Here is a 115,343-nt window from a genome sequence, read left to right as displayed (position 1 = left end):
TCCGCGATTTTGACAAAATCTGGGTTGGTCATAACGGTTGAGGCATAACGACTTTCAAAGAACAGCTCTTGCCATTGTCGTACCATTCCCAAATGATGATTGTTGAGCACAACAATTTTGACCGGTATATTATGCTGAAAGATAACCCCAAGCTCTTGAATGGTCATTTGATAGCCTCCATCACCAATGACAGCTACCACTTCGCGTTCTGGAGCACCTTGTTTTGCACCAATAGCAGCGGGGAGTGCAAAGCCCATTGTTCCCAAACCACCGGAAGTAATATTGCTTTTGCTACGAGAGAACTTTGCGTAACGGCAAGCAATCATCTGATGCTGTCCTACATCCGTAACTATAACTGCATCATTGTTGGAAGCTTTGTTTATCTGTTCGATAACCTCACCCATGGTTAGACCGGGTTTGGTTGGTTCCAAGTCTTTTTGAATAACCGCTTGATATTCCTCTTCATATTTTTTATCGAACTCGGACCGCCATTCTTTATGTTCATTTTCATTAATCAGCGGAAGCAATAAATGCAAAGTCTGCTTGGCATCGCCAAGCACAGCAACATCTACCTTTACATTTTTGTTGATTTCTGCCGGATCAATCTCAAAATGAATAACCTTTGCTTGTTTCGCATAAGTTTCAAGATTTCCCGTAACCCTATCATCAAAACGCATCCCTATGGCAATCAACACATCGCATTCATTGGTAAGTACGTTTGGACCATAGTTTCCGTGCATCCCCACCATTCCAACATTCAATGGGTGGTCCGTGGGAATCGCTGATTCTCCCATAATGGTCCACGCAGCAGGGATTCCTGATTTTTCAACAAAAGTCTTTAGCTCTTCTTCGGCTTCGCCCAAAATTATACCCTGACCCCAAATGATATAAGGCCTTTTAGCGTTGTTTATAAGTTCTGCCGCTGATTGTATTGCCTCCAAATTCGGTTCTGCCACAGCTTGGTAGCTTCTAACTCCGTTACACTTTTCATACGCGAAGTCCAATTCGTCAAATTGAGCATTCTTTGTGATATCTATCAAAACTGGTCCTGGACGTCCAGATTTTGCGATATAAAAGGCTTTGGCAAAGATTTCCGGAATCTCGGAAGCTTTAGTAATTTGATAGTTCCATTTGGTCACTGGAGTAGAAATACCTACAATATCTGTTTCCTGAAAAGCATCAGAACCCAATAAATGACGAGGGACCTGTCCAGTAATACAGACCATTGGAGTGGAATCTATTTGGGCATCGGCCAGTCCTGTTACCAAATTTGTAGCGCCAGGTCCCGAGGTAGCCATGGCCACTCCCACTTTTCCACTTACTCTTGCATATCCTTGGGCGGCATGTGTTGCACCCTGCTCATGTCTTGTAAGAATATGGGTCAATTTATCTTGAAACTTATATAATTCATCATAAACAGGCATTATTGCGCCTCCCGGATATCCGTAGATCAAATCCACTCCTTCTTCAAGCAAACAATGAATAATGGCCTCTGCGCCAGTTATACGTATAGCTTTTTTCGTTTTGGAATCCTTTTTTTGCATGTTCAATGTTTCCATAATCCTTCTTTTTAGATTCTGGCGTACTTTCGTTTACTGAAAGACTTAAATCATATCCGTAACGCAACCTTTAGAGGCAGACGATACTATTTTTGCGTATTTGTATAAACTTCCCTTATTCACCTTTAATGGAGGTTGCTTCCATTTCTCCCGTCTTTTGTCCAATTCTTCATCAGAAACCGAAATAGACATGCTGTTCTTTTCAGCATCAATTGTGATGATGTCCCCTTCTTCAACAAGGGCAATCACACCTCCATCTTGAGCCTCAGGAGCAATATGCCCAACTACAAAACCATGGGTTCCACCAGAAAACCGTCCATCCGTAATCAGTGCAACATCTTTACCTAGACCTGCCCCCATGATAGCGGCTGTTGGTTTTAACATTTCAGGCATTCCCGGTCCTCCTTTAGGACCTTCATACCTAATTACCACAACATCTCCTTTTTTGACCTTTCCATTGCGTATCCCATCATTTGCCTCAAACTCCCCATCGAATACCTTGGCCGGTCCCGAAAAATGCAATCCTTCTTTACCTGTTATTTTCGCTACGGCACCATCTTTCGCGAGATTTCCATAAAGAATTCTTAGATGTCCAGTTTCTTTTATCGGCTTGTCAAGGTCTTTCACAACTTCCTGCCCATCGAACAAATCTGGTAGGTCTTCCAAGTTTTCGGCAATGGTCTTTCCCGTAACGGTCAAACAGTCACCATGCAGCATTCCATTCTTCAACATAAACTTCATTACAGCAGGTATACCTCCCACATTATGAAGGTCTTCCATTAAAAATCGACCACTTGGTTTTAAATCCGCCAAAAAAGGAGTAGTATCACTTATGCGTTGAAAATCATCAAGTCCAAATTCAATATCCGCGGCCTTGGCAATAGCCAAAAAATGAAGTACCGCATTTGTAGAACCCCCTAAAATCACAATTAGCCTGACGGCATTTTCCAAAGACTTTTTTGTGATGATATCGCTGGGCTTTAAATCCTTTTCCAACAGATGTTTTAACGCTTTTCCAGCAGCTATTGCATCTTCGGTTTTCTTGTCTCCAACAGCAGGATTGGAAGAACTATATGGCAAGGACATTCCAAGTGCCTCTATTGCAGAGGCCATGGTGTTGGCCGTGTACATTCCTCCACAAGCCCCAGCTCCTGGGCACGCATTTTGAATTACGCTCTTGTATTCTTGCTCGTTCATTGTACCGGCGACCTTTTCGCCCCAAGCTTCAAAAGCGGATACTACATCCAATTTTTTATTATTTAAACACCCGGAGGCAATGGTTCCTCCGTAAACCATGACCGACGGTCTATCCAATCGAATCATGGCCATTAGGGCTCCAGGCATATTCTTATCGCAACCAACCACGGTAACCAAACCATCATAATTCATGGCTTGGACCACAGTCTCCATGGAATCTGCAATAATGTCTCTAGAGGGAAGCGAATAACGCATACCATACGTGCCCATGGAAATACCATCGCTTACACCAATAGTATTAAATATCAGTCCCACCAAATCCACTTCCTGAGTCCCTTTTTTTACAAAGGTGGACAAGTCATTAAGGTGCATGTTACAGGGATTGCCTTCATACCCTGTGCTCCCTATTCCTACCAATGGTTTTTTCAAATCGTCGTCTGTTAATCCAATGGCATGCAGCATAGCTTGAGCTGCAGGTTGTGTAGGGTCTTGGGTAACATTTTTACTATACTTGTTCAATTCCATTAACAGGTTTCTTTGAAATATGTGTTTTCTCTGAAATTACTCTAAGATTCAAAGATATACCTTTCGCATACCCCAGTTTTTTAACATAATTCACGCCTTCAAATCCATTTGATTAAGAACAGGTTTATTAAACTGATAATCAACATTTTAAATTGAAATAAAATATCATATCCAATTCTATTTGTAAGTTTTTTGGGTCATGAAAAAAGACTTTTGAGTGTCATCATTTTGGTTATTTTTAAACATGGAAAAAACCGTAAGTGAAGCCATTGCCCATAGAAGATCTGTACGGATTTTTAGGGATGACGTGGAGTTAGATATAGATAAAGTCAGAAAATGTATTGAAAATGCTGTTTTGGCACCGACTAGTAGCAATCTCCAACTTTGGGAATTTTACCATGTTGTTGAGAGTGAAAAACTTAAAAAACTAACTAACGCTTGTTTAGGTCAAAATGCCGCCAAAACTGCCCAGCAAATGGTAGTGGTGGTAAGTCGAAAAGACCTGTGGAGAAAACGAGCCAAGTCCAATATCACTTTTCTGGAAAATGCCTACGGTCATAAGCCTGAAAAAGAATACAGTCGTAGAGAAAAATTTGCGCTTAACTATTATAAAAAGCTTATCCCAACGGTTTATTTTGATGTTTTGGGGATTACAGGCTGGGTAAAATATGTCATGTTTAGCATTATAGGATTGTTCAGGCCCATTTATCGTCAGGTAAGGCGTTCCGATATGCGTATAGTAGCGCACAAAAGTGCGGGTCTAGCTGCTCAAAACTTTATGATTAGCATGGCGGCCGTTGGATATGACACCTGCCCTATGGAAGGAAGTGACACCTTAAGAGTGAAACGCATATTGAACCTTCCTTCCGGAGCTGAAATAAATATGGTGATCGGTTGTGGGATTCGAGCCGAAAATGGTGTCTATGGAAAGCGCTTTAGAGTTCCTTTTGAGGAAGTATACCAAAGAGTCTAGACGAGTTTGAATGAGACCATGTCGCCAAATTTCTTTTGTGCCAGAATACTAATCGACTTATCTGATAATTGTAGTACCCTTGGATATCCTCCAGTGGTTTGCCCATCCTTCATTAATATTATCAATCTTCCGGCAGGAGTCAATTGAACTGTTCCCGGCAGCGTTCCCGAAGTTACTATGGAATGGGAATGTGTTCCTATTTCTTCTGTAAGTTGATATGCCATTCTGTTGTTCTCTTTGGAAATCGTAAAAACCTTAGAAAAGAGGAGCTCCAAATGAGCGTCGGTCAGTATTGAAAACTCTGGTCCTTTAAAGACGTCCACATTCAGTTTTTTGAGATGGTCTTCGAGTTTTAACTCCGAAATAATTGATTCGTAGTGTTTTATAGGTGAATATGGAACTTCATCAGCATCTTTAAAACATTTTTTTGGTGTTACTGGGTAGTATTGGGAATGACTTCCCAATATCCTATTTCCACGGAATCCACCTTTTACAGCCAAATAAGCCCTAAAACCACTTTCCAATTTTCCGTAAGAAAGAATATCCCCTGACTCAACCTTAATTACCTTATAGTTTTCAATAGGCTCATTGTTCAGTGTAGGTGACATATGGGCACCAGAGAGACATATATAGGTAGGGGATTCAAACAGTAAGGTTGGACCTGTCATTGTAATTTCCAAGACGGCGTCTTCTTCCCTGTTTTCCAATAATACATTCGCCTTTTTTACAGAAACCTCATCCATAACTCCGGAAACAGGAACTCCAATATTCCGATATCCAAATCGCCCAAAGTCCTGCAACGTAGTATAAAATCCTGATTTTAAGAATTTAAGCATCCAAGGGGGTCTTTTCAATATTATAAATTCCTATATCACTTTCAATTTTCCGTAAGTCGTGCTCCGCTTTTGAAATGGATTGAAACTGGATTTTATCTCCTGCACTTATAAAGCATGGTTTTTCTTTAGAAGCATCAAATACAGGTATTGGGCAATTGCCAATTATGTTCCAACCTCCTGGAGAATCTTGTGGGTATATTCCTGTCTGTTTTCCTGCTAGGCCAACCGAGCCCTTTTCTACATGAAGCCTTGGGGCTTTTCGCCTTGCTAGTTGCAAAGTTTCAGGCAATCCCCCCAGATACATAAAACCTGGTAAAAATCCGATTCCAAATACGATATACTCTTGAGAGGTATGCTGTTTTATCAGTTCATCTTCACTCAAACCCAATGATTCTGCAGTTTCCAGAAGATCAATACCAAATTCAGTATCATAGCATACAGGTAGTTTCCAAAGAAAACGCTCATTTTGAATGGGCTGGGTATTATTCTTGTGAATTCCCAAAACCTGGGCTTTTGCATAATCAAAGTCCAGTTTTACTGCTGATAACCAAATCATGGTAACGGAATTATACGCTGGAACCAACTCCCATTCGCTTTGATATTCGTTTGTAAAAGCTTTTACAAACGCAAGAATATCATTTAAAATGGATTCCTTAACCTCATTGGGCCATTCAACCAAAACAGCCTTTTCTCCGAAGGGTCTTATAGTTAGGGGAACTTCTTTCACTTGCTTAAAACTACGTTATGTTTTGGCAATTCTTTAGAAAGATACTGTAATATTTGCAATGCTGTTGGGGTATCTCCATGAACACAAATAGTATCAGCCTGAATTTTTATACTTTTTTCTGACAAAGTCACTACTTCTCCTTTTTGTATTATAGGTAAAACATGTTGAAGCACCTTTTCCGGTTTTGAAATCAGTGCGCTTTTATGGGTTCTTGAAACCAATGTCCCATCCTCATTGTAGTTTCTGTCTGCAAAAGCTTCGAAGGATACTTCCATGTCATTTGCTTTAGCTAAAAGTGCCACTTGGGAACCAGACAATGTATAAATCTTCTTTGTTAAACCTGATTCCCGAACCGCTTCCAAAAACAATTGGGCCAATTCAGCATCTTTGGCAATTTGATTGTACAAAGCTCCATGCGGTTTTATATGATGTACAGGGACTCCTTCCTGTCTTGCGATTTTGCCAAAAATTGATAGTTGCTCAGATAGGCTATTCAGCAAAGCGTCATTTGAAATGTCCATTACTTTTCTGCCAAAATTGGGCTTATCCGGATAAGATGGGTGAGCGCCGATTTTAACCTTATGTGTTTTCGCCAATTTGATTATTTCAAACATAGAAGAACCATCTCCCGCATGACCCCCACATGCAATATTGCATGAACTAATAAACGGGAAAAGTTCAGCCTCGTTACCTACTCCTTCTCCTACATCACAATTAAAATCTACATACCATTTCTTCATCTAAAAGAACTCCAATACCTTAAAAATGCTTTTTACTCCCAAAAATATAGCGAACAGTACGATGAGCACAGCAATACTATTTTGAAAAGGCTTATTAACATGGTCACCCATTACTTTCCTTTGATTAACCATCCATAAAAGAAGTATTGCCATTACCGGTAATAATATTCCATTGGCCACCTGGGCAAATTGAATAACCTGTATCGGTTTTATATCAAAAGAAAGGAAAAACACCCCTAAGAAAAGAATTGAAATCCAAATTAATCGAAATTTGGAATCTCTCATCCCGTCCCTCCAACCAAAACAACTACTTGCCACGTAGGCAGCTGCTAAAGGGGCAGTAATCGCAGAAGTAATTCCAGCCAAAAGAAGGCCGAGGCCCATAAAATAAAGCGCCATTTTTCCAAAAAGAGGCTCCATACTTTTTGCCATATCCACAGCATTCGCAACATTATCCAAATCTGTGGCGGCAGCGGTAACAATTATCGCTATGGAAACCAGCCCCCCCACTCCAACGGAAACAACTGTGTCCCAGCGCATGAAAGACAGGTCCTTTTCAGAACTCCACTTTTCCTTTACCAAAGAAGCGTGAAGAAAAAGATTATATGGTACTACTGTTGTCCCTACCAAGGCAACTATGGTCAGTAAACTTCCCTTAGGCAAAGAAGGTAGGAAAGCTCCCTTGAGCATTTCTGAGAATGAAGGTTTAGTTATAAACGCTGCAATCACAAAGCAAAGACCCATAACACCTACCAAACCCATGAACATTTTTTCAAGTGATTTATAACTTCCAAACCAAAGAATAGCAAAAGCCAAAAATCCTATTAAGAGTGGATAAATAGGAAAATCAAAAGGCATCTCGAAAATTGCATTCAAGCCTAAGGTAGCGCCACCAATATTACCTGCTTCGTATGCAGCGTTTCCAATCAGAATGGCAGCGAGCACAATGCCCAAAACTAGATTCTTAGTCCACTTTGTTGTTAATTGACCCCCAATAACATTCACCAAACCTTTTTGGGTAACAACTCCTATCCTTCCGGCCATTTCTTGGAGAATTATAGTACAGAGTATGGATACCACAAGAGCCCAGATAAGCGCAAATCCAAACTCCACACCCGCTATAGTGCAAATGGTAATAGTTCCCGGGCCAACAAAGGCAGCAGCAACCAATATTCCAGGGCCAATTTTTTTTAGCATATGCTTTTAATTGTTGTCGATGAAATTAAACTCTTTTGAAATAAAAGATGCATTTCATCCAAAAAAATGCATTTCGTCTAAAAAATACCCCTAGATAGGCTCCACTTTATACGAATATGAAAATGGTAGAGTTATAATAATCCCAAATCGAATTATTGAACTTAACCGACCAATACTTATGACCTGTAAGGAATGTGGTACTAAGATTACCCATGAAGAATATGAAGCCTCGTACGATGTTATTGGTGTTGCCCTTTGTGAAAAACATCTTAAACTCATAAAGAGAATCATCTTAAACAATAACACGCCTCTGGAGGCTATTCAATTGTTTTATGCTTTAAAAGAGAGAGGAGCCCAACCTATGCTTGAATGGTGGGATGGTAACAAATCCGTGGACATTGCATTCTCAAGAGTAAAGTTGAACATTGAAATTGACACTGAGTATGACCTGATAACCCATGAGCAAGCTTTAAAGGATCTGGAGGAATCGATGCATTCTTTCAAAAACGGGTTTACCACGATTCGAATTCCACATCTGACCGTTAAATACTATTTGGATGATACCGTTGAAAACATTCTAGGTATTATTTCCAGTTTGAAAGCAAACATTAAGGTTATTTAGTTTAGGTCAGCCATTCTTCTCTGCCCAAGCTTTATATTGTATAGCTCCGGAGAGATAGTTAACTCAGAATGTTCTCGCTATTCTGTAAATCTGCAGTTGTTCTTGCTACTTTAAAATACAGTCATACACTCTGACCAATCTCATAATAATGACGAGGAAATACGCAAGGAAAACAGCCGGGAGGTTATTTAGTTCACGTTCCTGCTGATTCCGGAGGGCCGGGAGTTAGCTACTGACCGGATTCAGAGGCGTTTTTTTGCTTGTGTGAACCTGAATGGCCTCCTTAACAACGCTGTAAAGGTCATTAATCACCCTTTGAGCTATCCTAGACTGGTTATTCAGCAGTACGCAAATACCCAAGTCTTCCTCAGGAAAGACCGCTATCTCATTGCGGAAGTGGTTAACGCTTCCCCCATGGTGCCATATGGTGTTTTCTACCCCTGAATTATTTGATTGGTAGGTATGAATTCTCCAACCAAAGCCATAATACGAGGCCGTATGTCCCGGCCAGCGTTGATAATACTTGTGTCTCCCAGGTATCTTAATAAAGGGTGTAAATGCCTCCTGCAAGGCTTCGTGTGCCATTACATCGGGACGATGGCCTAGCAAAAACTGCATCCATTTGGCCATATCCTCAGCATTGGAATTGATGCCCCCGGCAGCAACGGCATTAAAGTACGAGTCAGTTAGCTTTCCAGACCTCCATCCATGCCTAGACTTGACATGAGGTTTGGCTTTATTTTCCGTTTTCCTGAGTTCATCAAAGTCCATGGTGGTAGCACACATTTCAAGCGGATTGAAAAATCGTTCCTCCAGGGATGTGGTAATGTCTTGCCCAGTAACCCTCTCCATAATCTCCCCAGAAAGCGCAAATAGCGCATTTTGATAGCTATATATTTCCCCAGGCCTGCTTATAGGTTCTACCTCAGCGAATCGACTTGCGATTTCATTGAGAGATAGCCCGGCCTCAACCAGATTTGTGAAGCTGTGATAGGGCGCTCCCGAGGTATGCGATAATAAATGGGCCAAGGTTATGTTTTTGGTATTCTCCCCATCTCCTAGCTCAAATTCCGGAATGCAGTCACTGACCTTGTCTTCCCAAGTTAATTTTCCTTCTCCCTTTAAATCTGAGGCAAGAATCCCTGTAAATCCCTTTGAAAGCGAACCCAGTCGAAAAACAGTTTGCCCATCTACCTTTTTCCCTGTAAGGCTATTCCTTGTTCCAAAACCATCTGCCAAGAGCACTTGTTTTCCCTTCACAATGCTTACGCCGGCGCCCACAACTTCTCCAGAAGCTATGGCCCTATCGAAATAGGAGTCAACCGCCCTTTGCACGGCAATCTGTAGTTCTTTGTCCAATACCCTGGCATTCTGTTTTAGGGATGCATAGATATCTTCATCAAAGGCTTCTGTTGGAGCATAAGTTTCTGAAACGGAGCCATTGCCGTTTAACACGAAAAAAAATAGAAAAAGAAACAAACTCGCCAATCCAGCGAAGACTTTAAATCGATACATATTCAAAAATAGCTTTAGTCCAAGTCGGGAATGACCCAAGGGCCTTTCGATATTAAACCCAGTAATCCACTAATTATTATATATTCCGGTACTTTTAACAAGTCCCGCCTAAAAATAACGAAAACCTATTTAAGCAATACATGAGTTATTGCCATCTTCAGATAAAATGGTTTTATGAACTGATAGCCTAAAAAAACATACTCTAGAACCACCCTTCCCTATCCAAGCTTCTATATTGTATAGCTTCAGAAATATGTTCACTCAGTACGTTCTCGTTATTCTGTAAATCTGCAATGGTTCTTGCCACTTTTAGTATTCTATCGTAAGCTCTTGCCGATAAATTGAGACGTTCCATGGCATGTTTCAATAAACTGAGTGAATCAGGATTTAGGTTGCAAAATTTGCGAATCATTTTTGTACTCATCTGCGCGTTGTAGTGAATGTGTTCAATTTTAGAAAAACGCTGAGTCTGTAACTGACGGGCTTCAACAACGCGTCGTCGGATTAGAAGGCTGCTTTCGCCTTTTCTTTTTTCGGAAAGCTTATCAAAAGGTACGGAGCTAACCTCAATATGTATATCTATCCGATCCAATAAGGGCCCAGAAATCTTATTAAGATAACGCTTCATTTCTGCATGGGACGAAGTCATTGGAGCATTTGGATCGTTAAAATACCCGCTTGGACTAGGATTCATACTGGCCACCAGCATAAAACTGCAAGGATAGGTCACAGCAAAACGGGTTCGGGCTATGGTTACCTCCCTATCCTCCATAGGTTGACGCATGACCTCCAAAACTCGACGTTCGAATTCCGGAAGTTCGTCCAGAAATAGAACCCCATTGTGAGAGAGGGAGATTTCACCAGGTTGTGGATAACTCCCACCTCCTACCAAAGCAGCGCTGCTTATGGTATGATGTGGATTGCGAAAAGGACGTTGTCTCATCAATCCATGGTCCTTGGTCTTTCCCACTACACTATGGATTTTAGTGGTTTCCAAGGCTTCATCCAATGTCATGGGAGGAAGGATAGAGGGTAAACGTTTGGCCAACATAGTCTTCCCTGCTCCTGGCGGACCAATGAGGATAAGATTATGTCCGCCAGCAGCGGCAATCTCCATGCATCTTTTTACAGTTTCCTGCCCCTTTACATCTGAAAAGTCAAAGTCATTTAATATACTCCCCTCGTCTTGAGCCGAGAAATTCTTGACTTCTACAGGTTCAACTTCACCTTTTCCATTAAAAAAGTCAATGACCTGTGCTATGTTTTCCATGGGGTAAACATTCAACCCATTTACAACGGCAGCTTCTTCCGCATTGGCTTTTGGGAGAATAAAACCTTTAAAACCTTCCTCTTTGGCCTTCAATGCAATGGGCAGTGTACCTTTTATAGGTTGCAGACTTCCATCCAAAGAAAGTTCTCCCATTATGATGAAGTCTTCCAAGTTAGGTCCATCAATTTGTTTGGATGCTGCAAGTATTCCTATACTAAGGGTCAAATCATAAGCTGAACCTTCTTTCCTAAGATTGGCGGGGGCCATGTTGATTGTTATACGTTTCCCTGGAATTTTAAACCCATTATTGTTAAGTGCGGCTGCTATCCGATATTGACTTTCTTTGATAGCATTGTCTGGAAGACCCACCAGATGATATCCAATGCCTTTGTCAACATTTACCTCTACAACAACTGTGATAGCTTCAATACCAAAAACCGCACTTCCGTATATTTTTGTCAGCATGATTTGATTTTAAAAATTCAAATACTGCTGAATATACTGGTTGAAGGAAAGGTTTGTCACCTTCTTTTGATGAATGAGGGTTTTGGGTTGATATAACTATTTTCGGAATAGTCTCTTGAAACCATTCTCTTTACTGTGAAGAAGGAACAAAAACCAACTTGGACTTTGTTGTTTCTTCAATTCCTGTTTTGTCCATTATTCTATAAACTTGAAAAAAAATTACAATTGGAACATTAAGTTACTTGACCATCAAAGTAGTTGTGGACGAAATAAGTTCCCCTGTTTTGGTGAAACCACGTAAAGTAATATCATAGACCCCTTCAATATTGGACGTATAAAACTCTATAGGCTCCACTTTTCCCAACTGCATCAACGGAATCCATAATAATTGTCTTCTAAAATCAGGTATATGTGTCCAATCTTGAATATCCTCTTTATGGTAGTTTTGTTTGAAATAATCCTTATTTCTTTCAGGAATATTCAATTCTATTTTCAATTGGTTTCCAGAATAGAATGTTTCTGCAAAATCTCCATCAATCGTTGTAACCGTTAGTATTCCATCAAAAGATATTGAACCTAGACGATATAAACCTTTGGAAAAACTAATTTCCTTTATTTTACGCGCATCATAATCCATAAAACTCTCATGTTCGCTTATGAATACACCATCTACAAAAAGCATGGGTCGTAAACCGCTTTTCTCCCTTGCCAAATCTGTAAAGACCTGAAATACGCGTTTTCCGCTAGGGGTTCTACGTATACCCACTTGATTAATAATCTCGACAAATGTTTCTCTAAGGGTTTTGAAGCGCGTAAAATCGTCTAGATAAAAGGTTCGTTCCATTTCCCTGTAGAATGGAGTTCGTACGTAGGGATTTAAAACATTATCCAATCTCAGATAGGCGTATGCATTGGCAATCTGATTTTGCACGCTACGTCTCCGAATTGTCTCCGCCATCCCAATATTTAGCTTAAATGGCATGAAATCAAGCTTATCGTACGAAATCTTCTTATCATCCAACAAAAGTTTGGAGTCGCTCCAATCTCCTGTTACATTATCTATAATAGCTGTTGAGTTTTCATATTTTTCATCAACATTTATAAAGAAAAGACCTTGATCATTGGTGGTAGCTGTCTTTAAAAGATAGTCTTCTCCAGGAATTGAAAGTGCAATGGTACGCTCTGGTATAGGTAAATCAGTATTACTATTCACAACACGTCCAGAAATAAGCTCTCCTCTTAACTCTGGCAGGTAAAAAATCTCATTGGATGTCATATTTGAGGCAAAGAAAAACCCTTGTCTTTCTATCGAATCTTCTGTATCGCCATTATTCCCTAAATACTCCTTCACAGGTTTGTTATCATTTGGAAACAACTCACTTCTCTTTGATATGGATAAAGAGTAGCTTCCGTTTACTAAGGATGAATCCTTTGTCTGTATACCTAGTGCAACCTTTTTACGCTTTCCAACAACTTGATTATCCAGCTTTAGTGTAATCTTGCTAGGAGTAGACTTAGGTTCCGTTTTTTTTGAGGTGTTGTTTGTATTGGGCACTACATCAGAAATTGAATCTTTATCCAACTTTCGATATTTTTCAGGAACCTCCTGGTACGGATTGACAATAATAACATCGGTTTCAAAAAACGATTCAACACCAAAGTTTTTCATCCAATTCGTATAGGCCAGTAACTTATAACTTCCGGTTAACTGTTTTTCGGATATAAAAAAGTCCCCATAGCCCCTACCACCATCCAACTGGACTTTTTGTTTCACTATCGAAATGCCATTTTCCGAAATCAATTCTACGTAAGCAACCTGACTTAAGTTGCTTGGGTTGTTTTCTTCTCTATCCAAACAATACAAGGAGTAAAAAAACCGCTCCCCTGTAAAAAGAACATTGGTGTTGAAATGCAAAAAAATATTTTCTTCTGGAAGAGATATGAACTTTACGGCCAGCTCCGCATTACCCCCTTCATTTAATCTCAATTGCGCAAGAGAATTAGAGGCAATACCCATTAAAAGAATTATTAGTAACGTAAGTTTTCTTTTTTGCATTCTTCTTTGATTAGTCAACCCAAAACGAAGGCCTAATGTTACTACCTAATTGTGTACAATCACCACATGGAGCAGGTACAACTATATGAGGACCGACGCCCTGGTCTCCAAAAGGAGGTATCTCGCCATTATTTGGTCCTACATATTCAACCGCTCCAACTGCAACCAACTCACTTAATAAACAACCTGCAAAAAATCCAAACTCACTGGGTTGTGTAAAGGAGGGTGCTGACCTATTACAGTTGATAGCATAGGGCGGTAAATCCTCTCCTGGAAAAAAGTCTTCATAATTGAAGAAAATGCGTTGCTCTGACACGCTTGATACCTCAAAATAACCCAAAACAATTTCATCTTCATCTTCCTCTGAGAATACATTACCTACCAAAAGTCCTGTTTGTGTTTGTGAAAATAGGTCATCACTTTGAGAGAGTTCTTGTAAACGTGTGTAGAATGTGTGTGCAGCAGGGGATTGCACAAACTGCCGCACAAGAATGCTATACCTATGAGATAATATAAAATTATTTCTATTGATGAAGCGGACTTGAAGTCTCGACACCCTGTCTTCATCCAAGCCGTTAGTATTGGTCAAAATTATTGTATTCGAGGCATTTGTTCCATAACAAATACGTTCATCGTTCTCACCTGTAAACACGAGGTCCACTGTACAGTTATCCGGTTCATTAGGAACTGATTTTACCAAATCCGTATCTGTCCAATCTGGAGCAATTATTAAAAAAGTCTCCTCATATTCATATCGATATAAGTTACTGTTGTTTGTTGGATCGAAGCTATTTACCAATATGGCCATCCCTTCATTTCCATCGTCATCTGTAATCCGTGCTGCCTCTACACTTTCTATTTGGGTCTCCTGAGTGAGTTGAGCTGGGTCCGAAGTATAATTCCTTCCGTCAGAAGTCATAATGGACAATTGGTAATTCCTTGACCCTTCTGCTTGAAAGACTTGATTGGACTGGTACAACCCTGGCTCTATTTCAGAAAATTGAAATGCGGAACCTTGATCATCAAAAACCGCTACACTCGCTTCACGCTCAGCCCTAGCACTATCCGCTTCAAGTTCAAATGCTCTCGTTAATCTGATTTGGTGTTGCTTTAATTCATTGGTAATCGTAGCCTCGATTACCAAAGCACTTTCGAAATCATTGACAATGCCTTCCGTATCAAATGGTTCTATACAACTGTGGATGAAAACACCTGAAAGTGTTAATAAAACGGAAACAATTGGCAATCTTTTTTTTAATCTCTTCAACATTATAAACCCAAAATTAAAATTTAAAGTTATAGGTAATTGTTGGAATCGGAATTGCAAAGATTGAGCTTTGTAAAGCCCTTACCTCCCCATTTTCAGTTACAAAAAATACTGAAAACGGATTATTTCTTCCCAGAACATTATAAATGGAGAGACTCCAAAAACTATGTGCAAACTTTTTGATTTTGTGGTTTCCTTCTAGATTGATGCTCAAATCCAATCTATAAAAATCTGGAATTCGAAATTCATTTCTATCGCTAAAGAAAACAAAATCAGCGTTATCAAACTCAAATTGACCTAATGGGAAAGTCACGGGACGACCTGTTTGGTATACAAAGTTGGCCGACGCGCTCAAGCGGTTTGTAATCTTATAATTAGTCACTAAACTAACATCATGAGGTCTATCAAAATTTGTTGGAAAAAACTCTCCGTTATTCACTCTCTCTTCCCTAAATGGACTATCCAAACGTATAAAAGAGCGGGAATACGAGTAACCCAACCAGCCATTTAATCTACCTTCATTCTTTCTCAACAGAAACTCAACTCCATATGCTCTTCCATCACCTTGGAGCACTTCGGCTTCAACTGTTTCATTCAGTAACAATTGCGCCCCGACTTCAAAATCCAACAGGTTTCTCTGTCTCTTGTAAAAGCCTTCAATACTTAACTCATATTCATTGTCTTTAAAATTCTTAAAGAGACCTAAAGAAAACTGATTTGCCTGTTGAGGCCTAATATTTAAATCTGAAAGTTTATAGGTATCTGTTTGCGAGACCGTGGTATTGCTGTTCAACGTATGAATGTATTGAAACGTATTGTTGAAACTAGCTTTCAAAGACAAATCTGGATTCAAAAAGTAACGTCCCGATATTCTAAATTCAGGCCCTCCGTAAGTTTCAATAACCTCGTTTTGATCAAATTCCCGAGTTTCCACCAATGTACTCGAATTTCTAGGAGCATTTTCTTCATAAATTCGTTGAATACCTTCCCCCAAGGCAGCATATAATGATAATCTAACTCCAGCATCTATGAGAAGTTTTTCATTTACCGTATACGTGTCCGAAAAGAAAAGTGCTGATTCCACTGCTCTTTCTCTTGGTATGGATAAGGGTGTAACCTCTGAATCTGCATTTAAGGGATCTACGTTCCCTGGATCAATTTGATATAATTTACCAGAAATCCCATATTTAAATTTATGTGCTTTGCTATGCAAATAATTGAATTCGAGTCTAAGTTCACTCTCGTTATTAATATATCCTAAATCAAAATCTGTATTGGAATCTCCATCAAATTCTATATTAAACCTATATTGACTGTTGGTCAGTATGAGGCTACCCGTGTTTTTCTCATTGAATTTGTGATTCCATCTCAAAGAAGCCAATCTATTGCTATAATTAAAAATGGAATCTGAGGTAATGCTAAAAGCATCACGGCTAAAATATCCCGTTGCTCTAATCTCATTATTCTCATCAAGGGTATGATTATACTTGGCAACAACATCAAAAAAGGAAGCCTCGCTTTCACTTAGCTGTTCATCGTCCAAAGAGCGTAATATCCAGCCTGAATAGGTTCCCCTTCCGCCAACCAATAGTCCAGCTTTTTCTTTTTTTATCGGTACTTCCAAAACTAAATTGCTGGTCACGGGACCAATTGCGGCTTCACCAGAAAACTTTTCGGTGTTTGGTGTTTTTGTTTTCAAATCAAATACAGAAGATAGCCTTCCTCCGAATTGCACTGGAATACTGCCCTTATAGATATCTGCCGAACCTGTGCTAAAGGGATTGAGTGCAGAGAAAATACCAAAAAAATGGGAAGGGTTATATATAACCCCGTCATCCAACAACACCAAATTTTGGTCTGTTTTACCTCCCCTAACATTAAATCCTGAAGCTCCTTCTCCGGCATTGGATATACCAGGTAAGGTTAATGCGGCTTTTAAGATATCCCGCTCTCCTAGCACAAGGGGAATAGTCTTTATTTGTTCTATTTCTAAACTCACTAAACCGGTTACCGGGATTTCGACATTCCGCCTTGCATTCTCACTAACTACAACTTCATCCAGTGCTTCAATACTCTCTTCAACACTAAAATCAAGAACACCACTGTTATAAACGATAGCGTTTTTCACCCTATCCTTGTATCCAAGCCCACTAACCTTAATGACATGTGTTCCCCTCTTTATATTAATACTGTATTCTCCATTACTGTTTGTAGAGGTCCCCTGTTGTCCATCATCCACCAAAATGGATAAATCGGGAACAGGTTTCCCAGTAATGAAGTCTGTTACTCGTCCTGTTAACCTTACCTCACTTTGATTTCTATTGGATGTCGCTTTTCCTATTCTAACGGTTTCAACTCTCTCACTGACTCTTCTGGTCTTATCTTCAAAAACCGGTCCCGTGTCAGTTTCTATTTCTTCAGTTTCAATTACAGCTGATTCTTCTTGTTCTCCGAAAAAGTTTTCTGGCAAGGTATCATAGACAAAACTATTTCTTGTCAGAAATACATTGTTATCATCGTCTATGTAAAAGTTAATATCAGTATCCCTCAGGATATCCTTTAGTACTACGTCAACAGCAACATTTGTGTAGGACTTGGTAATGCCTTCAGCGCCAAACCAATTGGTATCATAATAAAACTTAAACCCCGTTTGCTCTTGCAAAATTTCAAATACTGTAACGATTGACTGGTTTTCAGTATTTAAAGATACAGAGGGCAGTCTTTCTTGTGCATGAGTCTTGAATATACAGAGTGTAAAAATGGTAAAAAGAAGTACCCTAACGTAATTTGAAGTTCTGTGTAATTTATAATTCATGGGATACTTCCTATTTGCTTTACTAATTCCACCATAAATTTGTTTTGGTCCTTGTATTTTCGCTTGAGCTCCTTGTAAATTGGATTTAAATCTTTCTTATCTATTTTGAAGGCTTCTAAAATTTCCTTTTTTGAATTCAAACTATAAAACTCCTTATTAGAGGACAGCAAATATTGTTTTTTAAATTCTGGAAATTCGTAGTAAACAAATGATTTTCCTTTTAACTGCACCCTATTTTTACTATGTCTAACGAATAGTCTTAGTTCTTCTTTTTGATATAAACTTTCGTAAAAACCAGCAGTTAAACTTTCATTTTCCTTTGAAGGATTCAAATGTATAAAACGATGTTCAAGAAGGTTAAATGAGTCAATCTCACTCTTAAATAGTTGCAAGGTTGCTCGCTGTCCAGTTGATTGACTTTGGATTTGAACAAGTATTTGATCGTGATGGGCGTCGTATTTTAGGGGTTTTTCGTAATAAGGTTGTCCTTTATACCAAATATCTCCTTTTTCGAAGTCCGAAGATTTAAAAAATTGTTTTTTGTCATTGATTGTCCTGTACTTTTCTAAATATAATACACCTTGACTCAAATCTGTGTTTTCAATTCCAACCACAGCGTCAAAAGCAACATAGCCTTCAATAACCTCCGTTTTGTTATTTTGAGCAACTACCAGAAATCCTAGGAACAAAGAAAAACAGGAGAGAAGTAATGATTTAATCAACTTATATAGAGCTTATAACTAATGTTCATTCTTAAAACATAAAAATAGGGAAGTTAAGACTAATTTTGAACAAGAATTACATAGAATAAATCATTTATTTTTAATTTTTACTTAATACTACTTTATAGCGAGGACCATACTAATTGATAACCAGACATGTAGATGAATTGAAGACAAGAGATTTATAGACTAAAAGGAAACCTACGTACTAGCGATAATCAGAAAATATAGATAAAAAGCTTCCTAAATTACATTTGAATAGCTTGACTAAATGGCCTAACCTTTTGTTTTGGATAAAAACCTGGTTTACTGTTCAGAAACAGGTTTAAAGTCTAATTGAGAATGTGCTTTTTGCATAATTTCCTCTTTGTTCATCATCATTTTTCTAAACTCTCCATTAACAAACATCTCTGCCTGGTCGTCGTAGTGTTCACTTAGTGGATTTCCAGACTGACCTGTGGGAAGAATACTTAAACTATTTTCAATATCCGAAAAATCTATGATTCGGCGAGTAGAGGGACCTGAGTTTACTTTGTAATATCCTGTGCTATCATAAGGAAAGGCCAAATTGTTGATAACCTCTCGCGTTCCTACAATCGGAAATGGTCCTACATTAAAATATTTACGCAAACTTTCTACCTCTCCAATGGGATGCTTATGCTCAAGGGTATGTACTTTTTCCCATGTCCAATCGTCTGTGTTTTGTCCCAAATCGGTTTTTAAGGAAATCCATGCATCAACAAAGGACTTCAATACAACGTCATTTCGTGTCTCTTTGATATTGGGCGTTAGTACATTGTCCCACCATTTTCCCACTTTCATTATTGCTCCCCAGGCTATTTGCCTTTTCATTAAATGTGTTGAAAGGAATTGTTCGAATCTTTCTTTTCCAAGCTCGTCCTCAAAGGTGTTTTTTAGCACAAAATACTCGCAACGGTGATACAAAACAGCACTTTTGCTGTCCAGAGAGTAGGTTCCATCCCACTTTCTCAACTCATCTATCAAAACCAATTGTTCCTGCTGAAGATGGGAAACATCCAAAAGCTTTATCAATTCCCTCACCAACTCGGGATTAACTGAGGATGTTACATCCAAAATCATTTCTGATACGGATTCTTTGTCCCAATCATCTTTTGGCTCCAACAATTCAACTATTCTTTTGGCTCGATTTTCTGGAAGATAGTAGCCCGGATACAGCATCCCGGCAATGGAATCAGGTTGATTGTTTGCAGAATAAACATAATTCCAAGGTGGGTTTACGGCGCTTGGATTTTCTGAAAAGTCAAGATATCGCACCGGTTCCTGGGTACCCGAAACCCCATCTAAAAAGAACTTGGTTGATGTACTATCCGGCATCTGGTATAACTGAGCGGAGGCCCACCAGGCCACATTGCCCTTCACATCGCCATACATCACGTTTAGGCCGGGAGCATGAATTTTGGGAAGTGCTTTCTTAAACTCTTCAATGTTTTGTGCATGAGAAATACCATAAAGTGCATCCAAAACTCGGTTTTCCCATTTGGTATACATCCATGACATGGCAATTGGCCGTTGGTCCTTTACTTGTTCTGCAATTCCGTTTAAAACCGGTCCATGCCTGGTCGTTTTATATTCAAAAGAAACTGGGTCTCCATCCTTGACAAGAATGGTCTTTTTTACAATTTCATATTTTTCCCAACCCTTTTCTGTTTTGTACAAAGTGCTGTCAGAAGCATTGGTTTCCTCAACGTAAAAATCAAGATCATCATTCTGAAACATGGTCAATCCATAAGCTAGGTTTCTATCATGTCCCAAAAGAGGGAAGGGTACTCCTGCTAAATGATATCCATATTTTTCATAGGTGGGGGTGCTTAGGTGAGCTTCATACCAAACCGAAGGTTGGGCAAACCCAATATGCGGGTCATTTGCCAAAATGACTTTGCCCGATTTCGTTTTGTTCGGTCCCAAAACCCAACTATTGCTCCCTTCAAACTGAGGAATAGGTAGTTTTTTAAGTGCTCGTGATACAGTCGACATTACATCCTTCGAGACAGTGTCAACGGCATTATCTTTAAAGTTTTTTATCCAGACAGTAGAGGCATCCGAATAAATGGTCATATCGTCCAAATACTCCTGCCCCAAATCATTATATATATCCGTAAGTAGTGGGTCTGTCTTGTGCGCCTGAGCAAAACTAAAAGCCATATATCCTACTGCATCATAAATATCCCCTATTGTAAATGGTTCAACATCTAGACCGGTAAGATAGAATTCAACTGGTTTAGGACCATCCTCAATAAACGCGTTTATACCATCCAGATATGCATTGCAAAGCATAACTGTGCGGCTGTTCATATCTAATTCCTTGACTGTTTTTCGGGTGTTTTCATCAATACCTAGAGAGAGGAAAAACTTATCAGTCTCCAGTAAATCTGGCCCAAACACTTCGGAAAGTCTTCCTTTGGCAACTCTTCTGAGCAGCTCCATTTGCCATAAACGATCTTGGGCATGAACATATCCCAACGCCCTAAAAGCATCCTCTTCCTTTTCTGAGTAAATATGGGGAATACCGTATGAATCGTAATATACCGTAACGTCGCCGCTTAAGCCCTTTAAGGGTTTTTGACCGCTATAGTCAGGTTTTAAAGAATTAATGAAAAATGTAGCCCCCAAAACTATGAGAACCAACAGAATACCAAGTACCCAAAGTACTTTCTTAAAAGTTTTCACGATGCCTTCGGTTAAGTTATTTAGCTGACCGAAGTTACATTTTTTTAAAGGAATCTGAAACGAATAAGCCTTTTATTGGTTCATTGACAGCTCATAGTTATTCAAACCTGATTTGAGCCATTCCTCATACACCTCAGCATCAACGTACTGCACAGCTTCACTAAGTACTTCCAAGTTAGGAGATAAAAGAACGTAATACGGTTGCGAAGCGGCATTGAAGTTTATGGTTTGAAAAGTTCCCCATTTTTGCCCTATCGTCTCAATAGTTTTTACTCTACCTGAATCATATTTAAAATCAAATTGCTGGTCGACTGGAAGTTCCTTTCTATCATCCACATAAAGGGATATCAGAACGTACTCCTCTTTAAGCATTTGGTAGATACTTGCCTGACTCCAAACATTTTCCTCCATTTTTCTGCAATTAACGCATGCCCATCCCGTAAAATCCAAAAGAATGGGTTTGTTCTCAGCTTTTGCATAGGCCACTCCTTCATCAAAATCCTTAAAACAATCCAGGCCTAAGGGGCAATCACTATCCGTTTGTTGAACCGTATAAAAATCAGGTGGAGGGAATCCGCTCAATAATCTTAAGTTCACCTTACCAGAAAGCCCCAAAATCAAGTATACTGAAAAAGCTAAGGAAACAAGACCAACTATTTTGCGTGTCGGGGACAATTTCTGTTTTGGGTCATCATGTGGAAATCTAAATACCCCGAAAAGATATAAGGCAAGAAGTACAAATAACAAAATCCATATTCCCAGGAAAATCTCACGCTTTAACAGCCCCCAATTTCCAACCAAATCCGCATTGGATAAAAATTTGAAAGCCAAAGCCAATTCCAAAAAGCCCAAGACAACCTTTACTGTGGTCATCCATCCCCCAGATTTTGGAAGCGAATTCAACCAGGCTGGGAACAAAGCAAACAAGGTGAAAGGAAGAGCCAGTGCCAAACCGAATCCAACCATTCCTGCGGAAAGATTGATGGCCACATTACCTTCGGCCAAGGTAGTACTCCCCAAAAGACCTCCCAAAATTGGACCTGTACAAGAAAAAGAGACAATAGCTAGGGTCAAGGCCATAAAAAAGATTCCTAAACCACCACCTACTTTAAAAGATGCTTCATCCATCTTATTGGCCCATGAACTGGGTAATGTCAACTCGTAGTACCCAAAAAATGAAAAGGCAAAAAAGACAAATATGACGAAGAAAAAGACATTGAGCCAAATATTGGTGGCTATTGTGTTCAAAATCTGTGAGTCCACCGAATCGAAAAGATGAAAAGGGAGACTCAATAGAAAATATATCAAAACAATGAAGAAACCATATAGTACCGCATCCATGATTCCTTTCGCCCTTTTCTTTGATTTTTTTGTGAAAAATGAAACCGTAAGAGGAATCATGGGAAAAACGCATGGCGTTAACAAAGCAATCAATCCTCCCAAAAATCCAAGTCCAAATATCATCCAGAGGTTGGAACTTTTACTTGAATTTCCCAACTCATTTTGGGCAAGTAGTTCTGTATTTTTTAAATCCAACTTAAGTGAGGAGCCCAAAGCCAAGCTATTTTCATCAATTTCTTTTTCAGTTGCCACAAAGGCACTTCCATCCAAGGATATCTGAAAAAACTCATCCATTGGAATGCAGACTTCTTGGCATATCTGATAAAACAAATTGACAGTAATCTGATTTACATCGGGATTGAGTAATTTGATTTTTTGGGTAAAAATGGCTTCCTTCTTGAAGAAGGTTTCTTCTACTTCAAAAATGTCACTATATTCTTTTATGGTTTCGCTCTCGGTGGTTTTTCCAATCAACACATAGTCTTCACCAGCCTTTTCAAAGGTAAACTCACTTGGCAGAGAACCTCCTTCTGCCGTGTACTGGGAGTATACATGCCAACCCTCTGCTATTTTCCCTTTAAATATCAACTCATATTCCAAATCCGAAACCTTGTTCACCTCATGGCTCCAAGTCGCCGGATTTTCATCCAATTGACCGTAGGTTGAAAAGATGTTTCCAATCAATAAAAACAATATGCTAATCAATAACCTCATATCAAATATGTAATCTTTACAATCTGGGTTGTATTCCCATCTATTTTAAAACGTTCATCTGCCCGTTTTCCTATAACCCAAACAATTTCTTCTCCAGAACAGAGCAACCACTGGGCTTCTTTGGAAAAAACATCCATTTTTTCATCCTTAAAAAATTTGGACAATTTCTTTTTCCCCTGCATTCCCAGTGGATAAAAATAGTCGCCCTTTTTCCACTTTCTTAACGTTAAGGGATAGTTTAACTTTTCTTTATCCAAAAAAACGATGCTTCCATCCAATTTTTCAAATTCTGCAGTGGTTTCTATATGTAAGGGAATAGGAGCTTCTATCCTTTCTTTGTTTTCATCAATAAAGAAGATTGCCTCAGGTTTTTCTTGTTTAGGTCGAAGTAAAAGGAAATCCCGGTCTTTCAACAATCTATGGGTATTTGAATGAATCTCTTTTCCACTCATTGCATCGAGCAACGATTTTACATCATCCCATTCGGTAAATCCGTAACCCTTGAACAAGCCATACAAATACATTTCCAAAGGTTGCAAAGCTTTCAAATCTGCTATCCTTACCTTGACGGTATCGCCCTTTTCCTTAAAGACTTTTTCTTTGACTTCTTTAATCCTATTTTCCAAAACAGTTTTGGATTGGGATAAAAAAGTTTGTGTCATCAAAAAGTTATTCAGAAACGTTGGGTGCAACTCCTTCAGTTTGGGGGTAATGTCCATCCGGATTTTGTTCCTGAGATATTTTGAATCAGAATTACTGCTGTCCTCCCGCCATTTTAGTCTTTTACTTTTGGCATATTCTAAAATCTTTTGTCGGGAAAACGGAAGAAGAGGTCGTAAAATTTTTCCATTGGATTCTGGAATTCCAGAAAGTCCATCGATACCCGTAACTCTTGAAAGGTTTATAATGAATGTTTCCAGTGCATCATCCGCATGATGGGCCGTAAGTATATAATCCAATTTTCGTTCATCCAAAACGGTTTCGAACCATTCATACCGCAATTTCCTCGCTACCATTTGAACAGAACCTCCGTGTTCAGTTACCTCCTTAAGAGTATCAAAAACGACTGAGACATATTCCACATTTAGTTCCTCCGCTAATTGCTTTACGAAAATTTCATCCCCATCACTTTCCGCACCACGCAGTTTAAAATTACAGTGAGCCAGAGTAATATTGAGATTGCATTGCACACATAAATGTGTCAAAACCACGCTATCCAAACCTCCACTACAAGCTATTAGGAGATTCTTTTTATTTACAATAGGAAAATTGACTTCTATATGTCGTTGAAACTTTTCAAGCACGACTCAAATGTACACATTAACTGTTTTCACCTTCCAATACACTTCGCATGGCCTTGGCTTTTATCAAGCATTCTTCATATTCCTTTTCAGGAATGGATTGAGCCGTAATGGCACTACCAACGGAATAGGAAACATATTTTTTTGAGGCATTGTACAGTATGCTTCGAATTACCACATTGAAATCAAAATCCCCATTAGGTCCAAAGTACCCAACCGTGCCACTATACAATCCCCTTTTGCTTTCTTCCAAATCTTCAATCAATTTCATGGCAGACACCTTTGGAGCCCCGGTCATGCTTCCCATAGGGAAAGTTTGTTTGATTATTTCCGTTGAGGGAGTTATTTCAGATACTTCAGCGGTAACCGTGGACACCATTTGATGCACCTGTTTATAGGTATAGACCTTACAGAGCTCATCTACATTGACGCTTCCCTTTAAAGCACTTTTGGACAAATCGTTGCGCACCAAATCGGTAATCATAATGTTTTCGGCCCGTTCCTTTGGATTTTGTGCCAACTCTATCTTCAGCATTTGGTCCTTTTCTCGATCTGAGTCCCGTTTAGCCGTACCTTTTATGGGTTGGGAAACTATGCTTCCCTTTTTTAGTTTAAGATATCGTTCTGGCGAAGCACAAAGCAGATACTTGTTATGTAAGCGCAAAAAAGTAGCAAAGGGTGGTTGGGAAATCTGGTTCAAATTCCGATACGTGGACCACGGGTCGATAATACTTTCGGTGGAGTAAAACTCTTGGCAGAAGTTGGCTTCGTAAATATCCCCGCGATGAATATGAGCCAACATACTGTTTACCTTTTCAAAATAGGCATCCTTATGAATACGCATTTGGATACGGATTCCTTCGGAAAGGAAATTAGGTTTTGCTCTTATTTCTCCTACGAGATTCAAAAAATTATCTTCAATTTCATTTTCACAGCTTTCCTGATAACTAAATTCAGCTTCATTCTCTTTCACAAAGATGATTTTCTCAGGGCAGAAAAAATATAGTTCCGGAAAATCAAGATGGTCAGAATTATTGGATTGCAAGGATTCGAGTTTATTTTTAAAATCATAGGTTATGAATCCAAACAACCAATCCTTCTCCTTGTCGATGAATTCTTGTGCTTCATCGATGCTATCAGTTTCAAAATCAGACCTATTGGTCTGTCTTGATAAAGCAACAACAGCATTGATTGAGCTATACTTATCAGAATGTCCGTTGCTGTCAAGCCACACCACTTTTTCGTAGCTTCGAGTCCATTCTAGAATGGCATCCTTGAATTTTCGACTATCAGCTATAGGAAATGAACGTGATGTTCTGGGCAAGAGCTTTAGTTTAGTTTTTGAAGAAAAGTCTGAAGAGCGGCAGCATGCTGCTCCCTAAGTGCCGCATCTGAAATTTCGCCCGCTGCAAAAGTTTCACCAAAAGATGGTAAGGAAAATGTAGAAGCAATCTCAGCTCCGAATCGCGGTAAAATCGTATTTATTACTTCTAAAGCTCCTTTTCCACCACCCTTTCCGGTGGACGCTGACATTAGAAAAACCAGGGTGTCCTCTAGAAATTTTCTCTCCAATCGGGAAAGCCAATCCAGCAGATTTTTGAAATATCCGGATGGGTTCCCATTATGCTCATTCACCGAAAGAATTAGACCTTGGGATTGTTGCAAATACCCCTTAAACTCTATTAGGGAATTGGAAAATCCCTTTTTCTTTTCCTCATCGGCCGAGTACATGGGAAAGGGATATCTAGACATATCCAGAGTCTGTACGTTGTGATTATCAATTAAAGAAACCGTATACTTGACCAATTCATAATTGATAGAAGTTGAGGAATTGCTTCCCGCGAATGCTAAAATCTCAGCCATAACAATAATTCTTTGATTGTTTCGCTAAAATACCGTAAAGCGTTAAAAGATGAACGTATTTTATCTAATTTTGGCGTGCCAAACATCCAAAACTGCTGTAAAGCAAGTATATAGGGTAGCCTTTTGACATGAATACCAAAACTAACAGATTATTCTTCATTGATGCCATGAGGGCTTGGGCCATCTTGATGATGCTCCAAGGACACTTTATTGATGGACTGCTTGACCCTGTATTTAGGGACGAAAATAATCTAGCTTTCACCACATGGAAGTACTTTAGAGGAATAACGGCCCCAGTCTTTTTTACTGTATCTGGTTTCATTTTTACTTATTTGCTGATTCGAGTTCCCGAAATCGGAATGGCAAATCCTCGAGTAAAAAAAGGAATTCGAAGAGGGTTGCAACTTTTACTTATAGGCTACCTTCTTCGTATGAATCTCTTTGGTCTGCTTAGCGGCAACATTTACGATTCATTTTATTTAGTCGATGTACTACATTGTATAGGCTTATCCATATTGTCAGTCATTGGTCTGTATTTGTTCAGTGCCAATAAATCCAAAATATTGTTCCCTACGCTTTTACTTGGAGTAACCTTACTGCTTTTTACGTTTGAGCCGATATACAAACAATGGTCTTTTTCGTTTTTGCCGAATGCCGTCGCTAACTATTTTACTAAGGCAAATGGTTCGGTATTTACCATTATACCTTGGTTGGGCTATGCTACTATTGGTGGATTTCTGTCAGTTCTTTTTACCAGATATAAAAACTTCAAACATCTATATCTTTCGGCTATTACAATTTCCGGGGCTTTAGGTCTCCTATTGATTTTCTATTCCTCCAAAGGTCTTATTTGGTTGCATGAAACAACCTCAATCGGGCTTTTTGCACTTATTGAACAAAACAACTACCTGTTCATTCGCTTAGGCGATGTGTTTGTCGTTTTTGCGATTTTCATGATTTTGCGAAGATTTATGAGCAATGCAACCATTTTGAAAATTGGTGCTAGCACATTGACTATCTATGTGATTCATTTTATCATTCTGTATGGTAGCTTCACAGGAATGGGATTGTATCGCTTTTTTAACCACTCCCTTTCACCTGCTATAGTTATTCCAGGTGCATTGGCCTTTATGTTCATCTGTACATTTCTATCCTTGAGGTACAAAACCCATGAGGCGCAAATAAAAGCCAACATTGGCTATTTAGTACAGGTAATTAAAATGCAATCCCTGGAATTGTATAAGGTTGCGACTCCTGTTTTAAAGGAAGTTGCAATTAAAATTCGAGTTTTTTTAATCCGTGTTTTCGGAATTGCCAAGAACTAATTGTACAACTCTTCTTTCACAAAAATTAGTTAAAAGCTTTAGTGAACGTAAATTGGAGCGACCCATTATGAAAAAACATAATGCTCGTAATACCCAAGATAAAGAAGAAACTCTTTTTTTTTATTTCCCTTGTTTTAACATTTTCCTCTTTACTAGCCATAAATTTCCCAGTAGGTCCAACAGGAAATAGAATAGTTGAAAAAGATGATACAGCACAATTCTTTTTAGATCTTTTACGTGAAGATGACCCGTATCTGACAGCACGAGCCCTAAAATATATTGAGGAGAATTGGCAAGAAGGTTATGAAATCATGCTTTTGGAAGCTACTTATTTTGCACGTTCAAAAAGGCACTCCAACAAGCTATTGCAAATATTACAGCAAAAAACAGGAAAGAAATTTGGATTGGATTACGATAAATGGTTTCAATGGATTTGGAAGAAAGAAGCTGCATATCCTGCAGAGTATTTTGAATACAAATCCAAACTGCATCGATTAATCGACCCCAAGTTTGGCAAGTATTTTTTGAATAGAAGTCAACAATCCACTATCCGCTTGGATGAAGTACGTTGGGGTGGAGTTCTACAAGATGGAATCCCCCCGCTGCGCAGTCCTAAAATGATTCGTCCTTTGGAAGCAACCTATCTCAAGGATAGCGCGATCGTCTTTGGTATTGAAGTGAATGGAGATGCCAGAGCATATCCCAAACAAATACTGGCCTGGCACGAAATGTTTGTGGATGAAGTGGGTGGTATCCCTGTTGCAGGAGTGTACTGTACTTTATGCGGTACGGTTGTTTTGTATAAAACCGAGCATAATGGGGTAAACCATCAAATGGGAACAAGCGGTTTTTTATATCGTTCCAACAAACTAATGTATGATAAGGCTACCCAATCGCTGTGGAGTACTCTGGAAGGTGAGCCTGTTATTGGGCCTTTGGTTGGAAAAGGAATTCGACTGGACTATTTGAGCGTTGTAACCACAACTTGGGGAGAATGGAAAAAAAGACACCCTGATACCAAGGTGCTTTCCTTGGATACTGGGCACAGAAGGGATTATCGTGAAGGTGTGGCTTATCGCGATTATTTCGCCACTGATGATTTAATGTTCACCGTTCCTGAAATAGACAAAAGCTTAAAAAACAAAGACGAGATTTTGGTCATTCGCTTGCCCGAAGACCCTGATGAGAACTTGGCGATAAGTAGTCGTTTCCTTAAACGCAAGCCTATTTATAAAAATAGCATTGGCAAGACTCCTTTTACTGTTTTTACTGATAAATCTGGTGCCCATAGGGTCTTTAAAACCAACACTATTGAATTCTTGGAGTATGATGGAAACCGTACTGCCAAAGATTCTAAGGGCAACAAATGGACTGTCAAGGAAAACAGCTTGGAAGGACCCGATGGAAAGATTTTGGAACGCTTCCATTCCTTCAACGCTTTTTGGTTTGGCTACAAGGCCGCCTTTCCGGACGTAACCCTCATCAAATAGGATATTAAAATTTGAATCAGCACTAATTCATTTAAAAACATAACACCATGAAGAATCCCAACATCATAATTATAGATAAAGAAAATGTTCCTTTCCTAAACTTCCCAAAGGAAGATGTACTCAACGTAAAACAAGAGCGAAGCCAACGATGCACCAGCTTATTCAAGGCCATGCGTTTAGGCAATCTTGAGCGTCAAAAGGTTCGAATCCTATTCAAGGATGATGAAGGCATAAAACAAGTAGAAACCACCATTTGGGGAGTTACCAACAAACGTGTCATACTTAAAAAGGCTATTAACCTTCCTATTAATCGAGTATTGTCTGTTTCCTAGATGTGTATGGGTCTATCCTCTGTGGCTGCTAAAGCCGCCTCTTTTACTGCCTCGGCATAGGTAGGGTGTGCATGGCTCATACGTGCCATATCCTCAGCAGATGCCCTAAATTCCATGGCAGTTACCGCTTCTGTTATTAAGTCCGCACAGCGGGCACCAATCATATGAACACCAAGCACTTCATCCGTAGATTTGTCAGCCAGAATTTTCACAAAACCATCGGTATCCATACTGGCTCGGGAACGACCTAAGGCCCGCATTGGAAACTGACCTACCTTGTATTCAATGCCCGCTTCTTTTAGTTCCTCTTCCGTTTTTCCTACGGCGGCTACTTCAGGCCAAGTATATACTACTCCAGGAATTAAATTATAGTCAATGTGGGGTTTTTGACCTGCTAAAATCTCTGCAACCAGGGTACCCTCCTCTTCTGCTTTATGCGCAAGCATGGCACCGCGAATTACATCACCGATAGCATAAATATTGGAAGCAGTGGTCTGTAAATGATCATTGACCACTACCCTCCCCCGTTCATCCAACTGGACTCCAGCAGCTTCGGCATTAAGACCATCGGTATAAGGACGGCGACCCACTGAAACCAGGCAGTAATCTCCTTTGAATTCCACTTCTTGCCCCTTCTTGTCGTCTGCTTTTACAACTACCTCATCACCAACACGTTCAACAGATTTTACTTTGTGCGAAAGATGGAATTTTACTTTCTGTTTTTTCATCACCTTCATCAATTCCTTGGAAAGTGCTCCATCCATTCCTGGAATAATGCGGTCCATATACTCAACCACACTGACCTCTGCGCCTAACCTTTTGTATACCTGTCCCAATTCCAATCCAATGACACCCCCGCCAATCACAATCATGTGTTTAGGTACTTCTTTCAGTTTTAAAGCTTCTGTGGAAGTAATGATTCTTTCCTTATCAATCGAAATAAAAGGAAGTGTAGATGGTTTTGAACCTGTAGCAATTATGATATTCTTGGCCTCGATGGTTTCTACACTACCATCATTCTTGGCAACATCAATGTGCGTCGCATCCTTAAAACTTCCCAATCCTTCATAGACATCAATTTTATTTTTATCCATGAGGAATACAATGCCCTTCGTAGTTTGCTCCACCACCCCATCTTTACGGGCAATCATTTGTTTAAGATTGACTTTTACTTCGCCAGGAATATCGATGCCATGCTCTTCAAAGTGTTTTACAGCATCTTCGTAATGATGTGAAGAATCCAAAAGTGCTTTTGACGGGATGCACCCTACATTCAAGCAGGTACCGCCCAATGTGGGGTATTTTTCAATAATTGCAGTTTTCATTCCCAACTGGGCACAACGAATTGCTGCTACATATCCTCCTGGACCAGAACCGATAACGGCCACATCATATTGACTCATAAAGAAAGGCTAAAAAGTTTAGAAAAATCTTTTACAAAAACGGATGTAAAAATACGAATGTTTTTTGGGAAACTACCTGACTTTTACATTGGAGCTAAAGGGAATTTTGAAGCACCAAAAGAACCTATCCAAAGTCCTGCCAAAAGCGAGAGATGTTGACCCGTTTCAAACCAGAAGGGGCCACTAAATTCTCCACAAAGCACAACAAAGCACATTTTACCTACTATGAAGAAGGAAATCAAAATATGGGGCCAATTATTGTCGCGTACCACGATAAGCGAAGCTAAAAATCCAGATACTACGGAAGAAAGCAATACGGCCATTCCACTTAACAAAAGGGTACCCGAGGAAGAGGTACAATAGCTTACTTTGTCGAATAGTACATCTCTAGAAAGTGTTGTGTAAAGTATCAGGGATAGGGCTCCTATTACCGTAGCCGTTGCGGTGAGAATCACACGCATTCGTGAATTCATGCTGTTTGTTTTTTGATTGATGGTATTTGAAAGTAACGATTAAATGCTCTTGGGATTTTAAGTTTAACATCCTATTGAGAGGTTTTTAACGCTTTTTAATAATTGAAAGGAGCGTAAGCAATTTTGGAGAAGCTGATTCAAAATCGTAATATTACTCCAAACCAAACCCATATCCATGTCGGAGAAAAAGAAGAAAGCCAAATATAGACAGAACGAAAAAGTTATTGAAAATAGGGAACTGAATATATGGGAAGCATTGATTCCTGTCTTCGCACTGGTGGCAATGCTAGCTTATAACGTTTATGTGTTTGGAGATGATGCGCTTAGTGGTTCCAATCAATTTATTCTCCTTTTGGGTGGTGCTATTGCCGCTATAGTCGGTTTTTTCAACAAAGTATCTTACAAACAGATGATTGCAGAAGTGGCCGAAAATGTTAAATCAACAACAGGTGCGCTTCTAATCCTTTTAATGGTAGGGGCTTTGTCAGGCACATGGTTGGTAAGTGGAATAATTCCAGCCATGATTTACTATGGTCTCCAAATACTAAATCCAACCATTTTCTTGGCCGCTTGTGTTATTATTTGCGCCATTATTTCCATTGCTACTGGAAGCAGTTGGACAACCGCGGCTACTGTTGGAATTGCTTTGATTGGAATTGGGGAGGCTCTGGGAATATCCTTAGGTATGACCGCAGGAGCCGTACTCTCTGGAGCATATTTTGGAGATAAGATGTCCCCTTTGAGTGACACCACAAATTTGGCTCCAGCTATGGCAGGTGGTGATTTGTTCTCTCATATTCGCTATATGGCGTGGACCACCATTCCCACGGTTTCCATTACGTTGATTGTCTTCATCATATTAGGTTTCACCATAAACACTTCTGGTGTCGCGGATACAGATGCCATTCTGGGCACTATTGATTCGGCTTTTAATGTCAATGGATGGCTTTTCATTGTGCCAATTGTGGTCATTTTTCTAATTGTAAAAAAGACTCCTCCCCTAGCCGCTCTGTTGATAGGGACCTTACTCGGTGGTGTTTTTGCCCTTATCTTTCAGCCAGAAATCGTAAGTAAATTAGGGGGCGGTGAACAACTAAATTTTGAGACGGGTTATAAGGGCATGTTAAATGCGATTACCGTTGAGACATCCATTGCGACCGATAATCCGGAGTTAAATGATTTGTTTTCAGCTAAAGGCATGAAAGGAATGTTGGGCACTATTTGGTTGATTATCTGCGCTATGGTCTTTGGTGGTATTATGGATGGCATTGGTGCGCTTCAGCGTATTACCAAATCGCTTTTGAGCATGGCAAAAACCACCTTTGGACTATTTGCAAGTACTGTGGGTAGTTGCCTAGCCTTAAATGTAACTGCTTCAGATCAATATTTGGCTTTGGTTGTTCCAGGCAAAATGTTTTCCAAAGCATACGAAGAAAGAGGGCTCGCACCTGAAAATTTAAGCCGAACATTGGAGGATTCGGGTACCGTGACCTCCGTTCTTGTACCTTGGAATACCTGCGGCGCTTATCACAGCGGTGTTTTGGGAGTTAGTGTGGGCGAATACTTTTTCTACGCCATTTTCAATTGGCTAAGTCCGTTTATGACTCTGTTGTTTGCAGCATTCAAAATAAAAATCAAGCAACTCACCACATCAACCGCAGCCTAAATCAAATTGTTGTTTGTTATTAAAATTTCGAAAAGAACTTAGTTCTTCAGAGCTAATATTTTTACCTTCACACCAAACTAAAAAACACGTTATGGCTTCAATAACTTTAGGTGGAAATCCGGCTACAACTGTAGGCGAACTGCCAAATTCAGGAAATAAAGCTCCAGGTTTTACATTGACCAAATCAGATTTGTCCAATTCCTCTTTGGAAGATTATAAAGGCTCAAAAGTGGTACTCAATATTTTCCCAAGTGTGGATACCGGAACCTGTGCAAAATCCATCAGAGAATTCAACAAGGAGGCAGCTGGTTTGGAAAACACCAAGGTTCTCTGTATTTCCAAAGACCTTCCTTTTGCCCAAGCGAGATTCTGCGGTGCAGAGGGAATTGAAAATGTGGAAATGCTTTCAGATTACAAAACAGGGCAATTTGGTAAGGATTATGGAGTTGAATTTGCTGATAGTGCATTTGAAACCCTTCATTCAAGAGCCGTAGTTGTGCTTGACAAAGAAGGTACTGTGAAATACACAGAGCAAGTTTCCGAAACCGCCGATGAACCCAACTACCAAGCGGCACTGGAAGCTCTCAATAATGCCTAAGGAATCTTTTCTGGCCAATAGGATAAAAAGTGTTGGCTTTGCCCTAAAAGGTATGTTTCTTTTACTAAAGACCGAAGCAAGCATCAAAATACAGTTTGTTATTGCTCTTTGTGTAACTGCCGCTGGATTTTACTTTAATATTTCACCAACGGAATGGTTAATCCAACTAATAGCAATAGGTCTGGTAATGGGAATTGAAGGGGTCAACACTGCAATTGAGAAGCTGGCGGATTATGTTCAACCAGAACATCACGAAAAAATTGGGTTCATAAAAGATATTTCAGCTGGAGCCGTTATGATTGTATCCATATTGGCCAGTATTGTAGGATTCATTATCTATTTACCTAAACTGTTCTAAACTACATCCGGAAGCACTACTGGAAACGTAAATTTGTAAATTAGCCCCATTATCTAAGTTTTTTAATGGCCAAAAAGAGAACAAAATCAAAATCTTCAACCTCAAAAAAGAAGATATCATTTGCACTGTCCAAACAGAACAAAATCATTTTGGGAAGTCTGTTGATAGTGTTGAGTATTGCCCTCTTTTTTTCATTCATGTCCTATTATTTCACTTGGCAGGAAGATCAAAGCCTTCTCTCCGAGTTTAAGGATAGAAATGCAGAGGCAAGCAATCTCCTTAATAAGTTCGGAGCTGCTGTAAGCCACTTTTTCATGTATAAGGGATTTGGATTGGCCTCATTTGCCTTTCCCTTGCTTTTGGCCATAACCGGTTTGTACCTTTTTTTAGGGTTGAACCGTAAAGGGCTTATCTCAAAATGGATTTGGGGTATTTTAGGTATTATTTGGGTCTCAATAGCATTGGGATTCTTTGCTTATGAACAACCTTTGTTGGGAGGGTCCATCGGGTTTGAGATGAATGACTTTCTTCAAGATTATGTAGGTAAGATTGGTATATTCCTGATTCTTGTCTTTGTTTTGATGGTAATTCTGGTACGACTTTTCAATTTTACCCCGGAAGGATTTGCCAACTTTTTCCGCACACAGCGCAATTCCATTAAATCAAACACTAAGAAGAAAACCCCGGCCATGGCCACATTAGCTGCTGGTGACAACAGCATTGAACTGAGCATGGAAGATACCGAAACGGAAAAAATAGATACTTACACCCATAAAAAGGATATTCCCCCTGTTATAAAAGAAGCTGGGTTGGATGTAAACCTACCAGAGAAAGAAGAAGAAATAGTCGATATAGGACTAAAGGTAGAGAAGGTAGTTGAAGAAAAAGAGGAAAAAGACATAAAATCGGAAAAGCTGGTCAAGGACTTTGGCGAGTTTGACCCAAAGCTTGAGTTGAGTCAGTACAAATTTCCACCATTGGACCTTCTGGATCCACATGGTGTCTCGGGCGGAATTACCATCAATCAAGAGGAACTTGAGGAAAACAAAAATAAGATTGTAAGCACCCTAAAGAACTACAAGATTGGTATTGCCCAAATCAAGGCAACCATTGGGCCTACGGTAACATTATACGAAATAGTTCCTGAGGCTGGAATCCGAATCTCCAAAATAAAGAATTTGGAAGATGATATTGCGCTTTCCCTTGCCGCCTTGGGCATTCGTATCATTGCTCCTATACCTGGTAAGGGAACCATTGGGATTGAGGTACCAAATAAAAATGCGACTGTCGTTTCCATGAGGTCGGTCATCGCGTCAAGCAAATTTCAAAAAGCCGAAATGGAACTTCCCATTGCTTTTGGAAAAACAATAAGCAACGAGACCTTTGTGGTGGATTTGGCAAAAATGCCCCACATGCTAATGGCCGGTGCTACAGGACAGGGTAAATCTGTGGGACTCAACGCCGTAATTACCTCCCTACTTTATAAAAGACACCCGGCTGAGGTCAAATTTATTTTGGTTGATCCAAAAAAGGTGGAACTTACACTTTACAATAAAATTGAGCGACACTTTTTGGCAAAACTCCCTGATTCTGAGGAAGCCATTATTACAGATACAACCAAGGTAATCAACACCTTGAATTCCTTGTGTATTGAGATGGATAATCGTTATGAGCTTCTGAAGACGGCCATGGTGAGAAACATTAAGGAGTACAATACCAAATTCAAGGCTCGAAAACTTAATCCAAATGATGGGCACAAGTTTTTACCCTATATCGTTTTGGTCATTGACGAATTTGCCGACCTCATTATGACCGCCGGTAAGGAAGTGGAAACTCCAATCGCCCGCTTAGCGCAATTAGCCAGAGCTATTGGAATACATTTGATTATTGCCACCCAACGTCCATCGGTAAATGTAATAACCGGAATCATCAAAGCAAACTTCCCGGCAAGGCTTGCTTTTAGGGTTACCTCAAAAATCGATTCCAGAACTATTTTGGATGCGCAAGGGGCCGACCAATTGATTGGACGAGGAGATATGCTATTCACTCAAGGAAACGATGTGACACGATTACAATGTGCCTTTGTAGATACCCCCGAAGTGGCCAAGATTACAGAGTACATTGGGTCCCAACGCGCCTATCCTGAGGCTCATCTCCTACCCGAATATGTAGGGGAAGATTCTGGCACGGGGATTGATTATGATATTGCAGATAGGGATGCTATGTTCCGAGAAGCTGCTGAAGTTATAGTAACAGCGCAGCAGGGTTCGGCATCCTTGATACAACGAAAATTGAAATTGGGATATAACAGGGCAGGCAGAATCATTGACCAGTTGGAAGCAGCAGGCATTGTAGGTCCTTTTGAAGGTAGCAAAGCACGTCAAGTGCTGGTTCCGGATATTTATTCCTTGGAACAATTATTGGAAAACGAAAAAAAATAAACACACCATGTTCAAAAAAATACTTTTCGCCGTTTTTATTCTAACTATTGGATTTTCTGGGTTTTCCCAGAATTCTCCTAAAGCAAAAGCGCTGCTGAATGAAGTTTACGATAAGGTCACCAATTATGATAATATTTTTGTGGATTTTAAGTACAGCCTAGAAAACACCGAGGCCAATACCAAAAGTGAAACTCGAGGTAATGCCACTCTAATGGGTGACAAATATCTGGTTGACCTCTTTGGTTCCAAACAACTGTACGATGGTAAAAAAGTATATACTGTTGTTCCAGATAATGAAGAAGTGACCATTGAAGATAAATCTGATGATGAGAATACAATCACTCCTTCCAAAATGCTTACATTCTATAGAGAAGGGCACACCTATCAATGGGACATTCTTCAAGATGTACAGGGAAGAAAAATTCAATATGTAAAACTTATCCCTATTGATACCAATTCTCAAATTACCTCGATACTATTGGGAATTGATGCGGAAACCAAGCATATCTATAAACTGATTGAAACAGGTAGCAACGGGACCAAAACCACGATAACCGTTAATTCTTTTAAAACCAATCAGGCCTTATCCAATACCTTGTTTACCTTTGACGAGAAAAAGTACGAAGACGAGGGGTATTATATCATAAGAAACTAGGCATTGGATTTAAAAATTCTTGACCGATATATTTTATCGAGATTCCTTTATAATTTCTTCAGTTCCTTCCTTATTCTGATGGTCATATTCATTTTCCAAGGAATATGGCTCTTTATCGATGATTTGGCGGGAAAAGGATTGGGATTGGTCATTATTGGCAAGTTCCTTTTTTACTATATGCCCAGTCTGGTAGACAAGGTTCTTCCCCTGACCGTTTTACTTTCTTCCATTCTCACCTTTGGTACTTTTGCGGAAAACTATGAGTTCGCAGCTATGAAAGCTTCAGGCATTTCATTGCAACGTGCCATGAGAAGCCTGATCATATTCGTAATTCTTCTAGGTGGGGTGACCTTCTTTTTTGCGAACAATGTTATCCCAAAATCCGAACAAAAGACCTTTAATCTAAGAAGAAACATTGCCAAAGTAAAACCCGCCGCTGCCATTACCGAAGGGGTGTTCAGTGATTTTGAAGGAACCGGGGAAGGCATGAACATTAAGGTGGACCGCAAGTATGGTGAGCAGGATAGGTTCTTAGAGAATGTCATCATCCATAAAAAAACAAAACAGGGTGTCAATAATACAGTGATAAAAGCCAAGGGAGGAGAATTGATAAGCAGTGAGGATTCGGATATTATCCAATTGGTGCTTAAGGATGGCAACTACTACGAAGAACTAAAACCTAAGGCCAATAAGGACCGAAGAAAACATCCTTTCGCAAAATCCAAGTTTGAGACCTACACCATCAATATTGATGTCTCTGAACTTAATAACCAAGATTTGGAAGAGGACGGGAACATAACCACCAACAAAATGAAGAATGTTACCCGCTTGATTAAAGATATCGACTCGTTGGGAGAGGATAACCTAAAAAAGGTGGAAGCATTTTCCAAAAACATCTCCAGCCGAATGGGAGCTTTTCCCCTACTCACCAAAAAAGATAGCTTAAGGATTGAAACCAAAGCAAAACAGCCTGAAAAAGATATTGATAGCAAAGAAGAAGCTGATACAACTAAGAAAAAGGATAGTATACAAAGTGTAGAAGAACTGTTTGCGGGATTGGAAACGTGGCAACAGCTTCAAATCATCAATAGTTCCAAAACCACAGTCACAGGAATTCTAAATACCGTCAAATCCAAAAAAGACGAGTTGCAAAAAAGATTCAAATTCTACAATAGCCACATCCTATCCCTTCACCAAAAATATGCTCTGGCCTTTTCCTGTATCATACTCTTTTTCGTAGGCGCTCCATTGGGTGCCATTATACGAAAAGGGGGACTGGGACTTCCCATGGTTGTAGCCATTGTATTATTTTTGACTTACTATTTTATCGGTGTGTTTGCGGGTAACTATGCTAAAGAAGGAAATATCCATCCCGCTTTTGGGGCGTGGTTATCCACTTTGATAATGCTTCCGTTGGGAATATTTTTAACCCAGCGCGCCACAGCGGACCGCGGATTGATGGGAGATGGTAATTTTGTAGAGCGTATCACTACCTTTTTCAAATTCAAGAAAAAAGAAAAAAAGGCTGAAAAATAACAATGGTTACTAAAGAAAAAAAAATACAGCTTAATACTATTGAGGAAGCGATTTCCGACATCAAACAAGGAAAGGTAATCATCGTTGTAGATGATGAAAATCGCGAAAATGAAGGGGATTTTATGGCCGCTGCCGAGTTGATCACCCCAGAACTGGTCAATTTTATGGCCACCCATGGTAGAGGGCTTATTTGCGCCCCATTGACCGAAGGGAGATGCAAACAATTGGGATTGGGTAAAATGGTGACCCATAATTCTGACCCACTTGAAACTGCTTTTACTGTATCTGTCGACCTACGTGGCAATGGAGTGACCACCGGTATATCAGCCGCTGATAGGGCAAAGACCATTTTAGCGCTAACGGATAAATCCATTAAACCTCATGAACTGGCAAGACCTGGGCACATTTTTCCATTGATTGCCAAAGAAGGTGGTGTACTTCGCAGAACTGGTCATACTGAAGCAGCCATTGATTTTGCACGATTAGCTGGTCTTCAGCCGGCCGGTGTGATTGTGGAAATTATGAACGAGGACGGTTCCATGGCACGTTTGCCACAGCTTATGGAAGTTGCAAAAAAATTCGATTTAAAAATCGTATCCATTGAAGATTTGATTGCTTATCGGATGGAGCATGACAGTCTTATTGAGCGAAAAGAAGCTTTTGACATCAAAACACGATTTGGAGATTTCCGACTTCGGGCCTACAAACAGACTACGAATGACCAAATCCATATTGCATTGGTTAGGGGAACATGGAAAAGTGGAGAACCCATTCTCACGAGAATTAACTCAACTTTGGTAAACAATGATATGTTGGGAACATTGACCAACAATCCGGATGAAGTGCTTCACAAAATGTTCAAGGTTTTGAATTCCGAAGAGAAAAGTGCGATGATATTCATCAATCAAGGAAACCAATCCATGAATCTCTTGGGACGATTAGCAGAGTTTAAGGAACTGCAAGCAAAAGGAATCAACAAAGCTCCTAAAATTGAAATGGACAGCAAGGACTTTGGTATTGGTGCACAAATTCTTCATGACCTAAATATTTCCAAGATTAGATTACTAACCAATTCCGGTAAAACCCGAAGAGTAGGAATGGTTGGTTATGGACTTGAAATTGTGGAATACGTAAACTACTAGGTAAAAAACCAGAGTTTAATGGCCATGGCTATCACCATGACCACCAAAAAAGTCTTTATAAACCCATCTCCTTTTTTGACGGAAAATCTGCTTGCTATCCATGCACCAGAACCGTTGCCTATGGCCAAAATCAATCCTAGCCTCCAGTTAACTTTGTCGTTTAGTACAAAAACCGCCAATGCAGATAACATATAGATGAACACCACGGTAACTTTAGTGGCGTTTACCCGAACTAGGTTCATCCTATTGACAAAATACATAAAGAGTATCATTAGAAATCCAAGTCCGGCATTTATAAATCCTCCATAAATCCCAAAAAAGAAGAATACCACAATCCCCAACCATAAGTATTTACCTGTCAGCCTTTCCTCCATTTCCTCTAACTTCATTTTGGGTTTGAAAATGATAATAAGCACAACGGCCATCATAACTATCGCCAAAATTCGATTAAACGTTTCCCCATCAATGTCTACAGCTATTTGCGCCCCGATAATTGATCCCAAAAAAGCTGAAATACCCAGACGTAAACTGAAAGGATAGGTAGAAACTCCCTTGCTTTTGAATCCGGCCGTGGCCAATGCTGTTTGAATAACGATTGCCACCCTATTGGTTCCATTGGCCACTGCTGGTGGCAAACCCAAAAAGATAAGTGTAGGAAGTGATAATAAGGAACCGCCTCCGGCAATGGTATTTATAAAACCGACAGCAAAGCCCACCGTAATTAACAGGGCATAATGATACCACGAATCCATGGGCACAAAAATACAGGCTTCATCAAAAAGGAAACATCCTATTGAAAAAATACATCCTACCTTCAAAAAATATCCTAATTTTACTACAAATCAAAAAGTAAACATTTATGAGAAAACTAGTTTTTATTGCAGCAGCATTACTTGTTGGAAGTCTAACCGTACAAGCACAGGGACAGTTTAGGGCTGGTGCGGACCTTGCACTGCCCATTGGAGATGCTGCAGACCTAACCACTTTTGGAATTGCCGTAGATCTCGCGTATATTTTTGAGATTGATGACAATTTTCAAGCTGGACCCTTCGCAGCATTCGGGCATTTTTTTGGAGAAGATATCGAATCTGGTAGTTTCACCATTGAAATAGATGACGTCCAATTCCTTCCTGTTGGGGGAACAGCCATTTATAATTTTAATGACCAATTCTCAGCAAGAGGTTACCTAGGTTACGCTATTGGAATCAATGAGGGGAACGATGGCGGTTTTTACTATAGCCCAGAAATCGCTTATAGCATTTCCGATGCTATAGATATTGTATTGGCTTACAAGGGTGTTACTACTGATGGAGACTCCTTTGATGCCATCTCACTTGGAGTAGATTTTTGGTTCAACTAAGAAACATCTCTTCTTAAAGTAAAGAAACACCTCAACTTAATATAATAGTTGGGGTTTTTTTAACTGTTTTCCTTATTTGCAGTTTTAAATTCAAAATAATCCTTCAAGAAATATAAAAAAGGGAATTACTGCTTTAAGAATTGAAAAAGCTTGCTATATTTGCACCCGCAAAAGGAGGAATGGCAGAGTGGTCGAATGCGGCAGTCTTGAAAACTGTTGAGGGTCACACCTCCGGGGGTTCGAATCCCTCTTCCTCCGCGGAAAGTCCTACAAAAGGCACCAAAAACCCTGTAAATCACTGATTTTCAGGGTTTTTTATTTTTATTGATATCAAGTAATATCGTTTAATATCAATTAAAAAGGGGTCAATTCGGTGTCACTTATTTACGTCCAGCAACTGACACCGAATTGAAGTTAAAATATTGATAATCAGTATTTTAAACTTATTTCTTTTTAATTTATTTTAAGTACATTGAAGAGAATTTAAAACTTATTCGGTGTCACATTCTCTATCTCTTCTGTTCTACGTCAAAAAAAGCAAAGCCGATGAACACGGCAAGGCCAACATTTATCTGCGTCTGACCTTAGACGGAAAGAGGGCTGAGTGCAGTATTCATAGGAAAGTCAAGCTCAGTGAATGGAACTCCAAAACTCAAAAGGCTTTAGGGAATTCTTTAGCGTCGCAGGAAATGAATCGTGAGATTAGTATCATTAGAAATAGGATCTATTCTATCCAACAGAATTACCAAAGAGAAAATATATCCTATACGGCTTTTGACTTAAGGGATACCTATTTGGGCAAAGACAAAACAAAGAAAATGCTCCTAGAAATCTTTCAAGAGCATAATGATGAAGTGGACAGCCTCGTTGGGAAAGATTTCGCCGCGGGAACGGCAGAGCGCTATCGCACTTGTAAGAAACACGTTGCAGCATTTGTAAAGCAGAAATATAAGCGAAATGATATTCCTGTGCAGGAAGTAGACCATAAGTTTATTACAGGGCTGGAATACTATCTTAAAACGACTCGCAAGTGTGCGCACAACTCCGCGATCAAGTATATCACCAATTTTAAAAAGATCATCCGTATTGCTCACGCCAACGACTGGATTGATAAAGATCCTTTCTTGCATTGGAAAGGAAAGCTCAAAGTCGTGGAACGCGAATTCCTCACTGAGGAAGAAATTCAAAAAATCATTGCCCTCGAGTTTAGAATGGAACGTTTAGAGCAAGTTCGCGATATTTTTATTTTCTGTTGTTTCACGGGCCTTGCATACGCCGATGTCAAGAAACTCAACCGAGGCGATATCAGTACGGGCAACGATGGTGAAGAATGGATCAAAACCAAACGTTCTAAAACAGATACCCGTAGCAATATCCCAATCCTGCCGATAGCCAAAACGATTATTGCAAAGTATCAAGATAATGAGCTACTGAAAGAAAAAGATCTGGTGTTGCCTGTGCTTAGCAATCAAAAAATGAACGCCTACATCAAGGAGATAGCTACCCTTGCTGGCATTTCTAAGAACCTCACGTTTCATTTGGCCAGACATACCTTTGCGACAACGGTGACGCTTACTAACGGCGTCCCTATTGAATCTGTGAGTAAGATGCTCGGACATACCAATCTCAAAACGACTCAGCATTACGCCAAGATTTTAGATATGAAAGTGAGTAAGGATATGGCAATTTTAAGAGACAAGTTTAAACCCAAAGATTAGCCGTTGTCTCCCCTGCCCCTCCTCTGTAAATTGGTAACATAGCCAAAAAATGGACTACCCCTTTCTGGTTCGTTTAGCCTAAAGTTGTTCTTGGCAAAAATATGAGCCATCGCTTTCCACTTCTCAGTCTTCCATTTTTTAGTCCTTAAATAGATGTAGAATTTTTCTCCTTCAATAGCCGGCCAATTGTTTTCCTTAAAAAAAGAAAGAATATTTACTTTATTAAAATTAAGGTTAGGCTCTTTATTTAGTTTTCTTATTGTTTTGTGTTTTATATAAGGTACCAAATTTTGGCCTAGTTCTGGGACAGTGTTGTCCATTTTTTGGCCATCTAGTGTACTCGCACTTGTACCAAAATTGAACATGTGGATTTTGGAGCCGAGAGACGGATTTTTAGAGGGAAGGTATTTCAAGTAGCCCCAACAATTCAAGTCCTTAAGATAGTTATGATATGTAGTTTTTGATCGGATCTTTGCTCGCTCCATGATTAGACCTCTATTGACTGTAATCCTTTTCTTGAAATAGTCTCTATTCCATTTATGAAAGAAAGCCAGGTACAATGTTATATGCCCTTGTTTGATTCTGGTATCTCGGTTGAATTTTTCTAAGATAGCATTGAGATGAATGATGTAGTTTACTTTTTCCATTAGTTCTCGTCTTTATCATTGCTGTATTTCTTTTCGCGAAAGCGAACCTCCGTATTCAGATAGGGGTCATTTTTCTCTATCATAAGCTTTTGTTTGGGAGGCTCATAGGCCTGAAAAAGGGCGGCCAACATCGCATGGGTGGGTTTTGTCTGTGTCTTTTCAATATTCTTGATAATTGCAATCAGAGAATCAATTCGTTTTAAAACCCTTCTCTCTAGCCGGATCAAATGAGGCCCATAATCTTCATCGGGAGTGCAATGATTACGCTCAAAAAAGTCGAGCATCATGGCCATCGCTTGGGTATGCGTTGGCGCGATATGTTTTGAATATTGCTTAAACTTTTGAGCCGTGTCCTTCTTAAAACGAATGGCGGTAAATGAGTCCATATTTTTGGTTTTTGGTGAAAAAATGAGCCTGTTTATAGGGGATACAAGCCGATTTGTTGCAAAAAATTGAAAATCAATGATTTACAATATTTACAACTAGCTGAAATACAGTGCTTTACAATATCGTAACCTGCGCCAGCAGGTTACCCTCTTGCTATTCCATCCCTCCATTTTATTTCGGGATTTCCATACCCTTTTTCCGAAGCTAAAGGGCGCTTTCTTCCTGCCCGTAGATTTCTGAATTTTAACACCTTCTAAGCTACACTTTTGAGCATTCTGCAATAGATCCTTAAAAATGATGGTGTCTTTTTAATCTGATTTCTAAGCAATTAGTGCAATCGGCAAGCCAATATATTTTGATATGGGATGGTGTCAATAAGTTGCCAGATTGGCAACCCTCCCACCTACTTATTATATCTTGAGCGTTTCCCTTTTCATTTAGGTTAGAATGATCTCTTTTGAAGGCTATTGGCTTTATTTGCCTTTTGAAAATTGAGCACGGAAATCTCCGTTTCATTTTCCACGTACTTCCCATAGCGCCGTCGCGTATCCTTTTCGGCAACGTGATCTAAATTTTGACTGAGTAAGGACTTATAAAAAGTGCGAGGGTAGTGAGCCTGGTTATGCAGTCTGTCTCAGGCAAAATTGTAAACCTTTGTGGGAGGAAAGGTTGGAGTGAGATTTTTGCTCGGCGAACGCTGTCGCTGTTGAAGCGACTGGGTTCAAGATGGTGTAGTGAACCGCTTTGCTCGACCCCGATAGCTATCAAGGGGAGAGGAATGGGGTGGAGCGGGATATAGACTCCCAGTCCACATAATAAAGGTTGCTGATTAGGGTTATTCAGAAGACAAAACTTGTTGATTACTAGGTTAATAAGTCGGGAGGTTATTCTATGAATCGTTTAAACCTACTACTTACCTTTACTTATAAACTTTTTACAATGGGAAAATTTGAAGTATTACAAGATGCGAAAAGCGAATATCGATTTAGACTAAAGGCTGGAAATGGTCAGACCATACTAGCTAGTGAAGGCTATACTGCTAGATCTGGATGTATGAATGGTATTGAATCTGTTCGAACAAACTCACAAGATGATAACCGCTTTGAGCGAAAAAAATCCAGCAACGGAAAACATTATTTTAATCTGAAAGCTAGTAATGGTCAAATCATAGGGACTAGTGAAATGTACGAAAGCGCAACAGGTATGGAAAACGGTATAGAATCTGTAAAAACGAATGCTCCTAAAGCCACCACCGAGGAAGTATAGAACGTCTTTTAGACAAATAAACTGCTATTTCTTGCTAATATTATGGTCATTAAATTGGCGAATGCAGTCGAACTTTCTGCGACTGGGTTCAAGATGGTGTAGTGAACCGCTTTGCTCATATTTAAAACACGGGACGCCCTGCTGATGCCGTAATGAATAAGTTCCTTGGCGATACTCCTTTTACGGCAGGGCTTTAAAGCTTTTTTTCAATGATCTCCTTTGCCATTTGATGGTCAAGGGCCAGGGTGGCATACATCTGCTTGAGCTTACGGTTCTCTTCCTCAAGTTCTTTGAGCCGCTTTAGCTCTTTAGAGTTCATCCCTGCGTACTTGGAACGCCACTTGTAAAAAGCGGCAGCACTTACACCGTGCTCACGGCTGATCTGATCGACACTCTTACCGTTGTCGAACTCTTTTAAAATCTTTGCGATCTGTGTGGGTGAAAATTTACTCTTTCTCATACTGTCTAAAATTAAGATTAAAATTCTACTTTTAAACAGTTCGGTTTTAAGGGAAGCTTACAAAATATATTACTTTATATTCCGTACTGTCCCATTACGTACTTTGCAACCAATGCGCCATTAGGCTTTTTACAATTTTCTGGAAAGTCTGAAAAGTATATACAATCGGGCAGTCCATCCTTGAATTTGACCGTCACGGCACCTGTCTTTTTTCCTAACAGCCCGTTGAAATTGTAATTGGCATTCAATGAAAGGGTCTGCGTTTGATCTTGTGATTTAATTTCGCGCACATTGCTAATACTATTACTAACATACTTGTTCATAGCCCAAGTTTTAGATTGATTCTGCAGTATGTCATTTAACAACTTCGTATAGTTTTGGTCACCGCCAGGACCGCCTAAAATCTTTATTTTTTCGTAATTACTCATTCCTTTTAAGCGAATAGGTTCCTGCTGGTTTGCAAAGGCCAGTAGGTTTTTGCCAAACTGTTCTATACTTTTTGAGTCGCACGGGTTGAAACTAAAGAAATTGGACCAATCGTTCAGCAGGGCTTTGGCCTTATGGATCTGGTCTACTGAATTGCCCATCGCATTGGGATTAGTGTACATATCGATAACCGTTCGTAAAGCATTTTGATCCTGCTTTGCGACCAAGCGCATTTTAGCAGCATACAATTTTGGGTCGGCAAAAATGCCTGTACCTACCGTTCGCCAGGCGATACAATACCTGTCAACTTCTACACCATAGCCATTTGTAGTCACATTTTCTCTAGAGCATTCTTGCGTCATTATCTCTACCTTATCTTCAGGAAGCTGTTCTGGACAGAGACTACCGAAGGTGTTCAAATATCCGCTAAGAATCATCAAGAAATGACTGCTGTTGACATCCAGTTCAATATTTTCAAAATGACCTCTATAGATGTAATCAAAAAAAGCAGCATTGTTTAATCCCAAGGTTTTGAACTCCATCGTTCCTTCATCGATACCATTGTCTTCTAAAAAGGCAATGCGACCTTTGTTGGCGTCGAGTTTTTTCTGTTGTTGTGCCAGTCGTTGCTCTTCCGCTAGTTCCCTTTTTCTTGAATTCAAAAGTCTGGTTAGTTTTTGGTACTGAGGGGACTGCGCAGGTAAGTGGCTCGCATACTTATTTTTCAAACTTAGGAACGTGTCATTGTCCACTTGGGCAATGCTGCTTTCAATGGATTTCATTTGAGCCTCAACTAAGTTTTCTTTGATTGCAATCAGCGTTTTCTCACCTTTCTTGACCTCACTATTTCTAGAAAATGAACTGTAATCTTTTTTAAAGTTCACAACTTTTTGGTTGATTATCTCTATACTCAAATTCTGACTGACCGAACTTAAATCTGAATCAACGGCATTTTTCAATACTGCAGTGGCCTTGGCATCCAATCGGGATTGAAAATCAGTTTGCTTACCTCGGGAAGCTTGAGGTAGTAATTGCTTCCCTTTCTCTTTCAGTTGCGACAATTCTACAAGAGAAGATTTATCGGTATCTAATCGCTCAACTGAAGTTAGAATTTCATCAAGCTGTGTATCGGCTTTTACGGCAATAGCGATGTCAATTTCTGAACTGGCCTGTTTCAGCTCACTATCGAGCAGCAACGCATACTCGCTGGTTAAACGCTGTTTTAATTGTAATAGTTCACTTTTTGAAACACTGTTTTTTGAAATGGTAGCCAGTTCCTTTTCCAGTTGATCGCGTTTGGCATCGACCGTTGCTATCTGATTGACAAAATTTGGATTGCCGTACGCTAGATAATTGTTATAAATGACGTTCTGGAATACCCAATTATAGTGTGGATCGTTTCTATGATTTCCCTTAGCAAAACAGACTTGGATTTTCCTGAAATCCTTTACCAACGTTTTCTGAGAAAGTTGTGCATAGGTCTTTCCGCGATAGGGTTCAAAATAAGCTTTCGAGAAATAATTGGTGGCCAGTTTTTGAACCTTCGCACGATTCATATATCGCAAAGATGTGGCCTCAGGATATTCTTGTTTAATCAAATTCATCCATCCTACCAAATCGTTGCAATTTTGAGCGATAACTGTAATTGCACTGAAGGTAAAAATGAAAAAACATAGAACTCTTTTGGTCGGCATTGGTTAAAAGTGGTTTTAATTGATTACCCTAACTATTTGATCATTTATGAAGTATACATCCTAATCGTCGGTATAACTGATATTGTTAAATATACCATCGGTGATTTGTAGCAATTCGCCAGTATCCGGATTTTCCACGTTATACTCAAACTCTCCAGAAATGATTTGCGCCTCTTTATCTATGGCGGTAATTCTCAAAAATCCCGAACTTCCATCCGTATCAAAATCCACATTGGATTCACCACCAGTTTCATAGGGCGCATAGCCTCCACCAAATGCCAGCTCCAATGGATTATCGACAGGGTTGTTTACCTCAGCACCTACGAATACCAAATCAAAACTAACCCCAGTCATTGCAATAATGATTGATTCACCTTCGGTAATATTTTCAAATAAATCAATCCCTGCTATTACCAATGAGAAGAAAGCCGCGTTTTCATCAAGTTCAGCAGAAATTGTGGGCACACCCCTATCAACAGGTATGGCTTCAAAATCGTTTCCATTGATTTTGGCGGTGATAAATGAGTCGCCCAACACGGTACCATCATCGTCCATAGAACTTGAATCATCGTCACTACTGCAGGCGATTAGAAGAATCGCGAAAAGAATAGGAATAATACGCTTCATAAGAATTTGGTTTTTTGAAGCTGGAAGATGCAAATAGCATTGTAAAAAAGCTATAGAAAATGTATCATCGTAGGTCTTAATCAGCTTAACGTCTGGTTTTAATTGTATTACCGTTTTTAATGATTATTTTGTTGTGCCAAACCAAATGAATTTATGAGAATACCATTTACCCTCATCTTACTATGCCTATCGTTTTTAGGCTATTCACAGGACAAAGAAGCTGATTCCATCAAGAAACTTATTGAGAACTATAAAGTAGTCGATACCAACTTGGTCAACCTCAGGCAGAGCTATGCCGCTAAGAAAATGCTGATGACTCCTTCTGATACTACCTGGCTTTCTTATAATAAAGAAACGCTGGAGTTGGCTAAGGATATGAATTATACCAAAGGGCTTCTATTGGCCAATAATAACATTGGTGTGGTGTACCACTATTTTCTTTCAGACCCATTAACCGCTCTGGATTATTATCAAACAGCTTATAGTATTTCTGAACAAAACCCATCCCTGAAGCGCTATCAGTATTCGATGTTGACCAATATGGGATTGATACATTACGAACAAGAGGACTATGACAAAGCGTTGCCCATTTTTAGAAAATTATTGAGATACCCACAGCGAAAAAGCAACACACTATCAAACATTGGTAATATTTATGGGCTCCAACAGCAAACGGACTCGGCCGTTTACTATTTTAGAGCTTCTATTAAGGAAGCCAAACGAACCGGTGATGTGCTACAGGTAGCGAATGTGAGCAGTAATTTGGGATTAGTACAGGCACAAGCGGACCAATTGAATGAAGGGTTGGCCAACACGGCTCTCAGTTTGAAAATGATAGATTCATTGAATTTGGAGGTGTTAAGAGTGCCGGCCTACGTAAATGCTGCGGAAGTCTATATGCATGGCAATGATTTGGACAAGGCTGAATATTATGCCTCTGAAAGTCTTAACGCAGTCAAATCCTTGAACAATCTATATACCGAAACCAAATCGCTACAGACGTTGGCGACCATTCAGGAAAAAAAAGGCGACTATCAAAATGCTCTAAAGAATTATAAAGCTGCCAACGTTCTTAATGATAGTTTGGTGAGCACTGACCGCAAAGTGGAGATATCTAGAAAGGAAATCCAATACGAAGCTGATAAAAAAGAAGCTCTTGCCGTTGCAGAGGCAGAACGCCAGCGTGCAATCAAAAACGCATCGCTTGTAGGCGGTGGCGGCGTTATATTGGCTTCGCTATTTGCATTCATATCATACAGGCGCAAGCAGAGATCAGATACGGCCAAAAAGGAAGCCGAATTCAATGCCACGGTGGCCGAAGTGGAGCTTAAAGCGCTCCGTGCGCAAATGAATCCACATTTTATTTTCAACAGTCTTAATTCCATCGGTGATTACATTTTAAACAATAATACCCAAGCGGCCAGTGACTATCTAGCTAAGTTTGCCCGACTGATGCGTATGACCCTTGAAAATTCAGACAAACAGCTTATTACGTTAGAAGAGGACATCAGCTTGCTTAACACGTATTTGGCAATAGAACAGAAACGATTTGAAAAGGCCTTCGATTTTGAAATTAGAGTCACTGATGGCCTTGATACCGATGAAATTTTGTTACCACCAATGTTGTTGCAGCCTTTTGTAGAAAACAGTATTGTTCACGGTCTATCAAAATCGGAAAAGGGTGGTGAGATCCTCATCAACTTCATATCTGAACAGCAGAAATTGATATGTACTGTCGAAGACAATGGTGTAGGTCGGGCTACAAGCAAAAGCAGAAATGGTCATCAAAAAAAGAACTCAATGGGTATGTCTATCACACAAAACAGAATTGAAGTGCTCAATAAGACTAAAGGCACAAATGGGTCGGTTAAAATAGTTGATAAAGAATTGGGCACGAAGGTCATCGTATCACTACCCTTAGTATTGGCCTAATTGTATTTATGCTAATTGGTGATCGGATTTTGTTATCTTGAAGTCCATAAACTGATCTACTTCAACAAAAGTTGCTATGCTCAATACACTTATTGTCGACGATGAATCCCATTGCATAAAACGCTTATTACATTTAATCGAAAGAAAACCTGGGATATTCAATGTTGTTGCTGCCTGTAAAACCGTGGATGAGGCAGTAAAAGTCGCAGAAAACAACCAGCTTGATTTGGTGTTTTTGGATATTGAAATTGATGATAAAACAGGGTTTGACTTTTTGAGACAGCTCGATGCTATTTCCTTTAAGACTATCTTCACAACAGCTTTTGACAACTATGCTATAAAGGCTTTTAAGTTCAGTGCTTTTGACTATTTGATGAAGCCCATAGATTTTGATGAGTTCAATGAGACCATCTTGCGCCTAAACGAAAAATTTGTATCTAAGAAAAAAAACAGTCAAGTACAGCAGCTACTTGAAAACATTGAGCAAAAACAGCCCAAACTTTTGACTGTACCTTCCGTTTCGGGTTTTGAAACCGTTTTGGTAGCAGAAATCGTGCATTTGGAAGCCAATGGTAATTACACCTATATCTTTACCAAGAATAAAAAGCAAATTGTAAGTAAGCCGATAAAATTTTATGAAAACCTTTTGGATGGAAAACAGTTCTTTAAGTGTCACAAATCCCATCTTATTAATATGGAAATGATTAAGACATTCCATAAAGGGAAGCAGGCTTATGTGACTATGTCAAATGATAATAGCGTACCTATTGCCGTTCGGCGTAAGGAAGCATTTTTGGGGCGCTTCAAATAGTTAGAACACAAATTTTCTATGCAAAAATAGACCTCGCCCTATCATAGAACTCGCTTAAAATTAGTCGTTAAATCCGCTTGAGAAAACTGCTTAGATTCTTCAGGAAGTTGCCTTTGGGTTGGAGCTAAGTTAAACTGCACTCATACAGCGTAACGATAGAAAGGAGCCACCCTATATTTGTTTGCTACAATAACTACACGTTTTATCACTAATGTGCTCTTTGATATGCTGCAAACAAGAAAGTATCTCATTTTTAGAGTATAAATTTTCTAATGTAGCTATATCTTCTCTGAAAATATCTTTAGTAGAAGTAAACAAGGCTCTTGGAATTACAATATCCTTATCTCTTTGAACAGATCATCTAGAATAATCAATATCCCAAAATAAATGCTTTGGAACAAAACTTTATTATGTCTCTTTTTGCTTTCAAAACTCTTTAGAACTTAGTGATAGAGCATCTTATGTGAGGCTGATATTTAATACTTTATGAACAATATATATACCAATTGTAGCCCTATAGTATGAGACCTGAACCTTCTAATGAGTTACCCTTTTAAGCAGTCTAAAATTTCTTTACCTAATAGGACAAATTTTATGTACTTCGCCTTGGGCAACATTTTAAACCTTTGTGGGAGGAAAGGTTGGAGTGAAAATTTTGCCAGGCGAACGCTGTCGCTGTTGAAGCGACTGGGTTCAAGATAGTGTAGTGAACCGCTTTTCTCGGCCCGATAGCTATCGGGGGTAGAGGAATGGGGTGGAACGGGCTGTGATTTCCATACGAATTTGATGTTATGAGCCGATTAGGAATGCTATTCGGCTCATATTTTAGGATATTTTGAGGTGGTTACTTAAATCGCTGTTTAAACCTATTTGTAACTATGCAAGACATTCAGCTTAACTCATTCATTTTAATAGACTTCATGTTCTCAAAATTGGTTCAACTTGTTATAACTTGCAGATTAACGTCTCCCACGGTTGCAAGATAATGACTTGTTGTTGATAGCAATGACAATATACTATCAGATGCATTTGCTTTTGATAATGATGGTTGTACAATGTAAATGTGAAATTTTGTATCAAGATTCCATTTTACTGAAGTATAAAGTGATTCAAGGTCTTCCACTGAGCCTTTTATCAGACGTGAACACTCTTGACCTTTTTCCCTTTTAACAATTCGCTTCAAAAGATGAACAAACAGTTCTTTCCCTTCTCTATATTTCCAGTTCAAGGATTTTTGGGCTTGCCCGCAGACTTGATAAAAGTTTTCAATGTTATTACTTACATTGCCACCCTTCGCATATTTCAGATGAAATAGATGAATATCTATTTTTCCTTTTGATTTATTTATGGCCAAAACGTCTGCAATTTCTCCTGAACCATCGTCATCATAAATTATATCATAATCATCCATAATTCTTTGGATAAACTGATATTGAATAGAATCTTGTATATAGGGTTTAATGCCCATAGATTCCTTATTTAAAGATACACCTGTCCAATCCCAACTTTGTAATAAGTCCTTATTGAATTTTTCTACCGGGTCATTTGGCTTAAAGTAGTAATTTAATTCAAGTTGCGAGCCGTCTGCAAAAAATATTACAGGATAAAATTCATTTAAAAAATCCTCTATTTTCTCAACTTTACTTCCATAACTCACAGTTGCATCGGTATTACCAATTCTCACTATTTTACAATCTGGCGTAGATATTCCATCAACTAATTTAGTTCCTAAAATAATTTCGAATTCAATACTTAAATCATCACAATCCCAAGAAAATTTAATTGGCTTTTCGATATTTGAATCTACTATGTTCAGTTCAGAATAAGAAAGGTCGTATGTTTTCTGACTATTTTTTACTTTGAATAAAAATCTATGTTCTGGATGCCTGTATATTTCAGCGTTCCAATCTAAAGTTATTGGAAGGGTATGAGTAGGACGATTTACAATCACCGTTGGAATAATAGTATTCTTTAAAAATATATTTGGATTGATGTTTGGATTGATAAGAACACTTCCTAAATTCTCACACCAATCATTTAGTTCTTTTAAATTTCCGCGAAGATATGCCCAAACTTTACCTTTGACAGAACATCCTATGGAAACCTGCTCCCCTGACTTATATCCAGTACCAAAAGTATTGTTTTTCTTTAGGGTTCCTTGTTCGAGTTGTTTGATACCATCTTCTACATTTTTACCAAAAAATGATTGATAACTAATGTCTTGTCCAATTCCTTTTCGACCTCCGAAATTATAAAGTCGTAATCGCTTGACATCGTGAAAAACCCTAAAAACATTCATTCCGTTTATAATGGAATTCGGTTCATCGAATATGGCATTAATCAATTTTTCACTTTTTAAAGATTTAAATGATGTATGAACATAGGCTAAATTACTTTCTTTCCTTTTGTCCCAGTGAACAACCAACAAATCCCACTGTAGGTTTTTAACTGAATCAAATGTTCCCCAATCGGTTCTTCCTGTTTTACCTAAAATGACCACTAAAGTTTTGTTGTCGTCATTTACATCACTAAATTGATGTTCATAAGAGTTGATATTTGATATACCTTCACGCCAATGACTTGGATACCATTGTTCGCAAGAAACTTTATAAACTTCAGCGCTCAGCGCTGGATTTATTGATTCAAATGGTATTTCAGATTCTGTTAAGTTTTTAAAACCTCCTAAAAATGTTTGAAAATCAAGTTCGCTCTTGGTTGCTCCTTCACTTATTTTTGGAAGTAAGGCATTCCAATCACTCCCTTTGGCGTAAAGCTCATCAAGTTCTTGCTGAATAGGTGGATATGCTAAATTGGTTATAAATGTTGCATCCCCAATATTATCTCCAGATGTTCTAGTAAACCTTCCAATAAATTGAAGCATAATAGGAATGCTTTGTCGGTCATCATGTATAGCTGCAATTTTCAGTTCTGGTAAATCAAACCCTTCGCCAAGCATATCGACACAAACAATTATTTTATGCTTTAAAAGTTTTATATCATCTATTTTCTGTTTCAATCCAGCAATTCCTGTATAAACCAATACAGGATTTAAGTCAGAATGAGAGGAATAAAATTTAAAAACCTCCTTAGCTCTTCCTTTTGTTTTGCATCTTGCGAGAAGGGCGTGGTTTAAATTGTTCAATATATCCTCTCTTAAAACAGAGATTGCCTTTTCTGCAATAGCCTTATCTGCACTTTCTATATTATATTCTCTTATAGGTTTAAACAGTATATTTTTGTAGTAGTCCTGTTCTTGTGCTGCTTTCAATGAGAATTCATATATGAATTTTCCATCAAGCTTTTTCTGGTCGTTTCTGAATGGTGTTGCAGTAAATAGAAATACTTTATGTTTATCAAATAAATCAATAAAATCTCTCCAAGTTTTAGCTTCCGAATGATGCGCTTCATCAATGAAATAATGAGAAAAAGTATCGCTTATAATTGCTTTCTGCGTTTGTTCGGAACCAGATAAAATACTCATTGTTGTAACTACAACATTAACTTTCGAAAGAAATACCTTAAGCTCATCTTCGTCTTTAAACTTTTTTGTAATTAGTCCGACAATTGGATTTAATGCACTCGCAGCAACTATATTAAATTTTTTGAGCAAGCCAAGTGTAAAAAACTTTTTAAATATTTGTTCTCTTAAAGCGTCAGATGGTACTGATATAAGTAACTTATCGCATTGATTAGCAATTAAAGCCGAAATCATTGTTTCTGTTTTACCAGTTCCTGTTGGCATTACAACAATACCCTTATCGCTTTGGTTCTGTATGTGAGACAATATTGCATACAAAGCACCAAGCTGTGGCGGTCTCAAGCCGTTTACATTTTTCTTTAAATTTTCTTTTATAAAATTGAAGTTTCCGAGCCACGATTCATTTACTTCCAAAGGATGTTTTATAGCTATGGAAGGATGTTTTATCCAACGTGTGAGTTTAAGCTCTGAGCGAATAAAGTCTTTTTTAATTGGCTTTTTTGAAGCTAATAATACGTATTCAATCCCAGCTGGAACTTTAAGGTTTTTATCCGTCGAAACTAGTATTCTATTTCCATTTGAGTTAAAAATAAATGGGGCTTCGCTTTCCAACATACAGTTTGAAAAACTCTTCTCACTTGAAAAAAATTGTTTGGCTACATTTCCATTTTTTTCGTAATGATAATATTCAACATCTGGTGTTAATACTGTAATCATATTTTAAGGTTTAATTATCCTCCACAATCATTATTTCTTCCTCCGTCAACCCATAGAGCTGATAAACCATTTGGTCAATTTCAGCTTCGGTTTGTGTGATTTGGGATTGTAAATCTTGGACTTCTTTCTTTTTGTTATTAAAAGCATCCATCCAATCTATCTCATCTAACTTAGTAAGTTTTGCAATAGGTTTTTGTTCCTGTTTTAGACGTTCTTTATTGGTTACTTTTATGGCTTTGTTGAATTCTTTAATGAAATCGCCAAAATCAAGCTCGTTCCAGTTTTTTAGTTTTTTGGTCAATTTGTGTAATGGATATTGACTTAGGTAGAAATCTTCAAACTTTGATATTGTTAATTCAAGTTTGCTTGTTAGGGACAATATTGTCGTGGAAAAATTCTCAAACTTTGAACTATCAATGTTTTCAGAATTAGGAAGCCCAAAAGGTTCTAACACTTTACGCTTCACACCAATGTAACCGCCTCTCAAAACATTTCCTGAACTTGATAAATAAAACCAGAATAGTTTACTATTAAGTATTGGTAAAACACTTTTATAAGAATATGCGGATTTCTCGGATAGTAATAATGTATGGCATTTACTATTATGATAAAAGTTGTTCAAATCTAATGTAAAACTACCACCAAAACATACCTCAGGTGTTATTAGCTTTGGTTGTTCCAAAATTGAGATTGCCTGATTCCTACTATATTGATACCAGTAGTCGTTATCAAATTTACCTTTCTCTCTATCTCTTAAAATACTTTCGAATTGTCTTAAATACTCAAATGCCTTTGGGTATTTTGAACTCAAGAAATCTGGTTCAATTAATGTAGCCTTATCATTCTCTATTGAATATGGAAATATTAACCATTCATTGTTCTTCAGGTTGGTGTATGGTTTTATATCTTGACCACGTAAATGTGGTTTTAATATACCAACTTCAATATAATGTGTTTGTCCTGTAATATCTTCAGGTTTTATTTCTAAATAACCTCCTGACACAGTACCTTCAACGCAAAATACAGCATCTTTACCAGTTATAATTCCCTGAACAAATCGAGTGAATTCAGTCTTTAAACTTAAAGGTTGGGAAAGAAGCTTATCAAGTATTATCCCAATATTCTCATCGGTCAGAATCCATTGCTCACTTGTTAAATTATCATATCTTATTTTTCCAAAATCAATTTTTTCAAATAAATCGTTTGGATTAATCTCTTTGTATAGAAATGTATCACTCCTATTTTTTGCTAAATCAATAATGCAGGTATACGTTGTTGCATCTTGAAATACCAAATCAGAGCCAAAACTTACCAGTTCTGTAATAGCTCTCTTCTCTAATAAATATTCCCTAATACCTTTACCGAAATCCGCTATTAGAAACTTGTGAGGCAGTATGAAAGAAACACAACCTTGTTGATTAATTAAATTGTATGACTTTTCTATGAATAAAGCATAGATATCATAGTTTCCAGTTGTCGACTTATAATTTTTCTCATAGTATATAGTATGGTCAAAATAATACTCTTTTAAACTTTGGACTCTCACATAAGGCGGATTCCCAATAATCACATCAAAACCACCTTTTTCAAACACTTTCGCGAAAGCGATTTCCCAATTAAAGGCTTTATCTCCTGCAACACTTTTACTGTCTATTAAGCTGTTACCGCACTTAATATTACTACTTAAATCGTTTAGTTTACGTCGTGGTTGAGCAGTACGTAACCAAAGTGATAGTTTAGCGATTTCTACACTTTCTTCGTTAAGGTCTACACCAAAGATGTTGTTTTCTAAAATGGTATTTTCTATATCCGGAAACTGTAAGCCACCACCTAATACTTTCGCTTTTAACTCGTCTATATAGGTATGCTCTTTTATTAAAAAATCTAATGCTTGGTTTAAAAAAGCACCAGAACCACAAGCTGGGTCACAGATGGTAATTTGCAATAACCAGTTGCGATAGGTATCCAGAATAGCAACCAATTTTTCAATTGTTGCTTTGTTACGGTTCTTACGTCCTTTAAAATATTCTTCTTCGTGGAAACCTAACTCGGCTTTCTTTTCTTCACAGAGTTTGCCTACAGTATTTTCTACGATGTACTTAGTAATGTATTTGGGTGTGTAAAAGACACCATCTTTTTTACGTTTGCTTTTTTGCTTGTCGAATTCGCCACCTTCAATCTCTGCGTTTACACTTTCTATCTCGTTTAATGAGTTTTCAAAGATGTGTCCTAATATGTTTACATCTACCTGACTTTCAAAATCGTAATTAGCCAGTTTTAAGGTGTATTTATACAACAGGTCATTATCTATATCCAGGCTGTCTAAAATGGCATCAGGTTTAAACAAACCCCCATTGTAAGCATAAATTTCTGCACGCTTTTCCGTGCCTTTTCGACCTACATCCAAAAAATTAAAATACTGTTTGAAAAGGCCATATAAGGGTCTTTCATCTCCAAAATCCCAATCGTCTTTCCACTTGTTTAGTATTTGTAATGTAGAGTTGGATGGCAGCAGCATTCTATCTTCTGCAAAGAAGATGAACAGGAAACGGTCTATGAGTCTCTGTGACTTTTTAAATAAAGTGAGTTTTACATTTTTCTCCAGTCGTTGCAACTCTGCTTGGGTATGCTCATCGAAATCTTGTTCATTACCAATTAGATTAGCTTCGTTTCGCAATCGTTTTGCATTACGCTTTACCAAATCACGAAACAACTCTCTCTTAAAAACCGAATAATCACTGTAAAACGACTTTGTGATTTTTTCTTCTTCTACTATGGATGCCTCTTTAATTGTAAGCGGTAGATTTCTAAGTATGTTATCCTTGTGTAAGCATAAGTACAGTAATTGAAAACGTTCTTGTGATAGCTCAAAGAGGTTAAACTCTTCAAACTCGGTGGCATCATTAACGTAAAAACGAAGCTTTTCAAAGTTTGAGGTAATGACATAGACACAGCCTTTTTGATTTGCCTTATAATCAAATGCTTGCCTTCGTATGCTTTCTAAATCCTTGGTTTTTGTTCCTTTTAATTCTATAACACCAATAGCTTGGCCGTCTTTAAGTATAGCACCATCTGCCTTGCGTGCATTTTTTTGGTTTTTAAACTCTGTGGTAATGTTGTACTTGGGACTGGGGTTAATGGTGTAGCCCAAGATGTTGACAAAAAGTTGTGTTAGAAAGGTAGCTTGAAACTGCTCTTCTTTACTACTCTTAATATTCTCTTGTATTGTAGGATTTAAAAAATACTTCTGATACTTCTTGTATGCTTTTTCAACTGCTACATTGTCTTGCAGGCTGCTATGTTGTTTAAGTACTGATGTTTGAAATAATGCCATTCGACTTTATATAGTATTACAACGTTTCTTTAAAAGAAAACATAATTTGCTTGGATGAAACACAGCTTTTCCAAAGTGAGCTGTATAATTTTGATTTTTTTTACTGCCTTTATATCTTGTTTATCAATTCGCTTTTAAGCCATTCAAAAGCTTTTTCCTGATTATATGCTATTCCCGTTCTCAATAAAGCCTCCATATCTCCTGTAAAATTGGGATCTTGTTCTTTTTCTTCCGTATTTATTAAAAACTCTTTTCGACTTGGCGGTCTATTTCCAGTTGAAAATGTTGTGTACTTTTTAAAACATTTAATGATTTGGTCAATGTCCAATTTCATTAGAAAGCTTTCAAGTTGTGCTAATTTTATGGTTGTTTTTGCATTAAGTATTTATAGCCTGATTAGGTCTTTATATATTCGGTTAGTTATTTTCTCTGGTATTTCCTGTTCTGTTGAAATCTCCATCCATCTTGGAATCAACGCCTGCACATCCTCAATAATCCCTTTGGGATTTTTAATGACAAATTCTTCGGCAATCGTTAGCACGTCTTTTAAAGTAATCTCAGTGCGCTTTCCATTAATAGACAAAGCTCTAGCCGTAGTTTTAAATGTAAACAGTGGATTTAGTGCATACGTCAAATCGTATGCTGGTCCTATATTCCAGCTATCTTTTTCTTTGTTATAAATAAAACTGTGGTTCTTTAAATGGTCGTCTACGTTTCTAAATACAACATTAAATACCATACGTTTAAACAGTTGTTGTAAATCTTTATGTGGCACTTCCAATCCTAAGGCTACCTTAAACACATTTTCATAAGACAAGTTTTCTGGTTGACTTTTAAAATCCCAACCTGTTAGCCCTGTAACAGTCAATACGTGTTGCTTTTCTCCGTTTTGTCTGTCATAACGTAAGGTGGCGAAGTGCTTATTTTCTATTAGCTTAGACTGCATCATATCAATACCTGCTTCTTGTGCTAGCAAATAATAAGCGTATTCCACTTTTTCTTTGTTGTAGCCATCGCTATCGTCAAGGTGTAGCTTGACTAGATAGTGGTTGTATTCGTCGCTAGTTTCTCTATCACCTGCTATAATTGCTCCTGTTTCCTTATGTTCTGAGATTAAAATTTTTGGTCTTGCGCCACCTGCAGAACTCCCTATTTTAAAAACGTTTAATAATGATGATTCATCAAGAGAAGCACCAGACGTGTTGTCCTTTAGCTTTAAAACGGTTGACAAAATGCTAATAATATCATCTATGTTGATAGAAGTAGTATTTGGTAGTTCTTTCACAGGTTTGTATTCCAAAGCACCCATACCACGATCTGCTACATAAGCCAACTGTTCTAATGGTGTTACTTTCTGAATACCTCTTGCTGTTAGCCATTCTTGAAAAATGAGGTTACCAAAGGTATCTGGCAACGAATCGGCTATCATTGGTGGTAATCCCTGGAAGGTGTCTTGTTGGAATTCGGTAAATACCTGTGCAGGTTTTGTACGTTTAAAAATAAACGGAAATAGTTTTGAGTATTGGCCAGACTCCAAAAAATCAGGATTATATTGAAAAATTGATTTACCCTGATCTATATCATAGCCTAGTTTCCCTATCTCTTGACCGAAAGCAATTATAGCTAATGTTTTATCTCTAGCCATCTATTAATACAGTGAAATGTCGTTTTGTTCATCAACGACTTGATTAACGCCTTTAAAAATGGATTGTAGTAAACCGAAATGATTGGCAATCTTTAAAACTGTATCCAAAGTGGCATTTTTACCACTTTCAAATTTCTGAATCGTATATCTAGACAACCCTAAAGCATCGCCAAGATCTTGTTGAGACATATCGTAACTTTGTCTTTTAGACTTACAAAGCTCGCCCAGCCTGGATTTTACAGCTTTGATTGTAATAGAATCAATCATAATTGTTTATTATAGTACACAAATATAAGTAAAATTAATAAAATGTGTATTATAGTAAACATTTTTTTAATCTAAGATTAAGACTGGATTCAAGAGTCATCAGAAGTATACGGAATACCTTACTTCTAATTCAAATAGAGGCAAAACCTTTAAGAACTTCCAAAAATTCATCAACAAATTGCTAATTCGGTATCATAACATTTAAGAATCCTAAAGACCGCTGAACTAAAAAAATCAAACTTTGATTAGCTCTCTTTTTTCCAACTTAGAGAAAAGTATCTTTTTTATCCGTACTCTTCAGTATACAAAGGCGCATCGGTAAGATCACTTATTATCGAAGATTTATAAAAATCAAACCAATGGGTAAATAACTCCCAACTTAGGTCTGGATAGTCCTCTTCATTTGTCCACTGCCCAAATAGTTCACTTATGAAGATGGTTTTCCAGTACTTATTTAATTCCTTTTTAGGGTTGTCTAGAAATAGCTCATCTTCTAGTAAATAAGTGTTGTAATCTGAAATATTTTCTATGCTAACGGGAGTTAGATCGGGTGTAAGGGCATTGCTCCAATCGTAAAAGGGTTGTTTAGGTACTACTAAGAGTGCACTACGGTTTATGGTGGGATGGTTCATCATTGTTTATGTTTTAGGGTTTCTTACGCTTTCGCGAAAGCGTAAGAATGCAAAGTAAAAATAAGAGTTACGTTGCAACTAGAGACCTTTTAACAAAACGTGATATGCACGGGTAGATGATCTCATAAGTTTCTTGCTAGGCTTATGTTATAAAAAAGAAGCACCTTGACCAGATTCAAAAGCATACAGGCTCAGCCAATAATTCAAAAAGTACTTTAGAAATGAGTTCACGGATCCTTTTTCCCTGAAATTAAATCAAAAGCCTGCAAATAAGAAAAAACCGCAGCATAGATGCTTGCGGTTTTATATTTCAAAGGCGTTGCCTGTAGTCCTAAGATTCCCCCGATTCTTAGGGTATAGACTCCACATACAATGAAATGGTCTAATCCCCTGTTCCTATAGCTGGATTAAATTCAGCAAAGATGCCATCAGGATTTTCTCGTACAACCCACACGTGTAATTGCCACTGACTTAAATTGGTATTTAAATGCCATACATCCAGATCACCAGTAAAACCTTCTGGAGGTGCTCCTGGATTTTCCAGGTCCTCCACAGGTACGACAAATTCTACGGCGACCATCTGCATGATACCATTTGTATCAGGAGCATATAAGACTATTTCTGGTTCATCTAGTTTCACGATGTCATCCACTCGTGACGGGGATAAGTAATGATGTCCCATATTGGGCACAAAACCAGAAACATCTATAAATCCTTCATCGGCAGCCACTTGGACATCCCTATATTTAGCGGTGGCCGTCTTAAGCTCGTTTACTTCAATTTCCCACAGTGCTAAAGATTCTTCATTGTCATCATCTGTGCTACAGCCTACCGTAAGAGTACTAAGAGCGATGAGCACATACATTTTTAATAAGTGTTTAGTTTCCATAATCTTGAGTTTTAAAAAATTTTAATTTATACAAATCGAATTCCGTAGTTAGCACAAATCTGGGCGACCCGTTCAAGATCTGGGGGGCCATCAGGTAACGCGTCCAATTCTTCAAACATAAGCTCCATCCCTGCGGGAAAGGCGCTGGTGGCCATACTTGCGGTTTCCATCCCGACTATTTCCCAAGCATGAGGAATATTTTTTGGCGCATAAGCCATATCTCCAGGACTCAACACGACCGTGTTGGTACCCACTGTTATTTTTACCTGTCCTTTTAATACTCTAAAAATCTCATCTTCTTTCGTATGTATGTGCATAGGTATTCCCATTCCAGGCGGCGCTTCGTTGACCCATTCGGTGATTTGATTGTTCGTATCAGCTCCACTCAGTTTATGGGTTTGAATTTCTCCGAGTACCTTTAATACTTCACCCTCTCCGCTCAGCATGATTTTTTCTTTAGTAGCTACTGTTGCCTGACTTAATGATGCCTTTGAGGCAGGAAAAGACCGCTTGATCGGAATAAGCGTGAGTAAGCCAGCGCTCCCTAATTGAGTCAAAAACTTTTTTCTGTTCATGATGTCTGTGTTTGAATTATAGGTTTTCTAGACCCTTTACAATGTTGATACAAACCTATTTCTAGTCCACATACTAGAATGACATAGAAGTTGCAAAGAGTGATTGTTTTGTAACATCAAAGTGACTATGATACCAAATTGTTACTTAATGAAACCTGAGTGTTACTGGCTGATTCTTAATATTTTGACCTTAGCTTTATCAAAAGGAACTGATGATTTCAGTATCTTTTGGTTTCAGAACAATGAAAAATAGTCTACCGCTTTTATTTTTCCATTTGTTGATCGTACTTTCTGTGTGTGGTCAAGAACTCTATGAACTGGATCCAAAATACCCCGTGCATGAATTAGGGGACTACCTTAAAGTCTATCCCGACACCAATGAAGAGGTAACAGCAACCGATATTCTTACCAATACCTCTGGTACTTTTATACCAGGTAACGAACTTCCCCGCTATTTTATGGGACAAGAAAGACTGTGGGGTGAATTAAACTTTATCGCTGTCGATAGTCTTCAAGGATGGACACTCCATTTTAAAGATATTTTTATTGGCGGTCCAGCTTGGGTAAAGGGCAATGGAAAAGTAGATGTTTATGCTTTTGCCGACGAACAGCTTTTATTTCATAAAAAAACAGGTCCTGGATATTCAAGAAGTGATAGAGACATTAAAGAAAACTGGGTGTTAAATAGAATTCGTCTCGATCCTGTGCCGGTAGGTACTCCAGTAACATTAGTATTTCGCGTAAGCGGGAATAACTTTGGGTACCCCCCATTTTTTAATCTAAATTTTCGAGGACCGTCTCAGGCCTATTACCACGAAATCAATGAGTTCAACAACGGGTTCTATATTTTTATGCTAGGCGTTACCTTTATTATTTTATTGTATCATTTGCTACAATACCTTTATGTTAAGGACACCATTTTTTTATATTTCTCCCTTTGGGTTTTCTTCTGTTTTATGACCTTGTTGATGTCTGTAGGCGGGGTACTGGATCACATTTATGAGTACAGTTTTATTTTTTGGTTCTTTTTTTCACAGGGAGTCTATTTCGTGTTTTGGTTTTTTGGGCGGTCCTTTATTCAGTCCAAAGAAAAGTTCCCTAGATTGGACAAGTGGATACTAGCACTAGCGTCGTTAATGATCCTGTATATGGTCATTGTTATAGCTACAGTGGTATTTACCTCTATTCAGCCCCGAATGATAGCAGTAGGCGCCTCTAATCACATTATGGTCTTTATCAACTTTCTAGGGTTGGTATTGAGTATTATTATCGCCTCACGTAAAGACAATTTTGCGAGGTACTTTGGTATGGGGGCCATCATCGGACTGGTGCTTTTGATAATTGGGAGTGCTTGGTCTGCTGGTTGGATCAACTTTCCTGGCTTTGAACCACACTCTTGGGCTATGTTTGCTCAAATAATCATATTCTCTTTCGGGATTGCTTACCGGCGCCAAGTGATTATGAAAGCGAATAATGAGGCAAAATTAGAAGCCCAATGGAATATTGCCGAAATGAACCGCATGAAAGATCTGGACGATATTAAAACGCGCTTTTTTGCCAATATTAGTCATGAGTTCAGAACCCCTCTGACCTTGATTAGTGGTCCTTTAGAGCGCGCCAAGAAAAGTTCGGAGACTGGCTCTGGAGATTCAATACTCCTCCCCAATAAAGTGTATTCGCTTATAAAGAAGAATACCAACCGATTGCAAATCTTGATCGATCAACTGCTAGACATCGCCAAAATAGAAAGTGGTGCAATTCACTTAAATTTGACTCAGGGCAGATTGATCCAATTTATCAAGTCTATCGTATTCTCCTTTGAGAGCGTGGCAGAAGAACAGAGTATTAGTCTGAATTCTAATTTTGCAGAGGAGTTGGAGAATGCATATTACGACAAAGACAAGCTAGAAAAAATACTCAACAATCTCCTTTCCAATGCCTTTAAATATACTCCTCAAGGCGGAGCTGTCAATGTAGCGGTAAGTCATACTGAAGAATGTGTATCTATTGAAATAAGCGATACCGGTGCTGGTATGTGTAAGGAAGAAGTCGATCGGATATTTGATCGCTTTTATCGAGTTGAGGGTAGCGAAGCCAAAGGATCGGGTATCGGTCTAGCGCTAACCAAAGAACTAATCGATCTACAAAATGGGATCATCAGTGTTCACAGTAGAAAAGGACGGGGCACCTCCATAAAGGTCAGGTTACCGATTACTCCAAACGGATTCCCGGAAAGCGTACTCCTACAAAATAATAAGAGGGATGCATCACCCATCAAGTCAGCTCAAACGATTGTGCCACTTAGTGAGAATGGTGCTATGCACACTCCAGTAGATAACCATGAAAACTTAGTATTGATAGTCGAGGACAATACAAGTTTGCAGGATTTCATTTTCGAAATTTTAAAAGATCAGTACACCTTGATCACAGCCGATGACGGATTACAAGGCGAGCGAATGGCCTTCGAGCATATCCCAGATCTTGTGATAAGTGATGTGATGATGCCTAAAAAAGACGGTTACGAACTTTGTAATAGTTTAAAGAACAATGTAAAGACTAGTCACATTCCCATTATCATGCTTACGGCCAAAGCTGGAAAGTCCAATAAGCTGGCTGGGCTTATGCAGGGCGCAGATGCCTATCTCACCAAACCCTTTGATGCCGAGGAACTCCTAGTCCGAATCAAAAACCTGATTCAAGCTCGCAAGAAAATTTGGGAACAATTTAAATCATTGGACCTTCCACTGATATCTGATCTTGAACTCAAATCGGTAGATGATGTGTTTGTACAAAAAGTGGTAAAGACTATTAAGGAAAACCTTGACAACGAGTTACTGTCAGTAGAAGACATAGCCTCCCGAGTTGGATTTAGTCGGGCGCAATTACATCGCAAACTTAAGGCATTACTTAATAAATCGGCTGGGCAATTAGTTTCTGAGATACGTTTGAATGAAGCTAGAAAAATGCTGGAAAATAAAGTAGGTTCAGTATCGGAAATTGCCTATTCAGTTGGCTACAGTAATATGTCTTACTTTACGAAGAGCTTTAAAGAGAAGTTCGGACTACTCCCAAGCAAGGTGTAGTTCTCTATGTCAATCTTTAGTTTCCCAAAAAAATGATGTATTTATAATTTCAGCATAGTCTGGAATTTTTGGTTATTTATTAGAATTTCTAAATGTAATAGCAAAATATGATCTTCTTACCATTGAATTTTAACCAGTGATGGACATTTGTCTTTGCCAGCTATACGATGCGGTGTAATACTGTAAGTTCTTCATATATGATACACTCATCAATACTCTTTAATCTTTACGTCTATAGTTGGGGGTGCGGGTGGTAAATTCTTAAAGGGTTTTTCGGGATGGTTCATTCGATTAACATGTGGACGATAGTAATGTTCATGATTTAGACACAATTGAAGTATAAGTCTAAAATTTTCGCTTTTATCGACATACGGCATTGAACAATGATGTTTATTGAACTCTAAATACATCAATTAGCTCCAAAACACTACATAAATGGTAAACTTTTGTTAAAAAGGGGCGGTTTCGGTGGAGGTAGAAAACAAGACAGCTCTTAGCCCCTAAAAACACTAGAAAAATCAGATTTAAGATAGTTCCTCTTCCTCCGCATAAATTCCCTATAGACTCAAGTTTATAGGGTTTTTTATTTGTAGTTTACAGTTTGGTTCATAGCTTTATCCTGTTGAAAAACGATGTTTTAGAATAGCATTCGACTTGTCCACAGGATACGAAATCGGTTCATGATAGAAAACCAACCCGTACCAAAAAAATAGCACAATACATCAATCCAGTCTGAAGTATAACGGGGATTAACCTTTGGCAAATGCCATTCGAAATAAAAACAAAACAGGATGGTAACACACAATTGAAGAGGCAGTGATAGAAAAATACCTGGGTCGGATCTAAGATAACGCACAGCTAACTGGGATATGCCTAGTACAATAGGCATGCACAGCAAATCATTAAGGTGATTGTTTACAACTTCGGGTAATTCCACATTCGTCTGTTGGAGAAGATAAACTGTCATGCCCATCAGACCCAGCCATAAAATGTATCGCCTACTCAACCGATAAAGCAAATATCCAATGTCCATCAAGCTTTTCTTAAGCTGCAACATATCCCAGTAAGAATGCCAGAAAAGAACCAATGGCAATAACCACTACCCAAATTGAGTAAATAAACTGGGCAAAAATGCGAATAAAGAAATTCGGATGCTTCCTTGCATTTTCAAAGAAGGTTGTAAAACCAATTTTACCACTCTCCTTTGCCAAACGTCTTTTTTCCTCTTCTTGTTGCCTTCGTTCTAACCTCCTTTCTAGATATACATTTATAATCGCGCCACAATACTCACAGTAATCGCGGTTGATATTTGATTTTTTGCATTTTGGACATATTTTATATAAAGAATCCTCCATAGTCTTTCTATCAATCGTACCTTCTTACTATAAAGCTACTTCTAAAATCGGAGAATTGTTGGACTACTTTGGGAATTCTACTTAACATAAGCTGGATTTGCTTGGTGGTAAATCCTGTAGGGTAATACTCACCTATCCTTTTTGGTAGAATACAAAGAATTAGAAAAATTTGTTCTACCTTAAAGAACCTGAGAGATTTTCTTCATTAGGCCGAGTAAAAAAGTAAACATGACATTCGTCAGTTTAATGTACGGGAATCCAGCATATCTTTGAACGAAATACAAAGCACCCTATTGGTAATATGGTTTTTGCAAACAACGCTGCCAACCAAACTTCGAGCGTAAAAAACCGATAATTGATTGCCGAAAAGATTTCTTAAATGGGGTTGAATCATTTTAACCACGCCCGTTTAATAGTATCATTTAGTCCTGTCGTCCCAAAGCACCATAATCAATAAAACAATGGCATTTCTATTACTAAATCGTAATAATGAAAAGCAACGATCTTACCAACGGCCAAGATAATGGGAACAAATCCCTTTTTGAAAGCGACCGAAAGCTACGCACTTTGGTTGGCAATCTACCTGGTGTGGTCTATAGGTGCTATAACGACAAAAACTGGACCATGGACTTTATCAGCAAGGGGTGCTATGACTTAACTGGATATACCCAACAACAATTCTATACACCAAAAAGAGTCCATTGGGGGGAAATCATTCATGAGGATGACAAGGAAAATGTCTGGAAAAAAATACAGAAGGCCCTTACAGAAAACAGACAGTTCCATGTAAACTATCGTATTCACCGTGCAGATGGAAAAATTAGATGGATCAGCGAACATGGTGTTGGTATACCCGACAGAGAAAATGGGGCAAAATTTTTAGAGGGATTTATTGAGGACATTACCAATCAAAAAGAAACTGAAAACCTCTTAAGGGTCAGAAACAGGGCCCTGAACTCAGCTGGGAAGGGTATTATAATAGCAGATGCACAAGTGCATCATTTTCCCATTATCTACGTAAATAAGGCCTTTCAGCAGATTACAGGTTACCCAGAAAATGAGGTGTTGGGTAGGAACTGTAATTTTTTGCAGGGCTCCGATAAACACCAAGCAGAAATCGACATTATCCGGGCAGCCCTCCATGGTGGTAAATCCTGTAGGGTAACACTCCGTAATTATAGAAAAGATGGTTCTCTTTTTTGGAACGAATTGGCTATTACGCCTGTAAAGAACGAAAAAAGAAAGCTGACTCATTTTATCGCCGTTCAAAACGATATTACCCAGCAAAAAAGGGAACAAGTCATGAAGTTACACAAGCAATCTGTGCTAGAGGACATCATAAAAAACGAACCCCTTGAGATGATTGTTTCTCAAATAGTGGACATACTTGAAAAAAACATTGATGGTGCCATAGGTGCCATTTGGAAGTTCAATGAAAAGAAATTCCAACTCGAATTGTTATCTGCCCCCAACTTTCCGAAAGATCTAAGGGAGGCATTGGACGGCATACCGTTAAAGCCTGATTCATGCTCCTGTGGGAAGGCCGCACATTTTAAGCAAGCAATTATTGTAAAAAACATGTTCACCGATGATTCTTGGAAGAACTATGCGAATTACCTATCAAAGCACAACCTTAAATCATGTTGGTCCTATCCCCTGATGGATGCCATGGGACAGATTACAGGCGTTTTGTGTGCTTATCTAAGGAATGAAGCTATTCCCGGCAAGGTTGAAAATGATTTGATAAAGGATACCTCACAGCTTGCTGCATTGGCCATCGAACAGAATAACATAAGAGGTGCATTACTTCAAAGCCAAGCTCAACTGAAGCAACAAGTAAGAAATCAAACCTCTGAGTTGAAGTCAAGTATCAAAAAACTCGAAGAAGCGAACATCAATTTGGAGGATCAAATAACCGAAACCAGTCTTGCCTTAAAAAGAGCAGAGACCAGTGAGACCATTTCTTCTGCCATTGCCAAAAACTTTCCAAAAGGGGTCATTATTTTGGTGAATGACGATATGGAAATTGTTTATATGGAGGGCACCGCGATGAGCAATATTAGAATGCAAAAAATCAGTCAAGGAAAAATTAGAATTGATGATTTAAAAAACTTTTCATCAAGAAGAAAAGCAATTTTCAAGGATTACATAGAACAAACACTTAAAGGACTTCATTTAAGCTTTGAAATCAGATATCGGGGAATCAACTACATGGTAAACACAACCCCGCTTTCGGGAAAATATAGCAATAACGAAATCAAGCACGCCCTACTGGTACTAAATGATATCTCTGAACAAAAGAAAGCAGAACGAGACATACGAATAGCTTTAACAAAACAAAAAGAGCTCAATGAACTGAAATCGCGCTTTATCGCAACGGCATCACACGAATTTAGAACTCCGTTGAGCGTCATCCTTTCTTCCGCTACATTGATAGAGCGGCAGAACCAGTTGGGCCAGGAAGAAAAGCGACTAAGACATACCGCATTGATACGCAGCAATGTACAGAATCTAGTCATCATACTAAACGACTTTCTATCCTTGGGCAAATTGGAAGAAGGTGAAATCAGGGCAACGCCCGAATGGTTTAATTTGGTTGACTTTACAGCATCTTTAGCCCAGCAACTGGAAACCAATCTGAAAGAAGGGCAGTCAATTGAAATCATCAAACCATCTGAGAAAATAATCGCTTTTCTTGACCCTAAATTGATGCGTTATATCTTGATCAATCTTTTGGATAATGCAATTAAATACTCCCATGAGAACCAAGTCATTACCATAAAGATAGGCTATGATGCCAAGAAGGTATCCTTATCGGTAATTGATCAAGGTATTGGTATTCCACGTGAAGAACATGAACGCATGTTCCAACGATTCTTTAGAGCTAAAAACAGTTTAAACATAAAGGGAACAGGACTTGGCTTAACGATTGCCAAGCAATATACCGAGCTTATGGGTGGCATCATTCATTTTTCGAGCGAACAGGGTCAGGGAAGCATCTTTACGGTAGAATTTCCGATTCCAAAAACGGATGGGAAAAAAGAATCAATCGGATAAAAACATGTTTTATAAACCAATTGTCCAATTCTAATATTCAAGAAAATGAAAAACATACTATTAATTGAGGACAACAAAGATGTGCTGGAAAATACTGCAGAAATACTGGGGTTAGCGAACTACAATGTTATTAAGGCAAGAAACGGTATGGAAGGCGTGGCCTTGGCCAGACAAAACAAACCAGATATTATTGTTTGTGACATATTAATGCCAGAACTTGATGGATATGGAGTACTCGAAACTTTGAATAAAGATGCACAAACTGCTGGCACACCCTTTATCTTTTTAACAGCAAAAAGTGAAATAAGGGACATTCGTATGGGCATGACCAAAGGGGCCGACGATTACCTAATTAAACCTTTCGAGGAACATGAACTTTTGGAAGCTATAGATTTACGTCTTAGAAAGAATGATTTCTTGAAAAGGAAGTTTTCCAAAACTGCCAAGGGTCTCAACACATTTTTTAAGGAGGCCACAGAACACTTTGGAATGGAACTGCTTTCTAACGACCGAAAATTGAGAGAATTGGAAGATCAAGAGGAAGTATTTAGGGAAGGTGATTCAGCACACTCCTTGTTCTTTATCCAGAAAGGGAATATAAAAACCTTTAAAATCACCACGGATGGTAAAGAATTGATTACCGGAATGCACAAAGAGGGGGATTTTGTTGGGCAACTTTCTCTCTTGAACCATTGTGGCACCTATACAGAAACAGCCACGGCAATCTCAGAAACAGAGGTTTTGAGCATTCCAAAAGAAGATTTCATGAAACTGGTCTATGAGAATAAAATAGTATCCAACAAATTTTTGCACATTATTTCAAACAACTTAGCCCATGTTCAGGATCAATTGATTGATATGGCTTTTGCCCCCGTAAAAAAGAGGGCAGCCAAAGCTTTGATAGAACTGCATGAAAAGGGAATGATGGAAGACAGTGAACATCAAGGGCTTGAAATTCCACGTGAAGATTTCGCGGCAATGATTGGTACTGCTACGGAAACTGCTATACGAACCTTATCAGATTTTAAAAGCCAAGGCTTGGTTCGACTTGGAAAAAAAAAGAAATTGGTTTTACTAGATATTGAAAAGCTTAGGCAAATAGGTGAAGAAATATAATATTTTGCTTAAAGTCCATTCCTTTATTTCACCTACCATCCTGTTCTAATCTTTTAAGCATTCTTCACAGGATAAAACTGCACCTTCAGTTTGTTGACCACACTTATTACACCGGGAGCTTTGTAAGCCGCTTTTTCTGCATCTTCTTTTTCTTTAATGGAATGTACTTTACCACGTAAGGTAACCGTACTACCTTCTACCTCTACAGTTATTCCCTTAGCTTCAATATCTGCAGCTCTTTCAAAGGCGTTGATGATTTTGTTTTGAACATCCAAAGGTTTTACCCTTTGCTTAATGGTAATTTGATTTACGTTCACCCCTCTTACCCCTAAAAGTTTTTCCAAGGTTTTTTTGGTTGCATTTCGTTGATAGCCCCAGTTTACTTCACCAGAAACGAAAACCCAACCCTCTCTTACCGTTACATTCAGATTATCTTCAGGGATAGAAGGGTTCCATTCCATAGCGTTTGCCACGGCCTTGGCAATTTCCTTATCCGTCCTTTTGTACTCGTTACCGTATTTGATTTCAATATCATCCGCGACTGCCCGCACGCCTGCAATACCCTTTATCGCCTTTTCCGCGGCAGATTTCTTAACATAGCTATCAACGACACCAGTAAGGGTTACAACACCGTCTTCAACAATTACACCAATCTGTGTTTCATCAATATCAGGTTGCCAAAGCAACTCCTCAAGAACATCTTCTTTTATTTCGGCATCACTTTTCAGGATTTTTACATCTGTCTTCATGGCTTAGATTTTTAAACATGGAAATGAACCAAAACTAAATAGGACGAGGAAGTGGGCAAATGATTTACATCAGTCTATGCATTATTATAGTAGCAGAAAACCCTTGGAAACAACTTTAATCAATCCATTTCTTAAACCGATTGTGGTGTTTCATTCCTTTTTCCCATGATACGTTCTAAGTCTTCTCTTTCAGCAACTTCTTTTTCAAGTAGAAGTAGGGCTAATTGTTCAAGCTCTTTACTGTGCTCCGACAATAGCTCCTTTGCTCTTTTATACATGGAAAGAACTAAATCTTGAACCTCATTATCTATAAGTTTCGCCAAGTGTTCCCCGTACGGTTTGACCATTAGTTTTTCATTTTGACCAGTGGAATCATAAAAGCTCAAAGGTCCTATTTCTTCATCTAATCCATAATAGGCCACCATACCATAAGCCTGCTTAGTTACTTTTTCCAAATCGTCCAGTGCCCCTGTAGAAATTTCATTGAACGTAATTTCTTCTGCTGCCCTACCCCCAAGAGCGGCACACATTTGATCCATAAATTGACTTTTGGTGACCAACTTGTACTCCTCTGGGAGATACCACGCAGCACCTAAAGACTTCCCCCTCGGTATAATGGAAACCTTCATCAGGGAATCTACATTTTTTAAATACCAACTGACCACTGCATGACCTGCTTCGTGAAAAGCGATGATTCTCTTTTCCTTTGGCGATATAATCTGGCTCTTTCGCTCCAAGCCGCCAACAACGCGGTCGCGCGCCTCAATGAAATCTTCCTTTTCAACCAAATCTTTCTTTTTACGTGCAGCTATTAGCGCTGCCTCATTGCATATGTTGGCAATATCAGCGCCCGAAAAACCCGGGGTAAGTGAGGCCAAAAGTTCAACATCAATTCCATCTGCTCTTTTTATCGGTCTCAAATGAACTTCAAAAATCTCCTTTCGTTCTTGTTTATTGGGCAATTCCAAGTAAATATGACGGTCAAATCTACCTGGTCTAAGCAGAGCTTTGTCCAACACATCAGGTCTATTGGTGGCCGCAAGTACAATAACTCCCGTATTCTCCCCAAACCCATCCAATTCGGCCAATAACTGGTTTAAGGTACTTTCACGTTCATCATTTGCCTGAAACATATTGACTTTGTTTCTTGAACGACCAACGGCATCTATTTCGTCAATGAATACGATACTTGGAGCCTTTTCTTTGGCCTTTTTAAAAAGATCCCTAACTCTAGAGGCGCCTACCCCTACAAACATTTCAACGAACTCAGAACCGGATAGCGAAAAAAAGGGAACCTGTGCCTCTCCTGCTACTGCCTTGGCCATTAATGTTTTTCCTGTACCTGGCGGTCCCACAAATAAGACACCCTTTGGGATTTTGGCACCCAGTTTTGTATAGTTTTCAGGGTTTTTCAGGAAGTCTACCACTTCCATAACTTCAACCTTAGCTTCCTGAAGCCCTGCCACATCATCAAAGGTAACTTTGCTCTTGGCATCCTTACCCATAAGTTTAGCTGTTGATTTTCCAAAATTGAACAAAGAATTACCCCCTTTCCCCATTGGCCCAAGGGTCATCCTACGCATTATGAAAATCCAGAAAAGGACAATAAATAAAAATGGTAAAAGCCAAGCGAAAACATCGCTCCAGTTTTTTCGAGTCACATATCGAAGATCTATTTTATCCTCTAGGTCAAATTCTTGTTGCGCCTCACTTAGTTTTTGTTCAAAACTCTCAATTGATCCCAACTGGATGATATAATGGGGTCCAACTTCTGAATATGGACCATCGGATGCAACGTCCTTATGTCTTTCTTGATTCAGTCTATCTTTTTTGATGTGGATTTCGGCATATTCCTTGTTGACCACAATTACTTTTGCAACATCTCCCATACGCAACATGGGTTCATCAAACTCGAGCCAACTAATCTCTTTGGTGCTATATCTTGAATTAATAAAATAAGTCACCAAAAGAAAAGAGAGAAAGAACATATAAAACCAATAGAGGTTCACTCTTCTTTTAGGTTTTTCTTCTTGCGGATTTTTTTCAGGCTCAACCATGCTGTAAAACTGAAAACTGGTTTAGCGCTTCCAAAGCCTCGCAGCCATAAACCAAGGCTGGGCCACCCCTCATAAGTATCGCTACCCCTATGGTTTCCAATATTTCTTCGGAAGTAGCTCCAGCTTGCAGGGCATCGTGTACGTGGAAGGCAATGCACCCATCGCATCTTACCGTGATGGCTATACCAAGTGCAATTAATTCTTTTGTCCTACTATCTAGCACACCATCCTTAATGCTGGACTTGTGTAAACCATTAAAGGCCTTCATGGATTCAGGAATTTCCGTGCCTAGTTTTTCCATAAGTCCGATGAGTTCATGGTATCGTTTTGAATGGTCCTTTATCATATCAAAAAATGGGTTTTGAGTTCAATGTATCTTCCATAAAGCTATCCTAAAACCTTCGGTAATGTAATGATATAAGTCATTTACAATAAGCTCATCTATAGCGTTACTTTGTATTTATAGATAGTTGACTCAAATTTTCAGTTTAACCCATAAAAAACGACGATGTTAAATTCAGAACGTATTGGCAATGAATTCTACCAAAATCTGGGCAAATTGTTCTATGCCGTGGCAATGGCAGACAAAAAGGTGAGGCCGGTAGAAGTTAAACGGCTTAGAAAACAAGTACGGCAATATTGGCTGGATGTTGATGAATTTGAGGACGAATTCCAGACCGATTCCGCCTATCAGATAGAGATTGTGTTCGACTGGCTACAAAATGAAGAAAAGAATGATGAAGGCTATTTTCAGGAATTCAAGGACTTTTACAAGGAGCATCCGGAAAAATTTACTCCAAAGCTCAAAGCATTGATTATAGAAACAGCAGAGGCCATTGCCCATTCTTTTGCAGGAAAGAACAGATCAGAAATGGAGATTATATTTCGGCTAAAGTTACTATTGGACTAAAAACCTATAAATGCTTGGTTTTTTTGTTTACGAAAAAAATGGCCAATTCATGCAATAACACAGCAAATCCCCACAATAGAATTATCCACTTTGACCAAACCCTTTCCGGTGTAAAAATAAGATTTATAGCTACCAGGCCTGATGTGATGACCAAATAGAAAAAAAGGTGTGCGAAGAACAATGGTCGCTTTTTAAAACGCCATGTTTTTTTAGTAAGTGTAAAGTTGACCATGCCCCAATTATTTGCCTATAAATGTAACTAGACTTACCACAGTCTGTAAATGACCCAAATCAGTCCTATTCGGATTTTTTCGAATTTCTGGGAAGTACCTCTTCCGGAAAGGGAAACAAGATGGTTGAGTTCTTCTCCGCTGCAATATTGGATAGGGTTTGATAGAGACGTAGTTTAATAGCGGATGGTGATTTGTCAATCTGTATTCCAGCCTCCAAAAGCTTACTAGCAGCCTGCTCTTCGGCTTCCGCCAAGATAATCCGTGCTCTTCTGGATCGTTCCGCTTCAGCTTGATTGGCCATCATGCGCTTCATGTTTTCCGGTAGTTGAATATCCTTAATTTTTACATCAATGATTTCAATTCCCCAATGATGGGTTTCGGTTTCTACAATGCTTTTTATGTTTTTACCCATTTCCTCCCGTTTAGATAAAATAGTATCCAGTTCCACTTTACCGCATACATCCCTGAGAGCGGCTTGTGATAGCTGAGTGATGGCAAAATCATATTCTTCTACTTCAAGTACTGCTTTTTCTGGGTCTTTTATCTTAAAAAAAACCACTCCATCAATGCTGCAGGGTACATTATCCTCTGTCATCACCTCTTGGGACACTACATTGATGGTTATCACACGGATATCCACTACCTGAATGGTCTCCACAATTGGGATAATCCATCGAAAACCTGGCTTCAGGGTTTTAACATATCTTCCAAAACGGAATTTTAAAGCTCGTTTATACTCAAAAACAATCCGTATTCCTGCGAATAGGACAATACCAACAATAATCAGAAACAACGCTAACGGATTCATAATTCTATTTTTTAAAAGTTTAATAATTCATTTTGAACAAGTGTTCTTATAATTTACGAAAGTTTACTCTGCAATCAAAGGCCAAACCTCTAAAAATCAATCAACAACGGGTTATTTGATTCTTGTTGAACCTTGGATTCAAAAAAACTTTATTTTACTCTAATCCCTCCTCATTTTCAATCGATTTCAGCTGCTTATAAATTTGGATATTCAGAAAAACAAACCAACCGATAAAACCTAAAAAAGTGATTTTTTGAATAACGGGAAGTACTTCGATAAAGGTGCCTGTCTCATAAATGTAGTAGTTGACCAAAAAAATGAACAGACACAAAACGCCCATAGAAAAAAGGATATACAGCCTCGCCCAGAAAAGCTGGACAAAAGCAATAATCAAGGCCAATGTTCCAAAGATTCCTGCAATACGGAGCACGGTATCGTGGTTTCCATTCCTGAGAAAAAAAGGTATGGCCAAGGCAACCATCCCTGAAAATCGCATAACGGTCAGACCCAGACCCTTAGAATTAAACAGTCCCGGTAGGTGGTACCAAAGCAAAATAAGACTGGAACAAAGCACGAACAGTGCAATACGGGAATACCACCGAGCAGGATTGTGCTCCCCGTTTACAGCATAGGTATCCAACAAATCGCATAGGTAATTGTTCCGAAAGCTAAAACCCACAGCGTTGGGTGAAATATATGAACCCCCTGGATAATCAAAAACCGCAACAAGATAAAAAGCTACAAACAATAACATTCCTACCAACGGCAATAGTAACATCATGCGTTTTTTTATTCTCATTTTTGTTCAAATGAAAATCCAGTGGTTGCTGTGAGAATTCTTTTTAGCCCCGTCATGGTAGTGGAATCTATTAGATTTAAGGCTTTTACCCTACATAATTTTTCTACCATCCGTACCCCAGCTAAAGTATTGGTCGCAATGCCAGTGACAATATCGGGCACAATATCGAAAGCTTTCATAAGACCATGTACCGCATAAGGATCGGAAGCACTCAGTATGGTACACTTTATATGCTCGCGCAATGCATCAATGGCACTGTCACCATTGTAGGGCTCCAATGGTGAGGCCCCAATTTCGACAATCGCTATATCCGCATTTTGAGAGGAAATCATACTTAGCATTTGTTCCAATTTTTGTTGGTAGATTTCCTTTGGACATATGGATGATGGCAGGCCGACGTCCACAAAATCCAAAATAGCATCCGCGCCAGCATCTTTGAAGGCCAAAATGTCCTTAAAGCGTCCAGCCCCGGTAAGTTTTGCCCCGACAACCCGATAGCCAGCCTGTTTAAAAATATTGGTCACGATACGACCTGATGTAGTTTTTCCGGCAGACATCGAGGTTCCTACAAAAAGAATAACTGGAGTATTGAAAGGAACTGTCTCAATTGGTTTTACAAAACTGTCCATTGTTACCTTATCCTCTCCCCTAAAGACATGTCCTACATAAGCTACTCGCATCATTTTGGGAATAAAGATGGATTTTGATGTCAATTTACCCATGAGTCCAGCACCGGTCAGTACGCTCATTTTAAGATTTTCCGTTACATTTCTCCAACTTCCTGTTGCTTCCAGCGTTGCAAAACGTTCTCCTAAAGCTCCTATGATGGATTCCCCAGAAATCACTCCTCTCATTCGCCCGTTCGGAAGCTCTATTTTCAAGCTTTCCGCACCAGCGTTTATGACTTTGCAGGCTACATAATCACCCGTATGCCAACTTTCTTTGGGTATTCCCTTTACCTCAAATTCTTTTTCTGCTAAATCCGATATTCTTGTAAGTGATGCATGGATATATTTATGGTTCATGTCTAGTCCTTTTTGTTATTCTTTGATTCTGCAAGCAGCATTAGGGTCAACAAAGCTGTTCTTTTTGGCAATTCTTCCAAATAAATGAATTCATGTTTTGCGTGTGCTCCATCACCCGTAGTGCCAAGACCATCCAAGGTTGGAGCATGCAAACTTGTGGTGTTCCCATCCGATCCCCCTCCTGCAGTCGCCTGTTCAAGTGATAAGCCTAGAAGTGCACCCTTTTCTTTGGCCAATTTCCATAACACTTGATTACCTTCTGTACGTTCCATAGGTGGTCTTCCTATACCTCCTTCAATGGATAATTCCACATCAGCAAGGGTTGGTTTCAAGGAGTGTATCCTACTAGTAATGTTTTCACCATCCATTTTGTTCAGCACACGTACATCCACCACAGCCATACTTTCGGGAGCTACAACATTTGGGGAAACGCCACCTTGAATCATTCCCACATTGACCGTGATACCTTTGTCAAAATCATTCATAGCATACAGTTGTTGGACAAGATGGGACAACTCTACTATGGCGTTGACTCCTTTACGAGGATCTAAACCGGCATGGGCCGCCTTTCCTTTAACCTTTACCGTGAAACGCCCAAGGCCCTTTCTGGCAGTTTTCAATTTTCCCGTCAACCCTAAAGGAGGTTCCAGTACATAAGCACGATTACTGATTTTTGCCAATCTTTCAATGGCAAACTTTGACTCCACACTTCCTATTTCCTCATCAGAATTAATAAGGATTATTGGGGTAAGAGGCATTGCTAATTCTTTGTCCACTATGGTTTTTAAAGCAAAGACTATTTGTGTAAGTCCAGCCTTCATATCATAAACCCCAGGGCCCTCCATTTTCTTTTTCCCCTCCCGTATTGGCATTTGCAATATCGTATTTAGGTCCCATACCGTATCACAATGACCCACAAGTAGTTGCAGAGGTTTACTTTTATCCCTTTCCTTCGGTCTGGCATATAGATAACCCCCTGTTTCCTTTCCAGGAACGCGCAATGTGAAAAAGTCTAATTCCTTCAAACTTCTCCCAATAAATTCAAGGATTTCATTTTGAGATTCTAGACTGTCAGATGGGGATTCATAGGATACCAAATCCCTTAGGAACAATTGCATCTTTGCACGGTTTTCATAAAGATGTTTCAAGATGTCTTCTGCCAAATACTTAGTCATGGTCATCATCTTTTAAAATCCTTGGGGAAGGGAAAATTGTAGGTTTCACAAATTTTTGCAAAACGTCCATTTGCTATGTAGGCTAATAGATGATTCTCTTTTAATTGTTCCTGCTCATCTTGATCGGATAAGCGCAAGTATTGCTTTTCCACATATGCTTTCTTAATCTTACCGGTAATGATACTATTGCCAGCAAACCCGTCTATAATCTTAAAAAGTTCACACTCAAAATAAAGATAAGCGTCCTTCACCAAGGGGGCATCCACTGTTGTTGCCTTAACTATGGGTAGTGCCTGGATAATACCTTTTGATTTTGACATTGTCCCATCTCGTAGAGATGCACTCAAAGAAGCAGTGATTACTTGATTTGGTTTAAGGAAGCTTATTGTAAACTCTTTGGTCCTTTTGATGTTGCCATATGTGCCATGCCTTGGCGTGCAAACAAAACCAAAATAATTGTCAAGACCCAGAGGAGTGGCCATGTGTTTTGGTGCCAAAGAATATCCATCGTTCTCTTTTGTCCCAACAACAATCAACGGGGCGACAGTATAAATGAAATCCCAGATAGGGAAATTCATATCCAATGAAACGAGCTTCTCTTTTTCAAGCTTTTTCATAACCATGGGAAATTTGAAGAATATCGTTTAAAGGTAACTAGTCCCTTGGTTGTGGGATATGACCCAAATCAGTGATAGTCTCTTTTAGCAGGCTATGATAAGGCTGGCTGACCCAAGTCATTTGGCACGTGCAAGAACCCCGATACTTTTGGCACAATTGGACAAAACCCTTGTTCTATTAAAATGAGTTTAATTAAAGCATTACATTATGAAAAAGTTACTATTAGGTTTATTCGTTTTTGGACTAACCATCCAATCCTATTCCCAGGTAATAAAGACAGAAGAACTGTCTGAAGTGATAGTCTACGCTACCAACTACAAATATTTAAACAGCTTGGTGTCAGAAGAACCTGCGGATATATCCGTTGAGCTTTTACAACGTAAGGTTGCCGCATTCAATGTTGCCGATTCGGATTTCTATCAAGATGACTACGACCTTTATCAAATCAATTTTTTCATTCCAGAAGGTAAAATACTGGCTGCATATGACAAAGACGGCAAGCTGTTGAGAACAGCACAAAGGTTTAGAGATGTTAAACTTCCAAATTCTGTAAGACAGTCTGTTGTGAAAAGATTCCCAGGATGGACAATCACCAAAGATATTTACTTGGTCAACTACCATGACAAATTTGGGGTTACCAAGAAATACAAGTTAAAGCTGTCCAACGGAGAAAAAGTGGTACGTGTTAAGACCGATGAGAAAGGTAACTTTCTATAGGATTATTTAAATACAAAAACACGATTATGTCAGTATTAAAAGTTATTGAAATCTTAGGAAACTCTACGGAGAGTTTTGAAGATGCAGTTCAGAATATTATAACAGAGGCGTCAAAAACAGTAAAGGACATTAAATCTGTCTATGTACAGGACATGCAGGTAACTGTTGAAAATAACCAGATTTCAGAGTATAGGGTAAACGCAAAGGTCTGCTTTGGAATTTTGGATAATACAAATGAATAGTGCGATGAAGTAGGTGTTCCCTTATTCTCAGAGGAACACTTACGATTTATATGGTTATCTCACCAAATTTGGAATATAAGATTTCATATTGAATCAAATCAGGACAGATTTCATCTGAGCACACAAAACGAAAAGGAAAATGATAAAGGCAATGGCATTTGATGAATATGTGGACCAATATGAAGTATGGTATGAAAAACACCAAGAAGTCTACCTTTCAGAAATAGAAGCATTACGGGAACAATTTCAAAAACTGCCGCAAAATATAAGAGGTATTGAAGTTGGATTGGGTACTGGAAGATTTTCCGAACCCCTTGGAATCAAGGAAGGTCTTGAACCTTCTGAGGCTATGACCGAAAGGGCTGTTAAAAGAGGTATTGAGGTAATACATGGTTTCGCAGAAAGACTCCCCTATGCCGATTTGACTTTTAATTTTGTATTGTTTGTAACCATTTGTCACCTAGATAATATTCGCTTAGCCTTATCCCAAGCCCATAGAGTTCTTAAAGACGATGGCTCGATTATTATAGGGTTTTTGGATAAAACCCAAAGTATTGCGAAGCAATATGAGGAAAAAAGACAACGAAGTACGTTTTATAAAAATGCTAGGTTCTTTTCTCCTGAACGTATTGAAAAACTACTCTTGGAAAGTGGTTTTAAGGATTTGGAATTCAACCAAACCTTGTTCGGTAATCTAGATGAAATAAAGGAAATTCAACTACCAAAACCTGGTTATGGTAAAGGTTCTTTTGTGGTTGTCAAAGCAACAAAGAAATGATTTACGAATATGTTCCACATACCGCCGATTTAGCCCTCAAAGTAGAGGGTTACACACTTAAAGAATTGTTTGTCAACAGCTTAAAGGGCATGAACAATATTCTTAAGAGTGGGTTTTGCGATGAAGTCAAGAGATTTGATAGCCAAATGACCATTGAAGTTTCCTCTGAGAGCAAAACCGAATTGTTAATTAACTTCCTTTCAGACGTTTTGGCCCTTACCAATATCCAAAAATCCATCTTTTGTGGAATCTATTTCTCTTACTTTTCAGAAACACGGGTAGTCGCACAATTGTTTGGGACCTGGTTTTGCTGCTTTGATGAAGACATAAAGGGAATTACCTACCATGAGGCCCATGTGAGCAGGAACAAGAACGGGAAATTCGAAACATGTATCATTTTTGATGTGTAGTCATGCACAAAGTAACCAAGGAACATATCAACAAACTCGCTGATTATTTTTGGGAAATTCCCAAATCCTTTAGAGAAGATATGCGGGTCCCGGCTCAAATACTTGCCTCAGAAAAAATTCTTGACGATATCATCGAAGACCGTTCCTTAAATCAATTGGTCAACGTTGCAACTTTGCCCGGTATTCGAAAAGCGGCCCTTGTAATGCCGGATGTTCATGAGGGGTATGGTTTTCCCATTGGTGGTGTGGCCGCGACAATGCACCCCGACGGTGCCATATCTCCAGGAGGTATTGGATATGACATTAATTGCGGAGTACGGCTTTTGACCTCACAACTTACCAAAGATGACATTAAAGACCAACTTGAAGCCTTATCAAAAGAACTGTACGCCCAAGTGCCTTCTGGAATGGGAAAGGGAGGACAAATACGGCTTTCTTCAGAACAAATAGATGAAGTCCTTCGTACTGGTGCGGAATGGTGCGTTGAGCATGGCTATGCCAGTCAAGAAGAATTGAAATATATTGAAAGCCATGGCAAATTAAAGTGGGCCGACCCCAGTTGTGTCTCCCAAATGGCCAAAAACAGGGGTCTTGACCAATTGGGAACCATTGGTTCAGGAAACCATTTTGTAGAGGTCGCATCTGTAGACGAAATCTATGACCGAGAAGCTGCCAATGCATTTGGCCTTTGTGAGAATCAAGTTGTTGTTATGGTACACACAGGTTCTCGTGGCTTAGGTCATCAAGTGGCCACAGACCATATTAGAGTTATGGTCAGCGCCATGCGGAATTATGACATTAGGCTTCCTGATAGGGAATTGGCCTGTGTTCCTTTTAACTCAGAGGAAGGCAAAAACTACTTTAAGGCCATGTGTTCAGCGGCCAACTTTGCTTGGTGCAATCGTCAAATAATATCTTGGGAAATACGAAACGCATGGAATACTGTTTTTGGGGAAAATGGCGGCCAGTTGGATCTGATGTATGATGTTGCGCACAACATTGCAAAAGTTGAAAAACATGTCATAGACGGAAAAGAAGAAAAGGTAATTGTACATAGAAAAGGGGCCACGCGATCTTTTGGCTCAGGTTTTGACGAGCTTCCAGATGAATATATCCCTATAGGTCAACCTGTAATAATTCCAGGGAGTATGGGTACTTGTTCTTACGTTCTGGCAGGCACAATAAAAAGCTATGACCTTACCTTCGGGTCTTGTTGTCATGGAGCTGGCAGGCGATTGTCTCGAAGAGCTGCCAAAAAGCAGGTTAATGCACCTGTTCTTAAAGAGCAATTAAGAGAAAGGGGCATTTATATTGAAGCGGGCTCATTTAGGGGTATCGCCGAAGAAGCTCCAATAGCCTATAAGGACGTAAATAGTGTAGTGGAAACTGTAAATTGTTCTGGAGTCGCCAAAAAGGTAGCCAAGATAAAACCATTGGTTGTTGTCAAAGGTTAGTTTTTCAAACAACCAATAGGTTTCATTTATTTTTCCATCGTTCCAATCTTGGAAGACCAGAAACAAATAGACTAGCTAAAAAGCCTGGAAAACCCTGTTCTTTCATTTTCTCTTTACAAAATGTCTTCATTTGGTCAACAGTAAAATCGGGTTGTGTGAAAACTCCACTTTGATAACAGTAACTACAATACATAAGACTTTTTGTACCATCCAAATTGGTTCCACCATTCTCGGGATCCTTTTTTAATGGCATGCCACAACTTTGGCAATTTCTATAGGTTTTCATTTCAAGATGTTTAAATGGATAACGGATTGGGCAAGTTATACCGCCATACAAATGTCCACAATATGCTTGCCCTCTGGATGTGTTCTTGGATCGTTCTTATAGGATTCATACATAGTATCACCTAAGGATTTAATATTTCCTTTTTCAACAAAATCCATCATCTTGTTCCATGCATCCCCATATTCAGTGGAAAGTATTTCAAATGTACCCACCAAATAATTGCCTTTTGGAATTTCCAGCAGTTTTATGTCCCCCTCTACTTGGGTTCCTTCCGGTACTGTAAATCCAACACTTATGGTTTGCTCTTCCTCAGGGACCACTCCAGAATCGTCGTGATAGATGGTGATGGTCTCTAGAGTGGTATTTTCCAGTAATCCTTTGGGTTCGGCCCAATCTTTTACCTTGGTAAAGAGTCTTTGAAAAAGCGCAGTGTCACCTTTATAAGTACCTACATTTTGAACGCATGCCAAGAAACGTTTGGGGAAGGTCTCAACCCTAATTTCCGATGTTGTTGTTATCATTTTTTAAATATTTAAACGTTTTACAATCATATTCCATTTACATAATTCTCCTCTAAGAGCTGTATGGCTTCTTCATCGGATACCTGGTTAAACTCTTCATAAAACTGGCCAACTCCTCTAAAATATGTTGGAGCCATGAGACAGATGACCTCATCTATGTCCTGGGAAGACCTTAACCTTGAAAGTGCAGATTTTGAAGCAACTGGAACAGCAACAATTACTTTTTTAGGGTTCTGTTTTTTTACAAGTTTGATGGTAATCATAATGGTGTTACCCGTAGCAATGCCATCATCGACGATTAGAACCGTTTTGTTGTTTAGATTTTCAGGCGATTTGGTTTTGTAATACTGGTTATGTCTCTTTTCAAGTTTTTCCCGTATTCTCTTTATTTCACTATCAATGTAAGTTCTGGTCACTCCATCAGCATTAGTTATAACCACATCTTCAAGACTTACAGCACCTATAGCATATTCTTTATTGCTAGGATGTCCAATCTTCTTGGTCAGTGCAACATCCAAAGGTGCATTCAGCGCTTTTGCCACCATATTTCCTAAGGGTACTCCTCCTCTGGGTATGGCCAAAACCACAACGTCTTCATTTTTAAAATTATCCAAGGCATATGCCAATTGCCTTCCTGCATCTATTCTGTTATCGAACATTTGTTGTGTTTTTTTTCCAGCGTTGCTTACAACCATTTTTTGAACCAATCGCCTGTGTATTTGGCAACTTCCTCCAGTTTTCCAGGTTCACCGAACAAGTGGGAAGCTTCTGGAATTATTTTGAGTTTACTTTCGCATTTTAGCTTCTCATATGCTTTTTTATTGAGTTCAATCACCTTCGTATCCCATCCCCCGACAAGAAACAATGTAGGCGCTGTCACCTTATGAAGTTCTGTCATGGCCAAGTCTGGCCTACCTCCCCTAGATACTACTGCACTTATATCATCATTGTAAAATGCAGCTGCCCTTAAGGCTGAGGCACTTCCTGTGCTTGCTCCAAAAATGCCAATTGAAAGTCTCTTCGTTTTCTTATTGGATTGCACCCAATGGATAACATCTACTAGCCGTACGGTCAACAAATCGATATTAAATCGATTTTCATAGATGTTATCTTCATCCTCAGTAAGTAGGTCGAAAAGCAAGGTGGCCAATCCTCTTTTCTGTAAAACCTCAGCCACAAAATTATTTCGGGTGCTTAGTCTGCTGCTTCCACTTCCATGGGAAAAAACAACAATTCCTGTTGCCTTTTCCGGTACGCATAATATCCCCGGTAAAAAGAGACCATCTACTGTTATTCGTATATCAATACTGGGACTATTTGGAGACATAATACCTTATACTACTAACCTTTTCCTTTTTACCGGTGGCGAACACAATAAAATCATAGCTCACCATAAACATCACAATACATCACAACCCCTAAATAAATGGAAGCCACCTCCAAGAGAAAATAGGGTCAACATGTCATTGTGAAATTTCACAGCTAAGTAAATTACAAATGGTACGTTTTGAAATGACCTGTATCAGCACAACAAAAAACCTTATCCAGTTGATTTGGGTCATTTCCAGCAAATACTTCATCAACTATTTTAGCTTTTGCTACCCAACTCTCTACTAATGATAAAGACAAACGAGCATGTAACGCCATAATGGCCAAAAAAGATTGTTGAGATGAGGACTTTGCAAGAACTTTTGAGCGAGATTGTGTTATTGACCAATCATATAGAGACGGAATATCCAGAGTTATACCGCTATTTGGATGAGAATCCTATGACTATACCTGTATTGGACAATCCAGATATAAACAAAAAAGTAATGGGCGAATACATGAATAGCCTAAAACAATTACTGGAAAACTATTTGGAAATACACCAAACCGGTAAAATACTAGGAAATTCCATTAATGGGGAGCAACAAATCAAAAAAAGAAAATTATGAAGGCTTTAAAAAAAATAGCACGGACCTTATTGTTTTTAGTTGTGGTAATATTCCTGATTGGACTTTGGTATAAAACCAGATTTTCCATGGACGTTGCTGCAGAGCGCACTATAAATGACCCATCATTGAGCCGAAAACTTGTCATTGCTACCCAGGGAAGTCGGTTTAAGGACCAAGTAACCAAAACCATAGTTGACCATTATGCTTCGGATAGTGTATTCATTAGGGTATTGGACGTGTCAAAATTACCTGAGATTGACATGGAGGAGTATGAAGCCATGGTATTGATGCATACATGGGAAAATTGGAAACCACCAATTCCCGTAAAAACATTTATGGATAATCTGGACGAAAAAGAGCAGAAAAAAATAGTGGTTTTGACCACATCCGGAAACGGAAAATACAAAATGGAAAATGTCGATGCGATAACAGGAGAGTCTGATTTAGAGCAGGTACCGGAATTCACAAAAGAGATATTGGCACAGCTAGATCCCTTATTATTGTAAAAGTAGGGCTATAGCCAAATACATACCCCTTCCCTAGTCTTTCTTAGTCTTTTCTTTCTCCTGCTTTTTGAAGTAGCGCCTGGTGAGAAAATTATGTTTCAGTGCCTCCATATTCTCGTTAAACCGAGCAGTACCCTCCTCAACACTCTGCATGGTACGTTCCAAACGGTTTACAAAAATGGTATCCGTAGCTAAGTAGTTAATAGTTCCTTTTCCTTTTGAAATAGTGCTGGAAAGTGAATCCAAATTGTTGGTGATGGATACCAGCTCTTCACTGGAATCTTCCAAATTGGATAAGATGTTTTTCATTTGCTGTCCAGCTAATGAATCACTTAGAAGCGTATGACCTACACTATTTTCAAATTTGATGCTCATCATGATTTCATTAAGTTTTCCAAGTGATAAATTTGCTTCTTCGGTCATTTTTCTAAGGTTAATTGATGTTTGTAAAAGACTTTTGGACATAACCGTATCATTCAGTAACCTTCCAAAGGTCCCTTCTCCATTCTTTAATGCCGCCGTTATCTGTAATAGGTCCGCTGTCAATAGGGCGGCATTCTCATTGGTCACATTTAGCGTGCTCAACATGTCATCAGCTCCTATTTTGCTATAGGAGGTTATTTGGTCACCTGAAGCAATCTCAAGTCCTGGTTCTCGACCTGGTGTAATATTAACTATCATGCTACCTACCAGACCATCGGAACCAATACTTGCAATGGCATTTTTTCTAATATGCGGCAGCATCTTGTCTTGAATGACCATACTGACAATAATAGTGGTATCGTTCAACATTTCAATATCATTCACCGTGCCTATATCAATACCGGAATAGCGGACATTGTTTCCTCTCTGAAGGCCATTTACATTTTTGAATACGGCGTTAATGGAAAAAGTGCTTCCGAATAGATTCTGTCTGTTGCCGATAAGATAAGCAGCGATGACCAGTAAAATGGTCCCCAGGATTACAAATACCCCCAGTCTTATTTTTTCTACAGTTGTTTTTTCCATGTTATTATTTTTTGAAAAATGCCAGGACCTTTTCATCAGTAGAACTCACAAGTTCTTCAAAAGTTCCCTCGGCATAGTTAATTCCATCAACTAAAAGAATCATCCGTTCAGAAATAACACGGGCACAATCCACATCGTGAGTGATAATCAAAGAGGAAGTCCCATATTTCTTTTGGATGCTTCGCATAAGCTCAATAATCTCTTTGGCCGTAATCGGGTCCAAACCACTAGTAGGTTCGTCATAAAAAATAATTTTTGGGCGCAAAATAATGGCCCGTGCAAGAGCCACACGCCTTTTCATCCCTCCTGACAACTCTGCCGGCATTAGTTCCATGGTATGTTCCAGCCCAACGCTTCTTAGGGCTTCTAGCACAAAAGGCTCGGTATCTTTGACGTTAGCCAATTTCTCTTTATGCCTGCGCATAGGGAATTCCAAATTCTCCCGCACAGTCATGGAGTCGTACAAAGCACTCCCCTGAAACAAGAAACCTATATCTGCTCTGATGATATCCAGTGCTTCTTGGTCCAGTGTTACTATATCCTTTCCCATCACGGAAATATGACCACTATCGGGTTTCATCAATCCAACCAGGCATTTGATCATAACCGATTTTCCAGAACCTGATTTCCCCATAACCACTAGGTTCTCCCCTTCGTGTAGCTGCATGTTGAAACCATTAAGCACATGATTGTCACCAAAACTTTTGTATAAATCTTGTATATCAATAATTACCTTTTTGCTTGCAACAGGTTTTTCATCCTCCATTATTTCTTCTTCTTTTATCTTCATAACTCGTAAAAAATATCAGAAATAAACACTGCAATAAAATCAATCACAAATAACAACATGGAAGTAAAGACCACTGCTGTGTTAGCCGCCGTGCCCACTCCGGCCGTTCCCTTTTTGCTGAAGTAGCCCTTATAACATCCCACGAGACCAATAGCAAAACCAAAGAAGAAAGATTTTATAGTTGCCGGAATTAAATCTCCATAGGAAAGGGCGTCAAAAACGGTATTAAAGTATAACTGGAAAGAGACGTTACCTTTAAAATTTTCTACCAAGGCGGAACCATAAAGGGCAACCGCATCTCCCAAAACTACCAAAAGAGGAAGCATCAAGGTAGTAGCTGCGATTCGGGTAACTACTAAAAACTTAAACGGGTTAGTACCTGAAACCTCCATGGCATCTATTTGTTCCGTTACCCTCATGGAACCCAGTTCGGCCCCAAATCCAGAGGCAATACGACCTGCACAAACCAATGCGGTTATTACCGGTCCCAATTCCCTTACTATAGAAATACCCACCATGTTGGGCATCCAGGATACGGCCCCAAATTCAATCAACGTAGGTCTGGATTGTAATGTTAGCACCAGACCAATAATAAACCCGGTTACCAGGACCAATACCAGGGAACGATTTCCAACATTATAGCATTGCCTTAAAAACTCTTTAAACTCAAACGGAGGTTTGAACCCCACTTTAAAGAATCGGCCTGCAAAATAGGACAGCTCACCAATTTCGATAAAAAACTTGCGTATTTGCTGAGTAGTTCTTGCTATGTATGCCATACGCCAACTTTTAAAGACGCTCACAAATTAAGGGGTACAAGGCTCTCATGGAATGATCAATATCATGATAGTGACTCATATCATTTAAGCTTATATATTCAAGGACTACTTTTAAGGTTGGCTTAACGAATGATGTCTTAATCATCAACTATACCTCAAAATCATGGTAAGAATCAATTCAATAATCAAGGTTTTGAACGGAATTGGAATTAAAAAACCTATTCTAGCAACATTTTTCTTTTTATGGTCATTTCTGTTGTTGTTAATAAGGATTGAAGCACAAGAAATTCCAAATCATGAGGAAAAACAACATCCCTTTATAGTTGAAGAATCACAAATACCAAAGACTTTTGAGATAGTTGATAATGTTACTATAAAGAACTACTTTGACTTTTTAGATTCAATCATAACAGATTTCAACTCCCAATCAAATTATCGGCTTACAGAGCATATTTTGGTAAGGTATAACCCCTGGATAATCGACACCTTAGCGAACACTGATTATTACAAAATGATGGAAAGGGACTCTTTCGTATATGATCAAAAGCAGCTTCATGTTCTCAAAAAGGGACAGATTCTGAAATTTCCCAATTCAAACAGTACGAAACAGCTTCAAAAAGCACTCGAAACTACTTGGCTGGATATAAATATTCCAGAATTTAAACTTAGAATTTATCAAGATTCCATTCTTCTTTATGGTTTCCCGGTTCGGGTTGGCCAGAACAAATCCAGGTATTTAGCCGTTGGAAATCGTATTACGAATTTAAGGACTGTTCATGGCCATGGCAAAATTGTTAGGCATGTTAAGAACCCGTCTTATTACAATCCAGTGAATAAAAAAAGATACTTCCTCACCAAAAGGGATGATGGAAAAACCACTAAAATGCCACAAATACCTTCCTTAGAAACTGAAATCAACCAAATAAGAAATGGACAGATGATACACCCCACCACAAATCCCATTACCCTTGGAAAAGCGTATTCCAATGGATGTATTGGCACGAAGGAAAGTGACGCTTGGATTATTTACTACCATGCCCCAGTCGGTACTACAGTTCGCATTAGGTATGATTTGAACGTCATTGACGAACAGGGGAACTCAATGCTTTTAAAAGACATTTACAATTACTCCCAATAGTTCCGTCCATTATTGTCCATGCACTTTTTTTGAACAATCATACCTATTTTGGGCAAAAACAAAACTGTTGCCACACAATTCTAAATAGAAGCCCGGAATACTTTCAGTTAGTCATCTTTAAGAACTTAGAATTCTTAAATTTTAGAACCGTTACTGGATAAAGGTCGAACCATATAAATTGAACACGACCATTTTTCATACTTATTCCGTCAAGATTAAAAAAGCCCTTGTACTTAAACTTTATTAAATTACCACCGGTAAAAACTAGATGCCTTTTATGGACTTAAGCAAACAGCTTTTATTCTTCTTCAGCGCTCTCGGTGCTTTCAATGGACTTTTTTTGAGTGCGTACTTTGCTTTTTTTATTAAAAATAAGAATCAAACCACTCACTTTCTGGCTGCATTGTTATTTGTCATAAGTGTACGGGTAACCAAGTCCGTCTTTCTAATGTTCTACCCGCAAACATCCTCCACTTTTATACAAATAGGTTTAACTGCCTGTTTTTTAATTGGACCATTTCTATACCTGTATACCAGGAATGCGATAACTGGCAAGGACATAAAGGGGTTTCAATGGCTTATTCATGTGATACCTGTAGTATTGGTAATGATTTTTCTAGGGATCAAATACCCATACAGAGAGTATTCGCACCTTTGGCAGCGTAGATACAATGGTATATTTGGGATTATTCTTTTTGTTCAGTGGTCTGCTTATGTACTCGCTGCATATGTGTTGGTTTGGAATTCTATTAAAAAGCTGTTTTCAAAAAAAATGAAAACAACAAATACCGAATTTTGGGCCGTAACCATTGTGTTTTGCGTTTCCATTATTTGGTTGGCATACAATACCACTCAGTACACTTCATACATCGTTGGCGCCTTTTCATTTTCGTTTACCTTTTACATTACGTTGACCATTTGGTTTTTTAAAGTCAAGAAAATACCGGTTGAGTTTTCGACCACTCAAAAATATGCGGATAAGAAAATTGAAATCAATGAAGCCGAAAAATTAACCAAACAGCTCAATGCACTAATGAGCACGGAAACATTGCATAAAAATCCCAATATAAAATTGAAACATTTGGCTGAAAAATTGGAAATTTCTCCGCACTACCTCTCACAGTTGTTGAACGATAATTTGGGTAAATCCTTTTCGGAATACATTAATAGTTGGCGTGTGGAAACGGCAAAAGAATTAATAAAGAACAACGACCAATTTACCTTGGAGGCCATAGGTCTTGAAGCCGGGTTCAGTTCCAAATCTTCATTTTATAGCATATTTAAAAAAGTTACCGGCACTACACCGGCTACCTATAAAAAGCAGGTTTCATAGGGGTTTCTTGTCCAAAATTATAAACCTGCACCTTTCTGTTGCCACAACGGGAAGAATTTTTAATTCAATTATCGAATTTTGGTGTCATCATCAAAAACGATAAATATGAAAAACAATGTTTTATGGGTTTTCCTGTGTCTATTTTCAGGAATGTTTGCCCAAACACTTCCCGAAAAAACGGCTTCAATAGGACAAAGTAAGGGTAGCATCTTGTTCATCATGTCCAACGCCAAGACTTATGGCGATTCGGATATTGAAACAGGTACCAGTTTTGCGGAGATTGTATATGCCTATGATGTTTTTGCAAAGCACCAATATGCGGTTGACTTTGTAACGCCCCATGGTGGGCCTATTCATTTGGGTCATTATTACAAAGCAAAAGACACATTGCAATATCGCTATTATCATGATAGTAATTTCATGGCGCGTATTAATTCCACTTTGAAACCTTCTGAAATTATTCCTTCCAATTACGATGCTGTGTATTACGTTGGCGGCGGTGCCGCAATGTACCAAGTTCCCGAAAACGAAGCCATTCAAAAAATTGTAATGACTTTATATGAAAAACAAAATGGAATTGTTTCAGCGGTTTGCCATGGGACAGCCGGTATTGTCAATCTAAAGACGAAAGACGGGGAATATTTGGTAAATAATAAAAGAATAAATGGTTTTCCAGATGCCTTTGAAAAAATGGAAAGGCCCTATTATAAAGAGTTTCCATTTTCAATTGAGAAAAAGATTAATGAACATGGTGGACATTTTGCGTACTCTGCTAATGGCTGGGATGGATATACCATAGTGGACGACCGCATAATTACTGGACAAGACCCAACAGCTTCAGCTTCGGTGGCAAGACAAGTAATTAAAGCTTTAGGCAAAAACCCTTAAGCCAATAAAAGTAGACATGAAAAAAGTAACCATATTTGCTTTTACTCTGATAGGGGTTTTATCACTTCAGGCCCAAACTTTTCCCAACAAAGAATGGTCCTATCAGCAAGATCCAGACCTTGATGGGTGGAACACTAACAAATCAAAAAAGTTTCATCGCTATTTAACAGACAGCACCTATATTACCGGGTTTCTGGTAATCCACAAAGGAAAAATTGTTTTTGAGTACGGTGACACGTATGAAAACAGTTATATCGCGTCATGTCGTAAAAGCGTTCTAGCGCTTTTAATGGGCAAATATGTAGATGATGGTAAAATAGATTTAAACAAAAACTTGGATGAGTTAGGAATGGAGGATGTGAATACCTTATTGCCTGTAGAAAAAAAGGCAACTATTAAGGACCTCATATCATCACGTTCCGGAATTTATATAAAAGGTTCCAATAAAGGAGATTACAGTGAGTATTCTCCGAAAAGAGGAACAAAAGAACCTGGGAAATTTTGGTTATACAACAATTGGGACTTCAATGTTTCAGGTGCCATTTTTGAACAAGAAACAGGAAAAAATATTTACGATGAAGTCCAATCTCAATTAGCAGAGACTCTAGAAATGGAGCATTGGAACCGACAATTACAAAAAAAATATGGAGATGAAAGAGTTTCAAAATTTCCGGCATATCACATGTGGTTTTCAACCCGTGATATGGCCAGAATAGGTCTGTTAATGCTTCGGGATGGCAAATGGAAGTCTAAACAAGTTATCTCTGAATCATGGATAAAAGAAGTGCTTAAAGAGCGTACCAGCTACCAAGAAATAAACCACAATGTGCCCATACATGAAAATCTTGATACGGATTTTGCCTACGGTTACATGTGGTGGCTTTGGAAAAATGTGGAGGATAAAAGACTAGAAAACGGTTATTCAGCACTAGGCGCTTTAGGTCAAAGCATCACTGTTTTTCCAAAAATAGATGTTGTGATTGCCTTTAAAACGAAATCGACCTATGGTAGATTCAATAGTCTTCAAGCACAGGTTGGTGTCCTTAAAAAAGCGGTTCGAATATATGAACGGACCAATTAACCTCAAAAAACAATAAGAATGAAATGTTTGTTCGTCCCAATCGCTTGTATACTTGTGATCGTTGGCTGTACTGAATCTAAAAAAGTTGAAAAAAGAGTCAAAACTGAAGTTGGAGGCTTTGAAAACAAGATAGACAGTCTGCTAAACACAAAGCAACCCCGCGTATTTAACGGTGTGGTGTACATTACTAAAAATGATTCTGTGGCCTACGCAAAAGCCAAAGGGTTTGCTGACTTTGAAACCAATACACCTATTGCTTTGAACGATAATTTTAGGATACAGTCTAATAGTAAGCAGGTCACAGCAACGCTTATTCTGCTCGAAGTGGAAAAAGGAACCATCAATTTAGAAAAGTCGATAGATACCTATCTGCCCAACCTCAATACAGAATGGGTAAATACCGTAACAGTGCACAATTTGCTCAATATGACATCAGGTATAACCGAGTTGGATAGCACATTAAAGTTTGAACCTGGTACAGACTTTCATTACAGCAATCCTGGCTATGGATTACTGGGGCAGATACTTGCAAATGTCTCGGGAAAAACCTACGCCGAAAATGTGAATAAGCTTTTTGCAAATTTAGGAATGAACAATTCATTCTGTTATGAATTTGGAAAGGAAAACAAGGTCATAGATGGATATCGAATTTCAGTTAATGATTTTGAAAAGCTGGAATTCAGTGACATCAACTTTACCAAAGAAAGCTGGAACAACTTTGCGCCAGCTGGCGGAATTATTTCCAACGTAAAAGACCTAAATATCTGGGATAAAAAATTGCACGGGGGCAAGATTCTAAAACCAGCGTCGTACCAAAAGATGACCAACTACCACATAAAATCTGCACATCCCGCATTTGGCAGTAAAAAAGTAGGCTACGGTTATGGTGTCCGCATCGATGAGAACACGCCTTTACGTCATATTGGGCACGCTGGCAGAGGTATTGGTTTTGCCAATATAAAATTTTATATCCCAGAAAAAAACATTGATGTTATCGTTTTGGAAAATGTGTATAACGAAAATGAAGCTATCATATACCATTTCGAAAAAGCGATACGTGATGCGGTATTGAATAGTAATCTCTAAACAACCATCAATCTAAAAACAATAAAAAATGAAACCATTAATCCTGACACTTGTAATTTGTTTATCAACCTTTGGTATTGCAAACGCGCAAACTTCCGACTACGAAGCCATAGCCAAAACCGTCAATTACTATCTCGAAGGCGGCACGAACAATGATTTTGAAACCTTAAAAAAGGCTTTTCACCATGATGCCAAAATGAAATATATCAGAGGAGAAGATTACACAGAGGTTAATGCTATCGAGTTCTTTGAAAAAGCCATCAAACCTGGACCAAAACAACAACGTATCACCAAAATAGAACACATTAATATTTCCGGTAACGCAGCGAATGCTAGACTGCGTATTGACTATCCCAACTTCTACTTTGTGGATTATATGAATTTGTTGAAGATTGATGGGGAATGGAAAATCGTAAACAAGATATTCCACAGACAGAGCAAAAAATAATGAATCTGAAACATCTCTTTTTTCTCTTCATTGTTTTCCTGTCTCTTTCTTGTCATGAAGTTGTTGATACTGGTTCTGATGACAATACGGTTACCGGTAGGATAGACGGCTACATCAAAGATTTGATGGTTGCAGATGAAATTCCGGGACTTGCCATTGCAGTCATTCAGGATTCAATTGTTTTGCACAAAGGGTATTACGGCTACTCAAACTTAGAAAATGCTGTAAAAGTCAGTGACAGTGCAGTTTTCAGGCTGTATTCGGCAACTAAATTTATGACCGCGGTTGCTGCTTTTCGTTTGGTACAGCAAAAAAAAATAAACATCCGTGATACCCTATCGCAATATCTTGATGGGATACCTGAACACTGGAAGCAGATTCAAATAAAACACTTGTTGACCCATTCATCTGGGCTGCCAGAATACAAAGACTTCAATCAATCTCTGTCCAATACTGAACTCCTAGAAAAACTAAGTATTCAACCACTAAGATTTCCAATGGGAGAACGATTTGAATACAACCAAACGGGTTTTTGGCTTCTGCAGCAAATTATTGAAAAAGTTACGAAAGAGGCATTTGAAAAAGTTGTATTGGACATTCAGTTTCCAAATGCAGGCAATGAAGCCTTTTATGCTTCCAATTCCTTAGCGGTCTATCCCAACCGCAATGCCAAATACATTTATGACTATCAATTAAAGCGCTATGAACATTCAACTTTTGAAGCTGGCAATCGAAGTCTGGCAGGGAATGGTCTTAACACCACTTTAGACCAGCTCATCGCTTGGAATAAACTGTTTGATACCGGAAAGCTTTTGGATACTGAGACTAAGGCCATGTTTTTGACTCCATTTGCCTACACAAAAGATGAAAAACGATTTCTTCATGGTAGTATAGACGAATATTCGGTAAATGGTCATAAAATGTATGGCTTTTCAGGTGGTGCCGTGATAGATTTCAAGAAGTTTGACACCGGTTTGACCATTATCATACTCAGTAATGGTTTTAAATACAGACCCAGAATAGCAAACATGATGAGTCTCATAGCTGGAATGGCAGACAGCAGACTTAGGGAACCCAACCGAATCGCTCAAGAACAGCTGCGGATCGATCTTTTAAAATCCAACAACAGCAAAGACTTCAGAAAAATATACGAAGTGGCTAGAAAAAGGAATCCTCAGTTATCCTTTGAAGGAGTCCTGAACTATACAGGGTATGATTTTATACTTGCCGATGATTTAGAAAAAGCCATTGAGGTTTTTCAAATAAATATTGAAAAACACCCAAATTCATTTAATGCTTATGATAGTCTTGGAGAGGCCTATATGCTCAATGGCAATTCAACTTTGGCCATTGAGAATTATAAAAAATCATTGGAGCTAAACCCAGCTAACGACAATGCCATTCAAATGATTAAAAGAATTAATAACAATAAATAAGAAAAATGAAACCACTACTATCAGCAACCTTCGTGATATTATATGCGTATTTAGGTTTTTCACAAACCTTTCAAGGCAATCCAAAAGACGTCAATCAAATACTGGAAAACACCAAAATGTTTTCAGAATATGTCATGACCTCCAATTATGATGGAATTGAAGCTTCCTACACGGATGACGCCAAGATTTTCCCCAACAATACTTTGATACTTGAGGGTAAAGACATTATTAAATACTGGACACTTCCTGATGGAATAAGTACTCCTTATCACAAAATCACACAAAGTGAAATCACGGTTCTTGAAAATACCGCATACGACTATGGCTATTACGAAGGCAAAACCAAACGCCAAGATGGACAAATCTCCTCCTGGAAGGGGAAATATGTAATTGTTTGGAAAAAAGTTGATGATAATTGGAAAATGTATTTGGATATCTGGAACGGCGTAAAATAAAACGAAAATGAAGAGGTTAATTACACTTCCATTGCTTTGTATTGTATTATTAACGGGAAGCTGTCAGTATAAAAGCATCGATGAATACATACAAAAGCAATATCTTGATGGAGAACTTAATGGCAACATACTAGTAGTAAGGGGTGATACAATTCTTTACGAAAACTCCTTTGGTATCGCCCATCCCAAAACAAAAGAACCTTTAACAGCTGCGCACCGATTTAATGTTGGCTCAATTTATAAAGAGTTCCCTGGAGTGGCTATTATGCAACTTTTTGAAAAAGGGCGTCTGAAACTTGATGACAAAGTCAGTTATTACTTGAATGATTTACCCGTTTGGGCTTCATCAATAGGCATAAAGCAGTTATTCAAGTACACCAGTGGTTTACCAAAAGTGCCATGGGACAATTATATTGGAAGCAATAACCCCATTACAGAAGAATTAGTTTTGAACGATTTAAGAAAGGAAGAACTGGTCTTTGAACCAGGTTCGGACTATCTGTATTCCAACTATAACCCCTTGTTGTTAACACTTATCGTTGAAAAAGTTACTGGGCGGTCCTTTGAGGATTACGTTCAAGAGCACATTTTCGAAGCTGCAAAAATGACCGATAGCTACTTTGCCAAACAGACACCTTACAAGGATGAAAAATCACCTGCGGTGGCATTTGATGTAGATTTCAATCTCGATTCCTATCTTATTCAAGAACCAAAGTTTTTAATGAGCTTTACCACACAAGACCTTTACCAGTGGCTCTATCACTTACATAACCATCAAATTATATCAAAAGAATCTGTTAAGCTACTTTCAGAAAGAGCAGGGGCTCAATCGCCTTTGGGCGTTTTGGAGTGGGACAATGATACATTGGAAGTTCATCATCATCATGGCGAGAGCGGAAACTATGAAGCGGTTATAAGGTACTACCCTAAAGACGACTTATATATTGTCATTTTAAAGAATCAGAAGTATGAGAATGTTTCAGATATGGCAGATAACATACATCGTATACTTAGATAAAAACAACGCTAGACCGTTTTAGTAAACATCTTATTCTCTGGATACTATTGAAAGTAGGTTTTTAAATCTCCCCTCATTCTCAGAGTTAATTAAAAAGCCCCTAAAACAGGGGCTTTTTTTAGTTTTAATCTTAATGAAGGTAACAATTAAGCTAGTCCCATTCAAATATCTTATCGATACAACGTAAAGTGACCCACAAATTCACGTTGGTCTTGTTCCCCATTCAATCGAATAATATACCAGTAATCTCCTGTAGGCAGCTCTGAAAGCTGATACTGTCCATCCCAGCTGTCCTGATTTCCTTCGAAAAGGAATAAATTCCGTCCATATCGGTCAAATATCTTAATGAAGATGTTAGGATATTGGGTAATATTATCAGGGGCCCAGGTATCGTTCATTCCATCTCCATCTGGCGTAAAGAACTTTGGAATTTCAATATCAATAAACTCCATAAAAATCTCCTGACTTATGCTACAACCGTTTTCATCCGTTACCGTCACTGTATATATTGCAGTTTCTGTAATGTAAAAGGTATCTTCAATTCCAGATGGACCATCATTGATACTAAAAGTATAATTACCAGAACCACCCATGGCCGAAGCATCTATTTGATTGATTTCCCCTTCTCTAAGTTCTAGCGTTAGTTGTTCAAAAATCGTTACCTCAAAGGTCAGAGTGTTAATACATCCGTTGTTATGCACTACAGTAACGTAATGCTCTCCTCCAGATAGATTTTCAAATACTGGCTCCAATTGCATCAAAGAGGTATCACTGGTATCCAAACCATAGAGTACATCTCCAGCAACCGTATCATCATTAAATACCACTTGAATACTATTTGATGTGAATCCATTCCCATCACACTGATACAATACTTCTACTTCTCCCTCTAGGTTCACACCATTCTGCACTTCAAAGATTTCTGAATATTCACATCCATTGGCATCCCTTACAAAAACAACATGGGTACCACTTGATAGGTCATTATATTCGGTAATATCCTGAACAAAGTCTGAATCCAAATTACTATCAAGGGAAGTAAAGTATGGCATTGTTCCTCCTGTGATTTGTAGAGAAATGGTACCATCACTGCTATCAAAACAAATCTCATCTGTTACTGTTGAAACCACATTTAATGGTTGTGGTTCTGTAATATCGAACTCAACCAGTTCAAAACAACCATTTTCATCCTGAACTATTACCTGATAGCTTCCAGGTGCTAATTCATCAAAAGTACTTTCAGACCCAAACTGATTAAGGTTTGGCGAAATGGCATATTGATAGTTTCCTGTTCCTCCTTGTACTGCCAATGAAATACTTCCATCTTCTGCACCTGAGCAACTAACATCACTAACCGTAGGATTCACCACAAGTAAATCTGGTTCTTGGATTATCACTTCTGCAGAAGTCACTTGACAGTCTCCACTTTGTACTCTAACGTAATACGAACCAGCGGACAAGCCAATAAATGTGCCTGTACTTTGGTTTGGACGAATTTCATTGGTCAACGCTAAATCTGTAAAGAGTGCATATTGATAGTTGCCAAGGCCTCCATCTGCTTCCGCATCGATTAACGCATTGCTTTCTCCATTACAGGTCACGGCAGCCGCAGAGGTATCCAATACTACGGTCAAAGTCTCGATTGGTTCTAAACTTATCGCATTGGAAATGGTAGAAACACAATTGAAACTATCTCTGATGTAGTACTGATAATTTCCTGCGGGTACATTTGTGAACAAATGTGTATCTGTTGTCACAGTCTCGTTCATAGCATTAAAAGTAGTTCCATCAATACTCCAACTATATGGAGCAGTTCCCCCTGAAGCAACCAGTAACAATTCCGCATTCGTGTTACATCCTAAAGTTTGGTTGGTAACCAATAAAGCATCTACATCGGCAGGCTCAACGATTTCTACGATATTGGTTTCAAAGGTACAGTCCATGTCATCCAACACAGTAATGCTATAGAAACCAGCGCCAAGGTTATTAAAGTTCGGATTTGTTTGAGAAGTGGATGCGCTCAATACAACTGAACCTACGGCATCATTGTATGTATTTAAAACATAACGGTAATTGGTGATTATATTCCTTGGATTGACCGTAACTGAAACAGAGGCATCAGTATCTCCCTGGCAAACCAAGTTGGTGTTGGCAATCGACCCTGAAATTGGATCAGGCAACAAGAGATTAAATGCATTGACAAATGGCACGGTACATCCTAAATCATCCGTAACACTTATTGAGTATTGCCCAGCCGTCAAGTTTTGGAATAAGTTACTATTTACAGCATTCACCGTGGTAGTTACCGCAGTACCATTATGCGTCAATGCGATGGTGTATGGAGCAACTCCACCTGCAGGGGCAATCAATGCACTACCTTGATTATTTGTACATCCTACATCGGTCAGATCTATAGGACTAAGAGTTATTGATGCAGGAGGCGTGGTAATACTAAATGCCCTTACCTGAGTACAATCTGGGAACGCATCCTGAACAACCTCAACTAAATAATCTCCAGCCGGTACGTTTATAGCTCCCGTAGGACCTACGTTTGCTGATGTTCCAGTTGACACTGCTGGACCATCATCAGTTCTATCCGATGGCGTGCCATTCGTATCATAAATATTCCATGTAAATCCGGAAACATAGGTGGCATCCACTAATGTAAGTCGAATACTTCCTGTGTCACCAAAACAAACTACATCACTAAGTTTTTCAACAACTACGTCAAAGGTGTTAGGTTCATCCACAACATGATTTATGGTCAATTCACATCCCGTATTCACATTTCGTACTCCGAAAGTGTGATTGCCAGCAGGAAGATCCGTAAACACATTAGATGCTTGATAGGTCAATGAAGGTAATTGTCGGAACTCATAGTTTCCTGGATGGGAGCCAAAGTTTGACAAACTTCCGGTTACATGGATAGTAATATCCTCTCCATGATTTGAACAGCTAATAATATCATCAACTGTTATTGAAGCGCTAAGCAGTTCATCAAAAGCAGGGATGCTGACCAATTCTTGCCCTGAACAGCCATTTGAATCCACAACGCGTACTAAAACATCAACTCCTGCGTAATCCGTTCGAGTATACACTGGATTGGTACCTGTTTGTAGCACACTGCTAGTTACATTGTCAATAAACTCATATCTGATATAAGTCCCACTACCTCCAGCAATACTCGTTTCATCAATGGTAATCGTGGCTAAATTAACTGCATTTCCTGTGGTACATCCGAAAGGAGACACGGCGACAGGGTCAAATGATATTGTATTTGGTTCTCCTATTGGAATATTACTTATGGTCGTTGTACATCCATTCTGCCCTGTTGCTACTACTTCGTAGGTTCCTTGAGGCAAGTTTTCAAAACTGTTTGTGGCAACATTGAAAGCAGCAACATTAGGATTTAAGGCGTAAGTCAATGGACTGATACCGTTATTGTTTTCAGCGATAGCTATTATACCATCACTAGCTCCCGAACAGCTAACATCTGTTGGGGTTGGGACAAAACTTGGTGTAAGGGCTGGTGGCACTTCCACCGTAAATACCCTTGAACACTCTGGACCTGAAGTATTGTTATCATAGACAGTAACCGTATACGTATCTGCAACAGTAGCCAAAACTGTAGTTGGGTTTAAAGCCAATGACTGTCTTGAAACCAAAGTACCCAAGGTACCCACTACTTGATAATCATAGCTACCAGAACCATTGGTTACCTCAACCAGTATCTCAGCCTCGTTTCCGACGCCGCATCCCAAAACCTCTGCCAATATCGCGTTCGCTTGTAATTGAGGATGCACGGTTATTGAATCCGTATCTGTACAACCGTTGCTATCAATAATGCTTACGCTATATGTTCCTGGAGCCACATTGTTAAAGACTCCTCCATTATCGACGTAATTGGTACCACCATCCAAGGAATAGAAAATCTGGGCGGCCGAACTGCTTGCTGTTATGGTAACATCTGCTTGCACATTGCAATTAGCCACGGTTATGGCGTCAATTGTTGGATTGGGTGAAAGGTTTATACTTACATTGCCCAAATTAGTGGAGCAGCCATATTGGTCGGTTACCGTAATTGAGTAAGAGCCAGATGGTGAATTTGCGGGAATCTCAATAGGATTGTCCAAAGTTCCGGCAATTGGCGTAAATGGTGCTGGACCGGTAACGCTATAGTTGTACGTACCGCCTCCTCCTGAGATATCAGGAATCTCAATAAGTCCAGGTCGGTCACAAGTAATATCTTGTAGTACGGCCGGTGTACCTGTCAAAGCATCCAATTCTTGTAAAAGTTCGTTTTCAGATGCGCTAATACAGCTTGCTACCACACCATCCATTTTGGTGACTTCCAGAAAATAGTCCCCGGCTCCTAAGCTGTTAAATGTTAAGGTCTGAGGAGCTGAAAAAGGAACGTTTCCTCCACTATCACTTACTAAAACAGGTGTGCCCGTAGCAATATTATAGAAAGACCATTGCATTTCTGAACCAGGTGAAACGGTATTCTCCACTATAGTATACGTAATGCTTCCATTTGTACTACCGTTACATGAAGGCACAGCAGTAGCAGTTATCCCTAATGGTTGTGTAATCAGATTGTTCACATTCACATTACTCTGTCTTACACAACCTACAGCATCCTGTACATAGAAGGTATATGTACGACCTGGAACCAAGCCTGTAAACACAAATGGTGTTGTTGCGTCTAAAGCAGGAGTAGTCCACGGCACGGTAGGTGCTAACGGGTCAAAAGTGGAATCATCCTCAGAATACGTGTATTGATAATCAGGTGTTCCTTCAGAACCTTGCACAGTGACCTGCAGCTCATTACAATTCACAACCAAAGCAGAAATGGTAATATCCAAGTCATCCAGAGGGAATGGAATAACAAACTGTGGCAGATCCGTTTGGCAAATAGTATTTCCGAAACCATCAACCGTTCTCAAAGATGGGAAAACTGTTGCTCCAGAGATGTATCCCCTGAATTGGTCAGAAGCTTGCCAGGTAGCTCCTCCATCATCACTAAACTCCACAGTACCGATAGTCCCTGGATAACCTGTAATATCAAAACCAAAATCTGTTATAGGCCCTCCACAAGCCGATGGTGTGACGCCCATTACTGTTCCTACCAATTCATCTGGATTGTTAACAGTGATAGGAGTATCATTTAAGTTACACCCATATGCATCAGTGATGGTTATGGTATAATCTCCAGGTAGAAGATTGAAAAACTCATAGGTGTTGGTCAACACGTTTGTGACCGTTTGGTCAGAAGCTCCGGCATTGTCCAAATCCACAATCTGGACGGTATAGGGTCCGTCACCGGCAGTGATGTTTATCGCAATAGAACCGGTTCCGTCATGACATTCCGGGTCCGTTGGTGTAGACGTGAATGCCAAACTAGGTGCGCTGTTTACGGTTACAGTCTCCATATATTGACAATACGGTGCCGTACCTGAATTGTCACGAATATACACATCGTAACCGCCCGTATTTCCGGACGTAACCACAAATGAATTAGTAGCCGCGAAATCGGAATCGGATACTACAGAACCTGTGGTCAAGAAGGCATATGAATAGCTGCCATCTCCACCCGAAGGCGTTACGGTGATACTACCGTTACCACAACTTGTGACATCCACCACATCAACCTGTGCGGATAATACAGGGGCTATGATTACGGTTTCCACGCTAGAAACACATCCTAAAACATCGGAGACTTCAATGGTATACGTGCCATCTGCCAGATTTGAAAACGTATAATTTGTATCTGTTGTCGGAGTAGGTGTTTGCCAAGCTCCTCCGTTAATTCTAAAAGTATAATCACCATTTCCCGTTACAACACTTGCTGTTATAGTGGCATTGTTGGTTCCATCGTAACATGCGGTAGAAGAAGTTGTAAACGTTACGGCTTGAGGAGCAGTAACCGCTACCGGAGTCGTTGTGATTTCTGAACATCCATTAATGTCACGAACTCGAACAAGATAATTCCCAGCAGCTACGTTGGTAAAGGTTATACTATTTTGATATGCAACGACAATACCCCCTACAGTATCTTCCAATTGGTATTCGTAGGCAGGGCTTCCTCCAGTTGCAGAGGCTTCCAAAGTAGCACCTGTGTTAAAACAGGTGAACTGAGCGGTAAGACTTAAAGCCGGAACCAATGCTGTAGGTTGAGTTAAGGTAGCACCAAAATTGGATGTACAGACGTTATCATCAGCCTTACGAACTTGTACCGTGTAACTTCCATCGCCTAAGCTAGCGGCCGTAGTGACAGGAGATGTTGTTTCAGGAATCCAAGTTGTTCCGCCGTCCAAAGAGTACTCAAAACCTGCAACTGCATCAAAATTGGTCACCTCAAAGCTTATCGCTCCATCTGTTGCACCATTGCAACTTGGGTCTGTCACACTTAACAATTGACTGTTAAACGCCCGGTCTGGTTCAACAACTACAATAATATCTTGTGTTTTTTCACAAACTTCCGGTAGCTGGACTACCTGAATGTCATCCAATACTAAATCATTACCATCGTTACTATTTACATTGGACCTAAAGACGATATCAATATCTGTATTGGCGCCAGGATTAAAAGTAATTGTACGATTGTGCCAATCCGTATCGCTTGTATTCTTTGGAATTTCAGGAGCAACCTCGCTATGAATCAAGGTTCCCGTATTATCCAAAATCTCAATCAAAACTTCAGGATTATTACCTGTACCGGTCAGGTTCATCAAGTTATACGCCCAGAAACTCAGTGAGATATCTTCATTTGGCAATACTTCAATATTTTCTTTACGCCATAGAACTGAGTTCAATACTGTTGAACCTGTATCAGAAAATGTACTCACGTCAATGGCCAGGAACCTCCCATTGGTTAGACCCGTGTGATCTTGAGGATTGGTCAAAGTGGTTAGGTTCAATGCATTTGTTACTAAGTTGGTTACTGTGTATTCACCATTTACTAATATTCCGGCAGGTCCTCTATTACAATTGGTCAAAGAGCCATCTTGTGGTTCATAGCAGTAATCCGTACCGATCTCTGCAATTTGTGTGGTTGGACCAGCTCCAAAATCTTCAAAGAAAATAGTGCTCTGGTTGGGTGTAATGCTACTAGCATATCCAACTGTAATGGTTTGACTACCATCTGCCACACCCGTAAAAACATTATTATCAGCTGGGGTGTTTGCTACAGTATTTAGACTATAGGTATATGTAAAATCTGTTGTGTTTGATGTAGAAACTGTGATAGATGCCGTACCGTCGCAGGCATAATCGACTGCTGCGCTTAGATTTGGGTCTGGAACCGGGTTGGGAACCGTCAAGTCCATATCATGAGTACAGCCTAAAGCATCACGAAGAACCAGTTGATAATTTCCTGGCGCTAAATTTCTTTCATTGTTGGTATCAAAATTACTTCCACCATCAAAACTATATTCGTAAGGCGCTTGGCCTCCACTAGCATTCAATATCCTCACTCTTGCACCTGTTGGGTTGCATGAGGCATCCTCAATGATAGCAGGTGAAGCATTTAATAGGAACGGTTGAACAATTTCATAATCAAAGTTTCCGATACAAGCAGACGCACCACTACCTCCAGAATCTCTTATGGTGATGGTATAGAAACCAGCTGGAAGATTCACGAATGTATCACTACTCTGATAGTTGGTTCCACCATCCAAGCTATATTCATATGGAGCGGTTCCTCCGGTTACGGAAACGGTTAAAGAAGCAGTAGCTGAATCTGCACAAACGATTCCGCTATCCGATGCAGAAATGTTCAATCCTCCTGGTTCATCTACACGAACACTATTGGAAATTGCGGAACATCCATTATCATCAAAAACGATGAATTCGTAATCCCCTGCTTCATTAGGGAAATAAGTCGCAGGCGTTCCCCGAAAACCGAACAAAAAGTTTGGATTCGTTTGTAAATCAGCTAAAGGTACATCTGCTGGTGTTGTATACAAATCCACACCGTCCTTACTCCAAATCGCCATTTGATAATCTGGATTTGGAGAACCTCCGTTTGGTGTCAGGGTAACAATTCCGGCAGAACATGTAATGTTTTCTGTAGTAAGAGCGGTAAGAGTCAACTCAGGAATTTCGGTTACTGTTATGGTTTGTGTATCTGTACAACCATCATCTGTTGTTGTGATTACGATGTAATTCCCAGGATTGACGTTAGTGAATGTATGGGTATTATCCGGAGTGGCGACACGATTGTCAACAAAGGTACCCTGTCCGCCATTGCTCCCGTCATCCAACCTCAACTCATAGTTATAGTTAGGTAGAACATTCAAAGCTTGAACGGATATAGTCCCTAGTTGATTACAATCCGCAGGAGTTTCGCTTAGGTTAACTTGAAAATTTCGTTCCAATATTCCAATTTCCTCCGTTTCGAAAACACAACTTCCCGGTATTGGGTCGCCAGTTAAAGGGTTCAACTGGGTAACTTGTACTACGTATGTTCCGCCAGTGCTTATATCGAAATTAGGGCCATTATTGCTAGAAAATGGCACAACGATGTTGTTATTGGAGGCATCGACCAGTTGGAATCCATAATTGGCTCCCAAGTTGGTAATTCTGATGTTACCAGCTGTACTACATAAGATATCCGAAGCAGTATGTGTGATATCCAATGTATTCTTAAACACATTAAAATAGAAGCGACTAAAACATCCGTTCTGATAACGGATAACCACCCTATATTTCCCGCTATCGGTTAAGGTGTAATTATCTTGGGTCACAATATCATTCCAAGTACATGAACTGTTGGTGTTGGCACAATCATCCCCTGCATCCGCACAACTTGTCTCGTCAAGCCTTTGCCATACAATACTTTGAGCATCTGTAATACCTAATTGAATAGTGGGTTCATCATTCTCGCCACATAAGAATATTTTTGGCAAAAGACTACCATCAATCGAACAAGTAGCAATTTCACCCTGTAAATCGTTATCAGGATTCGCATCGGAGTTCACTTGATTGAAGTAGGAAATAATTGGATTTGTCTGCGTGGTACCAAACCGTTCCACCGTAATCAATTCTGTTAGGTCCGGACAGCTCCCACCAGAGGATTTCTCAACTATATAGTTTCCAATATCGGTTACTATAAGCGTACTAGGGTCTCCGTCAGGGTCACCATCGTTCAAAATGGTATCAGAGCCATCAATTTGACCATTTCCGTTGTTATCCAAGGCCCAATTGTAGGTTGTAAACCCGGAACCAGCGGTCAAAACTACGTCCGCACCACATAATTGAACGGTTCTTGCTTGAGCACAGTTTGCCAAATCGTTCAAAATGTTATTACTGGCGACTTCAGGAGTTGTATTACAGGGAAAGTTAGAGGAACCAGGTTCATCAGTAAACACTGTAGGATTGCTCATACCCTGAAAAGTTGAATATGCTAAATTTTCTAAATCAGATGAACAGGCATCCACAAAATCCGAGCAGTTCCCCGAAATGGTCACGGTAATACGAATGGAATACTGCGGGTCACCTATTTGAACCAAATTATCAGGAATTTGGAACGTAATCGTATTGGTGCCTACATCATGGGAATGGGTAGTTCCCAAAGCATTGGAAACATCAACATTGTCCAAAGTTACATTGGACGGCAGTACATTCCTGATGGTATAATTGGTGGCATTATCATCACCCGTATTCTGGAAACGAAGTACATATTGAAAGGTGTCTCCCAAGCTTACTCCTTGACCATTGATATCAATTCCTCCGAGATTTTCTGAAGTGTTGCCTAGAACGATTTCCGGAGCTAAAACCTGAACATATGAGGCTGCAGTTACCGTACCATCGGAAGAATCCACCGCAGGCACTCCAGTTCCATATTCTCCACCATCACCACCATCAGCATTATCGTCTTTATAAAACTCGTTGGCATCACTACATCCATCTCCATCACTATCCAAATCCAAATGATTGGGAAAGCCATCTGAATCTGTATCACATCCGGCGGTAAGCAAAGCCCCTTGCATATTCGTAGGGCCAGCAACAGTCTGGCCTATAACTATGGAATTGGTCCCGGATGTATTCCAACTTACCACATTGGCAGGGGAAGTTAGAGTTAAAGGTTCCAGAGGTCCATTGTTGGTTCGAGTACCAAACAATTCAAATTGTCCAGCCTGATCTATAACCACACGTAACAGAGGGTTTCCATGGGTTCCCGTTAGGGTCCAAATATCCGGATTACCTCCTTGTCCGTAACCGGTTCCATCTTCAAATAGGGCTGTGTTCCCGGGTTCCCCATTTTGCAATTGGATTTCTCCAGCAACATCGTTTCCATTAATTTGGAGATTAAAGGAGTTATCCACACTGAAAATATCCAGTATCAAATAGTCATCTGAGGTAATCAAGTCGCTTGTATGTGAAGCTCCGCTTGCAATATTAAAGAGAAGTTTATCACATTCATCGCCATCATAAACACCATCGTTATCATCATCCAAATCGGTGCTATCGTTTACGCCATCATTATCAAAGTCATTATGAACCACTATTCTGGCTGAAGGCTGGTCTTCAGTTAAATTAGTATCCGTCTGATCTTGGGTATTAGTAGCGGTATTTGTTAAGCTTAAAAGTGGCAGTGTATCTATTTCATCGGCCTGTACCTCTAATTCTAAAATAGCAACGTCGCCACCATCCAAGGTTCCAATATTCCACGTATTGCCGCTCCAGCTTCCGGTTATGGTAAAAGCCGATAAAAAGGTTAATCCGGCTGGAATATCGTCGGTTATCTGTAGGTTGGTCAGTGGACCTAATCCGAAATTTTGAACCCTAATCGTGAAGGTGGCCGTCTCCCCTTCCATGATTTCAGCTCTATCCACAGTTTTTTGTACAAAGACATCGGGATCACAGTACAAGGCCTGTATCGCGTTACTATCATAAGTACAAGGCCCCTTGGTACCTCTTAAGAAGAACTCGCCGGCTCCCATGGGCGCATAGCTAGGACCATTGGCACCAGGTATGGGCTGCCCGTTCTCAAACCATTGAAAAGCATCAAAATTATTACTGGTAGCTTCAAAAATCTCGGATCCTACAAAACAACCGCTTCCCCCGCGAATTTCGAGTGTAACTTCGGGTAGCGTATCAAAACCGGAAAAGTAACCCGCCACCCCACGTGCTCCGTTGAATCCAAAAAAACCAACGGCCATTGGGCCCGTAGAATTTACACTGACATCACCATTTAGGTTAGGGATATAAAAGGTTTTCCAATCCGATGAGCCTGCAACTGGATTCGAAGCAGGTAATGTTACCGCGCCATTACCGTCGGTAACCACAATATTCGAGTCTGGCGTATTAACAGCGGCAATGATGGTCATTCCACCTGTAACCGTAGTACCTGCCATATTTCTAATATCCGGGATGTTATCCATTACATCAGGCAGCAAACAGTTTACCGGAGCAACAAAATTCAGCCCTTGCGTATAGACCTGACTTGCGCCGGCCATACATTGATAGGCATAAACATCCTTTGAAGTTTGCAACAACATATTGGCGCCAACGGCATTGGACGAGTAGAAGTTGCTTGGTACTTGAAAATATTCACCATTATTAATCGTTGCAATCGGTGTTGTGCCACCGTTGACGAAAATTTGAGTATTGTCAGAAATAGCAATTACCAAAGGAAATTCTGTAGAACCATTGGTATTACCATTACCCCTAATAAAGACATATTCTTTTCCTAACCTATTCTCAGGAACGGGTTGGTCAATCCCTGCATCTCTATTGCTCGCCCCCGCTTGACGACCAAAGTTGATGGAACCATTGCTAATGACAATATCTTTATCCGACTCAATGGTGGCCCCAATCCATCCATCCTCATGAGCTTGCGTCGGGCTGTTCCCGATATAGGTTTCGAAAACAAAGGACTCGTTCGCATCTAAAGTGACCGTATAGGTATTGGCCGTAATGCCAGCTCTATTATTGCCAACCCTAAATTCACAACCAGGGTCATAACCAAAAAGCTGCACCGTAGTATTGTCTTCGGTCGCCATGATTCCCAAAGTATTGGATTTGGAAGGGTGAGACCCTAAATTCGGGACACCTCCCCACTTAAATCGGGTACCTAGAGCCTGTCTACCCTTTGCAGTCAATGACGCAGCTTGTGCACTTGAATTACCTCTATAGTTTACATAAAAACGATTCCCGCTGGGAGATTCGAAACGAAGACCACTGTTGTTCAGAACAATACCGGTGTTGGCGTTGTTTACCAGTGTTATGTTATTATCTCCATCGGCTAATGTCCAAACTGCTGGATTCACATTTGAAATATTGAATGTTGCCACGGGTGTAGCATTTGTACCTCGATACGCGTTTACCGTAAAAGTTGTTGGTTCGGGTGTGGACAGGTAAATCGCTTGGTCTCTAATTCCAGCATTATTCTGACCTTGTTTTAAAGGTGGTAGGTAATGAAGGTCGCTTAACTGAGCATTTACAAAAGAAGAGACAAAAAGAAATACAAACAGCAAACCAAACTTATGCAAGGTTTTGCTTGACAGGTCAATAATTCGGTCCATTTGGGGTGGCAGTTGAAGTTATTCTTAACAAAAAAAGCGGCTTTTAAGGTGATTTCCAGATATTTGTTGTTAGATACATTCAATACCTTGTCAGAGTGGTGGAATTTGTTGTCAGACCCAATAAAAACTGGTGTCTTCAGAGGTCTAGCATCGATTTACTGTAGCTTTTTTCCGATGAAATGACGGATACGGAGCTGAAGTTGGAAGTTGTCCACCAAAAAATGATTATCAACTCTTATTTACCCTGATTGTAATCCGCCTATTGGTAATAACTGTGGTTGGTGGAATAAAATTAACCTGTACATCTACGGATGGATTATCTGTGGTAATATTGTTATCTGTTTGATCTTGCGAGTTGGTAATTGTATTGGTATAGGTCATTGATGTCAGGTAAATATTCGTCATTTTTGCCCTAGCAACAAGAGTCATGGTTACCAATTCGCCACGTGTCATTGTTCCTACACTCCAATTGGGATAGCTAAAGGAGCCTTTTGATACCGTTGCCGAAACAAAGTCCAAACCGTTAGGCAGTAGGTCTGTTACTTGCAAGTTGGTAACTGGGTCATTTCCCAGACTTTCAACAGTAATATCAAAGGATACTGTATCGCCATCATTTACGACCAAATCTGTAGTAGATTTATCTAAAACAATATCAGGATTACAATAGTAGACCTCTATATTATTTGAATCGTAACTACATGGACCTCTTGTCACCCTAAGAAAATAGTCCCCTGCCATTGAAGCGCTAAAAGTTGGTGAAGTTGCGCCTGGAATCAATACCCCATCACCATACCACTGATAGGCATCGAAGGATTCCCCACTGGCTATTTGTAGTGTCGCACCCGGCAAACAACTGCTTCCGGATATTTGCAAATCTATATTGGGTAAGGTATCAAACCCTGAATAATACCCTGCTAAACCTCGGGCTCCATTGAAACCAAAAAAACCTACGGCTATCGGACCTGAGGATTGCACGCTTACGTTTCCGTTAAGGTTGGGAATGTAAAATGTTTTCCAATCAGTAGACCCTGCCACTGTACTTGCAGCGGGAAGTGTTACTGCTCCCCCTGAATCGGTTACGATGATGTTGGCATCCGGTGTGACTGTCGATGCTATAATGGTTACTCCTCCAGAAATCGTAATTCCAGCTGCATCGGTAATACTGGGAATATTGTCCATTAAACTAGGTAAAAGACAATTGACGGGAGCAACAAAGTTCAATCCCTGGGTGTACACTTGGCTTGAGCCAGCCATACATTGGTAGGCATAAACATCCTTTGAGGTTTGAACATACATATTGGCCCCCACGGAATTCGAAGAATAATTGCCACTGGGTATTTCAAAAAAATCACCATCATTAATGGTGGCGATAGGCGTGGCAGAACCATTAACATAGATTTCCGTGTTATTTTGTGTACCAATAATCAATGGGAACTCAGTTGATCCGTTCGTATTACCGTTTCCACGTATAAAAACATATTCTTTGCCCAATCGATTTTCGGGCACAGGTTGGTCGATTCCAGCATCCCTATTTGAAGCTCCTGCCTGACGACCATAATTTAAGGACCCATTACTGATTACGATATCCTTATCAGACTCAATCGTTGCACCAATCCAACCATCTTCGTGAGCTGCGGTAGGTGAATTTCCAATATAGGTTTCAAAAACAAAGGATTCGTTGGCATCCAGGACAATTTGATATGTATCTGCTGTTATACCTGCTCTATCACTTCCTACCCTAAACTCGCAGTCAGGGTCATATCCAAATAAATCTATTGTTGTGTTATCCTCGGTAGCCATAATACCCAACGTATTGGATTTAGAAGGGTGAGACCCTAAATTGGGCACACCTCCCCATTTAAAGTTGGTACCCATCGCTACCCGACCTTTGGAGGTCAATGAAGCAGCTTGAGACCCTGAACGCCCTCTATAGTTGACATAAAAGTCGTTCCCGCCCGGGGCTTCAAAACGTAGACCGCTATTGGTAAGTACAATTCCTGTATTGGCATTGTTCACCAGAGTTACATTGTTATCCCCATTCGCGAGATTGTATATCGCCGGACTCGTGTTTGAGATAGTAAACGAAGTAATAGGAGTTGCGTTGGTGCCTTGATAGACATTTACTGTAAAAGATGTGGTCTCAGGTGTGGAAAGATACACCGCCTGTTGTTGAATGGCTGCATTGTTTTGTCCTTGTTTCAATGGTGGTAAATAATGCAAATCACTCAATTGTCCATACGAAAGAAAAGCTGTAAATAAGAATACCAAAAAGAAACCTCTCCGAAGAGCCATCATGAAAGTCAGTAGATTAAGCGAGTTCAAATTAATTCAACCATGAGCAGTGATTCAACTTATTGTTGTATAACGGAAAATAGATGTTGTAAAAATGGCTCTCCTGTTTTTTAATTGTCCCAACGATTACTAGCCATCTTTTGTCTTGCAAAACACCTAAAGAATGGAGTTCTATCCCTAAATTTACAAACCCAGAAACCAAAATTCATGAACAAAGCCGTTTACATTGCCACCACTGAGCCAAAAAGTGGAAAATCAATCGTTTCCCTAGGACTAATGCAGGTGTTGTTGGGTAAAATTGCCAAAGTAGGATACTTCAGACCCATTATTGATGATTTGGAAGAAGCTGGCGAAGATAATCACATCAGTACGGTAATCAGCTACTTTAATTTGGATTTGAGACATGACGATGCCTACGCTTTCACCCGTAGCCAAGTGGTAAAAAAACTCAACAAGAACGGAGATGATGAGGTACTTGACAAGATTATTGAAAAGTATAAGGCCATTGAGGAGCGGTTCGACTTTGTACTAGTTGAAGGCACCGATTTTACAGGTGAAGGTGGAATCATTGAGTGGGACATCAATGTACTAATGGCAAAAAATCTCGGCATTCCGACAATCGTTCTTACCAGTGGTGTCGACAAAACCCTAGATGAGTTCATTGGGGATATGTATTTGGCCTACGATTCCTTTAAAGATAAAGGAGTGGAAGTGCTGATGTTGGTTGCCAACAAAATCCAACCTGAAAATATAGACTTGGTCAAAAATGCTTTGAAAAAAGAGCTCCCGGAAGATACTTTGATTGGGGCTATTCCTTTAAATCCCGAATTGGGGAATCCCACTATGAAGGAAATTGTGGATGAACTTAAGGGTGAAGTGCTCTTTGGGGAAGCCCATCTCAATAACCAAGTGGGGCATTTTGGTGTAGGTGCCATGCAACTGAGAAACTACCTTACCTTTTTAAAGGAAGACGGACTGGTAATTACCCCAGGCGATAGGGCGGATATTATATTGGGGGCGCTTCAAGCCAATTTATCCTCCAACTACCCTACCGTTTCGGGTATAGTCCTTACAGGAGGTCTAAGGCCTGAGGATTCCATTATTAAATTGATTGAGGGTTTGTCAGAAGTAGTTCCCATTGTTACGGTCGATGGCGGAACCTTTTCGATTACCAATCGAATCGGGGCAATTACTCCCAAGATATACGCCGAAAACACACAAAAGATTACGACCTCCATTCATGATTTCTCAAAATACGTTCCGGAGAAAGAACTCACCTCCAGATTAGTGGCCTTCAGCCCCAATGGAATTACCCCAAGAATGTTTCAATATAACTTGCTTAAAAAAGCTCAGTCCGAAAAAAAGCACATCGTACTTCCTGAAGGCTTGGATGAACGTATTCTTACAGCAGCTAAGGAACTCATTGATGAAAAGGCTGCCGAAATTACACTTTTAGGGGACCCTGAGCAGATAAAAAATACGTTGGAACGATTAGATCTTGAGCTTGACCTAAAAGAGGTGACGATTATTGACCCAGCCAAATCAGGGCATTTCAAGGATTATGCAAAAACACTGTATGAGCTTAGAAAACATAAGAATGTGGATTTTACCATGGCCGAAGATCTTATGACAGATGTATCGTATTTTGGAACCATGATGGTTTACAAAGGTCATGCAGATGGAATGGTCTCTGGGGCCATTCATACCACCCAACACACCATACGACCGGCATTGCAATTCGTTAAGACCCGTCCCAATATATCCCTGGTGTCATCCATATTTTTTATGTGCCTTCCCGATCGGGTCGTAGTCTTCGGGGATTGTGCCATAAATCCCAATCCTACCGCGGAGCAATTGGCCGAAATTGCCATATCATCGGCAGATACGGGTATGGCTTTTGGCATTGAGCCTAAAATAGCTATGCTCTCCTATTCTTCTGGGGATTCTGGGCAAGGGGAAGATGTTGAACGAGTTCGTAAAGCCACCCAACTTGTTAAGCAAAAACGTCCTGATTTGAAAGTTGAAGGACCCATACAATATGATGCCGCGGTCGATATGGAGGTGGCCAAGAGCAAGCTTCCCAATTCTCAGGTAGCGGGCCAGGCAACGGTATTTATTTTTCCAGACCTCAATACGGGCAACAATACCTATAAGGCTGTGCAAAGGGAAACAGGAGCGCTGGCCATTGGGCCTATGCTGCAAGGACTTAACAAACCTGTAAATGATTTAAGCCGAGGCTGTACTGTGGATGATATCTTCAATACGGTAGTAATTACAGCCATACAGGCACAAGGATTGAATCTGTAACATAAAAACATGAACGTACTTATCATAAATGCAGGTAGTTCTTCCATAAAATACCAAGTCATTGACATGCCTTTGGAGCGAGTAGTATGTTCTGGCATGGTGGAACGCATCGGGTTTAAAGACGCCATCCTACGTTACGAAACAAATACGGTCGAAGAGAAGAGAACCCTCGAAGTACAAAATCACGAAACTGGTTTTCAAAAAATTGTGGAACTTCTAT

At 39.3% G+C, this 115,343-nt stretch carries 90 protein-coding genes, 1 tRNA gene and 1 pseudogene (2 of these 92 running past the window's edge); 40 read left to right on the top strand and 52 right to left on the bottom strand.

Annotation, left to right across the window (positions count from 1 at the left end; all coding sequences use genetic code 11):
- Together ilvB and ilvD are read right to left on the bottom strand one after the other, a co-directional pair.
- A protein-coding gene (gene ilvB / locus CLV81_RS15295; protein ID WP_106146052.1) for a biosynthetic-type acetolactate synthase large subunit crosses the window boundary here: on the bottom strand, nt 1-1,559 show its 5' portion. The gene continues 175 nt to the left of window position 1, outside the view; the window shows 1,559 of its 1,734 coding nt (coding positions 1-1,559); it begins with the start codon at nt 1,557-1,559; the stop codon falls past the left edge of the window.
- A gap of 45 nt (nt 1,560-1,604) precedes the next feature.
- Entirely contained in the window at nt 1,605-3,281 is a 1,677-nt protein-coding gene (ilvD, locus tag CLV81_RS15290) for a dihydroxy-acid dehydratase (RefSeq protein ID WP_106146050.1), read from the bottom strand.
- Between the two features lie 244 nt (nt 3,282-3,525).
- On the opposite strand from ilvD, the gene CLV81_RS15285 reads away from it, so the two are divergent.
- The gene (locus CLV81_RS15285; protein WP_106146049.1) at nt 3,526-4,254 is read left to right on the top strand and encodes a nitroreductase family protein; all 729 of its coding nucleotides are present in this window, start codon (nt 3,526-3,528) and stop codon (nt 4,252-4,254) included.
- On the opposite strand, the gene CLV81_RS15280 is transcribed toward CLV81_RS15285, so the two are convergent.
- Genes CLV81_RS15280 through CLV81_RS15265 form a run of 4 tightly spaced genes read right to left on the bottom strand, consistent with a single transcriptional unit; the run spans nt 4,251 to nt 7,754 of the window.
- Nucleotides 4,251-5,090: a 5-oxoprolinase subunit C family protein gene (locus CLV81_RS15280; protein ID WP_106146047.1), complete on the bottom strand. Its 840-nt coding sequence runs from the start codon at nt 5,088-5,090 to the stop codon at nt 4,251-4,253. The two genes, CLV81_RS15285 and CLV81_RS15280, sit on opposite strands and share 4 nt — an antisense overlap.
- Entirely contained in the window at nt 5,083-5,817 is a 735-nt protein-coding gene (gene pxpB, locus CLV81_RS15275; protein ID WP_106146046.1) for a 5-oxoprolinase subunit PxpB, read from the bottom strand. Before pxpB ends, CLV81_RS15280 begins: the two co-directional genes overlap by 8 nt.
- Nucleotides 5,814-6,557 carry a 5-oxoprolinase subunit PxpA gene (gene pxpA / locus CLV81_RS15270; RefSeq protein ID WP_106146044.1) on the bottom strand — a complete coding sequence of 248 codons (744 nt, stop codon included), beginning with the start codon at nt 6,555-6,557 and terminating at the stop codon, nt 5,814-5,816. Before pxpA ends, pxpB begins: the two co-directional genes overlap by 4 nt.
- Entirely contained in the window at nt 6,558-7,754 is a 1,197-nt protein-coding gene (locus CLV81_RS15265; RefSeq protein ID WP_106146042.1) for an Nramp family divalent metal transporter, read from the bottom strand.
- 178 nt (nt 7,755-7,932) lie between these two features.
- On the opposite strand from CLV81_RS15265, the gene CLV81_RS15260 reads away from it, so the two are divergent.
- Nucleotides 7,933-8,376 (top strand): hypothetical protein, encoded by a 444-nt coding sequence (locus CLV81_RS15260; protein ID WP_106146040.1) that lies wholly within the window; start codon nt 7,933-7,935, stop codon nt 8,374-8,376.
- A 225-nt stretch (nt 8,377-8,601) separates the two neighbouring features.
- Here CLV81_RS15260 and CLV81_RS15255 read toward each other — a convergent pair whose 3' ends face one another.
- The 11 genes from CLV81_RS15255 to CLV81_RS15205 all read right to left on the bottom strand — a co-directional run bounded on the left by CLV81_RS15255 (nt 8,602) and on the right by CLV81_RS15205 (nt 26,414).
- A complete protein-coding gene (locus CLV81_RS15255; protein WP_106146038.1) occupies nt 8,602-9,891 on the bottom strand; it encodes a serine hydrolase domain-containing protein in 1,290 nt (429 codons plus the stop codon).
- Nucleotides 9,892-10,093: 202 nt separating this feature from the next.
- On the bottom strand, nt 10,094-11,626 hold the full coding sequence (locus CLV81_RS15250) for a YifB family Mg chelatase-like AAA ATPase (RefSeq protein WP_106146036.1): 1,533 nt from the start codon (nt 11,624-11,626) through the stop codon (nt 10,094-10,096).
- A 238-nt stretch (nt 11,627-11,864) separates the two neighbouring features.
- Nucleotides 11,865-13,682 (bottom strand): hypothetical protein, encoded by a 1,818-nt coding sequence (locus tag CLV81_RS15245; protein WP_106146035.1) that lies wholly within the window; start codon nt 13,680-13,682, stop codon nt 11,865-11,867.
- A gap of 10 nt (nt 13,683-13,692) precedes the next feature.
- Nucleotides 13,693-14,952 carry a DUF4249 domain-containing protein gene (locus CLV81_RS15240; protein WP_106146033.1) on the bottom strand — a complete coding sequence of 420 codons (1,260 nt, stop codon included), beginning with the start codon at nt 14,950-14,952 and terminating at the stop codon, nt 13,693-13,695.
- A 13-nt stretch (nt 14,953-14,965) separates the two neighbouring features.
- Nucleotides 14,966-17,764, bottom strand: a complete 2,799-nt coding sequence (locus CLV81_RS15235; RefSeq protein ID WP_106146032.1) for a TonB-dependent receptor — start codon at nt 17,762-17,764, stop codon at nt 14,966-14,968.
- Nucleotides 17,761-18,486 (bottom strand): hypothetical protein, encoded by a 726-nt coding sequence (locus CLV81_RS15230; protein WP_146129908.1) that lies wholly within the window; start codon nt 18,484-18,486, stop codon nt 17,761-17,763. Before CLV81_RS15230 ends, CLV81_RS15235 begins: the two co-directional genes overlap by 4 nt.
- A gap of 306 nt (nt 18,487-18,792) precedes the next feature.
- Complete coding sequence (locus CLV81_RS15225; protein ID WP_106146029.1) at nt 18,793-21,195, bottom strand: penicillin acylase family protein; 2,403 nt, start codon at nt 21,193-21,195, stop codon at nt 18,793-18,795.
- Nucleotides 21,196-21,267: 72 nt separating this feature from the next.
- On the bottom strand, nt 21,268-23,250 hold the full coding sequence (locus CLV81_RS15220) for a protein-disulfide reductase DsbD family protein (RefSeq protein ID WP_106146027.1): 1,983 nt from the start codon (nt 23,248-23,250) through the stop codon (nt 21,268-21,270).
- The gene (gene tilS / locus CLV81_RS15215) at nt 23,247-24,554 is read right to left on the bottom strand and encodes a tRNA lysidine(34) synthetase TilS (RefSeq protein ID WP_106146025.1); all 1,308 of its coding nucleotides are present in this window, start codon (nt 24,552-24,554) and stop codon (nt 23,247-23,249) included. Before tilS ends, CLV81_RS15220 begins: the two co-directional genes overlap by 4 nt.
- A 16-nt stretch (nt 24,555-24,570) precedes the next feature.
- On the bottom strand, nt 24,571-25,875 hold the full coding sequence (locus CLV81_RS15210; protein WP_106146024.1) for an anthranilate synthase component I family protein: 1,305 nt from the start codon (nt 25,873-25,875) through the stop codon (nt 24,571-24,573).
- A gap of 5 nt (nt 25,876-25,880) precedes the next feature.
- On the bottom strand, nt 25,881-26,414 hold the full coding sequence (locus tag CLV81_RS15205; protein ID WP_106146022.1) for an NADPH-dependent FMN reductase: 534 nt from the start codon (nt 26,412-26,414) through the stop codon (nt 25,881-25,883).
- 128 nt (nt 26,415-26,542) lie between these two features.
- On the opposite strand from CLV81_RS15205, the gene CLV81_RS15200 reads away from it, so the two are divergent.
- The 3 genes from CLV81_RS15200 to CLV81_RS15190 all read left to right on the top strand — a co-directional run bounded on the left by CLV81_RS15200 (nt 26,543) and on the right by CLV81_RS15190 (nt 29,561).
- On the top strand, nt 26,543-27,739 hold the full coding sequence (locus CLV81_RS15200) for an acyltransferase family protein (protein ID WP_106146020.1): 1,197 nt from the start codon (nt 26,543-26,545) through the stop codon (nt 27,737-27,739).
- 80 nt (nt 27,740-27,819) lie between these two features.
- Nucleotides 27,820-29,229: a DUF3179 domain-containing protein gene (locus tag CLV81_RS15195; RefSeq protein ID WP_106146019.1), complete on the top strand. Its 1,410-nt coding sequence runs from the start codon at nt 27,820-27,822 to the stop codon at nt 29,227-29,229.
- A gap of 47 nt (nt 29,230-29,276) precedes the next feature.
- Complete coding sequence (locus tag CLV81_RS15190; RefSeq protein WP_106146017.1) at nt 29,277-29,561, top strand: hypothetical protein; 285 nt, start codon at nt 29,277-29,279, stop codon at nt 29,559-29,561.
- Here CLV81_RS15190 and lpdA read toward each other — a convergent pair.
- Nucleotides 29,558-30,964, bottom strand: a complete 1,407-nt coding sequence (gene lpdA, locus CLV81_RS15185; protein ID WP_106146015.1) for a dihydrolipoyl dehydrogenase — start codon at nt 30,962-30,964, stop codon at nt 29,558-29,560. The genes CLV81_RS15190 and lpdA overlap by 4 nt on opposite strands.
- 83 nt (nt 30,965-31,047) lie before the next feature.
- Entirely contained in the window at nt 31,048-31,437 is a 390-nt protein-coding gene (locus CLV81_RS20465; protein WP_146129907.1) for a hypothetical protein, read from the bottom strand.
- A gap of 175 nt (nt 31,438-31,612) precedes the next feature.
- On the opposite strand from CLV81_RS20465, the gene nhaC reads away from it, so the two are divergent.
- The 7 genes from nhaC (at nt 31,613) to ribB (ending at nt 39,833) form a co-directional block, all read left to right on the top strand.
- Nucleotides 31,613-33,103 (top strand): Na+/H+ antiporter NhaC, encoded by a 1,491-nt coding sequence (gene nhaC, locus CLV81_RS15180; protein WP_106146013.1) that lies wholly within the window; start codon nt 31,613-31,615, stop codon nt 33,101-33,103.
- 91 nt (nt 33,104-33,194) lie between these two features.
- A complete protein-coding gene (tpx, locus tag CLV81_RS15175; RefSeq protein WP_106146011.1) occupies nt 33,195-33,701 on the top strand; it encodes a thiol peroxidase in 507 nt (168 codons plus the stop codon).
- Nucleotides 33,694-34,059 (top strand): diacylglycerol kinase, encoded by a 366-nt coding sequence (locus CLV81_RS15170; protein WP_106146009.1) that lies wholly within the window; start codon nt 33,694-33,696, stop codon nt 34,057-34,059. Before tpx ends, CLV81_RS15170 begins: the two co-directional genes overlap by 8 nt.
- Nucleotides 34,060-34,124: 65 nt before the next feature.
- The gene (locus CLV81_RS15165; protein ID WP_106146007.1) at nt 34,125-36,500 is read left to right on the top strand and encodes a DNA translocase FtsK; all 2,376 of its coding nucleotides are present in this window, start codon (nt 34,125-34,127) and stop codon (nt 36,498-36,500) included.
- A gap of 7 nt (nt 36,501-36,507) precedes the next feature.
- Nucleotides 36,508-37,155, top strand: coding sequence for an outer membrane lipoprotein periplasmic chaperone LolA1 (lolA1, locus tag CLV81_RS15160; protein ID WP_106146005.1), 648 nt, complete (start codon nt 36,508-36,510; stop codon nt 37,153-37,155).
- Nucleotides 37,156-37,233: 78 nt separating this feature from the next.
- The gene (locus CLV81_RS15155; protein WP_245912053.1) at nt 37,234-38,691 is read left to right on the top strand and encodes an LptF/LptG family permease; all 1,458 of its coding nucleotides are present in this window, start codon (nt 37,234-37,236) and stop codon (nt 38,689-38,691) included.
- 2 nt (nt 38,692-38,693) lie between these two features.
- Nucleotides 38,694-39,833, top strand: a complete 1,140-nt coding sequence (gene ribB, locus CLV81_RS15150) for a 3,4-dihydroxy-2-butanone-4-phosphate synthase (protein WP_106146002.1) — start codon at nt 38,694-38,696, stop codon at nt 39,831-39,833.
- Here the strand turns inward: ribB and CLV81_RS15145 are convergent.
- Complete coding sequence (locus CLV81_RS15145; RefSeq protein WP_106147617.1) at nt 39,830-40,585, bottom strand: sulfite exporter TauE/SafE family protein; 756 nt, start codon at nt 40,583-40,585, stop codon at nt 39,830-39,832. The genes ribB and CLV81_RS15145 overlap by 4 nt on opposite strands.
- A 107-nt stretch (nt 40,586-40,692) precedes the next feature.
- Here CLV81_RS15145 and CLV81_RS15140 point away from each other — a divergent pair, with 107 nt between their 5' ends.
- The 3 genes from CLV81_RS15140 to CLV81_RS15130 all read left to right on the top strand — a co-directional run bounded on the left by CLV81_RS15140 (nt 40,693) and on the right by CLV81_RS15130 (nt 42,911).
- Nucleotides 40,693-41,193, top strand: coding sequence for an outer membrane beta-barrel protein (locus CLV81_RS15140; protein ID WP_106146000.1), 501 nt, complete (start codon nt 40,693-40,695; stop codon nt 41,191-41,193).
- Nucleotides 41,194-41,366: 173 nt separating this feature from the next.
- Nucleotides 41,367-41,451 (top strand) — tRNA-Ser (locus tag CLV81_RS15135).
- Nucleotides 41,452-41,690: 239 nt separating this feature from the next.
- A complete protein-coding gene (locus CLV81_RS15130; RefSeq protein ID WP_106145998.1) occupies nt 41,691-42,911 on the top strand; it encodes a site-specific integrase in 1,221 nt (406 codons plus the stop codon).
- Here the strand turns inward: CLV81_RS15130 and CLV81_RS15125 are convergent.
- Nucleotides 42,908-43,558, bottom strand: coding sequence for a hypothetical protein (locus tag CLV81_RS15125; RefSeq protein WP_106145996.1), 651 nt, complete (start codon nt 43,556-43,558; stop codon nt 42,908-42,910). The two genes, CLV81_RS15130 and CLV81_RS15125, sit on opposite strands and share 4 nt — an antisense overlap.
- Nucleotides 43,558-43,944, bottom strand: a complete 387-nt coding sequence (locus tag CLV81_RS15120; RefSeq protein ID WP_211298016.1) for a BfmA/BtgA family mobilization protein — start codon at nt 43,942-43,944, stop codon at nt 43,558-43,560. The genes CLV81_RS15125 and CLV81_RS15120 overlap by 1 nt, the downstream gene beginning before the upstream one ends.
- Before the next feature lie 940 nt (nt 43,945-44,884).
- Between CLV81_RS15120 and CLV81_RS15115 the strand changes: the two genes are divergently transcribed.
- Nucleotides 44,885-45,211: a YegP family protein gene (locus tag CLV81_RS15115; RefSeq protein WP_106145994.1), complete on the top strand. Its 327-nt coding sequence runs from the start codon at nt 44,885-44,887 to the stop codon at nt 45,209-45,211.
- Nucleotides 45,212-45,309: 98 nt separating this feature from the next.
- On the opposite strand, the pseudogene CLV81_RS15110 reads toward CLV81_RS15115, so the two are convergent.
- From CLV81_RS15110 to CLV81_RS15100, 3 genes and pseudogenes are all read right to left on the bottom strand, one after another.
- Nucleotides 45,310-45,671 (bottom strand): annotated as a pseudogene (locus tag CLV81_RS15110) (transposase); the annotation flags it as partial.
- Nucleotides 45,672-45,745: 74 nt separating this feature from the next.
- Complete coding sequence (locus CLV81_RS15105; protein WP_106145992.1) at nt 45,746-47,791, bottom strand: hypothetical protein; 2,046 nt, start codon at nt 47,789-47,791, stop codon at nt 45,746-45,748.
- A 60-nt stretch (nt 47,792-47,851) separates the two neighbouring features.
- Nucleotides 47,852-48,418 (bottom strand): DUF6252 domain-containing protein, encoded by a 567-nt coding sequence (locus tag CLV81_RS15100; protein ID WP_106145990.1) that lies wholly within the window; start codon nt 48,416-48,418, stop codon nt 47,852-47,854.
- A gap of 153 nt (nt 48,419-48,571) precedes the next feature.
- Here CLV81_RS15100 and CLV81_RS15095 point away from each other — a divergent pair, with 153 nt between their 5' ends.
- Nucleotides 48,572-50,350, top strand: a complete 1,779-nt coding sequence (locus CLV81_RS15095; RefSeq protein ID WP_106145988.1) for a tetratricopeptide repeat-containing sensor histidine kinase — start codon at nt 48,572-48,574, stop codon at nt 50,348-50,350.
- Between the two features lie 76 nt (nt 50,351-50,426).
- Complete coding sequence (locus CLV81_RS15090) at nt 50,427-51,161, top strand: LytR/AlgR family response regulator transcription factor (RefSeq protein WP_106145986.1); 735 nt, start codon at nt 50,427-50,429, stop codon at nt 51,159-51,161.
- 937 nt (nt 51,162-52,098) lie between these two features.
- On the opposite strand, the gene CLV81_RS15085 is transcribed toward CLV81_RS15090, so the two are convergent.
- The 8 genes from CLV81_RS15085 to CLV81_RS15050 form a co-directional block, all read right to left on the bottom strand.
- Nucleotides 52,099-55,356 carry a DEAD/DEAH box helicase gene (locus CLV81_RS15085; protein WP_106145984.1) on the bottom strand — a complete coding sequence of 1,086 codons (3,258 nt, stop codon included), beginning with the start codon at nt 55,354-55,356 and terminating at the stop codon, nt 52,099-52,101.
- A gap of 10 nt (nt 55,357-55,366) precedes the next feature.
- Nucleotides 55,367-58,690: an Eco57I restriction-modification methylase domain-containing protein gene (locus tag CLV81_RS15080; RefSeq protein ID WP_106145982.1), complete on the bottom strand. Its 3,324-nt coding sequence runs from the start codon at nt 58,688-58,690 to the stop codon at nt 55,367-55,369.
- Nucleotides 58,691-58,799: 109 nt separating this feature from the next.
- Entirely contained in the window at nt 58,800-59,024 is a 225-nt protein-coding gene (locus CLV81_RS15075) for a hypothetical protein (RefSeq protein WP_245912051.1), read from the bottom strand.
- 51 nt (nt 59,025-59,075) lie between these two features.
- Nucleotides 59,076-60,335 carry a type II toxin-antitoxin system HipA family toxin gene (locus CLV81_RS15070; protein WP_106145981.1) on the bottom strand — a complete coding sequence of 420 codons (1,260 nt, stop codon included), beginning with the start codon at nt 60,333-60,335 and terminating at the stop codon, nt 59,076-59,078.
- Nucleotides 60,336-60,338: 3 nt separating this feature from the next.
- On the bottom strand, nt 60,339-60,602 hold the full coding sequence (locus CLV81_RS15065) for a helix-turn-helix transcriptional regulator (RefSeq protein ID WP_106145979.1): 264 nt from the start codon (nt 60,600-60,602) through the stop codon (nt 60,339-60,341).
- 284 nt (nt 60,603-60,886) lie between these two features.
- Complete coding sequence (locus CLV81_RS15060) at nt 60,887-61,237, bottom strand: hypothetical protein (protein WP_106145977.1); 351 nt, start codon at nt 61,235-61,237, stop codon at nt 60,887-60,889.
- Between the two features lie 379 nt (nt 61,238-61,616).
- Nucleotides 61,617-62,123, bottom strand: coding sequence for a hypothetical protein (locus CLV81_RS15055; RefSeq protein ID WP_106145975.1), 507 nt, complete (start codon nt 62,121-62,123; stop codon nt 61,617-61,619).
- 26 nt (nt 62,124-62,149) lie between these two features.
- The gene (locus CLV81_RS15050) at nt 62,150-62,569 is read right to left on the bottom strand and encodes a cupin domain-containing protein (protein ID WP_245912049.1); all 420 of its coding nucleotides are present in this window, start codon (nt 62,567-62,569) and stop codon (nt 62,150-62,152) included.
- Between the two features lie 341 nt (nt 62,570-62,910).
- Between CLV81_RS15050 and CLV81_RS15045 the strand changes: the two genes are divergently transcribed.
- Nucleotides 62,911-65,781, top strand: coding sequence for an ATP-binding protein (locus tag CLV81_RS15045; protein ID WP_106145971.1), 2,871 nt, complete (start codon nt 62,911-62,913; stop codon nt 65,779-65,781).
- Nucleotides 65,782-66,824: 1,043 nt separating this feature from the next.
- Here CLV81_RS15045 and CLV81_RS15035 read toward each other — a convergent pair.
- Nucleotides 66,825-67,136, bottom strand: a complete 312-nt coding sequence (locus tag CLV81_RS15035) for a hypothetical protein (RefSeq protein WP_106145967.1) — start codon at nt 67,134-67,136, stop codon at nt 66,825-66,827.
- Nucleotides 67,137-67,625: 489 nt separating this feature from the next.
- Between CLV81_RS15035 and CLV81_RS15030 the strand changes: the two genes are divergently transcribed.
- Together CLV81_RS15030 and CLV81_RS15025 are read left to right on the top strand one after the other, a co-directional pair.
- A complete protein-coding gene (locus tag CLV81_RS15030; protein ID WP_106145965.1) occupies nt 67,626-70,193 on the top strand; it encodes a PAS domain S-box protein in 2,568 nt (855 codons plus the stop codon).
- Between the two features lie 45 nt (nt 70,194-70,238).
- Nucleotides 70,239-71,309, top strand: coding sequence for a response regulator (locus CLV81_RS15025; protein ID WP_106145963.1), 1,071 nt, complete (start codon nt 70,239-70,241; stop codon nt 71,307-71,309).
- A gap of 53 nt (nt 71,310-71,362) precedes the next feature.
- Here the strand turns inward: CLV81_RS15025 and CLV81_RS15020 are convergent, their stop codons facing one another.
- From CLV81_RS15020 to CLV81_RS15010, 3 genes are all read right to left on the bottom strand, one after another.
- Complete coding sequence (locus CLV81_RS15020) at nt 71,363-72,058, bottom strand: BON domain-containing protein (RefSeq protein WP_211298015.1); 696 nt, start codon at nt 72,056-72,058, stop codon at nt 71,363-71,365.
- 131 nt (nt 72,059-72,189) lie between these two features.
- On the bottom strand, nt 72,190-74,115 hold the full coding sequence (gene ftsH, locus CLV81_RS15015; protein WP_106145961.1) for an ATP-dependent zinc metalloprotease FtsH: 1,926 nt from the start codon (nt 74,113-74,115) through the stop codon (nt 72,190-72,192).
- The gene (locus tag CLV81_RS15010) at nt 74,108-74,461 is read right to left on the bottom strand and encodes a carboxymuconolactone decarboxylase family protein (protein ID WP_106145959.1); all 354 of its coding nucleotides are present in this window, start codon (nt 74,459-74,461) and stop codon (nt 74,108-74,110) included. Before CLV81_RS15010 ends, ftsH begins: the two co-directional genes overlap by 8 nt.
- A gap of 162 nt (nt 74,462-74,623) precedes the next feature.
- On the opposite strand from CLV81_RS15010, the gene CLV81_RS15005 reads away from it, so the two are divergent.
- Complete coding sequence (locus tag CLV81_RS15005) at nt 74,624-75,025, top strand: hypothetical protein (protein WP_106145958.1); 402 nt, start codon at nt 74,624-74,626, stop codon at nt 75,023-75,025.
- Between the two features lie 4 nt (nt 75,026-75,029).
- Here the strand turns inward: CLV81_RS15005 and CLV81_RS20930 are convergent, their stop codons facing one another.
- The 6 genes from CLV81_RS20930 to CLV81_RS14975 form a co-directional block, all read right to left on the bottom strand.
- Nucleotides 75,030-75,257, bottom strand: coding sequence for a 2TM domain-containing protein (locus CLV81_RS20930; protein WP_106145956.1), 228 nt, complete (start codon nt 75,255-75,257; stop codon nt 75,030-75,032).
- A 65-nt stretch (nt 75,258-75,322) separates the two neighbouring features.
- Nucleotides 75,323-76,066, bottom strand: a complete 744-nt coding sequence (locus tag CLV81_RS14995) for a slipin family protein (protein WP_106145954.1) — start codon at nt 76,064-76,066, stop codon at nt 75,323-75,325.
- A gap of 154 nt (nt 76,067-76,220) precedes the next feature.
- Nucleotides 76,221-76,847, bottom strand: a complete 627-nt coding sequence (locus CLV81_RS14990; RefSeq protein WP_245912047.1) for a hypothetical protein — start codon at nt 76,845-76,847, stop codon at nt 76,221-76,223.
- Nucleotides 76,848-76,861: 14 nt separating this feature from the next.
- Complete coding sequence (locus CLV81_RS14985) at nt 76,862-77,890, bottom strand: hypothetical protein (RefSeq protein WP_106145951.1); 1,029 nt, start codon at nt 77,888-77,890, stop codon at nt 76,862-76,864.
- A 2-nt stretch (nt 77,891-77,892) separates the two neighbouring features.
- Nucleotides 77,893-79,065, bottom strand: a complete 1,173-nt coding sequence (locus tag CLV81_RS14980) for a M20 family metallopeptidase (protein ID WP_245912046.1) — start codon at nt 79,063-79,065, stop codon at nt 77,893-77,895.
- Nucleotides 79,066-79,070: 5 nt separating this feature from the next.
- Nucleotides 79,071-79,682, bottom strand: a complete 612-nt coding sequence (locus tag CLV81_RS14975; RefSeq protein ID WP_106147612.1) for a flavin reductase — start codon at nt 79,680-79,682, stop codon at nt 79,071-79,073.
- 208 nt (nt 79,683-79,890) lie between these two features.
- On the opposite strand from CLV81_RS14975, the gene CLV81_RS14970 reads away from it, so the two are divergent.
- The 5 genes from CLV81_RS14970 to CLV81_RS14950 all read left to right on the top strand — a co-directional run bounded on the left by CLV81_RS14970 (nt 79,891) and on the right by CLV81_RS14950 (nt 83,284).
- Nucleotides 79,891-80,400, top strand: a complete 510-nt coding sequence (locus CLV81_RS14970; protein ID WP_106145947.1) for a nicotinate-nucleotide adenylyltransferase — start codon at nt 79,891-79,893, stop codon at nt 80,398-80,400.
- A 26-nt stretch (nt 80,401-80,426) separates the two neighbouring features.
- Nucleotides 80,427-80,642, top strand: a complete 216-nt coding sequence (locus tag CLV81_RS14965) for a dodecin family protein (RefSeq protein WP_106145946.1) — start codon at nt 80,427-80,429, stop codon at nt 80,640-80,642.
- 139 nt (nt 80,643-80,781) lie between these two features.
- Nucleotides 80,782-81,420, top strand: coding sequence for a class I SAM-dependent methyltransferase (locus CLV81_RS14960; protein WP_106145944.1), 639 nt, complete (start codon nt 80,782-80,784; stop codon nt 81,418-81,420).
- Nucleotides 81,417-81,830 carry an archease gene (locus CLV81_RS14955; RefSeq protein ID WP_106145942.1) on the top strand — a complete coding sequence of 138 codons (414 nt, stop codon included), beginning with the start codon at nt 81,417-81,419 and terminating at the stop codon, nt 81,828-81,830. The genes CLV81_RS14960 and CLV81_RS14955 overlap by 4 nt, the downstream gene beginning before the upstream one ends.
- Nucleotides 81,831-81,832: 2 nt before the next feature.
- Nucleotides 81,833-83,284: an RtcB family protein gene (locus CLV81_RS14950; RefSeq protein WP_106145941.1), complete on the top strand. Its 1,452-nt coding sequence runs from the start codon at nt 81,833-81,835 to the stop codon at nt 83,282-83,284.
- A 22-nt stretch (nt 83,285-83,306) separates the two neighbouring features.
- Here CLV81_RS14950 and CLV81_RS14945 read toward each other — a convergent pair whose 3' ends face one another.
- Genes CLV81_RS14945 through CLV81_RS14930 form a run of 4 tightly spaced genes read right to left on the bottom strand, consistent with a single transcriptional unit; the run spans nt 83,307 to nt 85,418 of the window.
- On the bottom strand, nt 83,307-83,570 hold the full coding sequence (locus CLV81_RS14945; RefSeq protein WP_106145939.1) for a zinc ribbon domain-containing protein: 264 nt from the start codon (nt 83,568-83,570) through the stop codon (nt 83,307-83,309).
- Between the two features lie 35 nt (nt 83,571-83,605).
- On the bottom strand, nt 83,606-84,091 hold the full coding sequence (locus CLV81_RS14940) for an AraC family transcriptional regulator (RefSeq protein ID WP_106145937.1): 486 nt from the start codon (nt 84,089-84,091) through the stop codon (nt 83,606-83,608).
- A gap of 26 nt (nt 84,092-84,117) precedes the next feature.
- On the bottom strand, nt 84,118-84,750 hold the full coding sequence (locus CLV81_RS14935; RefSeq protein WP_106147610.1) for a phosphoribosyltransferase: 633 nt from the start codon (nt 84,748-84,750) through the stop codon (nt 84,118-84,120).
- 26 nt (nt 84,751-84,776) lie between these two features.
- Nucleotides 84,777-85,418, bottom strand: a complete 642-nt coding sequence (locus CLV81_RS14930) for a dienelactone hydrolase family protein (protein WP_106145935.1) — start codon at nt 85,416-85,418, stop codon at nt 84,777-84,779.
- A 343-nt stretch (nt 85,419-85,761) separates the two neighbouring features.
- Here CLV81_RS14930 and CLV81_RS14925 point away from each other — a divergent pair, with 343 nt between their 5' ends.
- Both CLV81_RS14925 and CLV81_RS14920 read left to right on the top strand, forming a co-directional pair.
- Nucleotides 85,762-86,028, top strand: a complete 267-nt coding sequence (locus CLV81_RS14925) for a hypothetical protein (RefSeq protein WP_106145934.1) — start codon at nt 85,762-85,764, stop codon at nt 86,026-86,028.
- Nucleotides 86,025-86,534 carry a hypothetical protein gene (locus CLV81_RS14920; RefSeq protein ID WP_106145932.1) on the top strand — a complete coding sequence of 170 codons (510 nt, stop codon included), beginning with the start codon at nt 86,025-86,027 and terminating at the stop codon, nt 86,532-86,534. Before CLV81_RS14925 ends, CLV81_RS14920 begins: the two co-directional genes overlap by 4 nt.
- A 33-nt stretch (nt 86,535-86,567) precedes the next feature.
- On the opposite strand, the gene CLV81_RS14915 is transcribed toward CLV81_RS14920, so the two are convergent.
- Genes CLV81_RS14915 through CLV81_RS14905 form a run of 3 tightly spaced genes read right to left on the bottom strand, consistent with a single transcriptional unit; the run spans nt 86,568 to nt 89,111 of the window.
- Nucleotides 86,568-87,542: an MlaD family protein gene (locus CLV81_RS14915; protein WP_106147608.1), complete on the bottom strand. Its 975-nt coding sequence runs from the start codon at nt 87,540-87,542 to the stop codon at nt 86,568-86,570.
- A gap of 4 nt (nt 87,543-87,546) precedes the next feature.
- Complete coding sequence (locus CLV81_RS14910; protein WP_106147607.1) at nt 87,547-88,308, bottom strand: ABC transporter ATP-binding protein; 762 nt, start codon at nt 88,306-88,308, stop codon at nt 87,547-87,549.
- 20 nt (nt 88,309-88,328) lie between these two features.
- A complete protein-coding gene (locus tag CLV81_RS14905) occupies nt 88,329-89,111 on the bottom strand; it encodes an MlaE family ABC transporter permease (RefSeq protein WP_106145930.1) in 783 nt (260 codons plus the stop codon).
- A gap of 163 nt (nt 89,112-89,274) precedes the next feature.
- Between CLV81_RS14905 and CLV81_RS14900 the strand changes: the two genes are divergently transcribed.
- The 9 genes from CLV81_RS14900 to CLV81_RS14860 all read left to right on the top strand — a co-directional run bounded on the left by CLV81_RS14900 (nt 89,275) and on the right by CLV81_RS14860 (nt 97,994).
- Entirely contained in the window at nt 89,275-90,249 is a 975-nt protein-coding gene (locus CLV81_RS14900; RefSeq protein WP_106145928.1) for a L,D-transpeptidase, read from the top strand.
- Nucleotides 90,250-91,021: 772 nt separating this feature from the next.
- Nucleotides 91,022-91,582 (top strand): helix-turn-helix domain-containing protein, encoded by a 561-nt coding sequence (locus CLV81_RS20595; RefSeq protein WP_158259131.1) that lies wholly within the window; start codon nt 91,022-91,024, stop codon nt 91,580-91,582.
- A gap of 105 nt (nt 91,583-91,687) precedes the next feature.
- Entirely contained in the window at nt 91,688-92,470 is a 783-nt protein-coding gene (locus tag CLV81_RS14890) for a type 1 glutamine amidotransferase domain-containing protein (RefSeq protein WP_106145924.1), read from the top strand.
- 16 nt (nt 92,471-92,486) lie between these two features.
- Complete coding sequence (locus CLV81_RS14885) at nt 92,487-93,551, top strand: serine hydrolase domain-containing protein (protein ID WP_106145922.1); 1,065 nt, start codon at nt 92,487-92,489, stop codon at nt 93,549-93,551.
- A gap of 18 nt (nt 93,552-93,569) precedes the next feature.
- Nucleotides 93,570-94,637: a serine hydrolase domain-containing protein gene (locus CLV81_RS14880; protein ID WP_106145920.1), complete on the top strand. Its 1,068-nt coding sequence runs from the start codon at nt 93,570-93,572 to the stop codon at nt 94,635-94,637.
- Between the two features lie 28 nt (nt 94,638-94,665).
- The gene (locus CLV81_RS14875) at nt 94,666-95,085 is read left to right on the top strand and encodes a nuclear transport factor 2 family protein (protein ID WP_106145918.1); all 420 of its coding nucleotides are present in this window, start codon (nt 94,666-94,668) and stop codon (nt 95,083-95,085) included.
- The gene (locus CLV81_RS14870; protein ID WP_106145916.1) at nt 95,040-96,521 is read left to right on the top strand and encodes a serine hydrolase domain-containing protein; all 1,482 of its coding nucleotides are present in this window, start codon (nt 95,040-95,042) and stop codon (nt 96,519-96,521) included. The genes CLV81_RS14875 and CLV81_RS14870 overlap by 46 nt, the downstream gene beginning before the upstream one ends.
- A gap of 5 nt (nt 96,522-96,526) precedes the next feature.
- A complete protein-coding gene (locus CLV81_RS14865; protein ID WP_106145915.1) occupies nt 96,527-96,976 on the top strand; it encodes a YybH family protein in 450 nt (149 codons plus the stop codon).
- A gap of 7 nt (nt 96,977-96,983) precedes the next feature.
- On the top strand, nt 96,984-97,994 hold the full coding sequence (locus CLV81_RS14860; protein WP_106145913.1) for a serine hydrolase domain-containing protein: 1,011 nt from the start codon (nt 96,984-96,986) through the stop codon (nt 97,992-97,994).
- A 170-nt stretch (nt 97,995-98,164) separates the two neighbouring features.
- On the opposite strand, the gene CLV81_RS14855 is transcribed toward CLV81_RS14860, so the two are convergent.
- The gene (locus tag CLV81_RS14855; RefSeq protein WP_106145912.1) at nt 98,165-110,524 is read right to left on the bottom strand and encodes a T9SS type B sorting domain-containing protein; all 12,360 of its coding nucleotides are present in this window, start codon (nt 110,522-110,524) and stop codon (nt 98,165-98,167) included.
- A gap of 228 nt (nt 110,525-110,752) precedes the next feature.
- Nucleotides 110,753-112,819: a DUF11 domain-containing protein gene (locus tag CLV81_RS14850; RefSeq protein ID WP_245912043.1), complete on the bottom strand. Its 2,067-nt coding sequence runs from the start codon at nt 112,817-112,819 to the stop codon at nt 110,753-110,755.
- A gap of 204 nt (nt 112,820-113,023) precedes the next feature.
- Between CLV81_RS14850 and pta the strand changes: the two genes are divergently transcribed.
- Both pta and CLV81_RS14840 read left to right on the top strand, forming a co-directional pair.
- Nucleotides 113,024-115,123 carry a phosphate acetyltransferase gene (pta, locus tag CLV81_RS14845; RefSeq protein ID WP_106145910.1) on the top strand — a complete coding sequence of 700 codons (2,100 nt, stop codon included), beginning with the start codon at nt 113,024-113,026 and terminating at the stop codon, nt 115,121-115,123.
- A gap of 9 nt (nt 115,124-115,132) precedes the next feature.
- Nucleotides 115,133-115,343: the start of an acetate/propionate family kinase gene (locus CLV81_RS14840; protein WP_106145908.1), read on the top strand. 980 nt of this gene lie beyond the right edge of the window; only the first 211 of its 1,191 coding nucleotides appear in the window; it begins with the start codon at nt 115,133-115,135; its stop codon lies off the right edge, out of view.

Origin of the sequence: Flagellimonas meridianipacifica (assembly GCF_003001695.1) — a bacterium.
In the GTDB taxonomy this organism is placed as follows: Bacteria; Bacteroidota; Bacteroidia; order Flavobacteriales; family Flavobacteriaceae; genus Flagellimonas; species Flagellimonas meridianipacifica.
The sequence above is the reverse complement of the archived record's forward strand: the minus strand, read 5'-3'. Positions and strand labels throughout refer to the sequence as shown.

Excerpts from the sequence above, each read along its gene's own strand:
- CLV81_RS14960 (WP_106145944.1), top strand. The coding sequence starts at position 80,782 with ATGATAAAGGCAATGGCATTTGATGAATATGTGGACCAATATGAAGTA.
- ilvD (WP_106146050.1), bottom strand. The coding sequence starts at position 3,281 with ATGGAATTGAACAAGTATAGTAAAAATGTTACCCAAGACCCTACACAA.
- CLV81_RS15105 (WP_106145992.1), bottom strand. The coding sequence starts at position 47,791 with ATGCCGACCAAAAGAGTTCTATGTTTTTTCATTTTTACCTTCAGTGCA.
- CLV81_RS14850 (WP_245912043.1), bottom strand. The coding sequence starts at position 112,819 with ATGATGGCTCTTCGGAGAGGTTTCTTTTTGGTATTCTTATTTACAGCT.
- CLV81_RS20465 (WP_146129907.1), bottom strand. The coding sequence starts at position 31,437 with ATGAATTCACGAATGCGTGTGATTCTCACCGCAACGGCTACGGTAATA.
- CLV81_RS15080 (WP_106145982.1), bottom strand. The coding sequence starts at position 58,690 with ATGGCATTATTTCAAACATCAGTACTTAAACAACATAGCAGCCTGCAA.
- CLV81_RS15005 (WP_106145958.1), top strand. The coding sequence starts at position 74,624 with ATGTTAAATTCAGAACGTATTGGCAATGAATTCTACCAAAATCTGGGC.
- CLV81_RS15075 (WP_245912051.1), bottom strand. The coding sequence starts at position 59,024 with ATGAAATTGGACATTGACCAAATCATTAAATGTTTTAAAAAGTACACA.
- CLV81_RS15205 (WP_106146022.1), bottom strand. The coding sequence starts at position 26,414 with ATGGCTGAGATTTTAGCATTCGCGGGAAGCAATTCCTCAACTTCTATC.
- CLV81_RS15035 (WP_106145967.1), bottom strand. The coding sequence starts at position 67,136 with ATGGAGGATTCTTTATATAAAATATGTCCAAAATGCAAAAAATCAAAT.
- CLV81_RS15090 (WP_106145986.1), top strand. The coding sequence starts at position 50,427 with ATGCTCAATACACTTATTGTCGACGATGAATCCCATTGCATAAAACGC.
- CLV81_RS15060 (WP_106145977.1), bottom strand. The coding sequence starts at position 61,237 with ATGATGAACCATCCCACCATAAACCGTAGTGCACTCTTAGTAGTACCT.
- CLV81_RS15250 (WP_106146036.1), bottom strand. The coding sequence starts at position 11,626 with ATGCTGACAAAAATATACGGAAGTGCGGTTTTTGGTATTGAAGCTATC.
- CLV81_RS14940 (WP_106145937.1), bottom strand. The coding sequence starts at position 84,091 with ATGATAACAACAACATCGGAAATTAGGGTTGAGACCTTCCCCAAACGT.
- CLV81_RS14990 (WP_245912047.1), bottom strand. The coding sequence starts at position 76,847 with ATGATGTTACTATTGCCGTTGGTAGGAATGTTATTGTTTGTAGCTTTT.
- CLV81_RS14980 (WP_245912046.1), bottom strand. The coding sequence starts at position 79,065 with ATGACTAAGTATTTGGCAGAAGACATCTTGAAACATCTTTATGAAAAC.
- CLV81_RS14955 (WP_106145942.1), top strand. The coding sequence starts at position 81,417 with ATGATTTACGAATATGTTCCACATACCGCCGATTTAGCCCTCAAAGTA.
- lpdA (WP_106146015.1), bottom strand. The coding sequence starts at position 30,964 with ATGAGTCAATATGATGTGGCCGTTATCGGTTCTGGTCCAGGAGGATAT.
- CLV81_RS14915 (WP_106147608.1), bottom strand. The coding sequence starts at position 87,542 with ATGGAAAAAACAACTGTAGAAAAAATAAGACTGGGGGTATTTGTAATC.
- CLV81_RS15020 (WP_211298015.1), bottom strand. The coding sequence starts at position 72,058 with ATGAAGACAGATGTAAAAATCCTGAAAAGTGATGCCGAAATAAAAGAA.
- CLV81_RS14925 (WP_106145934.1), top strand. The coding sequence starts at position 85,762 with ATGAGGACTTTGCAAGAACTTTTGAGCGAGATTGTGTTATTGACCAAT.
- CLV81_RS14995 (WP_106145954.1), bottom strand. The coding sequence starts at position 76,066 with ATGAATCCGTTAGCGTTGTTTCTGATTATTGTTGGTATTGTCCTATTC.
- CLV81_RS15170 (WP_106146009.1), top strand. The coding sequence starts at position 33,694 with ATGCCTAAGGAATCTTTTCTGGCCAATAGGATAAAAAGTGTTGGCTTT.
- CLV81_RS14865 (WP_106145915.1), top strand. The coding sequence starts at position 96,527 with ATGAAACCACTACTATCAGCAACCTTCGTGATATTATATGCGTATTTA.
- CLV81_RS14910 (WP_106147607.1), bottom strand. The coding sequence starts at position 88,308 with ATGGAGGATGAAAAACCTGTTGCAAGCAAAAAGGTAATTATTGATATA.
- nhaC (WP_106146013.1), top strand. The coding sequence starts at position 31,613 with ATGTCGGAGAAAAAGAAGAAAGCCAAATATAGACAGAACGAAAAAGTT.
- CLV81_RS15285 (WP_106146049.1), top strand. The coding sequence starts at position 3,526 with ATGGAAAAAACCGTAAGTGAAGCCATTGCCCATAGAAGATCTGTACGG.
- CLV81_RS15280 (WP_106146047.1), bottom strand. The coding sequence starts at position 5,090 with ATGCTTAAATTCTTAAAATCAGGATTTTATACTACGTTGCAGGACTTT.
- CLV81_RS14880 (WP_106145920.1), top strand. The coding sequence starts at position 93,570 with ATGAAATGTTTGTTCGTCCCAATCGCTTGTATACTTGTGATCGTTGGC.
- CLV81_RS14860 (WP_106145913.1), top strand. The coding sequence starts at position 96,984 with ATGAAGAGGTTAATTACACTTCCATTGCTTTGTATTGTATTATTAACG.
- CLV81_RS15050 (WP_245912049.1), bottom strand. The coding sequence starts at position 62,569 with ATGCTGAGCGGAGAGGGTGAAGTATTAAAGGTACTCGGAGAAATTCAA.
- CLV81_RS15030 (WP_106145965.1), top strand. The coding sequence starts at position 67,626 with ATGAAAAGCAACGATCTTACCAACGGCCAAGATAATGGGAACAAATCC.
- CLV81_RS15245 (WP_106146035.1), bottom strand. The coding sequence starts at position 13,682 with ATGCAAAAAAGAAAACTTACGTTACTAATAATTCTTTTAATGGGTATT.
- CLV81_RS14930 (WP_106145935.1), bottom strand. The coding sequence starts at position 85,418 with ATGTCTCCAAATAGTCCCAGTATTGATATACGAATAACAGTAGATGGT.
- CLV81_RS15065 (WP_106145979.1), bottom strand. The coding sequence starts at position 60,602 with ATGATTGATTCTATTACAATCAAAGCTGTAAAATCCAGGCTGGGCGAG.
- CLV81_RS15055 (WP_106145975.1), bottom strand. The coding sequence starts at position 62,123 with ATGGAAACTAAACACTTATTAAAAATGTATGTGCTCATCGCTCTTAGT.
- CLV81_RS14945 (WP_106145939.1), bottom strand. The coding sequence starts at position 83,570 with ATGAAAACCTATAGAAATTGCCAAAGTTGTGGCATGCCATTAAAAAAG.
- CLV81_RS15190 (WP_106146017.1), top strand. The coding sequence starts at position 29,277 with ATGAAGAATCCCAACATCATAATTATAGATAAAGAAAATGTTCCTTTC.
- CLV81_RS15125 (WP_106145996.1), bottom strand. The coding sequence starts at position 43,558 with ATGGAAAAAGTAAACTACATCATTCATCTCAATGCTATCTTAGAAAAA.
- CLV81_RS15010 (WP_106145959.1), bottom strand. The coding sequence starts at position 74,461 with ATGATAAAGGACCATTCAAAACGATACCATGAACTCATCGGACTTATG.
- CLV81_RS15085 (WP_106145984.1), bottom strand. The coding sequence starts at position 55,356 with ATGATTACAGTATTAACACCAGATGTTGAATATTATCATTACGAAAAA.
- CLV81_RS15045 (WP_106145971.1), top strand. The coding sequence starts at position 62,911 with ATGATTTCAGTATCTTTTGGTTTCAGAACAATGAAAAATAGTCTACCG.
- CLV81_RS15220 (WP_106146027.1), bottom strand. The coding sequence starts at position 23,250 with ATGAGGTTATTGATTAGCATATTGTTTTTATTGATTGGAAACATCTTT.
- CLV81_RS15265 (WP_106146042.1), bottom strand. The coding sequence starts at position 7,754 with ATGCTAAAAAAAATTGGCCCTGGAATATTGGTTGCTGCTGCCTTTGTT.
- CLV81_RS15025 (WP_106145963.1), top strand. The coding sequence starts at position 70,239 with ATGAAAAACATACTATTAATTGAGGACAACAAAGATGTGCTGGAAAAT.
- CLV81_RS15200 (WP_106146020.1), top strand. The coding sequence starts at position 26,543 with ATGAATACCAAAACTAACAGATTATTCTTCATTGATGCCATGAGGGCT.
- CLV81_RS14900 (WP_106145928.1), top strand. The coding sequence starts at position 89,275 with ATGGTAAGAATCAATTCAATAATCAAGGTTTTGAACGGAATTGGAATT.
- CLV81_RS15155 (WP_245912053.1), top strand. The coding sequence starts at position 37,234 with ATGGTCATATTCATTTTCCAAGGAATATGGCTCTTTATCGATGATTTG.
- pta (WP_106145910.1), top strand. The coding sequence starts at position 113,024 with ATGAACAAAGCCGTTTACATTGCCACCACTGAGCCAAAAAGTGGAAAA.
- CLV81_RS14950 (WP_106145941.1), top strand. The coding sequence starts at position 81,833 with ATGCACAAAGTAACCAAGGAACATATCAACAAACTCGCTGATTATTTT.
- CLV81_RS15195 (WP_106146019.1), top strand. The coding sequence starts at position 27,820 with ATGCTCGTAATACCCAAGATAAAGAAGAAACTCTTTTTTTTTATTTCC.
- CLV81_RS15240 (WP_106146033.1), bottom strand. The coding sequence starts at position 14,952 with ATGTTGAAGAGATTAAAAAAAAGATTGCCAATTGTTTCCGTTTTATTA.
- CLV81_RS14970 (WP_106145947.1), top strand. The coding sequence starts at position 79,891 with ATGAAAAAGTTACTATTAGGTTTATTCGTTTTTGGACTAACCATCCAA.
- CLV81_RS15120 (WP_211298016.1), bottom strand. The coding sequence starts at position 43,944 with ATGGACTCATTTACCGCCATTCGTTTTAAGAAGGACACGGCTCAAAAG.
- CLV81_RS15140 (WP_106146000.1), top strand. The coding sequence starts at position 40,693 with ATGAGAAAACTAGTTTTTATTGCAGCAGCATTACTTGTTGGAAGTCTA.
- CLV81_RS14890 (WP_106145924.1), top strand. The coding sequence starts at position 91,688 with ATGAAAAACAATGTTTTATGGGTTTTCCTGTGTCTATTTTCAGGAATG.
- CLV81_RS14975 (WP_106147612.1), bottom strand. The coding sequence starts at position 79,682 with ATGAAAAAGCTTGAAAAAGAGAAGCTCGTTTCATTGGATATGAATTTC.
- CLV81_RS14935 (WP_106147610.1), bottom strand. The coding sequence starts at position 84,750 with ATGTTCGATAACAGAATAGATGCAGGAAGGCAATTGGCATATGCCTTG.
- pxpA (WP_106146044.1), bottom strand. The coding sequence starts at position 6,557 with ATGAAGAAATGGTATGTAGATTTTAATTGTGATGTAGGAGAAGGAGTA.
- tpx (WP_106146011.1), top strand. The coding sequence starts at position 33,195 with ATGGCTTCAATAACTTTAGGTGGAAATCCGGCTACAACTGTAGGCGAA.
- CLV81_RS15095 (WP_106145988.1), top strand. The coding sequence starts at position 48,572 with ATGAGAATACCATTTACCCTCATCTTACTATGCCTATCGTTTTTAGGC.
- CLV81_RS15070 (WP_106145981.1), bottom strand. The coding sequence starts at position 60,335 with ATGGCTAGAGATAAAACATTAGCTATAATTGCTTTCGGTCAAGAGATA.
- CLV81_RS15235 (WP_106146032.1), bottom strand. The coding sequence starts at position 17,764 with ATGAATTATAAATTACACAGAACTTCAAATTACGTTAGGGTACTTCTT.
- CLV81_RS15100 (WP_106145990.1), bottom strand. The coding sequence starts at position 48,418 with ATGAAGCGTATTATTCCTATTCTTTTCGCGATTCTTCTAATCGCCTGC.
- CLV81_RS14965 (WP_106145946.1), top strand. The coding sequence starts at position 80,427 with ATGTCAGTATTAAAAGTTATTGAAATCTTAGGAAACTCTACGGAGAGT.
- CLV81_RS14855 (WP_106145912.1), bottom strand. The coding sequence starts at position 110,524 with ATGGACCGAATTATTGACCTGTCAAGCAAAACCTTGCATAAGTTTGGT.
- CLV81_RS15260 (WP_106146040.1), top strand. The coding sequence starts at position 7,933 with ATGACCTGTAAGGAATGTGGTACTAAGATTACCCATGAAGAATATGAA.
- lolA1 (WP_106146005.1), top strand. The coding sequence starts at position 36,508 with ATGTTCAAAAAAATACTTTTCGCCGTTTTTATTCTAACTATTGGATTT.
- CLV81_RS15115 (WP_106145994.1), top strand. The coding sequence starts at position 44,885 with ATGGGAAAATTTGAAGTATTACAAGATGCGAAAAGCGAATATCGATTT.
- ftsH (WP_106145961.1), bottom strand. The coding sequence starts at position 74,115 with ATGGTTGAGCCTGAAAAAAATCCGCAAGAAGAAAAACCTAAAAGAAGA.
- CLV81_RS15145 (WP_106147617.1), bottom strand. The coding sequence starts at position 40,585 with ATGGATTCGTGGTATCATTATGCCCTGTTAATTACGGTGGGCTTTGCT.
- CLV81_RS14920 (WP_106145932.1), top strand. The coding sequence starts at position 86,025 with ATGAAGGCTTTAAAAAAAATAGCACGGACCTTATTGTTTTTAGTTGTG.
- CLV81_RS20595 (WP_158259131.1), top strand. The coding sequence starts at position 91,022 with ATGAAAACAACAAATACCGAATTTTGGGCCGTAACCATTGTGTTTTGC.
- CLV81_RS14875 (WP_106145918.1), top strand. The coding sequence starts at position 94,666 with ATGAAACCATTAATCCTGACACTTGTAATTTGTTTATCAACCTTTGGT.
- CLV81_RS14985 (WP_106145951.1), bottom strand. The coding sequence starts at position 77,890 with ATGAACCATAAATATATCCATGCATCACTTACAAGAATATCGGATTTA.
- CLV81_RS15165 (WP_106146007.1), top strand. The coding sequence starts at position 34,125 with ATGGCCAAAAAGAGAACAAAATCAAAATCTTCAACCTCAAAAAAGAAG.
- CLV81_RS20930 (WP_106145956.1), bottom strand. The coding sequence starts at position 75,257 with ATGGTCAACTTTACACTTACTAAAAAAACATGGCGTTTTAAAAAGCGA.
- CLV81_RS15255 (WP_106146038.1), bottom strand. The coding sequence starts at position 9,891 with ATGTATCGATTTAAAGTCTTCGCTGGATTGGCGAGTTTGTTTCTTTTT.
- CLV81_RS14905 (WP_106145930.1), bottom strand. The coding sequence starts at position 89,111 with ATGGCATACATAGCAAGAACTACTCAGCAAATACGCAAGTTTTTTATC.
- ribB (WP_106146002.1), top strand. The coding sequence starts at position 38,694 with ATGGTTACTAAAGAAAAAAAAATACAGCTTAATACTATTGAGGAAGCG.
- CLV81_RS14885 (WP_106145922.1), top strand. The coding sequence starts at position 92,487 with ATGAAAAAAGTAACCATATTTGCTTTTACTCTGATAGGGGTTTTATCA.
- CLV81_RS14870 (WP_106145916.1), top strand. The coding sequence starts at position 95,040 with ATGGAAAATCGTAAACAAGATATTCCACAGACAGAGCAAAAAATAATG.